This is a genomic window from Virgisporangium aliadipatigenens (assembly GCF_016863615.1).
Classification (GTDB): Bacteria; Actinomycetota; Actinomycetes; order Mycobacteriales; family Micromonosporaceae; genus Virgisporangium; species Virgisporangium aliadipatigenens.
This window is the reverse complement of record NZ_BOPF01000037.1, coordinates 1-112,092: the sequence shown is the minus strand read 5'-3', so window position 1 is coordinate 112,092 and position 112,092 is coordinate 1. Positions and strand designations below refer to the sequence as shown.

Annotated in this window: 110 protein-coding genes and 2 pseudogenes; 43 read left to right on the top strand and 69 right to left on the bottom strand. The window is 69.9% G+C overall.

The genetic code is table 11. The features are described from left to right. The 4 genes from Val02_RS37505 to Val02_RS37490 all read right to left on the bottom strand — a co-directional run. On the bottom strand, positions 1-271 hold a 271-nt coding region (locus Val02_RS37505), incomplete at its 3' end, for a recombinase family protein (protein WP_203904061.1). Further along, the gene (locus Val02_RS37500) at positions 268-537 is read right to left on the bottom strand and encodes a hypothetical protein (RefSeq protein ID WP_203904060.1); all 270 of its coding nucleotides are present in this window, start codon (positions 535-537) and stop codon (positions 268-270) included. The genes Val02_RS37505 and Val02_RS37500, both read right to left, overlap by 4 nt. 811 nt (positions 538-1,348) lie before the next feature. After that, complete coding sequence (locus Val02_RS37495; protein WP_203904059.1) at positions 1,349-2,089, bottom strand: leucine-rich repeat domain-containing protein; 741 nt, start codon at positions 2,087-2,089, stop codon at positions 1,349-1,351. Positions 2,090-2,319: 230 nt separating this feature from the next. Continuing rightward, positions 2,320-3,228: an SDR family NAD(P)-dependent oxidoreductase gene (locus tag Val02_RS37490; protein ID WP_203904058.1), complete on the bottom strand. Its 909-nt coding sequence runs from the start codon at positions 3,226-3,228 to the stop codon at positions 2,320-2,322. 65 nt (positions 3,229-3,293) lie between these two features. Between Val02_RS37490 and Val02_RS37485 the strand changes: the two genes are divergently transcribed. Next, a complete protein-coding gene (locus Val02_RS37485; protein ID WP_203904057.1) occupies positions 3,294-3,881 on the top strand; it encodes a TetR family transcriptional regulator in 588 nt (195 codons plus the stop codon). A 1,089-nt stretch (positions 3,882-4,970) separates the two neighbouring features. On the opposite strand, the gene Val02_RS37475 is transcribed toward Val02_RS37485, so the two are convergent. Beyond that, positions 4,971-5,870, bottom strand: coding sequence for an NAD(P)H-binding protein (locus Val02_RS37475; RefSeq protein WP_203904055.1), 900 nt, complete (start codon positions 5,868-5,870; stop codon positions 4,971-4,973). A gap of 19 nt (positions 5,871-5,889) precedes the next feature. Between Val02_RS37475 and Val02_RS37470 the strand changes: the two genes are divergently transcribed. Beyond that, positions 5,890-6,381 (top strand): winged helix-turn-helix transcriptional regulator, encoded by a 492-nt coding sequence (locus Val02_RS37470; protein ID WP_203904054.1) that lies wholly within the window; start codon positions 5,890-5,892, stop codon positions 6,379-6,381. Between the two features lie 93 nt (positions 6,382-6,474). Further along, on the top strand, positions 6,475-6,825 hold the full coding sequence (locus tag Val02_RS37465) for a hypothetical protein (RefSeq protein WP_203904053.1): 351 nt from the start codon (positions 6,475-6,477) through the stop codon (positions 6,823-6,825). Here the strand turns inward: Val02_RS37465 and Val02_RS37460 are convergent. The 3 genes and pseudogenes from Val02_RS37460 to Val02_RS48765 form a co-directional block, all read right to left on the bottom strand. Then, positions 6,791-7,714, bottom strand: a complete 924-nt coding sequence (locus Val02_RS37460; protein ID WP_203904052.1) for an IS3 family transposase — start codon at positions 7,712-7,714, stop codon at positions 6,791-6,793. The two genes, Val02_RS37465 and Val02_RS37460, sit on opposite strands and share 35 nt — an antisense overlap. Beyond that, a complete protein-coding gene (locus tag Val02_RS37455; RefSeq protein WP_203904051.1) occupies positions 7,711-8,022 on the bottom strand; it encodes a transposase in 312 nt (103 codons plus the stop codon). The genes Val02_RS37460 and Val02_RS37455 overlap by 4 nt, the downstream gene beginning before the upstream one ends. A 104-nt stretch (positions 8,023-8,126) precedes the next feature. Next, a pseudogene (locus tag Val02_RS48765) lies at positions 8,127-8,486 on the bottom strand (recombinase family protein); the annotation flags it as partial. Between the two features lie 190 nt (positions 8,487-8,676). Here Val02_RS48765 and Val02_RS48570 point away from each other — a divergent pair. From Val02_RS48570 to Val02_RS37430, 4 genes are all read left to right on the top strand, one after another. Continuing rightward, positions 8,677-9,498: a SigE family RNA polymerase sigma factor gene (locus tag Val02_RS48570; protein WP_308440046.1), complete on the top strand. Its 822-nt coding sequence runs from the start codon at positions 8,677-8,679 to the stop codon at positions 9,496-9,498. Positions 9,499-9,506: 8 nt separating this feature from the next. Continuing rightward, positions 9,507-10,331 (top strand): hypothetical protein, encoded by an 825-nt coding sequence (locus Val02_RS37440; protein WP_203904050.1) that lies wholly within the window; start codon positions 9,507-9,509, stop codon positions 10,329-10,331. After that, a complete protein-coding gene (locus Val02_RS37435; RefSeq protein WP_203904049.1) occupies positions 10,328-11,392 on the top strand; it encodes an amidoligase family protein in 1,065 nt (354 codons plus the stop codon). The genes Val02_RS37440 and Val02_RS37435 overlap by 4 nt, the downstream gene beginning before the upstream one ends. Before the next feature lie 237 nt (positions 11,393-11,629). Next, positions 11,630-11,929, top strand: a complete 300-nt coding sequence (locus Val02_RS37430) for a MerR family transcriptional regulator (RefSeq protein ID WP_239153635.1) — start codon at positions 11,630-11,632, stop codon at positions 11,927-11,929. Positions 11,930-12,104: 175 nt separating this feature from the next. Here the strand turns inward: Val02_RS37430 and Val02_RS37425 are convergent. The 12 genes and pseudogenes from Val02_RS37425 to Val02_RS37370 form a co-directional block, all read right to left on the bottom strand. After that, positions 12,105-12,326 (bottom strand): annotated as a pseudogene (locus Val02_RS37425) (transposase); the annotation flags it as partial. A 59-nt stretch (positions 12,327-12,385) separates the two neighbouring features. Further along, entirely contained in the window at positions 12,386-12,883 is a 498-nt protein-coding gene (locus tag Val02_RS37420; protein ID WP_203904047.1) for a hypothetical protein, read from the bottom strand. A gap of 149 nt (positions 12,884-13,032) precedes the next feature. Beyond that, positions 13,033-14,253, bottom strand: a complete 1,221-nt coding sequence (locus Val02_RS37415) for an FAD-dependent monooxygenase (RefSeq protein ID WP_239153634.1) — start codon at positions 14,251-14,253, stop codon at positions 13,033-13,035. Next, positions 14,250-15,644 carry an MFS transporter gene (locus Val02_RS37410; RefSeq protein WP_203904046.1) on the bottom strand — a complete coding sequence of 465 codons (1,395 nt, stop codon included), beginning with the start codon at positions 15,642-15,644 and terminating at the stop codon, positions 14,250-14,252. Before Val02_RS37410 ends, Val02_RS37415 begins: the two co-directional genes overlap by 4 nt. 36 nt (positions 15,645-15,680) lie before the next feature. After that, entirely contained in the window at positions 15,681-16,379 is a 699-nt protein-coding gene (locus Val02_RS37405) for a YoaK family protein (protein WP_203904045.1), read from the bottom strand. 5 nt (positions 16,380-16,384) lie between these two features. Then, entirely contained in the window at positions 16,385-18,181 is a 1,797-nt protein-coding gene (locus tag Val02_RS37400) for a gamma-glutamyltransferase family protein (RefSeq protein ID WP_203904044.1), read from the bottom strand. Between the two features lie 19 nt (positions 18,182-18,200). Next, positions 18,201-19,346 (bottom strand): DUF3500 domain-containing protein, encoded by a 1,146-nt coding sequence (locus tag Val02_RS37395; protein WP_203904043.1) that lies wholly within the window; start codon positions 19,344-19,346, stop codon positions 18,201-18,203. A 197-nt stretch (positions 19,347-19,543) separates the two neighbouring features. Beyond that, the gene (locus Val02_RS37390) at positions 19,544-20,161 is read right to left on the bottom strand and encodes a TetR/AcrR family transcriptional regulator (RefSeq protein WP_203904042.1); all 618 of its coding nucleotides are present in this window, start codon (positions 20,159-20,161) and stop codon (positions 19,544-19,546) included. A 23-nt stretch (positions 20,162-20,184) separates the two neighbouring features. Next, the gene (locus tag Val02_RS37385) at positions 20,185-21,336 is read right to left on the bottom strand and encodes a pyridoxal phosphate-dependent aminotransferase (RefSeq protein ID WP_203904041.1); all 1,152 of its coding nucleotides are present in this window, start codon (positions 21,334-21,336) and stop codon (positions 20,185-20,187) included. After that, a complete protein-coding gene (locus Val02_RS37380) occupies positions 21,333-21,992 on the bottom strand; it encodes an RraA family protein (protein WP_203904040.1) in 660 nt (219 codons plus the stop codon). Before Val02_RS37380 ends, Val02_RS37385 begins: the two co-directional genes overlap by 4 nt. Positions 21,993-22,082: 90 nt before the next feature. Next, on the bottom strand, positions 22,083-24,335 hold the full coding sequence (locus tag Val02_RS37375; RefSeq protein ID WP_203904039.1) for an ABC transporter permease: 2,253 nt from the start codon (positions 24,333-24,335) through the stop codon (positions 22,083-22,085). Then, the gene (locus Val02_RS37370; RefSeq protein WP_203904038.1) at positions 24,335-25,132 is read right to left on the bottom strand and encodes an ABC transporter ATP-binding protein; all 798 of its coding nucleotides are present in this window, start codon (positions 25,130-25,132) and stop codon (positions 24,335-24,337) included. The genes Val02_RS37375 and Val02_RS37370 overlap by 1 nt, the downstream gene beginning before the upstream one ends. Before the next feature lie 274 nt (positions 25,133-25,406). Between Val02_RS37370 and Val02_RS37365 the strand changes: the two genes are divergently transcribed. The 5 genes from Val02_RS37365 to Val02_RS37350 all read left to right on the top strand — a co-directional run bounded on the left by Val02_RS37365 (position 25,407) and on the right by Val02_RS37350 (position 30,685). Next, entirely contained in the window at positions 25,407-26,570 is a 1,164-nt protein-coding gene (locus tag Val02_RS37365; RefSeq protein ID WP_239153633.1) for a sensor histidine kinase, read from the top strand. Next, positions 26,567-27,256 (top strand): response regulator transcription factor, encoded by a 690-nt coding sequence (locus Val02_RS37360; protein ID WP_203904037.1) that lies wholly within the window; start codon positions 26,567-26,569, stop codon positions 27,254-27,256. The genes Val02_RS37365 and Val02_RS37360 overlap by 4 nt, the downstream gene beginning before the upstream one ends. Before the next feature lie 676 nt (positions 27,257-27,932). Further along, positions 27,933-28,754, top strand: a complete 822-nt coding sequence (locus tag Val02_RS37355; protein WP_203904036.1) for a class I SAM-dependent methyltransferase — start codon at positions 27,933-27,935, stop codon at positions 28,752-28,754. Positions 28,755-28,858: 104 nt separating this feature from the next. After that, positions 28,859-28,981, top strand: a complete 123-nt coding sequence (locus Val02_RS48385) for a hypothetical protein (RefSeq protein WP_275415647.1) — start codon at positions 28,859-28,861, stop codon at positions 28,979-28,981. Positions 28,982-29,317: 336 nt separating this feature from the next. Continuing rightward, the gene (locus tag Val02_RS37350) at positions 29,318-30,685 is read left to right on the top strand and encodes a hypothetical protein (protein ID WP_203904035.1); all 1,368 of its coding nucleotides are present in this window, start codon (positions 29,318-29,320) and stop codon (positions 30,683-30,685) included. Here the strand turns inward: Val02_RS37350 and Val02_RS37345 are convergent. From Val02_RS37345 to Val02_RS37340, 3 genes are all read right to left on the bottom strand, one after another. Beyond that, positions 30,601-31,077, bottom strand: coding sequence for a nuclear transport factor 2 family protein (locus tag Val02_RS37345; RefSeq protein WP_203904034.1), 477 nt, complete (start codon positions 31,075-31,077; stop codon positions 30,601-30,603). The two genes, Val02_RS37350 and Val02_RS37345, sit on opposite strands and share 85 nt — an antisense overlap. Positions 31,078-31,087: 10 nt before the next feature. Then, on the bottom strand, positions 31,088-31,552 hold the full coding sequence (locus Val02_RS48905; RefSeq protein WP_444546007.1) for an immunity protein Imm33 domain-containing protein: 465 nt from the start codon (positions 31,550-31,552) through the stop codon (positions 31,088-31,090). 85 nt (positions 31,553-31,637) lie between these two features. Further along, entirely contained in the window at positions 31,638-33,857 is a 2,220-nt protein-coding gene (locus tag Val02_RS37340) for an MMPL family transporter (RefSeq protein ID WP_203904033.1), read from the bottom strand. A gap of 175 nt (positions 33,858-34,032) precedes the next feature. Between Val02_RS37340 and Val02_RS37335 the strand changes: the two genes are divergently transcribed. Beyond that, positions 34,033-35,208, top strand: coding sequence for a sensor histidine kinase (locus Val02_RS37335; protein ID WP_203904032.1), 1,176 nt, complete (start codon positions 34,033-34,035; stop codon positions 35,206-35,208). 34 nt (positions 35,209-35,242) lie between these two features. Next, entirely contained in the window at positions 35,243-35,845 is a 603-nt protein-coding gene (locus Val02_RS37330) for a response regulator (RefSeq protein ID WP_239153637.1), read from the top strand. 325 nt (positions 35,846-36,170) lie between these two features. Here the strand turns inward: Val02_RS37330 and Val02_RS37325 are convergent, their stop codons facing one another. The 4 genes from Val02_RS37325 to Val02_RS37310 all read right to left on the bottom strand — a co-directional run bounded on the left by Val02_RS37325 (position 36,171) and on the right by Val02_RS37310 (position 39,705). Then, positions 36,171-36,815, bottom strand: a complete 645-nt coding sequence (locus Val02_RS37325; protein WP_203904030.1) for a hypothetical protein — start codon at positions 36,813-36,815, stop codon at positions 36,171-36,173. 8 nt (positions 36,816-36,823) lie between these two features. Continuing rightward, the gene (locus Val02_RS37320; RefSeq protein WP_203904029.1) at positions 36,824-37,246 is read right to left on the bottom strand and encodes a YbaB/EbfC family nucleoid-associated protein; all 423 of its coding nucleotides are present in this window, start codon (positions 37,244-37,246) and stop codon (positions 36,824-36,826) included. 20 nt (positions 37,247-37,266) lie between these two features. After that, positions 37,267-38,334 carry a hypothetical protein gene (locus tag Val02_RS37315; RefSeq protein ID WP_203904028.1) on the bottom strand — a complete coding sequence of 356 codons (1,068 nt, stop codon included), beginning with the start codon at positions 38,332-38,334 and terminating at the stop codon, positions 37,267-37,269. Between the two features lie 333 nt (positions 38,335-38,667). Beyond that, on the bottom strand, positions 38,668-39,705 hold the full coding sequence (locus Val02_RS37310; RefSeq protein ID WP_203904027.1) for a LacI family DNA-binding transcriptional regulator: 1,038 nt from the start codon (positions 39,703-39,705) through the stop codon (positions 38,668-38,670). Positions 39,706-40,019: 314 nt separating this feature from the next. Between Val02_RS37310 and Val02_RS48380 the strand changes: the two genes are divergently transcribed. The 3 genes from Val02_RS48380 to Val02_RS37295 all read left to right on the top strand — a co-directional run bounded on the left by Val02_RS48380 (position 40,020) and on the right by Val02_RS37295 (position 44,171). Beyond that, entirely contained in the window at positions 40,020-40,145 is a 126-nt protein-coding gene (locus tag Val02_RS48380) for a hypothetical protein (protein ID WP_275415646.1), read from the top strand. Next, a complete protein-coding gene (locus Val02_RS37300) occupies positions 40,142-42,814 on the top strand; it encodes an alpha-L-rhamnosidase (RefSeq protein WP_203904026.1) in 2,673 nt (890 codons plus the stop codon). Before Val02_RS48380 ends, Val02_RS37300 begins: the two co-directional genes overlap by 4 nt. Positions 42,815-43,178: 364 nt before the next feature. Further along, positions 43,179-44,171 (top strand): DUF4240 domain-containing protein, encoded by a 993-nt coding sequence (locus tag Val02_RS37295; RefSeq protein ID WP_203904025.1) that lies wholly within the window; start codon positions 43,179-43,181, stop codon positions 44,169-44,171. A 202-nt stretch (positions 44,172-44,373) separates the two neighbouring features. Here Val02_RS37295 and Val02_RS37290 read toward each other — a convergent pair whose 3' ends face one another. Together Val02_RS37290 and Val02_RS37285 are read right to left on the bottom strand one after the other, a co-directional pair. Further along, on the bottom strand, positions 44,374-45,051 hold the full coding sequence (locus tag Val02_RS37290) for a response regulator (protein WP_203904024.1): 678 nt from the start codon (positions 45,049-45,051) through the stop codon (positions 44,374-44,376). Continuing rightward, positions 45,048-46,235: a sensor histidine kinase gene (locus Val02_RS37285; protein WP_203904023.1), complete on the bottom strand. Its 1,188-nt coding sequence runs from the start codon at positions 46,233-46,235 to the stop codon at positions 45,048-45,050. The genes Val02_RS37290 and Val02_RS37285 overlap by 4 nt, the downstream gene beginning before the upstream one ends. Positions 46,236-46,499: 264 nt before the next feature. On the opposite strand from Val02_RS37285, the gene Val02_RS37280 reads away from it, so the two are divergent. From Val02_RS37280 to Val02_RS37265, 4 genes are all read left to right on the top strand, one after another. Then, positions 46,500-47,405, top strand: coding sequence for a polyphosphate polymerase domain-containing protein (locus Val02_RS37280; RefSeq protein WP_203904022.1), 906 nt, complete (start codon positions 46,500-46,502; stop codon positions 47,403-47,405). 3 nt (positions 47,406-47,408) lie between these two features. Beyond that, positions 47,409-48,086, top strand: coding sequence for a DUF4956 domain-containing protein (locus tag Val02_RS37275; protein WP_203904021.1), 678 nt, complete (start codon positions 47,409-47,411; stop codon positions 48,084-48,086). After that, positions 48,086-49,738 carry a CotH kinase family protein gene (locus Val02_RS37270; protein WP_203904020.1) on the top strand — a complete coding sequence of 551 codons (1,653 nt, stop codon included), beginning with the start codon at positions 48,086-48,088 and terminating at the stop codon, positions 49,736-49,738. Before Val02_RS37275 ends, Val02_RS37270 begins: the two co-directional genes overlap by 1 nt. A 266-nt stretch (positions 49,739-50,004) precedes the next feature. Further along, positions 50,005-50,364, top strand: a complete 360-nt coding sequence (locus Val02_RS37265) for a DUF1707 SHOCT-like domain-containing protein (RefSeq protein ID WP_203904019.1) — start codon at positions 50,005-50,007, stop codon at positions 50,362-50,364. A gap of 283 nt (positions 50,365-50,647) precedes the next feature. Here Val02_RS37265 and Val02_RS37260 read toward each other — a convergent pair whose 3' ends face one another. Genes Val02_RS37260 through Val02_RS37240 form a run of 5 tightly spaced genes read right to left on the bottom strand, consistent with a single transcriptional unit; the run spans position 50,648 to position 55,588 of the window. Next, positions 50,648-51,244, bottom strand: a complete 597-nt coding sequence (locus Val02_RS37260) for a TetR/AcrR family transcriptional regulator (protein ID WP_203904018.1) — start codon at positions 51,242-51,244, stop codon at positions 50,648-50,650. Next, positions 51,241-53,538, bottom strand: coding sequence for a xanthine dehydrogenase family protein molybdopterin-binding subunit (locus Val02_RS37255; RefSeq protein ID WP_203904017.1), 2,298 nt, complete (start codon positions 53,536-53,538; stop codon positions 51,241-51,243). Before Val02_RS37255 ends, Val02_RS37260 begins: the two co-directional genes overlap by 4 nt. Continuing rightward, a complete protein-coding gene (locus tag Val02_RS37250; RefSeq protein WP_203904016.1) occupies positions 53,535-54,506 on the bottom strand; it encodes an FAD binding domain-containing protein in 972 nt (323 codons plus the stop codon). Before Val02_RS37250 ends, Val02_RS37255 begins: the two co-directional genes overlap by 4 nt. Further along, entirely contained in the window at positions 54,503-55,030 is a 528-nt protein-coding gene (locus tag Val02_RS37245) for a 2Fe-2S iron-sulfur cluster-binding protein (RefSeq protein WP_203904015.1), read from the bottom strand. The genes Val02_RS37250 and Val02_RS37245 overlap by 4 nt, the downstream gene beginning before the upstream one ends. Positions 55,031-55,033: 3 nt before the next feature. Then, entirely contained in the window at positions 55,034-55,588 is a 555-nt protein-coding gene (locus Val02_RS37240) for a TetR-like C-terminal domain-containing protein (protein ID WP_203904014.1), read from the bottom strand. A 57-nt stretch (positions 55,589-55,645) separates the two neighbouring features. Here Val02_RS37240 and Val02_RS37235 point away from each other — a divergent pair, with 57 nt between their 5' ends. Next, positions 55,646-56,743 (top strand): XdhC family protein, encoded by a 1,098-nt coding sequence (locus Val02_RS37235; RefSeq protein ID WP_203904013.1) that lies wholly within the window; start codon positions 55,646-55,648, stop codon positions 56,741-56,743. A gap of 156 nt (positions 56,744-56,899) precedes the next feature. On the opposite strand, the gene Val02_RS48375 is transcribed toward Val02_RS37235, so the two are convergent. The 4 genes from Val02_RS48375 to Val02_RS37215 form a co-directional block, all read right to left on the bottom strand. Continuing rightward, positions 56,900-57,565, bottom strand: coding sequence for a low temperature requirement protein A (locus Val02_RS48375; RefSeq protein ID WP_203904012.1), 666 nt, complete (start codon positions 57,563-57,565; stop codon positions 56,900-56,902). Next, a complete protein-coding gene (locus Val02_RS48370) occupies positions 57,460-58,068 on the bottom strand; it encodes a low temperature requirement protein A (protein WP_203904011.1) in 609 nt (202 codons plus the stop codon). Before Val02_RS48370 ends, Val02_RS48375 begins: the two co-directional genes overlap by 106 nt. A 300-nt stretch (positions 58,069-58,368) precedes the next feature. Then, complete coding sequence (locus Val02_RS37220; protein ID WP_203904010.1) at positions 58,369-60,051, bottom strand: FAD-dependent oxidoreductase; 1,683 nt, start codon at positions 60,049-60,051, stop codon at positions 58,369-58,371. Further along, on the bottom strand, positions 60,048-60,305 hold the full coding sequence (locus tag Val02_RS37215) for a thioredoxin family protein (protein WP_203904009.1): 258 nt from the start codon (positions 60,303-60,305) through the stop codon (positions 60,048-60,050). Before Val02_RS37215 ends, Val02_RS37220 begins: the two co-directional genes overlap by 4 nt. Before the next feature lie 243 nt (positions 60,306-60,548). Here Val02_RS37215 and Val02_RS37210 point away from each other — a divergent pair, with 243 nt between their 5' ends. From Val02_RS37210 to Val02_RS37195, 4 genes are all read left to right on the top strand, one after another. Next, positions 60,549-60,707, top strand: a complete 159-nt coding sequence (locus Val02_RS37210) for a hypothetical protein (RefSeq protein WP_203904008.1) — start codon at positions 60,549-60,551, stop codon at positions 60,705-60,707. A gap of 85 nt (positions 60,708-60,792) precedes the next feature. Beyond that, positions 60,793-61,329 (top strand): copper chaperone PCu(A)C domain-containing protein, encoded by a 537-nt coding sequence (locus tag Val02_RS37205; RefSeq protein WP_203904007.1) that lies wholly within the window; start codon positions 60,793-60,795, stop codon positions 61,327-61,329. Positions 61,330-61,533: 204 nt separating this feature from the next. Continuing rightward, complete coding sequence (locus Val02_RS37200) at positions 61,534-62,106, top strand: DsbA family protein (protein ID WP_203904006.1); 573 nt, start codon at positions 61,534-61,536, stop codon at positions 62,104-62,106. Between the two features lie 69 nt (positions 62,107-62,175). Next, positions 62,176-62,721: a YflT domain-containing protein gene (locus Val02_RS37195; RefSeq protein ID WP_203904005.1), complete on the top strand. Its 546-nt coding sequence runs from the start codon at positions 62,176-62,178 to the stop codon at positions 62,719-62,721. Between the two features lie 387 nt (positions 62,722-63,108). On the opposite strand, the gene Val02_RS37190 is transcribed toward Val02_RS37195, so the two are convergent. The 4 genes from Val02_RS37190 to Val02_RS37175 all read right to left on the bottom strand — a co-directional run bounded on the left by Val02_RS37190 (position 63,109) and on the right by Val02_RS37175 (position 66,829). Then, a complete protein-coding gene (locus Val02_RS37190; RefSeq protein WP_203904004.1) occupies positions 63,109-63,513 on the bottom strand; it encodes a four-helix bundle copper-binding protein in 405 nt (134 codons plus the stop codon). Positions 63,514-63,858: 345 nt separating this feature from the next. Continuing rightward, a complete protein-coding gene (locus Val02_RS37185) occupies positions 63,859-65,379 on the bottom strand; it encodes a flotillin family protein (protein ID WP_203904003.1) in 1,521 nt (506 codons plus the stop codon). A 60-nt stretch (positions 65,380-65,439) separates the two neighbouring features. Beyond that, entirely contained in the window at positions 65,440-65,961 is a 522-nt protein-coding gene (locus Val02_RS37180; protein WP_203904002.1) for an NfeD C-terminal domain-containing protein, read from the bottom strand. A 700-nt stretch (positions 65,962-66,661) separates the two neighbouring features. Continuing rightward, positions 66,662-66,829, bottom strand: coding sequence for a hypothetical protein (locus Val02_RS37175; RefSeq protein WP_203904001.1), 168 nt, complete (start codon positions 66,827-66,829; stop codon positions 66,662-66,664). 375 nt (positions 66,830-67,204) lie between these two features. Between Val02_RS37175 and Val02_RS37170 the strand changes: the two genes are divergently transcribed. The 3 genes from Val02_RS37170 (at position 67,205) to Val02_RS37160 (ending at position 72,232) form a co-directional block, all read left to right on the top strand. Then, on the top strand, positions 67,205-67,735 hold the full coding sequence (locus tag Val02_RS37170) for a hypothetical protein (protein WP_203904000.1): 531 nt from the start codon (positions 67,205-67,207) through the stop codon (positions 67,733-67,735). A gap of 270 nt (positions 67,736-68,005) precedes the next feature. Next, entirely contained in the window at positions 68,006-69,103 is a 1,098-nt protein-coding gene (locus Val02_RS37165) for a glycoside hydrolase family 113 protein (protein WP_203903999.1), read from the top strand. Between the two features lie 153 nt (positions 69,104-69,256). Continuing rightward, on the top strand, positions 69,257-72,232 hold the full coding sequence (locus tag Val02_RS37160; RefSeq protein WP_203903998.1) for a DUF5005 domain-containing protein: 2,976 nt from the start codon (positions 69,257-69,259) through the stop codon (positions 72,230-72,232). A 487-nt stretch (positions 72,233-72,719) separates the two neighbouring features. Here Val02_RS37160 and Val02_RS37155 read toward each other — a convergent pair whose 3' ends face one another. From Val02_RS37155 to Val02_RS37130, 6 genes are all read right to left on the bottom strand, one after another. Then, positions 72,720-73,148 (bottom strand): hypothetical protein, encoded by a 429-nt coding sequence (locus Val02_RS37155; protein ID WP_203903997.1) that lies wholly within the window; start codon positions 73,146-73,148, stop codon positions 72,720-72,722. Positions 73,149-73,295: 147 nt separating this feature from the next. Further along, positions 73,296-73,493, bottom strand: coding sequence for a hypothetical protein (locus tag Val02_RS37150; protein ID WP_203903996.1), 198 nt, complete (start codon positions 73,491-73,493; stop codon positions 73,296-73,298). A 345-nt stretch (positions 73,494-73,838) separates the two neighbouring features. Next, positions 73,839-74,870, bottom strand: coding sequence for a LuxR C-terminal-related transcriptional regulator (locus Val02_RS47810; RefSeq protein WP_239153632.1), 1,032 nt, complete (start codon positions 74,868-74,870; stop codon positions 73,839-73,841). 182 nt (positions 74,871-75,052) lie between these two features. Continuing rightward, entirely contained in the window at positions 75,053-75,490 is a 438-nt protein-coding gene (locus Val02_RS37140) for a DUF2267 domain-containing protein (protein WP_203903995.1), read from the bottom strand. Positions 75,491-75,563: 73 nt separating this feature from the next. Continuing rightward, positions 75,564-76,205 carry an NADPH-dependent F420 reductase gene (locus Val02_RS37135; RefSeq protein WP_203903994.1) on the bottom strand — a complete coding sequence of 214 codons (642 nt, stop codon included), beginning with the start codon at positions 76,203-76,205 and terminating at the stop codon, positions 75,564-75,566. Between the two features lie 189 nt (positions 76,206-76,394). Further along, entirely contained in the window at positions 76,395-76,796 is a 402-nt protein-coding gene (locus Val02_RS37130) for an Hsp20/alpha crystallin family protein (RefSeq protein ID WP_203903993.1), read from the bottom strand. A 310-nt stretch (positions 76,797-77,106) separates the two neighbouring features. Here Val02_RS37130 and Val02_RS37125 point away from each other — a divergent pair, with 310 nt between their 5' ends. Next, positions 77,107-79,725, top strand: coding sequence for a winged helix-turn-helix domain-containing protein (locus Val02_RS37125; RefSeq protein WP_203903992.1), 2,619 nt, complete (start codon positions 77,107-77,109; stop codon positions 79,723-79,725). A 232-nt stretch (positions 79,726-79,957) separates the two neighbouring features. After that, the gene (locus Val02_RS37120) at positions 79,958-80,845 is read left to right on the top strand and encodes a PrsW family intramembrane metalloprotease (protein WP_203903991.1); all 888 of its coding nucleotides are present in this window, start codon (positions 79,958-79,960) and stop codon (positions 80,843-80,845) included. 3 nt (positions 80,846-80,848) lie between these two features. On the opposite strand, the gene Val02_RS37115 is transcribed toward Val02_RS37120, so the two are convergent. Next, the gene (locus tag Val02_RS37115; RefSeq protein ID WP_203903990.1) at positions 80,849-81,937 is read right to left on the bottom strand and encodes a hypothetical protein; all 1,089 of its coding nucleotides are present in this window, start codon (positions 81,935-81,937) and stop codon (positions 80,849-80,851) included. A gap of 110 nt (positions 81,938-82,047) precedes the next feature. On the opposite strand from Val02_RS37115, the gene Val02_RS37110 reads away from it, so the two are divergent. The 8 genes from Val02_RS37110 (at position 82,048) to Val02_RS37075 (ending at position 87,530) form a co-directional block, all read left to right on the top strand. Continuing rightward, positions 82,048-82,719: a BON domain-containing protein gene (locus Val02_RS37110; protein ID WP_203903989.1), complete on the top strand. Its 672-nt coding sequence runs from the start codon at positions 82,048-82,050 to the stop codon at positions 82,717-82,719. Positions 82,720-82,822: 103 nt separating this feature from the next. After that, positions 82,823-83,146, top strand: coding sequence for an STAS domain-containing protein (locus Val02_RS37105; protein ID WP_203903988.1), 324 nt, complete (start codon positions 82,823-82,825; stop codon positions 83,144-83,146). A 99-nt stretch (positions 83,147-83,245) separates the two neighbouring features. Then, on the top strand, positions 83,246-84,610 hold the full coding sequence (locus Val02_RS37100; protein WP_203903987.1) for a hemerythrin domain-containing protein: 1,365 nt from the start codon (positions 83,246-83,248) through the stop codon (positions 84,608-84,610). A gap of 27 nt (positions 84,611-84,637) precedes the next feature. Then, on the top strand, positions 84,638-85,087 hold the full coding sequence (locus Val02_RS37095; RefSeq protein ID WP_203903986.1) for a DUF1931 family protein: 450 nt from the start codon (positions 84,638-84,640) through the stop codon (positions 85,085-85,087). 17 nt (positions 85,088-85,104) lie between these two features. After that, positions 85,105-85,368 carry a UBP-type zinc finger domain-containing protein gene (locus Val02_RS37090; RefSeq protein ID WP_203903985.1) on the top strand — a complete coding sequence of 88 codons (264 nt, stop codon included), beginning with the start codon at positions 85,105-85,107 and terminating at the stop codon, positions 85,366-85,368. Between the two features lie 20 nt (positions 85,369-85,388). Beyond that, positions 85,389-85,796: a four-helix bundle copper-binding protein gene (locus Val02_RS37085; protein WP_203903984.1), complete on the top strand. Its 408-nt coding sequence runs from the start codon at positions 85,389-85,391 to the stop codon at positions 85,794-85,796. A gap of 2 nt (positions 85,797-85,798) precedes the next feature. Beyond that, positions 85,799-86,731, top strand: a complete 933-nt coding sequence (locus Val02_RS37080) for a YflT domain-containing protein (protein WP_203903983.1) — start codon at positions 85,799-85,801, stop codon at positions 86,729-86,731. A gap of 208 nt (positions 86,732-86,939) precedes the next feature. Further along, complete coding sequence (locus tag Val02_RS37075) at positions 86,940-87,530, top strand: NADPH-dependent FMN reductase (protein ID WP_203903982.1); 591 nt, start codon at positions 86,940-86,942, stop codon at positions 87,528-87,530. 195 nt (positions 87,531-87,725) lie between these two features. Here Val02_RS37075 and Val02_RS37070 read toward each other — a convergent pair whose 3' ends face one another. Continuing rightward, a complete protein-coding gene (locus tag Val02_RS37070) occupies positions 87,726-88,028 on the bottom strand; it encodes a hypothetical protein (protein WP_203904070.1) in 303 nt (100 codons plus the stop codon). A gap of 100 nt (positions 88,029-88,128) precedes the next feature. Here Val02_RS37070 and Val02_RS37065 point away from each other — a divergent pair, with 100 nt between their 5' ends. After that, positions 88,129-90,372, top strand: coding sequence for a helix-turn-helix domain-containing protein (locus tag Val02_RS37065; RefSeq protein WP_203903981.1), 2,244 nt, complete (start codon positions 88,129-88,131; stop codon positions 90,370-90,372). Between the two features lie 20 nt (positions 90,373-90,392). On the opposite strand, the gene Val02_RS48900 is transcribed toward Val02_RS37065, so the two are convergent. The 14 genes from Val02_RS48900 to Val02_RS36995 form a co-directional block, all read right to left on the bottom strand. Next, positions 90,393-93,617 (bottom strand): S8 family peptidase, encoded by a 3,225-nt coding sequence (locus Val02_RS48900; protein ID WP_203903980.1) that lies wholly within the window; start codon positions 93,615-93,617, stop codon positions 90,393-90,395. Between the two features lie 237 nt (positions 93,618-93,854). Further along, positions 93,855-94,178 (bottom strand): hypothetical protein, encoded by a 324-nt coding sequence (locus Val02_RS37055; protein ID WP_203903979.1) that lies wholly within the window; start codon positions 94,176-94,178, stop codon positions 93,855-93,857. A gap of 274 nt (positions 94,179-94,452) precedes the next feature. Further along, positions 94,453-96,009 (bottom strand): protein kinase domain-containing protein, encoded by a 1,557-nt coding sequence (locus tag Val02_RS37050; RefSeq protein WP_239153631.1) that lies wholly within the window; start codon positions 96,007-96,009, stop codon positions 94,453-94,455. A 219-nt stretch (positions 96,010-96,228) separates the two neighbouring features. Continuing rightward, positions 96,229-97,371, bottom strand: a complete 1,143-nt coding sequence (locus Val02_RS37045) for an NADAR family protein (RefSeq protein ID WP_203903977.1) — start codon at positions 97,369-97,371, stop codon at positions 96,229-96,231. Positions 97,372-97,442: 71 nt separating this feature from the next. Beyond that, the gene (locus Val02_RS37040; protein ID WP_203903976.1) at positions 97,443-98,144 is read right to left on the bottom strand and encodes a DUF6193 family natural product biosynthesis protein; all 702 of its coding nucleotides are present in this window, start codon (positions 98,142-98,144) and stop codon (positions 97,443-97,445) included. A gap of 76 nt (positions 98,145-98,220) precedes the next feature. After that, positions 98,221-98,973, bottom strand: coding sequence for a DUF6928 family protein (locus Val02_RS37035; protein ID WP_203903975.1), 753 nt, complete (start codon positions 98,971-98,973; stop codon positions 98,221-98,223). Positions 98,974-99,043: 70 nt separating this feature from the next. Next, positions 99,044-99,781 (bottom strand): 3-oxoacyl-ACP reductase FabG, encoded by a 738-nt coding sequence (fabG, locus tag Val02_RS37030; RefSeq protein ID WP_203903974.1) that lies wholly within the window; start codon positions 99,779-99,781, stop codon positions 99,044-99,046. Positions 99,782-99,800: 19 nt separating this feature from the next. Next, the gene (locus Val02_RS37025; protein WP_203903973.1) at positions 99,801-100,427 is read right to left on the bottom strand and encodes a TetR/AcrR family transcriptional regulator; all 627 of its coding nucleotides are present in this window, start codon (positions 100,425-100,427) and stop codon (positions 99,801-99,803) included. Positions 100,428-100,518: 91 nt separating this feature from the next. Beyond that, positions 100,519-101,541 carry a branched-chain amino acid ABC transporter permease gene (locus tag Val02_RS37020; protein ID WP_308440047.1) on the bottom strand — a complete coding sequence of 341 codons (1,023 nt, stop codon included), beginning with the start codon at positions 101,539-101,541 and terminating at the stop codon, positions 100,519-100,521. A gap of 8 nt (positions 101,542-101,549) precedes the next feature. Next, a complete protein-coding gene (locus tag Val02_RS37015; protein WP_203903972.1) occupies positions 101,550-102,422 on the bottom strand; it encodes a branched-chain amino acid ABC transporter permease in 873 nt (290 codons plus the stop codon). 71 nt (positions 102,423-102,493) lie between these two features. Continuing rightward, positions 102,494-103,738, bottom strand: a complete 1,245-nt coding sequence (locus tag Val02_RS37010) for an ABC transporter substrate-binding protein (protein ID WP_239153630.1) — start codon at positions 103,736-103,738, stop codon at positions 102,494-102,496. A gap of 46 nt (positions 103,739-103,784) precedes the next feature. After that, positions 103,785-104,477 carry an ABC transporter ATP-binding protein gene (locus Val02_RS37005; protein ID WP_203903971.1) on the bottom strand — a complete coding sequence of 231 codons (693 nt, stop codon included), beginning with the start codon at positions 104,475-104,477 and terminating at the stop codon, positions 103,785-103,787. Beyond that, positions 104,470-105,234: an ABC transporter ATP-binding protein gene (locus Val02_RS37000; RefSeq protein ID WP_239153629.1), complete on the bottom strand. Its 765-nt coding sequence runs from the start codon at positions 105,232-105,234 to the stop codon at positions 104,470-104,472. The genes Val02_RS37005 and Val02_RS37000 overlap by 8 nt, the downstream gene beginning before the upstream one ends. Before the next feature lie 38 nt (positions 105,235-105,272). Then, a complete protein-coding gene (locus Val02_RS36995; RefSeq protein ID WP_203903970.1) occupies positions 105,273-106,901 on the bottom strand; it encodes a tannase/feruloyl esterase family alpha/beta hydrolase in 1,629 nt (542 codons plus the stop codon). Positions 106,902-107,224: 323 nt separating this feature from the next. Here Val02_RS36995 and Val02_RS36990 point away from each other — a divergent pair, with 323 nt between their 5' ends. Together Val02_RS36990 and Val02_RS36985 are read left to right on the top strand one after the other, a co-directional pair. Beyond that, positions 107,225-107,671, top strand: a complete 447-nt coding sequence (locus Val02_RS36990; protein ID WP_203903969.1) for an ATP-binding protein — start codon at positions 107,225-107,227, stop codon at positions 107,669-107,671. Then, positions 107,668-108,081 carry a response regulator gene (locus tag Val02_RS36985; RefSeq protein ID WP_373318004.1) on the top strand — a complete coding sequence of 138 codons (414 nt, stop codon included), beginning with the start codon at positions 107,668-107,670 and terminating at the stop codon, positions 108,079-108,081. Before Val02_RS36990 ends, Val02_RS36985 begins: the two co-directional genes overlap by 4 nt. Positions 108,082-108,142: 61 nt before the next feature. Here the strand turns inward: Val02_RS36985 and Val02_RS36980 are convergent, their stop codons facing one another. The 5 genes from Val02_RS36980 to Val02_RS36960 all read right to left on the bottom strand — a co-directional run bounded on the left by Val02_RS36980 (position 108,143) and on the right by Val02_RS36960 (position 111,741). Next, positions 108,143-108,316 carry a hypothetical protein gene (locus tag Val02_RS36980; RefSeq protein WP_203903968.1) on the bottom strand — a complete coding sequence of 58 codons (174 nt, stop codon included), beginning with the start codon at positions 108,314-108,316 and terminating at the stop codon, positions 108,143-108,145. Between the two features lie 196 nt (positions 108,317-108,512). Then, positions 108,513-109,505, bottom strand: a complete 993-nt coding sequence (locus Val02_RS36975; protein WP_203903967.1) for a DUF6282 family protein — start codon at positions 109,503-109,505, stop codon at positions 108,513-108,515. A gap of 87 nt (positions 109,506-109,592) precedes the next feature. Further along, positions 109,593-110,489 carry a cytochrome c biogenesis CcdA family protein gene (locus Val02_RS36970; protein ID WP_203903966.1) on the bottom strand — a complete coding sequence of 299 codons (897 nt, stop codon included), beginning with the start codon at positions 110,487-110,489 and terminating at the stop codon, positions 109,593-109,595. Continuing rightward, positions 110,489-111,067, bottom strand: coding sequence for a redoxin family protein (locus Val02_RS36965; protein WP_203903965.1), 579 nt, complete (start codon positions 111,065-111,067; stop codon positions 110,489-110,491). Before Val02_RS36965 ends, Val02_RS36970 begins: the two co-directional genes overlap by 1 nt. 209 nt (positions 111,068-111,276) lie before the next feature. Next, positions 111,277-111,741, bottom strand: coding sequence for an SRPBCC family protein (locus Val02_RS36960; RefSeq protein WP_203903964.1), 465 nt, complete (start codon positions 111,739-111,741; stop codon positions 111,277-111,279). A 162-nt stretch (positions 111,742-111,903) separates the two neighbouring features. Here Val02_RS36960 and Val02_RS36955 point away from each other — a divergent pair. Then, positions 111,904-112,092 (top strand): YciI family protein (locus Val02_RS36955; RefSeq protein ID WP_506023583.1); only part of this gene is annotated, 189 nt, incomplete at its 3' end.

Genomic DNA, 112,092 nt, shown 5'->3' with positions numbered 1-112,092 from the left:
GATGCGGCTCCCCCACCACGACGTCGGCGAACCCGCGGCCGGGGTCACGCAAGGCGGCGAGCAGCAGACTTGCTTGTGGGCGGCGTTGCCACGGCAGGGAGCGGCTCTGCCCGACGTCGAAGAACTCGGCCACGATCCGGCCGTCGTGCGGCTGGATCAGGGCGGTGGCACGGTTGAGTTGCCACCGCCGCGACGATTCCGGGTCCTGGTTGTCCTCGGTGGACACACGCCCGTAGAACGCGAACCTGGGGCCGGTTGGCTGGTTGGTCATTCGGTGTGGTGATGATCGACTGTCGTCGACGCCTCGATCAGCACGGCCAGCAACGCCCGCGCCGCACGCGGCCCGAACTCAGGCGGTCCACTCGGCACGATCACGCGCGGCATCGACGTGGCGGCCGTGTCGGATCGCGACGACGTTGTCGATGAACGCTCCACTCGCGGCTCAAGGTCAAGCCCATCAGCAGGCGGCGACACCTCCACCGTGCCAACGTGGGCCGGCATCTCGCGGTCGTCATCTCGGGTCGGCAGGTCAGCCATAGGCCGCCACCACACCAGCGACGTCGGTCGGACAACGCCCGCCGGCCTGGAACCGGGAGTCGAGGACGGGCGAACTCGGATCGGTCGCCGGACACGTGCCGGCGACACGGGTGAAACGACGAGGCAGAACAAGGAATTGGGTAGTCAAGGTCTTCTCTTCTTCCGTTTCAGGAGTAACACAAGAAGGCCGGACCACCCTCACGGGTAGTCCGGCCTTGCGGTCTTCATCTGTGATGAGCGCCCGCCGGAACTAGCGGATGCTGCGGCTACGGATCGGCGTTCACGTCGAATGGCAGCAGTAGAAGTGCCTCATCGGCCGGAGCGCGCTTCCCCGCACGGAGAGGTCAAAGCCCTGCTCCCAATCTGCTCCCAAATGATCACAGCAGCCCGCACAGCGCTATGAGCACACACCCATTGACCTGCGGAAACCCAAGCCAAAGTCGATCACCGAAGGTCGGAGACCTCTTCCGTGTCAAATTTGTCCGGCGTGTGCGCTGACCTGCGGCTTTGGAGATCGCGCAGGTCAGACGGCGCAGTACAGAGCAGTACGACGCGGTTGAGCGCCGTTCAGCGCGGTATGGAGCGCCGCGCTGCTCCCCGTTTGCTCCCACCCCGTCGGGCCGATCCAGCCCGCCCAGCATCCCGTTGCCACCGGTAGGCGCACGCGTCCGTCCTTGATCAGCTGCGCACTCATGCCGATGTCAGCGCATTTGATCAAGCTCGGAGCGCAGTCACGGGCCATGCTCACCCGCAAGCCACTCCCATCAGCACCCCGCCATGGGTGCGGTGACCCACGGGGAGGTGGAGCCGGTCAGCCCTGGCCCAGCTCCACCTCCTCGCCGTCGATCGAGAGGTCGGTCAGGTGCGGCAGGCGCAGGATCGCCGCCAGCAGCCCGGTGCCGGGGTCGCACGGCAACGCAAGCCGCTCAAGGGCGGTCAGCTCGGTGAGCCACTCCGGGATCTCGGTGATGTCGGTCATCCAAAGGCCCAGCGACCGCAGTTTCGTCATGCCGCGGACCCACTCGGGCACCTCGTGCAAACCGTTGCGGGACAGCTCGAGCGCGGTGAGGTTGGTGAGCCGGCCCAGGGAGGGCGGCAGGCTGTCCGGCGAGTTGGTGAAGAACCCCCGGTACAGGTTCAGCTCCCGCATCTGCGTCAGCCCGCCGATGCTCTCCGGAAGCCGGTCGGACCGGGTGTCGACGAGGTACAGGCGCGTGAGGTTCGTCAGCCCGCCCAAGAAATCCAGTGGCTCGCCCTCCAGGTTGTTCTCGCTCAGGTCGAGCACCCGCAGCCCGGTGAGGCGGTGGATCACCAGGGGCACCTCGTAGAACGCGTTCGCCCCGACGTTCAGCTCGGTGAGGGCGTCCAGCTTCCTTAGCCACTTCGGCAGGTCGCGGAGGTTGTTGAACTCAAGGTTGAGCGACTCCACGAAGGTGAAGTCGCGCACCTCCTTCGGCACCTTGTACAGCCCGCACCGGTCCAGTTCGAGCTTCGGCGACCGGGTCTGGCGGGCGCGCTCGATCCGCTCGGCAGCCGGGATGCGTTCCTCCACTTGGCCGACCGTACATCGGCTGCCAACCCCGCACCGGGCTGTCTGGCCACGCCGCCCCGCGGCTGACAGCCGAGCAGGCCAACCCGTTCCGTGCGGCCCGAGACAATTGACCTAGGCATCCAGATCTGCCGCGATCGGTTCGTCATTCGACGTCATGAAGATCGGTCGCCCCCTTCCGATGGGCAGGTTCCCTCACCAGACCACGTGGTGGAGTCCGTCGATGTGCTGGCTTACCCCGCCGGCCGGGTGGAGCGGGTGGGCGCGGTGGCCAGTTTCTCGCAGATCGCACTGACGGCATCGCGGTTGCGTCGGTCGAGGACCGCGGCGGGCCAGGCCACGACACGGCACGCGCTGTTGATGTAAGTGCCGTGCAGATCGGCCACGCCCGGGTCGGACGCCAGGTAGACGCTGGATCGGGAGGCGCGTACCGCGGCCCTCTGCCCGTAGAGAAGGGGCAGGAGTGGCCGCAGAAGCGGGACGATCGGCCGAGCGACGGGCGGGTAGGCGCCGACGGGCAGGCCCTTGTTGAGCGATGTGTACGCATGGCCGGGATACGCCACGTTGAGGGTGACCCCGCTACCGCGGAGGCGTTCGGCGGTCGCGTAGCTCATTGCCATGAGCGCCAGCTTGGTCTGGTTGTAGTGCGACAGCGCCACGTACGACCGTTCGCCTTGCAGGTTGTCCAGGTCGATCGAGCCGCGGGGCACCCCGCCGGTGATGTTGACGACGCGAGTCGGGGCGGCGCGAATCAGCGCTGGCAGCAAGCCGTCCGTCAGAAGGTAGGGCGCCAGAACGTTGGCGGCGAAAGTCGTTTCGATGCCCTCTGGGGTCAGCACGCGGCCGGCCCGGGTGACCCCCATATTGTTGATCAAGACATGGATCTCGCCGTACCGGGCGGTGATGCGTTTGGCCAACCCCCGTGCGTTCCGCTTCAGGGTGAGATCGGCGAGCATCGCCTCGACCCGGTCGTTGCCGGTGTCGCGCCGAAGCTCCGCAACCGCCGTGCGGGCGCGGTCGCCGTCTCGGCCGACCACCACGACCTGTGCTCCCAGCCGGGCCAGGCCCCGAGCGGTTTCCTTGCCGATGCCGGCGGTGCCGCCGGTGACAACGACCGTCTTGCCGTGCATGGGTCTCGTCATGGACCTCACTATATGACACCGGGTGACAGTTTCGACATCGCATGTTGTTAAGTAGACTTCGGTGCGTGACAGGCTTGCGGGAACGGACGCGGCGAGCAGTGCGGGCCGAACTCGCCGCCGTCGCGATGCGGCTCTTCGCCGAGCAGGGATTCGATGCGACGACCGTGGAACAGATCGCGGCCGCCGCCGGGCTGACCAAACGCAGCTTCTTCCGGTACTTCCCGGCCAAGGAGGACGCCGTCTTCGGAGACGTCGATATCCTCGGCGAGCAGGTCATCGTCGAGATCCGCGAGGAGCCCGGCGACGACCCGTGGCACTGCCTGCACCAGGTGCTGAGGCGATGGCAGCAGCAAATCCACGACTCCGAGCAGGCCCAGACCAGACTCCGCCTCATCGAGGTCACCCCATCGCTGCGGGCGCGCCTGCACGAAAAGCGAGCCGAGTGGCGCCAGAGCGTCAGTGACGCGCTGCGCGCTCGATCCGACCCACCACTTGATGCATTCACCGCCGATCTACTTACTAACGCCGCCGCAGCGGCGCTGGACACCGTCACGCAGGAGTGGGCCCGCACCGGTGGCACCGCGAAGCGTGATGTCCTGCTCGACCGGGCGTTCGCGCTGCTGCGTCCGGATATCGCAGGTGTCGCCAACTGACGTCGCGCCCGGTCGAGCGGGTTGATGCCGGCGTCGAGGTGAACGCGGGCGCCGTCCGGTACCCGCAAGTCCGCCAGCGCCGGCCCAAGAATCGAACTCGTCACGCGCGGCTCGCCCCACCGGCGACATAGATCCACTCGTATCCGGACCGCGGGAGACGCCGTCCGTTCGTGGCAGGAACAGAGAGAGACCAGACCCGGTCCGCGAGCTCGCCGATCTTCGCGTCTGGCTCACGACAGCGCTTCGGCTGGTCCACCGCCAATCGGCGCCCGCCAGTCCCCACGGTTCTGAGCCTGCCGTCCGACCGCGAGCTGATCGATGTGGTTTGGACGGTTGCGGCGAATGGCCGACCGGGCCGGCTCCGAGCAGTCACATGGCGGGTGACATCCGCTCATACCGCTGTCCGGATTCGACTTAGCGACGCACGGTCGTCACCAACAGGCTGCTACCCAATGTCATGCAGTCGAGGTGCTCATCGCTCGACAGACAGCTCCGAACCGGGTGCTGTGCTACCGACGAATCAAGCGTCGCGCACTGCCTCTCCCTCAATCTCCGACCAAGGCTTTCGTACGAGATCTTGATAAGACAAGGCATCCTGCCGAGTGCCTGGCCGAAGGTCAACATCAATATCCCGCCAGCCGAGGCGCCGGGCCGCCTCCACACGGTGATGTCCGTTGACGGTGATCCGTTCGCCGCTATCGGGGCCCTCGTAGACGAGAACACCCCTGATCTCGCCTGGATGCTCCATGTAGTACCGGACTCGCCCCTCGTCCAGCCCTGGTCGCTGGGTGTTCGAGCACCGTCTGATGGAGAGACTCCATAAGAATCCTCACCACCACCCACACCTCCTCAACCGACCGTCGTCCCCAAGTCAAACAGCATGCGTGACGGGAGTGGCTGCCGGCCTTTGCACGCTACGGCGTCCGCTCATGCCGCTGTCGGTGCGCACCGGCCGATTGCCACCTGTCGTGGCCTGATTACCGGCGCCTTCGGCGTCCAGTAATCCCTGATCCGCGGAGAATGGTGCACTGATCGGGGTTGAACTCCTGTGCCGCTTCCGGATTGTCGGGCTTGCGGGTGAGGCAAAAATTACGTGGTGACCATGCTGTCGCGGATGACGGCGATGGGATCCCGAGGTGGGGTGCGGAGCAGGGAGGCGAGGTCGCCACCGGTCCCGCGGTGGGAGTCGGCGAGGAACCCGGCCGCGACGGTCGCGTACGTCGATGTCACGTACGCCACGGCGAACGGTGGGAGGCCCGCGTCGGTCAGATCGGCGCGGAGGGCGGCCAGCGTTGTCGGTCGATACTTCACGTCCGGACCCGCGGCGGCGGCGAGGTCACCGCCGCTGATCGGTCGGGTACCCACCAGTTCGTAGGTTCGTCCGGAGTGCTCGCGCGGGTCCGCGTCGGCGTCGACGGCCACTTGCACGGCGACGTCGGCAAGGTCGGCGCGGGCGACAGCGGCGAGTGCGCCGTCGCCGAACGGGGCTGCCAGGATGCCGGTCTCAGCGGCGCGGGCAACGTCTGGGGCCACCAGTTCGGCGTACAGACCGTTGCGCAGCACGGTCCAGCTGAGCGGTCCGGCCGCGAGGTATCGCTCCGTCCATCGGTGCGGCAGCGCGTAGGCCAGGTGGTCGCCGGCTGAGGACAGGCTGGTGTAGACGACGTGACGCACGCCGGCCCGCGCCGCGGCGTCCAGACCGGCTCGGTGTCGGGCGATGACGGTGTCCGGTTCCGCGAACCCGGCCGAGACGAGGATCGCCGTCGTGACGCCGTCGAACGCCGCGGCCATTGTGCGGGGATCATCGAGGTCGAGCGTTCGCTGCGACACCGACCCGGGCAAGGGATCCGGCAGGCGTGACGGGTCACGGGTAGCGGCGATGAACGGGACGGAGCGGGTCGCGAGCCCCGCGGCAATGAGACGGCCGAGACCGCCGGAGGCACCTGTCAACAGGATCACGAGTGCGACGATCCAACGGACAGCGGTCATCGCAAAAGGAGGCACTTTGATGTCAGATGGGCACACGGCGGTAACCAGGACGCGCAGTGAGCTGGGCGAAGCACTATGCGCGAGCAGTTTCGCCCATGACTGTGGCCTACGCGACATCATCGACCGGGTCGGCGATCGGTGGTCGATGCTGGTCCTCGCCGAACTGGTGGATGGCGTACGACGTTTCCGCGAACTACACCGGCTGATTCCTGGTATCTCGCAGCGAATGCTCACGCTGACCCTGCGACGGTTGCAGCGCGACGGCCTGGTCAGCCGCACCGCCTACGCGACCATCCCGCCACAGGTCGAGTACGCCCTCACCGAACTCGGGCACACCCTGACCGGCCCGATGCGAGTCCTCGCCGACTGGGCCACCGAGCATGGGGCCGCATTCGCCGAAGCGCGCCGCCGCTGGGACGCCGCCGACGGCAAAACGGAAAGCATTGAGGCACATCCACATCGATGGCCCGCGCCGAAGTCCCCGTCCGCAACAGGATCAGGTTCACGGTAATGCCGCTGAGCGCGCGGACCGAAGTGCCGAAGGTGTCTTCCGGCCCGGTCTCTGCGTTCCATCGTCGCGACGCAGCCCTCATGGACTCTGCTCATGCAGGACGAGGACCGCATGCTGCCGGCTCCGCTGGCCGCGGCACACGCCGCAGGCTTCTCAACGGACCACGACGGTTACGACTTCGAGCCGTACGACGAGTTCATGTGGTCCGTCGAGACGTCTGAGTGGTGGCGGTCCTGGACCGGCAGCCCTTCGGCCGGTCCAGCGCCGTTGCGGGTTTTCGGGCAGGACGGGACCGGTGGGCTGGTCGCCATCTGGATACGCGGACCCGAGGAGCCGATCGAGACCCAGCCCATCGTGTTCCACGGCTCGGAGGGCGAACTGAGTTCCCCCCGCTTTCGGGGAGTGGTGGTTACCTGGCGCCCGTTGGTTCAGGCTGAACGGTAGCTGTCTCAGGGTTTGTCTGGTTGGTGTGCCAGGCGGCTTCGTATTCGTCGGGGCTGAGGTAGCCGAGTTCCTTCTGGATGCGGCGGGTGTTGTACCAGCCGTCGATGTAGGCGAAGACGGCGTTTTCGGCCTCGTCACGGGTGCGCCAGGCGTGTCGGTAGACCAGTTCAATCTTGAGGGTGGAGAAGAAGTTCTCCATCAGCGCGTTGTCGTAGCTGTAGCCGACCGAGCCCATCGAGGGCAGGATCCCGTTGTCGGCCAGCCGCTGTCCGAAGCGGAACGACGTGTAGTTCGACCCGCGGTCGGAGTGGTGGATAAGCTGCCCGTCGCGGACGTCACGGGACCAGATCCCGTACTCCAGGGCGCCGAGGACGAGGTCGGTGTCGCACCGGTCGGAGGTCTTCCAGCCGACGATGCGCCGGGAGAACACGTCCCGAACGGCGGCGAGCCAGAACGCGCCCTCACCGCATCGGATGCGGGTGACGTCAGCGACCCACAACCGGTTCGGTGCCGTCGCGGAGAACCGGCGGTTGACCAGGTCCGGCGCCGGGGTGTGGTGCGGGTCCTGCCGGGTCGCGCCGCCGCGCCAGCCGCGGCGTAGGAACGCGCCCTGCCAGCCCTGGCCGGCCATCAACCGCTCGACGCGTTTGCGGCCGACAGCGATCCCGTCACGGCGTAGCTGCTGGTGGACCCTGTCCGCGCCGTAGGTGCGCCCGGACGCTTCCCAGATGTCGTAGATGTTGGACAACAACGCCCGGTCGACGTCGGCCCGCTCGCACGGGCGCTGTTCGCGGTCGAGCCAGCGGTAGAAGGTGGACTCGCCGATGCCGAGAACCCGTAGCAGGAGCGCGACCGCGAAGCGGTCACGGTGTTCGTCGACGAACCTCATGACCGTCGCCGGGTCGGATCGAGCTCCGCCGCGAAATACACGCTCGCAGCCTTCAAGATGTCGTTCGCCCGCCGCAACTCGGCGTTCTCCCGCATCAGCCGGCGGCTCTCTTCGACCATGTCCTTCGCCGGCCGGTCCTCACGCTCGCCGCGGTCGGCCTGGTCCTGCCGGATCCAGTTACGCAACGCCTCGTGGTGCACGCCGAGTTGCTCGGCCAACTTCCGGATCGTCGGCTTCGGATCCGAGTCCCGATACAACCGCACCGCACAGGCACGCAGCTCGTCCGGGTACTTCTTCGGTGCTGCCACAGAACGGTCCGCCCCATGGCCATCAGACCATGATCAGAAGACTCCCGGAAACCGGGGGAACTCAGTCGGATGCCTTTGCCGGCGGCGCGTTGACCGCGTAGGTGTTGGGCCTGGTTGAAGGTGTCGTCGTTAATGATCGGCTCGTGGACTATCTCCTTGGACACGATCCGGTCGGCGGTGTGGTTCCACCGCATGACGGGTGTGTGGCCGAGGGCTACGTCGTTGCTTGTTCCAGACTTGGCGGCCGGTGTAGCGGGGGTTGGTGAGGATACCCGCACTGCGCTCTTGGTCCAGGCCACACCGGTGCGGTGCCGGTTGCGGGCCCGGTCGGCGGCTGACGGGCAGGGCACGTGGTCGTTGGTCAGGTTCTCGGCGATGGCATGGATGCCGTAGCCGGTAAGGAACTCGGCGATGATACGTCGGACGACCGGTGCGGTTACCGGGTCGGGGACGAGGCCGCGCAGGTGGCGGCCGGTAGCGGCCTTGGCCGGGTTCGGATGCGGACCAAGATCGACCAGGGTGTAGCCGTAGGGCGGGCGGCCGCCGAGATAGCGCCCTCCGGCAGGGTCTGTGCGGCCATCGCGGTCTTGACCCGGAGCTTGATCCGGTTGCGTTCGCCTTGCTCATCCCACCGAAGACCGACATGACCAGTTCGTGGGCCTCGTTGTCCGCATCCATCGGGCCGCCGATCGCCGGCACCCACAGCCGGACACCGAAGTGGACGAACAGCGGCACGGTCAGACCGAACTGGTTGCCGTAGAAGGCGCGTGCGGCTCCCCCACGACCACGTCGGCGAAGCCGCGCCGCGGGTCCCGCAACGCCGCCAGAAGAAGACCGGCCTGGGGGCGGCGCTGCCACGACAGGGAACGGCTCTGTCCGACGTCGAAGAACTCGGCCACGACGCGGGCGGAGCAGAAAAATATCGTACGGGCGGTGCACGCGGGGACTGCCGGTGCCGTCTTCAGTGGTGTGACCTTCGAGGAGTTCGCGGTGGCCCGCTTACCCAGCCTCCTGCGTTACGCGATTGTCCTGACGGGTGACCACGATCTTGCTCAAGACGTTGTGCAGGAGGTGCTGGCCCGCGCCCATGTCCGGTGGCGGCGGATCTCCGGGTCGGAGTCGCCTGAGGCGTATGTACGGCGCATGGTGCTCAATGAGTACCTTTCCTGGCGCCGTACGTGGACGGTGCGCCGCGTGTTCGCCGTTGGGGAGCGCCTGGCTGACCTGGCCGACACCCGAGGCAAGGTCGGAGATCCTGCCGAGGGTGTGGCGGACGCGGATGACCTGTGGCGCCGGCTCGCCACGCTGGGCCCCAAACAGCGAGCCGTGCTCGTCCTGCGCTACTACGAGCAGATGCAGGACGAGGCGATAGCTGATCTCCTCGGCTGCCGGCAGGCAACGGTCCGCAGCCAGGCTGCGAAAGCACTGCGGAAGCTGCGGCTGCTGTCGGAGCAGCAAGTTCGGATCTATACCTAGGAGACGTCGTGACCGATCACGGTGAGCAGCTACGCGAAGCATTCGAGACTCATGAGACCCTCGCTCCCGACCCGGCCGCGGTTTACGCGCGAGTGCTGGAGCTCTCCCGCATCTATAAGCGGCGTCGCCGCGGCGCGCAGGTCGCGGGTGGTGCGGTGTTGAGTGCCGGCCTGATCGCCGGGGCGGTGCAACTGCCCTCGGTACTGGGCGGACACCCCCGCGGCATTGGGATCAATGCCGGGGCACCGGGCTCCCCGATCCCCTCGGTCGCCCCGTCTTTCACCCAGGCCGACCTAGACAGGTACTGGGCGGCGTACTTCGCGGCCGGCTACGGGTACGACGACGCGGTGCAGCTCGCCGCGCTATGGCACACCGGGCAGAACATCGGCCAGGTCAAGGCCGAGGCCGGTCGGCGCCTGCTGGCCGGTGAAACCTTGCCGATCCCGCCGCACCCGAACCCGAGCGACCCCACGACGTCCGAACCGGCCGTTCCCGCCGACGCGGCCGCGCTAGCGGCGTTCTTCGGCGCCGGATATGTCTGGGATGACGCGGTGCAGCTCGCCGCGCTATGGAACCTTCCGAGTCCGTCGGAAGCGAAGGTCGTCGCGGGCAAGAAGCTGGAAGCGGGCGAGAAGCTGCCGATCGAGCCGAAGCCGGAGAACGTCGCGGCGCAGAAGGAATCGACTGCCGTCGCGAAGTTCTTCTCTGCGGGCTACACCTACGAGGACGCGGTCGAACTGGCCGCGCTGTGGAACCTTCCCGACCCGTACGAGGCGAAGGTTGCCGGCGGTCAGAAGCTGCTCGCGGGCGAGACCCTGCCCATCAAGCCGTGACCCCGCCGCTGCGCCGGCGTATCGGCTTCGAGGTCGAGTTGATGGCGCCGCCCGGCCTGAGCCGGCGCAGCCTCGCCGTGGAGTTGGCCGGCCGCTGCGGCGGCAGCGTCCGGCCGGTGTGGCACGAAGACAGTGAACCCTCCCTGGTGCCCGGGGTGGGGCGATTTCTGCACCTGACGCTGGGTTTCGAGGTGCGCCGGGCTGACGGCTCACCGCTGTGCACCCTGGTCGACGACGTCACCCTCGTCGCGGGACTTGACCCGGGGGCGGCCGCTGCCCCGGGCTGGTTCCGGGTGCTCAGCGACGACCCGCGGCTGCTGCGCCTGCTCGCCGCGCACAGCGACCCGGCACAATCGATCTCCGCGGCGCTGGAGGAGACCGCACGGTTGTGGGGCACCCGGGTCGAGCAGATCGGCGATGTCTTCCGGCTTGACGACCCTGGCGGTGCGACCATCGCGCTGGCCGCGCCGCAGGGCGGAGAGCGGGAACGCCCCTGTGAGGTCATCACCCCACCGCTGACCGAAGATCACCGCGAGGCGCTCGACGAGTTGCTCGCTCCGGCGCGCGAACTAGGCTTCACCGTGCCCGTCGAGGCTGCCGTTCACATGCACGTCGACGGCGGCCCGTTCCGGTCTCCACCCGCCCTGAACAACCTCATTCGGCTCTTCGCGCACTGGCGCGAACCCCTCCGTGCGATCTTTCGCACCAACCCCGCCTGCCGACGGCTCGCCCCCCTGCCGGCACCACTGGTAGCCGCGGCTGATGCCGGCGCCGACGCCGCTACCCTGCGCAAGACCGCCAACGACTGCAACCTGAGCAAGTTCTTCGATGTCAATCTCTGCCAGATACTGACCGACAGGCCGGTGCGGGACACGGTAGAGATCCGCATCCTGTCCGGCTCGATCGACGCCGATGAGATCGTCCACCATGCTGCGGTTGCCGAGTTGCTCCTCGAACAATGCCTCGACGAGCAACCGTTCCCGTACCCACCCAGCGATCCGGTCGCTGCGGTCGACGGCTTGCTCACGATTGCCGCCGCCGCCCTCGCGGCACGAACATAAACATCGCGGAACCTCTGAAGCCACTGACCGCAGGCAGCGCCCGTCGGCCCTGTCTTGAGCACGGCAGCGGCGATAATCACCGGATGACGGTCGATTTCACCACTGCCGTCCTGGCCGACGAGGGCATCGAGGTGGTCAAGACCCCGCCCCGGACACCACAGGCGAACCGCTACATCGAACGGTTCGTCGGACCTGTCCGTCGCGAGTGCCACCGCCGTCATTCCGCTCGACGACCTCGTGATCCCGTCCGCCCGCAGCGACGGCGGCTTCCGCCTTTACACCGAACCCGATCTGGCCCGCCTCGAGGTCATCAAGCGCATGAAGCCCTTCGGTTTCACCCTGGAGGAAATGCCCGACCTGTTGCAGATCCTCGACGCCGCAACCGTCGAGGAGGACGAACGCGGCGTGCAGCACGACCGGCTGGCGGTGTTCCACCAAGCCGCCCTCGCCCGTGTGGACGCCCTGCCCGACCAACTGCACATGGCCGAAGGGTTCGCCCAGCTGATCCAGGACCAGATCGACCGGCGACGCCGCTGAAGCTGTGCCGTCGCCCGGCGGTCGCGTGCGGGCCGGCGCTTCCCATGCCCCGGCCCGCACGGGCGCCGATATCCCGTCGACGGAGTGAGTACTCACTCCGCACGGTTCGGTTATGACATCACCGAGCGGCCGTCGTCGAGCTCGGCGAGGGTGATCACGTGCCGGCGTAGCCGGGCCAGGTCCCGTCGGCAGCCCATCGCCGGAATCGCTGGTAGGCCGTCTTCCAGGGCCCGTACCGCTCGGGCAGGTCCCGCCACAGCGACCCGGTCCGCCTTACCCGACAGATCGCGTCGATCACCTGCCGGTGATCACGCCACCGACTACCACGACCAGGCTGTGCCGGCAGCAACGGCGCCAGCACAGCCCACTCCTCGGCACTCAAGTCACCTCGCGCCACGCCCTGACCAACGAACCAAAGCCATGATCCGCGAGACAGAACCCAGCGACCAAAGATCGCTAGACGCCTCGCGTCCAGAACTCGAGCGCCGAGCCGTTGAAATCGGGATCGCCTGCGAGGAAGAACTCGTCCCACTTCGGCCCGTTGGACAGCTCCCAGTGCTCGACTGCGATGCCGTCCTCGAACCGCCACGCGCCCATCCCCACGCGCGTCCACAAGACGTCGCCGCGCGCCGTTCGGAACGTGCCGTGAACGATGCCGTAGTAGTCGTCGGCGAGGATCTGATCGAAGCCCAGGGGCTGCACGTTCACGTCCGAGAGCATCGCCCGGCGCTTGTGGTACTTCGTCAGGAAGTCCATGCCGGCGGTAACAGTGAGCCGCACGCCGCCGGTGTGAATGATCATGTTCGGCGACATGCGACCCATGATCGCCTGCGCGTGCTCCTTCTGGCGGTGCTCCCGCTCGTCCTCGTCGAGGTTCGGATCGGACGCAATCGCGGCGCCGCCACGGTAGACATCCGACAGCCACTGGGCGTTCGGATGTGTTTCGGTCAGCATGCTGTTTTCCTATCTGTGAGAGCGTTCGGCGGACGGCGGCACGCCGTTCAGGTGAGGCCGTAGCCCAAGTCGTGAGACGTCCGCGAACTCGGTGGCGATGCCATGGCGCCCGCCCGCTATGAGCTCGAGCCGAGCATCCGGGATCCTGGTTACGTCCTCGCGGTGATTTCGGGCAGGGTGAGGGCCGAGTGGGCCGGTCGTCCGTTCGCGGGAGGCATGGCGCTGAGATTGCGCAGCCTGTTGTTGCGTTGTTCCAATTCCTCGGCGGTGGTCGGGAAGAGTGTGGCACCGCCCTTGCCGGCGAGCCCCTGGTTCAGCGTCACGAACTCACGGGTGTTGTTTTCGTAGGCGGCGAAGCCGGCGGCGTGGTCCCGGTCGGCCACGGAACCGGCGAGCATGTACCCGCCGACGAGCGCGAGGCTGGTGCCCTGTCCGGTAAGGAAAGAGGGCGCGTACGCGGCGTCGCCCACCAGCGCGACCCGGCCGCTGGACCACCGTGGCAGGTGGATCTGGCTGACCCCGTCGAAGAACACGTCGCCCGCGTCGCGCATGGCGGCGAGCATGCCCGGAATCTCCCATCCCGCGTCGGCGAAGACCGTGGCGACCAGGTTCCGTTGGGCTTGCGGATTCGAGAACGCGTCGAACGGCGGTTCCGGCCGGGCGAAGTTCAGGAAGGCGTGCACTTCGTCGCTGTCCCCCACGGCGTAGAGGGCCGCGGCCCTGCCCGGGTCGTTCCACATCACGGTCTCGTGGGAGAGCCCGAGGGTATTGCGCATGGTGAACACGGCGAAGCAGTAGCCGAGGTACCGATGGAACCGCGCCTCCGGACCGAACAGCAGTTCCCGGGTGTGTGAGTGCACACCGTCGGCACCGAACACCATGTCGAACGTGCGCCTGCCGCCCCCGCGGAAGGTGACGTCGACCCCGTCGCGGGTCTGATCGAGGAGGTCGATGGAGTCGTTGAACAGGAACTCCACGTCGTCACGGACCGCCGTGTAGAGAGCGTCGGTCAGGTCCCCGCGCCGCACTTCAAGGTCCTCGCCCTCGACCCCACCGGTGACAACGTGCGGCTTGAGCGAGACCACCTCGCTGCCGTCCCCGTCGAGGAAGGTCAGCCGGCGCAGGTCGATGTGCGCTTCGCGCAGCCGCGGGAGGATCCCCATCCTCCGGACGACCTCAAGCGCGGTGCCCCGCACGTCGATGGGATAGCCACCGCTGCGAATTGTGCCCGCCTTCTCCACCACGGTGACCTCGTATCCGTAGCGGTTCAGCCAGAACGCGAGGGTGGGGCCCGCGACGCTGGCCCCTGATATCAGGACCTTGCGCCTCGGCGTGGTACGGATAGCCGTCATCGGATCGGTGCGGATCATTCCTTGACTCCTTTGCCGAGGCTACGGACGACAGACAGGGCCAGTGCCGCGACCACGCCGGCGATGACGAAGGCGGTGACATAGGCCGACTCGGCCGGGACCTCCGATCCGGCAGGGGTCCCGGCGGTGAGGATTGCACCGCTGAGCTGCGCGCCCGTGGCGAAGCCGAGCACGCGAATCACCAGGACCAGGCTCGTGGCGGTGCCGGTGTTGCCCTGATCGACCGAGGTGGCTGTCTTGATGACCAGCGCCGTGATGCAGGCGCCGTTGGCCAGGCTGATCAGCGCTTTGCCGACGATGAGGTGCCAGATTTCGGTGTGGATGAACGCCATGGCGATCAGCCCGGCCGTCATGAGCCCGATTCCGGCGGTGACAACGGCACCCGCGCCGAACCGCCGCGCCCCGAGCCCGCCGAGCGGTCCGCTGACTGCCGCCATCGCGGCGGCGGGCAACAGGTAGCGCCCGATGTCGGTGGAACTGGCCCCGAACCCGTATCCGTCGCCGGACACCGCGAATAGCTGCGGAACCAGGTAAATCGCCACCGCGGCGCCGACGCAGACGGCGAACGTGACCACATAGGACCGCCAGATCGCAGGCGTCGCGAGCAGGCGCAGATCGAACATCGGCGCGGCCGCACGACGTTCAACGGCCAGCCATCCGGTCACGAAGGCGACCAGAAGCACGACGATGACGACGAGCACGAGTGGCTGCGAACCGGCCTCGGGCGCCATCGCTAGCCCGGCCATGAACGTCAGCACAATGCAGCTCAGGAGAGCCAGGCCGGGCCAGTCAATCCTGGCGTCCGACCGGGTCGGCTGATCGTCCGGCATCAGCCTGCGGACGAACAGGGTCGCCACGACGATCGCCACAGTCGGTATCGCGAACATCCAGTGCCGCGACAGTCCTTCCGCGATGGGCCCGGCTATCAGCGTCCCCAGCATGCCGCCGCCCACGAAGAACCCGCTGACCACCCCGATGGCCACCTGCGACTCGCCGGCCGGGAGGAGCTTGCGCAGCAGGATGAACGACAGTGGCATCGCGCCCACCATCGCGCCCTGCAGCACCTGCCCGAGCAGCAGCACCGGCAGGTTCGGCGCGAGGGATGAGACGAGGCCACCGGCCGAGACCACCGCCATCAGCCAGATCATCACCCGCTTTCCGCCGTGGCGGTCACCGAGAACGCCCGCGATGGGCGCGGTGAGAGCACCGGTGATGAGCATCGCGATGCTGAGCAGTGCGCCTTGCGCTGGGCTGATTGACAGTTCGCGCTGCAGCAGCGGGAGCGTCGGTGACACCACCGATTCCAGGGTTCCGGTGGCGGCTGCCAGGATGCCGACGGCCCAGACAGCGGCCTTCCCGATACGGGACGGGGGAGCCAGAGCTGTGGTCATGGACGTCCCTACCTTTCTTCGTGATGGATGTCTTCCTCACCGGTCTCCGCCGGTGCTGGCCGTGTGGCCGAGGCCGGTCACCGCCAGTACGACGAGTGCCGCCACCACCACCGCGACGCCTTCGTGCACTTGGCACAGCGCCGCGCCGGTAACCGCTCCGGCGGCGATGAGCAGAACAGCCGCACCACGTCGCAGGGCCCGCTGGCCGCGGGCCGCCGCCAGCCGGGAGTCCGCGGCGAGGCCGGTCAGCGTGGAGGTCACGACGACGGTGCTGACGTCCTTGACGTCGAGGTGGCGGGCCGTCGCGGCCTGCGTTCCCATGGCCAGGGCGAGGGAGAACGCCATCAGCACGCGGGCGGCGGGGGTGCCCACCCCGGTCGTGGCCATGCCGAGCGCCGTGGCGGCCAGCAGCAGTCCGACGGCGCCCAGCAGGCCCGCGCACCGGCGGCTCCAGTGCGGTACGGCGGTGCGCAGCGCCCGGCCGGCCAAGGCCGCACCCGCGAGGAAGGAGAACAGCGCGACGACCGGACCGAGCACGGAAAGTTCGGTCTGGCCGGTGGCCGCCATGCCGAGGATGACGACGTTGCCGGTCATGTTGCCCGCGAACACCTGGTCCAGGCGCAGGTATCCGACCGCGTCGACGATGCCCGTCGCGAAGGTGAGGGCAAGCATCAGGCCCGGCAGCGTGACCCGCTGTCGTGCGGCCCGGCCATCGGTGCGGGTATCGGATGTCATGCCGCTCATCGCCCCGTCGCGTATCCCTGGGCACCGCGCGGGTTCGCCGCCGCCCGCAGGACGCCGGTGTTCGGATCGCGGGTCACGACGGACAGCCGGCCCTGGCTCCACGGTCCGGAGACGGTCACGTCGTGGCCGCGTTCGCGTAGTTCGTCGATGACCGCCCGGCCCGCTCGTTCCTCGATCACCAGACCCGCCGGCCGCCAGGTCCGCGGCCAGAAAGAGCTCGGTACCGAGGTGGTGTGGAACGCGGGTGCGTCGATCGCCTCCTGTGGATCCAGCCCGAGAGCGAGCGTGCGCACCAGGTAAAGAAGCTGCCACTGGTCTTGCTGGTCGCCCCCGGGTGTGCCGAGCGCGGCGACGGGCCTGCCGTTGCGCAACAGCATGGTCGGCGACAGCGTCGTGCGGGGCCGCCGGCCCGGCGCCAGGCGTGCCGGGGCGGCCGGGTCCAGCCATGTCATCTGGAGCCGGGTGCCGAGCGCGAAGCCCAGTTCGGGCACGGTGGGCGAAGACTGGAGCCACCCTCCCGACGGTGTGGCGGAGATGATGTTTCCCCAGCGGTCGACGACGTCGATGTGGCAGGTGTCGCCGCGGGTCTCTCCGGTCTGTTGCAGGGTCGGTTCTCCCACGCCGTCGGCCCGGACGCCGCGCTGACCGGTGACGAGCGGTGGTGTGTACGGTGTGACGCCGATGTCGCCGGGCCTGAACGCGGTTGACGCGACCGGACCGATCAGGCCGGCGCGTTCCTTGCTGTACCGGGGGGACAGCAGACGGCGTATCACGGTTTCCGCGTCTGCCGGGTCCAGATGCCCGTAGAACGCCTCCCGGTCGGCCATCGCCAGCTTCAAAGCCTCGGTGATGGTGTGGATTCCGCCGGCCGTCGACGGATCGATCTGTTCGTCGTCGAATTGGTCGAGCATGGTGAGGGCCTGCAGCAGCACGGGGCCCTGAGACCACAGGCCCGCTTTCGCCACCGTGATCCCTCGGAACTCCGCGGTGACCGTGGGCTCGGTGGACGGAACAAAGTCGGTGAAGTCAGCGGCGGTGATCACTCCGGCGTGGTCCCGGCCCGAGGAGTGCCGATGCGGCGTCGCCACGAACTCCGCCACGGCGGCCGCCACGAACCCCGTCCGCCAGATGCGCCGCGCGGAGTCGATCCGGGCGGTTCTCGTCCCGCCGACACCCGCGGCGCTCAGCCGGCGCAGAGTCCGGGCGTAGACGGGGTTCACGAGAGTTCCGTACGGCTGCGGGACCTGTCCTCCGGGCATCCACAGCGCGTACGACGTCGGCCAGTGCGTCCGGAAGAGCTCCTCGACCGTGGCCAGGACCCGCGCCAACTGGGGAACGACCGGAACCCCGCGTTCCGCGTAGTCGATCGCGTAGGCGAGGACGTCGGTGAGCTCCCAGGTCCCGAACTCGGCGAGCAACCACAGCCAGGAGTCGACGGCGCCCGGGACGGCGGCGGCCAGGGCACCCGCACCCGGAACGCGGTCCAGTCCTTCGGCCCGGAAGTGCTCGATCGTGGCGCCCCGCGGCGCATGGCCCTGTCCCGCCAGCACGAGCGGAGCCGCTCCCGCCGCGGTCGCGAACAGGGCGACGAGATCGCCGCCCGGCCCGTTGAGGTGCGGTTCGGCCACGTGCAGCACGAACGCGCCGGCCGTCGCCGCGTCGAACGCGTTGCCACCGCGTTCCAGCACGGACTGGGCCGTCGCCGCGGCCAGCCAGTGCGTCGACGCGCACATGCCGAAGGATCCCCGCAGCGTGGGGCGCGTCGGGTGCGGTGGCGGCTGTTGACCTGCCATGTCTGTCACATCCCGTCCCTCATCGCGCGTGGTGAGCGGCGTGGTGGGCGGCGAGGACGTCACCGCCGAAGTCGGTCGCCGGGTCCCGCCACACGGCGTGGGCGTGGTTGACACCGCGGTGGATGTTGGTCCACTCGACGAGCAGCCGCGGGCCGTGCAGGCGGTAGTAGTGCGGCTCGCCCGCCGTGGTGGAGCCGGCCCAGGCGAGGTGCACGGCGTCAAGCGTTGCCGGGTCGTGGTAGCGCGACAGTGGGGACACCCCGTCCGGAACGCGGTCGAGGTAGGTGCCGAGCAGGGCCCGCAGCAGCTCCCGTTGCGCGGCGTCGAGTTCGGCGCCCGGCACTCCCCTGGGTGTCGGGGTGAGGGCCAGCGCCTGCCGGTCCGCGCCGTCGAGGCCGGTGGCCGGTTCCTCGGCACGGTCCGGGGCGTGCGGCCCGGGGCGCCAGAGCTCGCGGCGCCGCACCACCCGGTCGTCGATCCGGGTGCTGTTGCCCGCCACGATGTCGTTCGGGGCGCGTGCCAGCAGCACGGCGCGGGCGCTGAGCTCGGGGCGCAGGGAGCGGACCAACTCGCGGGCCAGGTCCTCGGCCGTCCCCAGCGGGCGCAGCGTCGCGCCGCCGAGGAGCGGCGACACGGCCGGGTCGGCCCCCAGGAAGCACGGCGTGGTGGCGGCGACGCGCCCGTCAACCACGAGGTTGTTGAGCGAGACGTGGTGGCCGCCGAACCGCCATCCCCACGGTTGGACTCCGTCGGGCTCGCCGAAGACTCGCAGGTAGTACATGCCGGGGTCGCGGGTGCGTTCCCGTCCCCAGTTCACCGAGAAGCCCTCGATGCGGTCGAGCACGTTCTCCAGGCCGAGCACGGTGGCGACGGTGGTGTACCCCGCTTCGGACAGGCCGGTCGCGACCAGCCGCATCGCCAGCCGTTGCTGGGCGGGGTGTTGCTGGTGAAACGTCAGCCCGCCGTGATCGGTCGGCGTATAGAACCAGCGGGTGCGTTCGGCCTCGGCGTCCTCGCCGGCGCCCGGCGGTGGTCCGACCGCCACCGTGCGCTGGTCCGCGTCCAGGGAGTCCAGCCACGCCTGGGCCGCTTCGGCCATCCGGCTCGCGACCTCGCGGGCGGCGTCGTGCGTCGCGCCGGGTTCGCGCTCAACCTGCTGCCTCATCACTATTACCCCCTGGCGAGAAACCGAGATGTATCTCTGAATTGAGAGGAAGTTCTCATATAAGAAGCGCAAAGAAAGGTCACGCGTGCCACCGCTGGAGTAGCCGGATCAGCAGCAAGTGCGCCGCGCACGGGACAGCCGCGCACCGCCGGCGCCCGGCGCCGAGTTCGTCGGGTCGGCGTCTGCGCCCGGAACGATCAGCCGGCCCGGGCCCAACCACGCAGCGCGCCGCCGTATGCCTCGGTCAGCCGCGTGATGACCTCCGGGCGGGACAGGTCCGTCTCCTGTAGCAGATCCTGGATTTCCCGCGGGTCGAACATCATGTTGGCGCGGAACACGGCGTACTCGATCAACTTTTCCGGGAGGCCGATGTCGTCGAGCAGCCCTTCCACCGGCCTGCTCCAGGCATCCCGCAGCGCGACCATGATCTCGTTCCCATCATGGAGCCGCTCCAGATAACCTCGCCTGGATCGGAGCTGCACCAATGCCGGCCCGTGTTCGGCAAGCAGGTCCACCCATTTGTTCACGACGGAATCGAACAGCGGTCGCCCTTGCGCGGTCGATGCCGCACTGAAATCGCGGAGCTCCTCGACGACGCTGAGCACATAAGCCGCGAGCACCTCGTCGAGCGAGGAGTAGTAGCGGTAGGCGGTAGCCGGGCCGACCTCCGCGCGGGACGCGACGGCCTGCATGGTGAGCTGATCGGGCGCCTCGCGGGCAGGCTCGCCGACGGCCTTGAGGAGGCGCCGATGGTTGCGGCGGGCGTCACTGCGTGGCTGGCGCCCGCCGCGCCGGGACGCCTGCTGATCGGTCATGGCCCCTCCGCCCTCGCCGAACCTCATTGGTTTCTCTCATCGCCGAGATGACGGACGATGCGGGCCAGGCCGGTCCGCAGGTCCTCCTCAGAGGCCGCGAACGAGATCCGGATGTGCCCCTCGCCCGAGGGCCCGTACTCGGCGCCGGCCCGCACCATCACCGCCCGCTCGGCGAGCTCGCGAACGATCGCTTCGGAGGGCAGGTCGGCGTCGTAGCGAAGGAACCCGTAGAACGCTCCCTCCGGCGGAACCAGGTGCAGCCCGGGAATCCCGGACAGGTGGGCGACCACGAGTTCGCGACGCTGCCGGTACCTGTCGACCATGGCATCGACGACGCTGTCCGGCAGATCAAGAGCAGCAAGGGCCGCGTGCTGGACCGCCGTATTCAACGAGCCGTTGTGGGTCCGGTGCCCGTGCGCCACCGCGTCCACCACCGCACGCGGCCCGGCCAGGTACCCAACGCGCCAGCCGGTCATCGCGTAGGTCTTGGAGAACGTCTGCACGTACACCGTCCGATCGCGCAGCGATTCGATCTCCAACGTCGAGGTGAACACATGCCCCGGATAGACCAGCCGGTGGTACGCCTCATCGCTGACGACCAGGGTGTCGGAGCCGTCGAGCAGCTTCCCGAGGGCCTCGAGCTCCTCCCTGCGGTGCACGATGCCGGTCGGGTTCGACGGATTCGAGAACATCACCATCGCCGCCCCGGGAAGCGCGGCGGCCAATGCGTCGACGTCCCAATGCAGGTCCGGGGCGAGCGGGACGAAGTCCACCGTTCCCCCGGCGAAAACGACCAGGTCGGCGTAGAGCGAGTAGGCGGGCTCCGGAATGACGACACGGTCACCGGGGCCGATCATCGCGAGCACGGCGGACGCCAGCGCGGCGGTCGCGCCGTGCGTCACCACGACGTCCTCCGCGGTCCACATCCGGCCCGGATGCGCCGGCAGCCTGGACGCCAACGCGGCGCGCAGCTCCCGCAGGCCCTTCTGGTCGGCGTAGTGCGTGTCTCCCCTGCGCAAGGCCGCCGCGGCGGCCTCGATCACCGGTGACGGTGTCGGGAAGTCCGGCTCGCCCATGGCAAGGGAGACAGCCCCCGGCGGTGCCGGGCCAAGGGCCGGGCGCCGCGAGCAGCGGCGCAGCTCCTCCATCCGGAGGGCGGGCACGATGGTGGTCACAGGGCCACCGCCGCACGGCCGGCGCGCGCGGCGAGGATGCGCTGCCGAAGCGCCTGCTCCTTTTCGCCGATCCCGTCGACCGCCTCCACGACCTCCATCACGCGGTGCCGTGGAACGACGACGACGCCGTCGGAATCACCGACGAGCACGTCACCTGCTGTCACCACCACGCCGCCGACCGCCACCGGCGCACCGATGGTGCCGGGCCCGTCCTTGAAAGGTCCGGCGGGGGTGACCGCGCGCGCGTAGACGGCCAGGCCCATCTCGGACAGCGCCTGGACGTCGCGGACGGCACCGTCGACCACCGCGCCGACGACCCCGGCGTTCACCATGATCTCACCGATGAGGTCCCCGATCAGCGCACGGGTCATGTCCCCGTGCCCGTTGACCACCAGGACATCGCCCGGTCGGGCTTCGTCGAGCGCCCGGTGGATGGCCAGGTTGTCACCCGACCGCACGTCAACCGTCAGCGCGTTTCCCAGTAGCGCGCCGCGCTCGGTGCACAGCCGGATGCCGCCGTCCATGACGGTCATCCGCTGCAACGCGTCGCCGACGTTGGCCGCGGGCACCCGCTCCAGACGGCGAGTCTTCGCCGCCGCCACGCGATCCCAGCTCGGAGCGATGAACAGCCTGTCCGTCGCCGCAACAATGAACATTGTGGGATTCCATTCTCAAATAAGAGAGTCATCTCAGATAGAAGAGCTCGCAGCGTGAGGCTTCAAAACGGCCGCGGTATGCCGCCCTGGCTATTCGAGGGCGAGTGCCGCCTCGGCCGGCCGGCCACGCGTCGCCCGCCACGCGGGCAGGAGCATGGCTCCGAGCGTCAGCAGGACGGCGAGTGCGGCCGTCGACACGTAGATCCACGGGGATCCGGCGGGTATTACCGAGTCGAGGCGCTTGAGGCTGACCGGCACCAGGATCCCGATCACGGCAACGGTGCCGAGCGCGATGCCGCTGGCGGCCAGGATCGCGCCCTCCAGGCCGACCATCCGCATCACCTGGCTTCGAGTCGAGCCGGCGAGCCGCTGCAGCCCGAACTCCCGTCGCCTCGCCGCCGTGCTCGACGCCAGAGTGTTGATTACCGTGATCGCCGCGTACCCCGCGATCATGAGCACCATGATGTAGATCGCGAAGTTGGCGGTCTGCTTCTGGTCGTCAAACTCCGTCAACAGCACGTCGCGGCCGGTGACGGCCAGTCCCTTCTCGGCGGAGGTCACCTCGGTCAGGTCCGCCACCAGCTGCTCGGGCGTGATGTTCCCGTCAGATTTGACCAGGATGCGCGTCGCGTGTCCCTCGGTGGTGTGGGCAGCCAGGGTGTCGGCGGGCAGCAAGAGGGTGTTGTAGTCGTCCGGGGCGGAGAACAGCGCGGCCACCCGCAGGTCGAGAGGGGTGTTGTCGCCCATCCGCAGCTTGATCGTGGCGCCGACGTCGACGCCTAGCTTGTCGGCGTGCTGGTCCTCGATCGCGATCGTGTCGTCGTGCAGGTCGGAGATGCTGCCCGCGGTGACCTTGACGGGCGTGGTGGCGTCGGCGCCGGCGGCGGTGACGCCCTGCAGGGTCCAGCCCTCGTTCATCGGCGAGCTGTCCCTCGGACTCTCGATGAAGCCGACACTGTCGACGTACTCCGAGGCGCCGGCGACGCCCGGCAGGCCGTTGATCCGTCCCACCAGGTCTGGGTCGAAGCGGTCCTGGGTGGTCACCACGGCGTCGGCGACCAGATTGTCGGCGAAGCTCTGCCGATCAGCCTTGTCGTTCGTCGCCTGGAGGTACAGGATTCCGGTCGACACCGCGGTGAGCAGGATGACCGGCCCCATCACGGCCGCCAGCCGGCCGCTGCGCCCACGTGCGTTGAGCACGGCGAGCTGGCCGGTCACACCACCCAACGCGCGCACGGGCCACTGCACGGCAAAGGTCGTGACCTTCGTCAGCACGGGTGCCAGCAACGCGAACCCGATGGCGAGCAGGATCACGGCAGGTGCGGCGGTGGCCGGCGAGAGCGGTCCACTCATCACGGCGATGGTCACGATGGTCAGGGCCAGCCCACCGCCGAGGACGATCACCGCCAGCAGCAAGCGCCCGGCGCCGATCAGCCTGCCTTCGACGGAGACCTCCGCGAGCGCCTGGGTCGGCTTGACGCGCGACGCCCTTCTGCCGGCGCCCAGGGCACCGGCCAGGGCCGCGAGGATCGCCACCGCCATGGCGGCGATGGTGGGGATCCAGCCCTGATGGAAGGCCACGCCGTCCGCGGCGATCCCGCGCTCAGCGAGCTGGTCGAACACGAACTCGCCCAGGAACCGGCCCGGGAAGGAGGCTAGTGCGGTGGCGAGCAGGGACAGCAGCAGCGTCTCGCGAAGGATCAGCCGGCGCATTTGGCGAGGCGTCGCGCCCACGGCTCGCAGCAGCGCCAGGTCCTGCTGGCGCTGGGCGATCGAGAGGGCGAGCATGGAGGCCACCCCGAAGATCGACACCAGGATCGCGAAGGCGGTGAGGATTCCGGCCAGGCCCATCACCGCAACGCCGCTCGCCTTGGCCTCGCGCAGTTCGGCCTGCCCCCGTTCGTCACCGACCAGGGTGACGGTCGTGGCATCCAACTCGGCGTCGATCCGCTTCCGGAGCTCGCCGATGTCCACTCCCGGCTTGGCGATCACACCGATCGCGTCGACCGTACCCGCCGGCGGGACACCCTCGAAGACGAAGCTCTCGGTCTTTCGCACACCAGGCAGCGCCGCGATCGTGTCCGCCAGCCCCGCGTCGATACGGACCCGCTCGGGCAGGATCGGAGGTTCGTCGGGGTCGCCACCGGAGTCGTGGTATTCCTGGTCGCCGGCGACGACGACGTCGGCCGAGGCCAGCTGTCGCGGCGGCACAGCGGTGCGGATGCTGGTCTCGATCAGGCCGCCACAAGCCATCATGATGGCCGCCGCTATGAACATGGCGAGAAAAGCCGCCACGAACATGCCCGCGCGAAACCGCAGGGTGCGCAATGCGAACGCGAGCATCAGCGCTGCCCTCCTCGGCTCGTCGCCAACCGCGGGAGGGGATCTTCGTCGGCGAAGGCGCCCAGGTGGGTCATTCGGTCGGCCACGGATTGCGGCGTCGGCGAGTCCAGCTCACCGGCCAGGCGCCCGTCGGCGAGGAACAGGACGCGATCGGCGAACGACGCCGCGACCGGATCGTGGGTCACCATCACGATCGTCTGGCCAGCCGCCTGTGACGCGTGCCGCAGCAGCGCGAGAATGTCGCGCGCGGTCCTCGTGTCCAGCGCGCCGGTCGGCTCGTCGGCGAAGATGACGGCCGGTTCGCTGACCAACGCCCGCGCGATGGCGACCCGCTGCTGCTGCCCACCGGACAGCTCCGCAGGACGGTGGTTGCTCCGCTGGGCCAGGCCAACCTGGTCCAGAACGGTCGATACCCGGCCCGGGGCCGGTTTGCGGCCGGCGAGCCGCAGCGGCAACGTCACGTTCTGCCGCACGGTGAGCACCGGCAGCAGGTTGAACGCCTGGAAGACGAAGCCGATCCGGTCTCGCCGCAGCTTCGTCAGCTCGGTCTCGTTCATCTCGCTGAGCTCGTGCTCCTCGATCAGAACCGAACCCGACGTCGGCTGGTCGAGCCCGGCCGCGCATTGCAGCAGGGTGCTCTTGCCGGACCCCGATGGCCCCATGATCGCTGTGAACGTTCCTCGACCGAACCGCGTCGTCACGCCGTCGAGCGCCACCACCTGGTTGTCGCGCCGTCCGTAGACCTTGCGGACGGCCGTCAGCCGCACCGCGTCGGTGATGTCTCCGGTGTCCTTCAACGATTCTCCCCCCGGCTGCTCTGCCGTCCGGCCCGGTGCCGGACGATTCACTCACCAACCCTGTCGTCCACCGCGGTGTCGCACATCGTTTGCCCAAACCGTCTTCGCCTGGTGCACGCGGACCAGCCCGGCACCTCTTCTGGTGCAGATGCACTACACGCATAGCCCGTGTGCGGGGGTGGCCGTCCCGTAGCCTGACCGTGTGTCGCGTAAGTGGACATCGCGGGCGGGGCGACCCGGCATGTGGTGGTGGCGGGAGGCAGCGGTCGTCGCGGTGGCGTTCGTGCTCTGCCTGCTCGGAGGTCTGCTGCACGACGACGACACGTTGGCACCGCCGCCGGCGCCGACCTATCTCATCGCCGCGGTGTCGTCGGCGATGCTCCCGGCGCGGCACCGCGCGCCCGTGGCCACCACGATGGCCACGACCGTGTGCGGCATGCTCGTGGCGCCCTTGGGCCTGTTGCCCAGCCCACTCGTCATTGCCCCCGCACTCATCAGCGCCTACTCGCTCGCCGTACGCAGCGAACTGCGGGTAGTGGTCGCGGTTCTGCTCCCATCCGCCGCACTGCTGGTCGCCTTCACCCCGTTCTTCGAGACCGACTTCTCGTGGGAGGACACAAGCAGGCTGGTGACCGTGGCCGCGTCCCCGCTCGTAGCCGCCGTGTTCGGCCGCTCGGCGCAGCACCGGCGGGCCTACCTGACGGTCGTGCAGGAGCGGGCGCGTCGGGCCGAGGAAACCCGGGACAGCGAGGCCCGCCGGAAGGTAGCCGAGGAACGGGTCCGCATCGCCCGCGAACTGCACGACCTTGTAGCCCACCAGATCACCCTGGCCAACGCGCAGGCCGCTGTCGCCGCCCACCTCTTCGACACCCGCCCGGAGCAGACCCGCGCCAGCCTGGAGGAACTGGTCAAGACCACCCGCCAGGCCCTCGACGACCTGCGGGCCACCGTCGGCTTGCTGCGCCAGCCCGACGACACATCCGCACCCACCGATCCAGCGCCCGGGCTATCGCAGGTACCCGCCCTGCTGAGCGCCTTCCGCCGCGCGGGCCTGGAGGTGTGGATGCACGAGGACGGCACGGCCAGGCTGCCACCACCGGCAGTCGACCTGACTGCCTATCGCATCATCCAAGAGGCCCTGACGAACGTGACCAAGCACGCTCCCACCAGTAGCGCCCACGTGCGCATCGCCTGGAACCGCGACCACGTGACCGTCACCGTCACCGACAACGGCAGCGGCTCTCCGACGCCGGAGCGCCCACCCGGCCACGGTCTGATCGGCATGCGTGAACGAGCAACCGCGGTCGGCGGAACCCTCACGGCTGGCGCGCGCCTCCAGGGAGGCTTTCTCGTCTGTGCCCTCCTGCCTCTTCCAGCTGCCGAGAACACAGCACGGAGGACTGACGGAACACCCGCAGAGGCCAGGGATACGCTGTGACGCTCCGAGTGCTCCTCGCCGACGACCAGGCGCTGCTACGGGGTGCGTTCCGCACGCTCCTCGAAAGCGCCGACGACATCGCCGTGGTCGGCGAGGCAAGCGACGGCATTGAGGCGGTGGCTCTGACCCGCGAGCTGCGCCCGGACGTAGTGATCATGGACATCCAGATGCCCGGCATGGACGGCCTCACCGCCACCTTGGAGATCTGCGCCGATCCGGATCTGCGCGCCACCCGCGTACTGGTCCTCACCACCTACGAGACCGACGAGTACGTCGCACAAGCCCTACGCGCAGGGGCCAGCGGCTTCATCGGCAAGGGGATCGAGGCCCAAGAGCTGCTGAATGCCGTGCGTACGATCGCCGACGGCGACACCCTCCTGTCCCCCGCCGCGACCCGCTCCCTGGTGGCCCGTTTCCTCGCCACGCCGGTTGACACTCCACCACGCCGTCCCGAACGACTCGCTGCGCTCACCCCGCGCGAACGCGAGATGGTCGCTCTGGTCGCGACCGGTCTGTCCAACATGGAGATCGCGGACCGGATGTACCTCAGCCCCTTCACCGTCCGCGCCCACGTGCACCGCGCCATGACCAAGCTGGAGGCACGCGACCGCGCCCAACTTGTTGTCTTCGCCTACCAGACCGGTCTGGCTCGCGTTGACCCTAACGGCGGCACCGACCAGGTGTGACGGCCGGACGAGGAGCCAGTGAAGCGCCACGCAACACCCTCCTTGCGCCAACGGCCGCCCTCCGACTCGATCGGCGTAGGACGCGACGTACACCCGAAAGAGAATCGAGTTCGGTCCGCCGACTGCTGTCATGATCGCAGCCTCTTCGGCTTCGAAGTCCAGTTCGACCTCGCCCCAGGGCGAGGACGCCCTGAATGCAAGCTCCGACCGGAATTCGTCCAACGCCGGCCGATCTACCGGTGAACCGAGTCGGCATACCACTCCGAACCGCAACAACCCGTCCTCGGCCGGCTCGGTCCGACCCGGGTCATGAGGTTCGTCAACGAACACCGTGACCGCTTCGCGGTCGCGCTACTGCTACGTGTCCTCAGATCACCGAGTCAACCTACTACCAGTGGGTGAAACAGGTCGAGCAGCCCTGTGACCGGGATTTGGTCGACCTCGTGATGCTGAGCGCGATTAGCGGTCCGCTGCGGGAACGGGCCTTCCCATCGGTGAGCTCTGTGTGACGTCGTCCAGCCAGCTCAGGCCAGCGACGGTGCTCAGTTGTCGAAGTGATCGCCGCAGTGGCGGCCTCTTCGACGCGGTGGATCGCGATGAGGCCGTAGCGGTCGTGCTAGCGCTCAAGAGCGAAATTCGGTGGTCGCACTCACCTTTCCGGCTACAGTCTGCCGACATGATCGATCCCGAGATCCTTGCGTATTACGAGCACGGGCTGGAACAAAAGCGATTGAGTGCCGATCAGCGGCGGATCGAGTTCCTGCGGATCTGGGACCTGCTGGAACGTTACCTGCCCACAGCGCCTGCACGAGTAGTGGATGTAGGCGGCGGAGCCGGCGTCTACGCGCTCCCGCTCGCCGCGGCCGGATACGAGGTGCACCTGATCGATCCGGTGCCGCTGCACGTGGAACAGGCTGAGGCCGCTTCCCACGCTGCGTCCGCTCCGTTGGCCAGTACGGCTGTCGGAGACGCGCGGGCGTTGGACGCCGAAGAGGCCTCTGCGGATGCCGTCCTGCTCCTCGGGCCGCTTTACCACCTGACGGACAGGGACGACCGGATCAAGGCACTGCGAGAGGCCCGGCGGGTTCTTCGGCCGGGCGGTGTGGTCCTGGCGAAGGCGCTGTCCCGGTTCTACCCACTCTTCGAGGACATCGCCCTTGGCACACCGGTCGAGCAGGACGAATTCGAAAAGAACATCACGTTCCTCGCCGACGGGCAGTACCGCAACCCCGGTGGCGACCCGACTCAGTTCACCACCTCCTACTTCCACCGGCCTGAAGATCTCGCTGAGGAAGTGCAGGAGGCCGGCCTGGAGATGCGCGCGCTCGTCGGCGCCAGCGGCAGTGTCAAACTGCTGCCCCAACTCCCCGAGCGGCTCAAAGAACCCGGGCAGCGCAAGCGGGTTCTCGATCTGCTGCGACTACTCGAGAACGAACCATCGATTCTCGGAATGAGCCAGAACTTCGTCGCAATCGGTCAGGCACCCAGCGCACCCTGAACCCGATCTCGCTTTGTCAGTCACGCAGCGATCTGGCTTACCAGAGCGCGAGGAAGAGGCTCCCGCCTCGGACCGCAGCCGAGGCCCTGCACCGGCGTTGGCCTGTGGTTTGTTCACCAGACCGCCGCGGCGACATCCGTGTCGAGCACGACCTGCTGCGCCGCACCCGGATCTCGAGCGGCTTCGGCAAGCGCAACCACCGCACCACGAACGACGACGACCCCTAACCGCGCGGCGCTGATGACGTCTGAGGTTCCGTCTCGAACCTGACGACTGTCAGCAGTCGCGGGCCCCCCGCAATCGGTCCACCCAGATATCGTCGGCGCCGCGCACTGCGGTCCTCCGAACGAGGCGTGGGCGCGGTGTGCGACTCGTCTGGCCTCAGTCGTTGCGATCGAGAAGACCGTCTGTCATGCAAGCGTGCGGTCTACCTTCTCGATCGCCTTCTTCGCCACCGTCTCGGTGATCGCGCTGTCGGATGATCCGACGCCGGCGTTCATGCTGCGGGACCTGGCGGACGACCCGACGTGGTGGTTGTCGCCGAGGCCGCCCGGTCGCCCACGATGCCCGCCGAGGTGGTCATGCGGCTCGCCCGGCATCCGCACCTGGCGGTCCGGCGTGGCGTTGCCGGCAATGAGGCGGCCCCCGCGTCGCTGTTGGCGGCGCTGGGCACTGACGGGACGTTGCCGCCAGCGCGGTTGTGCTACGGCTGCGACGCGAGCGCGGACCCGCCGCCCGGTATGTGCTGCCGCGGCCGGCACGAGGGCGCGTTGGTCGACCTGCGGTATGCGCTCGTGGCGAACCCGACGACGCCACCGCAGACCGTCGCCGGGTGGGTCGAGGAACCGGCGATGTGGGTGCGGTGGGCGGTGGCCGAACGGCAGGACCTGCCACCGGAGGTCTACCGGCGATTGGCCGGCGACCCGGTACCGGGCGTACGGGGCGAGGCGGCGGCCAACCCGACGGTCACGGAGAGCCTGATCCGGGTGATGGCCAGCGACGACACCAACGACGTGCGGCGACGGCTGGCGCACAACCCGCGCGTCCCGCTCGACGTGCTGGCCGAGATCGCGCCTATCACGAGGATCGGCCCGGCGCTGCTGCCACGCATCGCCGCCGCCGGCCCGGCCGAGGTGGCACAGATGGCCCGCTCACCCGTCGCCGCGGTCAGGATGCTCCTGGCCGCACGGCCCGACCTGCCCCCAGAGGTGGTGAACCTCCTCGCCGAGGATCCGGACGCGAAGGTACTCAAGTCGCTGGCCCCGAACCCGGCGCTCACCGAAGCACAGCTACGCACGATGGTGGCCCGCCACGGCAGCCGCGTCGTCGTCCGGGTGGCGCACAACCCCACCTGCAGCCCAGGTCTGTTGCACGAACTGGCCACGCACGTCCCGCCGGTACAGAAGGCCTACCGGATCATCGCGGCGCATCCGCACGCCGACGCGGCAACCCTGACGCTGTGCCTTGCCGACCACCAGGGCCGACCCGTCGCCGCACGCCATCCGACCCTGCCAGCCGCGACGATCATCAAACTGCTCGACGATCCCGACGAGCGGGTGGCCGAAGCGGCCGCGGCGAACCCCTCCCTGCCACGCCCCGCGATGGAGACCCTCCTCGCGTCATGGCGGGTGAACCCCGAGACGCTACGGAGCCCAGTGATTCGCCGGAGCGGCACGCCGGTGAACTGCCTCCAGTTCGTCACCGACCACCGCACCGCCGCCCAGCCGCACATCCGTATGGATCAAGATCACGGTCACGGATTTGCCGCGCTTCGCGCGCTACGCGGATCTGCCGCTGAGCGCTCGCTTGCCCTCAAGGAATGGAACGGCATGGTGCGTGGCAAGGCTCAGTCGGGTATGTCGGTGACCTCATTAGGTCCGTCGGCCGGGGCAAGTGGGGCGAGATCGAACGGCCGCACGACCCGCCGGTAGGCGATGCGCCAGGAGCCGCCGACGATGCGGTAGTGGTCCTCGTAGCTGCCGCCGCCGGCGATCCACCGGCGGTCAGGCAGCTGGACGAGGATCACCACGTCGCATCGGCCTTTTGCCGTGGCGCCGTTGAAGTCGATGACGTGGTTGGCGGTGGCGTGCTGCATGATCGGGAAGGTCCGCCACTGGTCCTGGACTGCGTTGCGGATGGACTCGATGCCGACGAAGCGGCGGTCCGGGCTGGTCTCCCAGACCGCGTCGGTAGTCCACACTGATGTCCACCGTTGCAGGTCACGGTGGTCGGCACCGATGCAGTAGTCGTGTACCAGCCTTTGCAGTGCCAGTTGCGCTTCGACCCGCTCCAGCCGGAGCGCCAAGCTCTCGAACGTGACCACGATGGGGACGTTACGACGCCCCGCCCAGCGGCCCGTCGTCGGGGCCGAGTGCGGCACCGCGAACGGCCCAAACGATCAAGGCATCCGGATCTGCCGCCGATGGTGCGCTCGGTCGCCCGGCGAGGCGGTGTCGAAGGTCGGGTCTGGTTCGGCGGAACCGCGGTGGTGCGGCTGGTGAGGTCGGAACATCACCCTCTTCACGGGCAAGGGGGAACTTGACCCGCCGTTTCGGGTCGAGCGCCACGACGCGGAACCGGTCGTCGTCCGCGAGGTGCCGAACATGGTGCACCTCGAACGCGTCGTCGGCCTTTGGGAACATCTCCGACCACCACAGGTACCACCCGCACAGCCCTTCCGTTCGAGGATGCCGCAGCCCGGGAGCGACCCGCCCCTGACCTTTCTGATCCGTCGCCCTGCGCGGCACGGCAACCACCGCAGCCGCCGACCGGCCGCAGCAACACACCGCCGTGGCCATCACGACCGGCACTCCGCTCTCGGCCGGAGCCGACCCGGCACCAGCGGATCCGTGAGCCGACGGCGAGCAGGCCGATGCGGGGTGCCTAATGCACGGTCTCCAGTTCCCTGGCCGGTGGTCTCTCGTCCAGCGGCTCGTGGCCGCCGGGCAGCAGGCGGTCAAGCCACTTCGGCAGCCACCAGTTGGCGTTGCCGAGCAGGGTCATGGTCGCCGGTACCAGCACCATGCGCACGATCGTGGCGTCGACGAAGATGGCGGTGGCCAGGCCGAGACCGAACATCTTCGTCGACGGGTCGTCCGCGACGGCGAAGGACAGGAAGACCGCCACCATGATGAGCGCGGCGGAGGTGATGACCCGGGCGGTGCCGGAGATGCCCCGCACGATCGCGGTGCGGTTCTCCCCGGTGCGCAGGTACTCCTCCCGCACCCGGGACAGCAGGAACACCTCGTAGTCCATGGACAGGCCGAACAGGATCGCGAACATGAACATCGGGATGAACGACACGATCGGCACCGTGGACTCCAGGCCGATCAGCGCGCCGCCCCAGCCCCACTGGAAGACCGCGACCATGATGCCGTAGGACGCGCCGATGCTCAGCAGGTTCAACAGAACGGCTTTCAGCGGTACCAGCACCGAGCGGAACACCAGCAGCAGCAGCACGAAGGACAGCGCCAGCACGGCGCCGACGAACGCCGGCATGCGGTCACTGGTCCGCTTCCCGACGTCCGACAGGCTCGCCGCGGCGCCGCCGACGTGGGCCTTCGCCGGGCCGGCACCGACCGCGCCGGGCAGGACCTCGGCGCGTAGCCGGGCGACGGTGTCCGTGGTGGCCTTCTCCTGCGGCCCGCTGGTCGGGAACAGCACCAGGGTCGCGATCCCGGTCGCCTGGTCGATCTGCGTCCCGGCGACCGACGCGACGCCCCGGTCGGCGGTGACCGCGGTGACGACCCGGTCCAGCGCGCCCGGATCCCCGGCGGTGGTCATGGCGATGATGACGGGACCGTTGGCGCCCGGCCCGAAGCCTTTGGCGACGAGGTCGTACGCCCTGCGCTCCGTCCGGTTCCGCGGCATCGAGCCGTCGTCCGGCAGACCCACCCGCAGGCCGAACACGGGCAGCGTCGCGGCGAGCAGAAGCGCGGCGGCACCGACCGCGTAGAGCCCCGGGTGCCGGTTGACATGCCCGATCCAGCGCACCCACCCGGTGCCCGCGGTGGTAGCGGCCCGCCACCGGACGACGCGGCGCATCAGCCGGCCCGGGCGGCCCAGGCGGGCACCGGCGAGGCCGAGGAAGGCCGGCAGCAGCGTCACCGACGCGAGCACCATGATCAGCACGACCAGGGCGACCGCGAGCCCGCCGATCGTCATGAACGGCACATCCGCGACCGCCATGCCGAGGATCGACACGACGACGGTGCCGCCGGCGAACACCACGGGCCGCCCGGCCGTGGCCACCGCACGCGCCGCCGCCTCGGACGGCTGGACACCCGCGGCGAGGTACTCCCGGTGCCGGGCCAGCACGAACAGGGCGTAGTCGATCCCGACCCCGAGCCCGACCATGCTGCCGAGCACCGGCCCGAACGTCGGTACCTCGATGAACCTGGCCAGGACCGTCATCGTGGCGATGCCGACGGTCAGCCCGAAGATGGCCATGCCGATCGGGAGCGCGGCGGCGATGAGCGAGCCGAACGCCAGGAACAGGATCGTGGCCGCGGCGAGGAGGCCGACCAGCTCGCCGATGCCGGCGCCCGCATCGGAGAAGGCGAAGAACAGGTCCCCGCCCATCTCGATGCGCAGCGGCAGCTCACCGCGCAGCCGTTCCACGGCGGCGACCAGCGCGTCGAGGTCCTTGGCCGACAGCTCGTCCTGCGGCGGGTACTGCACCCGGATCAGCGCGATCCGCCCGTCGGTGGAGACCAGACCGGCGCGGACGGCGGCGTCGCCACCGGCGTCCAGCGCCTGGACCGGCTCGCCGGTGCCGAGCACGTGCGGGAGCTGCCGCACCTCGGCCTGCAGTCGGGCCAGCGCCGTCCGCGCGGCACCCTGGTCGAAGAAGCTCACGCCGCCGTCGAGCGGGGTGACGACCACCTGGGCCGTCATGCCGTCCTGGCCGGTGCCGGTCTGCTCGATCAGCTTCGCGGCCAGTTGCGAGTCCAGCCCGGGGGCGGTCATCGAGTCGGCGGGCCGCCCACCGAACGCGCTCGCGGCGACGACAGCGAGCGCGGCGACGAATAGCCAGGCCGCGATCATCCGCCACGGATGGCGGGCCGCGCCGCCGCCCAGACGGGACAGGGCTTTCGAAAGCATCGGGGTCCTCCAATGACCTCATCGGCCGCTGTACCCCGGCCGCTGATGCAAGGCTCGTCGTCGCAGCACCGGCGGGCATCGGCCCGCGAGCCGCAGATCCGTCCCTCCACGGGCCGAGCGGTCGGCCGTTCTTTCGGCCGATGCGCGTGCCGGTGCGATCCCTAGGCTGGACAGTGTGCTGACCGATGACCTGCGGAATCTGTGGACCGAGCCGCGGCCCGCCGATGTGCCCGTGCGGGTGTGGAGGGACTGGGCGCTGCTCGCCGCGGGACTGGGTAGCGCGGTCACCGAGGCCACGCTGCGCGACGACCTCGTGTGGCGGCCGGTGGCCCTTGTGCTCGCCGTCTGGTCGTGCGCGTTGCTCATGTGGCGCCGGACCCGGCCGCTGACGGCGGTCGCGCTCGGGTTCGGTGCGATCATCCTGCTCGGGCTGGCGTCACTGGTGGCGGACCCGCGCGAGCCGGTCGGGCTGGGCAGCAGCGTGATCGTGCTGCTGCTGGTGTATGCGCTGCTCCGGTGGGGATCGGGACGAGAGATCGTCCTGGGTATCGGGATCCTCCTCGTTGCGTTCGTCGTCCAGGCGGTCGAGGACGACATCATCCCGCCCGCCGAGCAGATCGCGGGGTTCGGGTTCCTGTTCATGCCGGCGGTGATCGGGGCGTCGGTGCGGTTCCGGGCGACCGCCCGCGAGCGGCTCCTGGACGGGGTGCGCTCCAAAGAGCGAGAGCGACTGGCCCGGGAACTGCACGACACGGTCGCCCACCACGTCTCCGCGATGGTGATCCGCGCCCAGGCCGGTCGGGTGCTCGCCGGCGTGGAACCGGCCGCCGCCGTCGAGGCGCTGGAGGGCGTGGAGGAGGAGGGCGCGCGCACGCTGGAGGAGATGCGGGCCATGGTCGCCGCGCTGCGGGACCGCGGCACCGGCGCCGACCTGGCCCCCATCGCCGGGGTCATGGACCTGGAGCGGCTGCTGAGCGGCACCGGCGGCCGGCTCCCGATCGACCTGCGGCTCGACGGTGACCTGGACGCGCTGTCACCGGCCGTGGACGCGGCGGTCTACCGCATCGTGCAGGAGTCGGTGACCAACGCCCGGCGGCACTCCGTCGACGCCAGCGGGATCATCGTCCGGGTCACCGGCGAGCCGGAGCGGATCACGGTGACGGTGCGCAACGACGGGGTACGCGCCGGCAAGAGCCGCGATGGGTACGGTCTGGCGGGGCTGCGCGAGCGGGCCGCGATGCTCGGCGGCGAACTGCGGGCCGGGCCGGGCGCCGAGCACGGCTGGCAGGTCACGGCCGAGCTGCCCCGGAGGAGGACGCACAGTGCAGCCCATTCGCGTCGTCATCGCTGACGATCAGGCCATCATCCGCACAGGGCTGCGCATCATGCTGGACCTCCAGCCCGACATCGAGGTGGTCGGCGAGGCGTCCGACGGGAGCGAGGCCGTGCGGCTCGCCCGTGACCTGCGGCCCGACGTGTGCCTGTTCGACATTCGGATGCCGGGCCTCGACGGGCTGGAGGCTACCCGGCAGCTCGCCGGACCCGGCGTCGCCGACCCCGTCGTGGTCGTCGTGATCACGACGTTCGACCTCGACGAGTATGTCTACGGTGCGCTGCGCGCGGGCGCCCGCGGGTTCCTGCTCAAGGACGCTGGGCCGGAGCTGCTGGTCCAGGCCGTCCGGTCGGCGGCGGACGGTCAGGCGCTCATCGCCCCGAGCGTAACGGTGCGTCTGCTGCGGGCGTTCGCTGACGTGCCGGTCGGGCGGCCCATGACACAGCCGGTCGTCCCGGTCACCGCCCGCGAGGAGGACGTACTCATCGCCGTCGCCCGGGGGCTGACCAACGTGGAGATCGCCGACGCCCTGCACATCAGTCTGAGCACGGTGAAGACCCACCTCGCGAGCCTGATGGGCAAGCTCGGCGTCCGGAACCGGGTTGAGATCGCGATGTGGGCGTACGAGACCCACCGCATCGTCCCCGGCGCCTAGCTAGTGCGCCGCCGGCTGCCAGGACCGGGACAAGTTCCTGGCTGGCGGCGAAGAGATGAGCGGCGGATGGGAGCGTTGCGGCCATCTACCGATGAGCACCCGTTACACCAGCCGGTGATCTGCAGCGGGCTGGTGCGGTGGTCAATGCGCGCGAGCTGGTACCTGTTGATTCGCGCACCCTCCGGCGGAACGGGATCGGGTTGCGCAGAGGCGTCGAGTTCGGGGTGATCCAAGTGCCCCGGTTGGCGGTGAGCAGCGTCCGGGAGATCGGCTCGGGCGCCAAAAAGGCTACCGAACCGCATACCAGCGTTCGACGTGTCGGTCGTCAGCTGAGCGGACGCTCATGGACGCCGTACTCCGCAAGCATCCGGCGCAGCGCCGGCAACTCTCCGGAGACCGCTCGCGGCGTGCGTACCGCCAGTGGCGACGATGTGGCCTCTCGTAGCCTGGCCGCATAGGTGGGCGCACCGCGCGGGTTGGGATGAGTCACCAACTCGTCCGGACTGTCGATGTCGAGCACCAGGACAGGCTCGCCGAACGGGCCGCGGCCGGGCCGCCAGCCGGTGATCACCGACCAGGGCGCCGCGGCATCGTACGGTGGGCTGTCAGGAAGTCCCCGGCGCCGCTCGCGGGCCCGGACCCCGCGGTAACGCACGTGTACGCCCTCTGGGCTCAATTCGGCCAGCGGTATGCCGGATCCGCCGTCGAGGCCCTTGAGGTGGGCCGCGTTGAGGCCGAACGCGACGATCAGCCCCAACGGAAGAAACACAACGAGGAAGATCAGCACGCCGTACAGGACGCTGAGCACCGGCCTGGATCCCTCGTAGCCGGCCACCGTCCACCAACCGGCAGCGGCCAGGGCGGCAGCGGCGGCGAACCACCAGACATAGCCGAGGACGGCTCCGGCCGGTCCTCGGGGGCCGCGCAGCACCAGTACTCGGCCGGACCCCTGGTACCCGTCGAGGGTCACTTCGGCGGCTATCGGTTCATCCGGCCGAACCGGTCGGCCTCGTATCCGACGTCGGACGCCCGCTGGTTGAGCTGGTCCATGATCCCGCGGAGTTCGGCCGGCAACTCCACCTTCTTCAGCATGCCCGTCACGTCGACTGCGCCTTGCGTGGGCATGAGCTCCCGGAGGACCTCGGCGAGATGGTCGTGAGCGGCTTGGACGGCCTCGAGCACCGAGTCGCGCACTGATTCGCTGCCCAGCCGCAGCGCGCGCGGGTTGATGGTCATGTCGCGGAGGACCCCGCGGGAGTCGACGACGGCGGTGACCATGCCGTCGGCACTCGCACCCTCGCCGGTCGCTGTCGCGATGGCTTCGCGCTGCCGCTCGAACGCCGCGATCTGCTCCTGGACCTGCCCGGTGAGCTTGCTCAGTTCTTTCTCGAAGTCGGTCACTGTGCTCCCCCCGTTCCCGGTCAGGCCGTCGACCAGGAAATCTGGATCTGCTTCAGGTCGGGCGTGTGGTCACCCTGCTCGTCGAAGCGCTGGAAGGCGCCGAACTCCTTGATCACGCCGAGAATCAGCGTACCCGCAGCGGCCAGGACGGAGACGACGGTGCCGGTGGCCTTGAGCCAGGCCGCCGAGGCCAGCGCGCCCAGCAGCTGAATGATCGGCTGCACGACGGCCGCCTGCGGTCCGAACTGCATCGAAAAGAGAGCGCTGATCTGGGCGAAGAAGGGTCCGGTGAAAGAGATGAACGCCAACCAGAATGCGCCGAGCAGTGCCGTCACCGCCAGGACCAGCGTCGACGCCGCGGCCACCGCCTTCTGCATCTGGGCGAGCTCACGGTTCATCTCCGTGATGACCTTCCGGTATTCGACGACGCTCGCGTCCTCCCAGCCGCCCGTCGCCGACGTGGCGATGCTGTCGAACTGCTTGTTGACCTCGGTTTCCAGCGTCGTGGCGATATCGGCGAGCCGCCTTCCCACGGTGACCATCGAGGGCCCGTTGGCGACGATGAGCGCGGCGACGATGGGCGTGGGCAGGTAGGTCGGCGACATATAGGCGGTGTAGCCGGCGGTCCCGAGCGCCGCGATCTGGGCGCCGAGCCCGATGATGGTGTCCACGTCGTTCCACTGCAGGCCGTCGCCGCCCAGCGGACTGGTGAAGGTCCTGGCCAATCCGGTGTCGCCAAAACCCCCGCCGTAGCTCTGGCCGTCGCGCGTACCTTCGTACAGGCCGGGGACGGTCATCATGTTGACGTTGACTTCGTCGGCGGTCAGGTAGTTGCGGACCGTGATATCGAGGCCGTTAGCCACCGCCTCGATCGATTCCACCGCGACCTGCAGGTTCTGCACGTGATAGTCCAATGTGGCGTTGTACTGCGCCTCGATGACGCTCAGCGCGACGCCCATGCCGGGTGGGTCGATGCGGTACCCGTTGGCAAGCTTGTCGGCTGCCTTGCTCGTCGCCGGCACCACGATCTCGCGTAACCCTTTGGCGGCATTGGTCACATTCGCCGAGTTGAGGACAATTTTTCCCATCGATCCACCCCCGCTTCCGGTCGCCGCCTCGCGCGTCAACACATATGTACCTTAACGGTGCCAGGACCGGCTCCGGCCCGGGAAACCCGGCGTGACCGTCCCGCCGCCCGCGGCGACGAACTGCGCGAACTCCTCGACAAGCACATCGACGCCAACGACCTCGTTCGATTCGTTGACGGCTCGCCCCGGCGGCCGGCAGCCGGGGCGACACGTTCCACACGCCGCTCGTCCCAGGTGCGCCCGCGCACGCCGGCCGGACCGTCGGAGCCACAAAGGCGCGACCTTCGGTTCGAGGGTGAGCGGGGTATGCGGGCATGGGCACTCCGGTGTGACTCAGCGCGGCGGCGGGGCGGACGAGCGGCGTACCACCAGGGTCGGGGACAGGGAGATCAGGCGGGACGGTTTGGCGCGGTCGTCGATGCGTTCCAGGAGGAGGCGGGCGGCGTCGCTACCCATCTGGCGGCCGCCCTGTTCGACGCTGGTGAGACCGATGCCGCCCAGGGCGGCGAAGTCGGTGTTGTCGTAGCCGACGACGGAGATGTCGCCGGGGACCGACAGGCCGGCGTCGGCGATCGCCTCGAGCGCGCCCATCGCGGCGATGTCGGCGCCGGCGAAGATGGCGGTGGGACGACGCGAGCGAGCGAGCAACTGCCGCGCGCCGAGATAGCCGCCCTCCTTGCTGTAGGTGGTGGCGACGACGTCGATCTCGTCGCCGAGGCCGCGGGCGCGCATCGCCTGCCGGTAGCCCTCGGCCCGGATGGTGTTGGGCATGGTGGTGACGAGGTGCCGTTGTGATTCGGCGTGCGCGATGTGGGCGATGCGGCGGTGTCCCAGGTCGGCGAGGTGGTCCACGACGAGGGCGGCGCCGGCGACGTCGTCGGTGACGACCGTGTCCAGCAGGGTCGACCGGAGGTGCCGGGCAACGACGACGACGGGCACGGCGCGGGCGGTCTGCTCCAGTTCGGTCGGGGTGGCGGCGGGCACGATGAGGATGAGGCCGTCCATGCTGCGGTCGATCATCGCCTCGGTGACCCGATGCTCGATCTCGCGGACGTTGCGGGCCGGGCCGAGCAGGATCTGATAGTCGGTGGCGTCCAGGACCTCGTTGGCGCCGTCGATGATCTCGGGGAAGAAGGGGTTGCGGATGTCGGGCAGCATCAGCCCGATCGTGTAGGTGCGCCCCCGCAGGCCGCGTGCCGCGGCGTGCGGCCGGTAGCCGAGGTCGCTCATCGACTTGCGCACCTTCGCCTGCATGGCGGGGCTGACGCCGTAGGCGTTGCGCAGCACCTTGGACACCGTGGTGGTGGAGACGTTGGCGTGCTCCGCCACGTCGACGATGGTGATGCGCCGGGGCGGTGCTGACTGTTCCATCGTTCTCCCTCGCGGCCGATGTGGAGAACGTTTATCACGATCATGGTGCGGCCCCAAGAGCGAGAACTCTTGACGCCGTGGTCACTCGCCCCTAGTGTCGGCGCAACATCGGGAAACGTTACCCATGGCGTTCGACATGCTGTCGGACGGGCGACCACGCGCGACGACGAGCGGTGAACCCCGCGACCGATCCGGCGCGCCGTTATAGATGAAACGTTTCACAGCGATGGGTTCAGCCGATGGGAACTCCCCGACGAACGGCCCCATCCTGGTGGTTCGTCCTGCCGGCAATGTCCCATCGTCACCGCCGACCTGTGGCGCAACCTGCTCGGCCCGAACCGCGCCGTGAACAGCTGATCAGCATCGTGCCGATCCTCGTCATCTACTTCGCGCTGCAACGCAGCATCATCAACGGTTTCGCCGGAGGGCTCAAAGGATGACACCGCACCCCTACGGCCTGACCGTCGAGCAGCGCCACGAACCGCTCGGCCTCGACGCCGCACGGCCCCGCCTGTCCTGGAAACTGGCCGCCGAACGGCGCGGTGCGGCCCAGAGCGCCTACCGCATCGTCGCCGCACCGCGCATCGTGGACCTGGACGACCCGGACCGGCTGCTGTGGGACACCGGACGCCGCGAGTCCACCGAGGGACTGCTGGTGCCGTGGGACGGTCCGGTGCTGGCATCGTCCACCCGATACCACTGGCGGGTCACCGTCTGGGACGAGGCCGGCGCCGAGGGCGGCAGCGCGCGCAGCTGGTTCGAGACGGGGCTGCTGCACCGCGACGACTGGCAAGCCGTATGGATCGGACGCGACCACGCGACGGCGCCGCCGTTCGACCCGCCGCAGCGGATGCCCGACAGCGTCGCCACCGGAACGACACCGCCGCCGCTGTACTTGAGAAAGACGTTCCATATCAAGGAAAAACCGGTACGGGCCCGGCTGTACGCGACGGCGCGCGGGGTGTACGAGCCCCGCCTCAACGGGACGAGGGTCGGCGACCACGAACTCGCGCCCGGCTGGACCGACTACCACGTCCGGCTGCAGTACCAGACATACGACGTCACCGACACGCTGCGCACGGGCGACAACGTCCTGGGCGCCGTGGTCGCCGACGGCTGGTGGTCCGGCTACGTCGGCTTCGACCCGCGCCGCCCGGCCCTGCACTACGGCGACACGACCGCCTACCTCGCGCAGCTGGTGCTCGACTTCGCCGACGGATCCCGCCGCGTCATAGCCACCGACGACACGTGGACCGAGGGCGAAGGCCCGATCGTCGTCTCGGACCTGCTGATGGGCGAGCACGTCGACGCCCGCCGGCGCGAGGACGCGCTCGCGCCGGTCGCCGTCCTGGACACCGATCCCGGGCCGCTCGTGGCCGAGCCCGACCATCCCGTGCGGGTCACCCGTGAGCTCGCGGCCGTCACCGTGCACCGCCCCGGGCCGGACCGGCACATCGTCGACTTCGGGCAGAATCTCGTCGGTCGGGTCCGCCTCACCGTCCGCGGTGCCGCCGCCGGGCAGCGGATCACCTTACGCCACGCCGAGATTCTCGACGGCGACGCGCTCTACGTCGCCAACCTGCGCCGCGCCGAGGCGACCGACCGCTACGTCGCCGCCGGCGACGACACCGAGGTGTTCGAGCCCCGCTTCACCTTCCACGGCTTCCGCTACGTCGAGGTCCAGGATTATCCGGGGGAACTGGCACCGCCCGACATAGCCGCAGTCGTGCTGCACAGCGACATCCCCTGGACGGGCCGCTTCGAATGTTCGGATCCGGCGGTCAACCGCCTGCAGGCGAACATCGAATGGGGCCAGCGCGGCAACTTCGTCGCCGTTCCCACGGACTGCCCCCAGCGCGACGAACGCCTCGGCTGGCTCGCCGACGCCCAGATCTTCGCCCCGACGGCCGGCCGCAACGCCGACGTCTCCGCGTTCTTCGCCCGCTGGATGCGTGACGTCGTGTCGGGACGCACCGCCGAGGGCGCCTTCCGCGACGTCGCGCCCGTGGTCGCCCTGTACCGCGAGGGCGCGCCCGCATGGGGCGACGGCGGCGTCATCATCCCCTGGTACCTGTGGCGCGCCTACGGCGACCGCGCCGCGCTGGCGGAGTCCTACGAGGCGATGCGCGGCTGGGTCGCGCACATCCGCCGGCACAACCCCGACCTGCGCTGGCGCCACCGCACCGGCAACTCCTACGGCGACTGGCTGCAGATCGACGCGACGACCCCACGGGATCTGCTCGCCACCGCCTACTTCGCGCGCAGCGCGCAGATCGTCGCCGAGGCGGCCGCCGTTCTGGGCCGCCACGGCGACGCCGCCGAACACCGCGCGCTGCACACCGGCATCCGTGACGCGTTCGTCGAGTCCTATGTGGACGGCGACGGCACCGTCACCGGTGGCACCCAGACCGGCTACCTGCTCGCGCTCGCCTTCGGGCTGCTGCCGCCGCGGCTGGTGCCCGCCGCCGTGGCGCATCTCGCCGCCGACCTCGACAAGCGCGGCAACCGGCTCACGACCGGCTTCGTCGGTGTGGCGCTGCTGTGCCCGGTGCTGTCCGAACACGGCCGCGCCGACCTCGCCTACGCGCTGCTGCACCAGGACGAGTACCCGTCATGGGGCTACTCGATCCGCCACGGCGCCACGACGATCTGGGAACGCTGGGACGGCTGGACCGCACACAACGGCTTTCAGTCGCCGGCGACGAACTCGTTCAACCACTACAGCCTCGGCAGTGTCGGTGACTGGCTCTACGGCCGGGTCGCCGGCATCGACCAGTCCCCGGACTCCGTCGCGTACCGGGAACTGCTGCTGCGGCCGCTGCCCGGGGGGCGGCTCACCTGGGCCCGCGCCGAACAGGAGACCGTCCGCGGAACAGTCCACTGTGGATGGTCGCTGGAGCACGGTCTGCTCACCGTCGACGTGACGGTGCCGCCCGGCTGCACCGCCGTCCTGGAAGTACCCACCCCGGACCCGGACTCCCTGCGCGAGGGTGACCTCCCCGCGGCCGGGGCGCCCGGTGTCCTCCGGGTCGAACGCACCGCTGCCCGGGCGACCCTGCGGCTGACGTCCGGCCGCTACACCTTCACCGCCACCGCACCCACCCCCTGACGTCGCGGGAGACATCCCATGAGATGACCCCGACCGCTGGCTCCTGCCCTCACCATCCGCTCCGGGATCGGGGGTGTTGGCGGAGGAGGAATTCCAGCCGGTGAAGTCCTGGCCGACCGGCGGCCGGTCCGCGCCCGTGCGGGCGATGTCGCAGACATCCCGCCAGGTGTCGGCGACTACCTGTGGCTGCTCGCCGGCGGCGTCGGCCCGCTGGAGACGGTCGAGGGCAACGCGCGGAGCGCGGTCGCCAAACCTGAGTTGATTCGGCCCTGACCCTGCCGGAGTTCACGCCGTGACCTCGATCCGGCCGTGCGTGCGCGGTGGCGGGCACCCCTCCGGACCGGCGGGGTGCGACCATGCCGGTGTGGACACGGACCGGTGCTGGGAGATCATCGAGGCGGCACGCGCCGACATCGACATCGACTGGAACGAGTGTGACAGCGAGTCGGAGTACTCCCTCGACGCCCTGTTGACCGATGCGCTGGTGGCGCGGCTGGCGCGGCTGAGCCCGCCGGAGATCGCCGCGTTCGAGGTCCGGTTCGCCGCGTTGCAGGGCCGGGTGGCGGACCACGACGGCATCCACAAGGCCGTGTACCTGATGACACTCGGCGTCGGCGACGACGGTTTCACCGACTTCTGTGCGGGGATCGTCGGCCTCGGCCGCCACTGGTTCGACCTCGTGACGGCCGACCCGGACAACCTGGCCGACCATCCGGCCGTGCGGCTGATGGCGGCCGGCCGGCTCGACGAGTTCACCTTCCAGGCAGAGGGCGTGCAGTTCGCCGCGCACACGGCCTACGAGGAGGTCACCGGCGACGAGGACGGGCTCTACGACGAGGTGGAACGGGTCGGGGAGACGATGGAGGACGACCTCGGTCCCGCGCCGGCGCCGCTGCCACGGCCGGTGCGGCTGCCCCGCCTGGAGGCGCTGTTCCCCGGGAACCACGCGATCCTGCTGGATCGCTTCGGCGACGGCGACGTGGACTACAGCAACACCATGAAGTACGAGGCGCGCGCGGTGGTGATCGCGTTCAACGATCGCATCAACCACGGCGATCTGGAGGGCCTCGCCGCGCTGATGACCGACGACCACGCCTTCGTCGACGGCGCGGGCGCGGTGGTGGTCGGCAAGGCGGAGTGCACGGAGGTGTGGCGCGGCTTCTTCGCGGCGTTTCCCGACTACCGCAACCACTTCGAGGCCGTCTCCGCGGTCCGCGGCGTCGTCACCGTCGACGGTTGGTCCGAGTGCCGCGAACCCGCGCTGGCCGGACCCGCGCGCTGGAGCGCCGTGGTCCGCGCCGACAAGGTCGCACGCTGGCAGGTCGAGGCCCCGGCGGGGACGGACGTCACGAGCTGAGGTGTCCGCCTCGAACGACACCCCGCCCACCACGCCGCGATGCTCCAGTGGGCCATGATCACCCGATGCCTCACCCGACCGGACCCCGCCACACAGCGGCCTGAGCCCCTTATTTCACAGGCACTGAGGACCCGGCCGGCGGCTCCGGTGGGGCGCTGGCCATGATCTGACGATTGGCGACCGGCCGGCGTGGCCGAGGCTGTTACGGGGGCCCGTCGCCGGGGCGAACGAGCCCGTGTTGGTAGGCGAGGACGACGAGTTGGGCGCGGTCGCGGACGGCCAACTTGGTCATTGTGCGGTTGACGTGTGTCTTGGCGGTGAGCGGGGAGACGTAGAGGCGTTCGGCGATGTCGTCGTTGGACAGGCCGTGCGCGACGAGGGTGAGGATTTCGCGTTCGCGGTCGGTGAGGGTGTCGAACGGTGCGCTGTCGGCCGGTTCGCTCGGTTCCGGTTGGCTGAGGAATCTGCCGATGAGGGCGCGGGTGGCTTTGGGCGAGAGCAGTGCCTCTCCGGCGGCGACGGTGCGCACGGCGCGGACGAGTTCGGCGGGCTCTACGTTCTTGCCGAGGAATCCGGCGGCGCCGGCGCGCAGGGCCTTCACGACGTTGTCGTCGTTGTCGAACGTGGTGAGGATGAGGATCCGTACGCCGGCCAGGTTGTCGTCGGCGACGATGCGGCGGGTCGCCTCGAGGCCGTCCATGGTCGGCATGCGGATGTCCATGAGAACCACGTCGGCGCGAGCGGTTCGGGCGAGGTCGACGGCTTCGCGGCCGTTCACGGCCTCGGCGACGACCTCGATGTCGGGTTCGGTGTCGAGGATGAGTCGGAAGCCGCCGCGGATGAGGGCCTGGTCGTCTGCGAGCAGGACGCGGACGGTCACGGGCTGCGGACTTCCGCGGGGGCGGGCAGCGCGGCACGGAGCACGAACCGGCCCTGGGCGGCTTCGGTGGTGAGGGTTCCGCCGGCGGTCGCCGCGCGTTCCCGCATGCCGACGATGCCGTATCCGATCCCCGCTCCGGGGCCGGTGCTCGCGACCGGGTTGGAGATCTCGATGTGGATGTTCTCGGCGAGGTATGCGATGCGGAGGCGGGCCGTGCCGGTGCCGTGCTTGTGGGCGTTGGTGAGTGCTTCCTGCACGATGCGGTAGGCGGCGAGGTCGACGACGGCCGGCAGGTTCCGGGCGTCGCCGTGCTGGCGGTGTTCGATCGTGAGGCCGGCGGCGTGGAGGGCGTCGAGGAGTTCGGGGAGGCGGGCCAGGCCGCGTACCGGTTCGGTGGACAGGTCGAGGTCGTCGGCTTGGCGCAGGACGGCAACGACGGAGGAGAGTTCCCGTAGCACGGTGTCGGAGGCGCGGCGGATGTGTTCCAGCGCGCTGCGGGCCGCCTGTGGTTGTCGGTCCAGGACGTGGCCGGCGGCGCCCGCCTGCACGTTGATGACGGCGATGTGGTGGCTGACGACGTCGTGGAGTTCGCGGGCGATGCGCATGCGCTCCTCGACGACGCGGCGGTGGACCTCTTCCTCGCGGCTGCGTTCGGCGCGGCGGGCGCGTTCTTCGACCTCGACGACGTAGGCGCGACGGCTGCGGGTGGCGTCGCCGATCGAGGCGGCCATACCCAGGGAGGCCAGCACGCCGATGATGTTCGGACCCCACCAGCTGCTCGCCGTGAGCAGAAGCCCGGCGGTGCACAGCGAGACGGCGAGTGTGCCGGCCGCCAGCCAGGTGGTGCGCCGGTCGGTGCGTGCGGCGACGGTGTAGGTCAGGACCACGAGTGCCATCACGAGGACCGGTTGCTGGACGCGGGTCACGACGATGTAGCCGAGGGCCGCGACGCCGGTGACCACCAGGATCGGCAACGGCCACAACCGCCGCCCGGCCACGGCGAGGAAGGCGAGCACGACGGCGAAGACGCCGGTCGTCGCGACGGACGGGCGGGGATGGTGCGGCGCGGCGGCGGTCGCCGCGAGCACGATCGGGCTGACGAGGGCGCAGCCGAGCAGGGCGTCGAGCAGCTGGGGATACCGCCGCGCGGCCGTCCGTGCCTGGCGCACCACGGTCAACTCCACTCCCGAAACGTAGGCGGTCAGCCACGGCGCGCGCGTCGTCCGGCCGTGGTAGGCCGCGAGGCCCGGTACTGCATCCGTGGTATTGCGGCCGAACGGCGTTACCACGGCTGGAGGACGCTGCGCCGCGTGCACGAAAGCCAAGGTTGTGTTGGTTTGCCGTACACCTGGCATTCATATGCGGTTTGAAGCTCGTTCAAAGCCGGCTTTGAGGTCCAGGTGCTTTCGTCCTTGTTCGTCCGTGACTCTACGAGATGGGCTGAAGCTATGCGATTGCCGTTCCGACGACGCGCGGTTGCGCCGGATCGCACAGTCACCGCGGAGCCGCCGGATTCCGGCCGGACGCCGGCCGACGCGGGCGGGCCGCGCAGCGACGACCACGCCGGCCACGCACTGCGCGCGCCGAGCAAGCTGCACGCGTTCAATCGATACGAGATCAAGTACGTGCTGCCCAGCGCGGCGGTCCCGGAACTGCGGGCGGAACTCGCCGGCCGGCTCGACCTCGACAGCCACGGCGTCAGCGGCGGCTACGGGGTGTGGAGCGTCTACTACGACACCCGCGACCTGCGCTTCTACTGGGAGAAGATCGAAGGGTTGCGCTTCCGGCGCAAGCTGCGGGTGCGCCACTACGGCGACCGGTTCACCGTCGACGACGACTCGACCGTCTTCGTCGAGATCAAGCAGCGGGTCAACCGGGTCACCCAGAAGCGCCGGGTGGCGCTGCCGTACCGCCTGGCGCGGGAACTGTGCGACGGGCGGGTCATGGTCGAGCACGAGCCGGAGCAGCGGGCGTTCCTGGAAGAGGTCCTGGAACTGATCTGCGGCCTGGACCTGCGCCCGGTGGCGATGACCGGTTACCAGCGGGAGGCCTTTGTCGGGCGGGACGCGGACGCCGGGCTGCGGGTCACCATCGACCACCGGATCCGCGGCCGGGACCGCGACTTCGCGCTCGGCGCGGACGCGGAGAACCGGCTCATCGTGCCGGCCCGGCTGTCGGTGGTCGAGTTCAAGGCCAACGAGCGGGTGCCGTACTGGCTCACCGATCTCGCCGCCGAGCTGAACATGTCGGTGGTGCGCGTTTCCAAGTACTGCCAGAGCGTCGAGGCGTTCGGCCGGGCGCCGCGCTCTGTCTTCCATGTTGTCGACGATATTCCTTCCCTGAGTGAGGTCTGACCCATGCCGTTCGACGTCCAGGATCTTTCCGGCACCTTCAGTGTCGGCGACATCGCCATCGCGCTGACGCTGTCGTTCCTGCTCAGTGCCGGGATCGGTTGGGTCTACCGGTTCACCCACCGCAACATCTCCTACAGCCAGTCCTATGTGCAGACGCTGGTCATCCTCGGCATGCTCATCTCGCTGATCATGCTGGTGGTGGGTTCGAACATCGCGCGGGCGTTCGCGCTCGTCGGGGCGCTGTCGGTGGTGCGTTTCCGCAATGCCATCAAGGAGACCCGCGACGTCGGCTTCATCTTTCTGGTGATGGGCGTCGGGATGGCCGCCGGCACGCGCTTCTACACGCTGGCGATCGTCGCCGCCGTCGCGATCAGCCTCGTCATCCTGGTGATGTACCGGTTCAACTGGTTCGCCTCGAACATCCAGCGTCAGGTGGTCAAGGTACAGGTGCCGCCGGACGGCAACTACACCGAGCACGTGCAGGACGCGCTCATCGCGCACACCAGCGAGTTCGAACTGGTCAGCATGGAGTCGATCCGCGGCGGTGCGCTGACCGAGCTGATGTACACCGTCAAGCTCAAGAAGGGCCACGAACCGGGTCAGCTCATCTCGGCTCTGAGCGAGCGCACCGGCGGCCAGCGGGTGACCGTGCTGACCGGCTACGACCAGACGGACCTGTGATGGCCGAGCCTCGCAGTCGACTTGTTCACCGGATACCGGTGCGGGTGCGGCACTACTGGAAGCTGCTGGCCACCTGCGCGCTGTTCCTGGGCGTCTGCGCCGTGGTGTTCAGCACCGTCCGGGTGGCGCCGCTGGTCACCAGCACCAGCGACAGCGCCGAGGATCCAGTCACACAGGACATCGCGGGCACCGTCGACCTGTTCGACGCGTCGGTGGCGCACAGGGTCAGCCTGACCTTCCGCGACAGCGACTATCAGCGGCTGCTCGACGAGTTCTGGGACGAGGGCGAGAAGGACTTCCTCGAGGCCGACATCACCATCGACGGCACTCGCATCGCCAGCGTCGGCATCCGACTCAAGGGCAACTCCACCCTCGCCGGGCTCACCCGCGACGGCAAGTCCCGCCCGAACGGCTTCGGCGCCGGCCGTCCCGACGCCGGCGGTGCCCAGCAGCGCCAGCCCAACGCTCCCGGCGGCGGCTTCCCCGGCGGCGCACAGGGCGGTGCCCCTCCCGGCGGTGCCCAGGGCGGGGGCCCGGGCGGCGCGCAGGGCGGCGGCTTCGGCCGGGCCTCGCTCAAGGCCGAGGAACCGGAGACCCTGCCGTGGCTGATCCGCTTCGACGAGTTCGTCGACGGGCGCCGCTACCAGGGCCACCGGGAGATCGCCGTGCGGGTCGCCGGCATGGGCGGCGGCAGCACGGTGCTCAACGAGGCCGTGTCGCTGCACACCCTCGCCGCGGCCGGGCAGACCGCACAGCGTTACGCGTACACCGGTTTCACCGTCAACGACCGGCCGACCACGGCACGACTGCTCGTGGAACATCCCGACGAGGGCTTCGCCGACACCCTGGGCGGGCACGGTGTGCTCTACAAGAGCCTGGCCTCCGGCAGCTTCACCGACAAGGGCGACGACCCCACCGCGTACGCCGCCGACTTCAAACAGATCACGATGAAGGGCAGCCAGGATCTGCAACCCGTCATCAACCTGATCAGGTGGGTGAGCACCAGCAGCGACGCGGAGTTCGACGCGCACCTGGCCGAACACATCGACGTGGAGTCGTTCGCCCGGTACACCGCGATCCAGAACCTGCTGCTCAACTTCGACGACATGGCCGGACCCGGGCGCAACTACTACCTCTGGTACGACCTGACGACGAAGAAGTTCTCCGTGGTCGGCTGGGACTACAACCTCACCTTCTCGGGCAACGCCACCCAGGGCCCGAACGAGCAGGGCCGCATGGGCGGCGGCCGCTTCCCGCAGAACGGCGGCGCACCGCAGGACTTCCAGCCGCCGCAGGACTTCCCGCTACCGGAAGGCATGCAGCCGCCCGAGGGAATGCAGCCGCCGGGTGGCAACGCTCCCGGTGGGCAGGGCGGCCGTGGCATCGGCGGGCTGGGCGGCCACAAACTCAAGGAACGCTTCCTGGCCAGCACCGCGTTCAAGAGCGTCTACGAGAACGCCTACCGCGACCTCTACCGCAAGATCTACGCGAACGGCGCCGCGGCGAACGCTCTCGACAGCATCAGCACGGTACTGTCCACTGTGGACGGATACGACGCGCAGAAGGGCGCCACCGACGTCGAACAGCTCCGCACGCTGATCCGGCAACGCACCGAACACCTCGCCACCGACAGCGTCATCACCGGCGGCTGAACCACGACCACTCACGCACGGGCGGCGGTCTCCTCGCACGGCACGTAGGAACCGCCGGCCGCCCGCCCCGGCAGTACGGCCACGACCAGGGCCAAGACCCGGTTGCGTTGCGTACCTCGCGGCTGGTCACCGGACCGGTCACGATCGCCGTCCGTCCCGGTAAGGCGTGCCGGTGGCGGAACGGGCGGCGGTCGTGCGGGCCGAGGCTGCCGCCGCGCTCGCGGCTTTAAGCAGTCTTTCAGGTCGATCCGGCATCATCCGGTGTCATGACAGAATCTTCGGCCCTTCGTCCGGCTGACGGCATCCGGTGCTGCGACGCCGACCGGGAGCGGACGTCCGGGCGGCTGCGCGACGCGGCCGCCGCCGGGTACTTGACGATGGACGAACTGGACGAGCGCGTCACCGCCGCGTACGCCGCCCGGTACGGCCACGAGCTCGACGCGCTGGTGCTCGACCTGCCGCGGTCGGAAACGTCGGCCGCGGCCGTCCTGGCCACGTCATTGGCCCGGCTGCGGACGACGCTGGCGGTGCTGCTCGGGCGGGACGGATCCGGGTGGATGCGCCACCGCCGGACGATCCTCGCGATCGTCGTGTTGGCCGCGGTAGCCCTCGCCGTCATCGACTGAGCGTCTCGGGCAGGTGACGTACACCGCGTCGGGCACCTCGTCCTTGACCAGCGTCGAGCAGCCGCGGCGGGAGTCGGCACGGCCCTGGGGCCGGGTCGAGCACACGCCCTGTCCGGCCCGACATTGAGATGCAACTCACCGAGGACGGACACCACGTGTTCCGCGATCGCACAGGCTTTCCTCGGGCGGTGACGCGCGCCTTCCTGCCGGCCCTGAGCGGTTCCGTCCGGTGGGCCGATGCGGCGTCGGCGTCTCCGTCGCGATCCGTCCTCTGATCAGGTCCCTACGGGCCGGCGGGGCCGCCGCCGTGGCGCAGGGCCGGCAGCAGGATGTCGTCCACGAGGTGCGCGACGAAGAGGTCGTCGACCGGCAGGCCGCACACGAGGCGATACACCAGCAGGGACGAGGCGACCTCGCCGAGGATCGGCGGCTGCTCGGCGCTGCGCAGTTCGCCGCGCTCGCGCGCGCGTTCGAGGACCCGGCGGTCCAACTGCGGGGCGATGCGCTTGGACCGTTCCTGGACGCTGGCGCGCAGCGCCGCGTCCTCCAGCACGGCCTGGGACATGCCGAGGATCAGGCGTCCCTCGAAGCCGTCGATGACGGCGGCGAGCGCCCGGGCGTACGCGATGAGGTCGCCGCGCAGCGAGCCGGTGTCCGGCACGTCGAACGGCTGCGCCCGTGGCCCGGTGCCCATCGCCGCCGCCACGAGGGCCCGTTTGTCCGCCCAGCGGCGGTAGACGGTCGTCTTCGAGGCCCGTGCGCGGGCCACCACCGCGTCGATGGTCACGGCGGCGTAGCCCACCTCCGCCACCATGGTGAGCGCGACGTCCATGATCTCCTCGCCCCGCCCGGGCACCGGGCGGCGGCCGCGTGGACTCATGACGCGCCACTCCCGGTGAAAATCTTGTCCAGCGTGATCGGCAGGTCGCGCACCCGCACGCCGGTCGCGTTGTACACCGCGTTGGCGACCGCGGCGGCGACGCCGACGATGCCGATCTCTCCTACCCCGTGGACACCCATCGGCGTCAGCGGATCCGGCAGGTCGAGGAAGATGACGTCGATGTCGCACACGTCGGCGTGCACCGGCACGTGGTATTCCGCCGCGGAGGCGTTGACCGTGCGTCCCGTCCGGCGGTCGACCAGCCCTTCCTCCATCAGGGCGCTGCCGACGCCCATGATGACCGCCCCACGGATCTGGCTCGCGGCCGTCTTCGGGTTGATGATGCGCCCGGCGTCGATGCAGGCGACCCACCGCGACACGCGCGTCTCCCCGGTCACCGCGTCGACGCGGACCTCGCAGAAGTGCGCGCCGTAGCCGTGCATCGAGTACTTCATGAACTCCAGCGGCAGCATCGGGGAGGAGCCGACGGCCTCGACGTACTCGGCCTCGCCCACCAACTCCTCGAACGTGGCCGCCCGGGACGGGTCGCCGGCGTGACGCAGGCCGCCGTCGCGGTACACGACGTCGTTCGGCTTGAGCCCGTACAGAGCGCTGCGCCGGGGCACCCGCTTGAGCAACACCTTCTTGAGTTCCTCCGCCGCCGCGGCGACGGTGATCACGAGGCTGGCCGTCTGCGCCGAGCCGGCGGCGATCGGGCTCTCCGGCAGGGTCGTGTCGCCGAACTCGAAGCCGACCCGGTCGATCGGGAGCCCGAGCCGCTCGGCGGCCTGCTGCACCTGCACCGTCTCGGTACCCATACCCATGTCGTTGGCCGCGGCAGACACGATCGCGCGCCCGTCGGCAGTGATACGGATTCGCACCTTGCCGCCGGGCATCCTGATGTACGGGTAGAACGCCGACGCGGTGCCGTGCCCGACCAGCCACCTCCCGTCGCGCTGTCCGCCGGGCACCCGGTTGCGCTCCTGCCAGCCGAAGCGTTCGGCTCCCCGCCGGTAGGCCTCGATCAGGTGACGCTTGGAGAACCTGGTCCCATCGGTGGGGTCGACGGCCGGCTCGTTGCGGCGGCGCAACTCGATCGGGTCGAGCCCGACACGGCTCGCCAACTCATCGATGGCCGACTCGAGCGCGAACGACCCGATCGAGTCGCCGGGAGCGCGCATGGAGGCGTTCGGGACGACGTCCAGCACGACCTTCTTCTGCCCGATCCGGTACGTGTCCGCCGCATAGAGGTGCCGCGCCGGCACCGAGACCTGCTCGGGAGAGTTCTCGTGGACGATGCCGGTCACGCTGTCGTGCACCAGCGCCCGCAGCCGTCCTGCGGCGTCGGCGCCGAGTGCGACCCGCTGCCGGCTCGGGGCCCGGCCGCCGGTCATCCGGAACGCGTCCTTGCGCCGCAGCGCGAGCCGGACGGGCCGGCCCGTCACCCGTGCCGCGGCCACACACAGCAGTTGGTGGTCCCACACCGTCTTGTTGCCGAAGCCGCCGCCCACGGCCCGGCATGTCACCGTCACATCCTCCTCCGGCAACCCCATGGCGTGCGCGAGGCTGTGCCGGGTGCGCACAAGTGCCTGGGTCGAGTCCCACACGTGCAACTTGCCTTCGGGGGTCCACCGCGCGACGGTCGCGTGCAGTTCGATCGCCATGTGGTGGTGCTGCGGGGTCGAGTAGACCTCGTCGACGACGAACGCGGCCCCGGCGAGCGCGCCGTCGACGTCGCCCCGGGTGATTTCCGGTGGCTCGCCGAGCACGTCGGCGGGGAAGACCGCTTCGGACTGCAGGTCGCCGAAGGAGGTCCGCGCGGCATCGGCGTCGTACTCGACGTGCACGAGGTGCGCGGCCGCGTCCGCACACTCCTGCGACTCGGCCACCACAACCGCGACCGCTTGGCCGTTCCAGCGCACGACGTCGTCCTGCAACGGCGCCACGTCGATGAACGCGCAGCCCTTGGCCGTCAGCGTCATGAGCACCGGCGTGTCCATCCGGGGCGCGTTGTCGTGCGTCACGACACCGATCACGCCGGGCGCGGCGGCGGCCCGTGTCACGTCGATGCGACGGATTCGACCACGCGCGATCCGGCTCGGCACCAGGCTCGCGAACGCCATCCCGGGCAGGTCGACGTCCGCGGTGAACGCCGCGCCGCCGGTTACCTTGGCCGGGCCGTCGACGCGCGACACCGGCTGACCGACGACGCGCCTCGCCGTCGTCAACGGATCGACGTCGCGGTCGGGCAGAGTCCGGTTGAGCGCCTCGGTCGCCCGTTGCATCATGCTCATCCGCTCAATCCCTTCAGGACGTCGGCGACCACCCGCGGCGCCAGGCTCACCTTGAACGCGTTGTCCGGCAACGGTCGCGCGCTCCGAAACTCGGCTTCGGCGGCGCGTTTGAAGGTGTCCGGCTCCGCCGGCGCGCCGAGCAGTTCCCGTTCGGCGACCCGCGCCCGCCATGGCCGCGACGCGACGCCGCCCAGCGCTATCCGCACGTCCGCCACGGTGGCGTCGACCACGCGCAGTACAGCGGCGACGGAGACCAGGGCGAAGGCGTAGCTCGTCCGGTCGCGCACCTTGCGGTAGGTCGATACGGCCCCGTCGACGGCACGGGGCAGCCGCACGGCCGTGATGAGTTCGGCCGGTCCGAGCACGGTCTCCAGGTGCGGGGTCTCCCCCGGGTCGCGGTACAGATCCGCCACCGCGACGACGCGCGCACCGGCCGGGCCGAGAATGTGCACCTGCGCATCGAGCGCGACCAGCGCCACGCACATGTCGGAGGGATGCGTCGCGATGCAGTGTGCGCTCGTGGCGAGGACCGCGTGCGTGCGGTGGAAGCCCTGCCGCGCGTCGCAGCCGGAGCCGGGCTCGCGCTTGTTGCAGCGCGCGGCCACGTCGTAGAAGTACGGGCACCGGGTGCGCTGCAACAGGTTCCCGCCAACCGTGGCGGCGTTGCGGATCTGCCCCGACGCGCCGCTGACGATGGCGCGGGCCAGTACCGGATAGTCACGCCTGATCCGCGGATGGGCGGCGACAGCGGTGTTGCGGGTGGCCGCGCCGATCTCCACGCTCCCGTCGGGATGCTCGGTGATCCCCTGCGCCAGGCCGGAGACGTCGACCAGCGCGGTCGGCCGTTCGATCTCCTCGCGCATGAGGTCGACGAGATTGGTGCCGCCACCCAGATACCGCGCCCCGGCGGCGGCCAGGCGCACCGCCTCCGCGGCGTCCGCCGCCTTGGTGTAGGTGAACTCCCTCACGACCCGTACACCTCCGAGACAGCGGCGACGATGCCGTTGTGCGCGCCGCAGCGGCACAGGTTTCCGCTCATCCGTTCGCGGATCTCCTCGACCGACAGTTCGACCGTCTCGGCCCGTAGATCCTGCGTCACCACGCTGGGCACACCCGCGGCAGCCTCCCCCGCGAGTGCCACGCCGGAGCAGATCTGGCCGGCCGTGCAGTAGCCGCACTGGAAGCCGTCATGGGCGATGAACGCCTCCTGAAGCCGGTGCAGCGCGGCTGCGTCGCCGAGCCCTTCGATGGTGGTGACCTCGCGCCCGTCGGCCTGCACGGCCAGCATGAGACAGGACAGCGTGCGTTGGTCGTCGACCAGGACGGTGCAGGCGCCACAACCGCCCTGGTTGCACCCCCACTTGGTGCCGGTGAGCCGGAACCGGTCGCGCAGCAGGTCGAGCAGGGACGTGCGGGTGTCGATGTCCGCCGATCGGCTCTGCCCGTTGACGCGAACCGTGACCTCGGCCGTACTGATTCCCTCGTGTGCCATCGTTCAGCCTCCGTATCCGTATGCCGGCAGGACCACGGAATCCACCAGTTCCTCGATGAACTGCGCGTCCACGTCCTGGTGCGACATGCGACGGGCCACGATGACCCTGGGGACGATGTCCTCGTAGGCGCTGTTCGTGGAGTCCGGCGCGATCTCCTGTCGGGCGCGCGCACGCTCGAGCGAGGCGCTCGGCAGCGACAGTCCGTGGCTACCGCCGTAGGTGGCCAGCCGCTCGCAGACGAGTGGATCGAGCCGATCCACCTCGATCATCGCGCCGAGCAGTTCCGCCGAATGGCCGGCGATCGAACGGACGAAGGTCGTCGCCTGCTGGATGATGTCGGTCTTGAAGGCGCCGGTGTCGGGGTCGGCCGGCCCGGCCTTCATCAGCCTGCCGACCGACTCCACGACCACGGCCCGCCGGTCGCCCCATCGTTGCACGAGCGGCGGCAGTGGCGTCCTGGCACGCTCTGCGAGCGCGTCGAGGGTCAGCGTCGAATACCCGTACTCGCTCAGGTAGTCGACACAAGCCTCGTGCACGCGGTGCGCCGTGGATCTCATGGACCTACGATACGAGAACGTACTGTAATAGCAAGTCCAGCGGACCGATGAGGTGCCATGCGTGACGTACTCGAGGAACTGCTGCCGCGGTGGAGCCGTGGCGAACCGGTCGGGCTCGCCACGGTGACCGCCACGTGGTCCAGCGCGCCCCGCCAACCCGGCGCCACCATGATCGTCGCCGCGGACGGCACCGTCGCCGGCAGCGTCTCCGGCGGCTGCGTCGAGGCGGCCGTCTACGAACTCTGCCGGGAGGTCGCCGAGACAACGCGGGCGCGCACCGTCCACTTCGGCGTCGCCGATGATGACGCGTTCGAGGTCGGCCTGCCCTGCGGCGGCACCATCGAGCTCTACGTCGAGCGGGTCGACCGAGAGACGTTCCCCGAACTGGACCGGCTCGCGGACGCGCTGCGAACAGGCATCCCGGCGGCACTGCTCACCCACGTGCACGACGACGGCGGGCACATCGTCCTGACCGGTGAACAACGGCACGGCACGCTCGGCACGCCGGGCCTCGACGACGCCGCCACCGCCGACGCCCGCGGGCTGCTGGCCGGCGGCCGCACCGCTCTGCTGCGCTACGGTTCCGACGGCGAACGTCGCGGCACCGACACCGCGGTGCTCGTCACGTCGTTCGCCCCGCCCGCCCGGATGCTCGTCTTCGGCGCCAACGACCACGCCGCGGCCGTGACCCGCATCGGGGAGTTCCTCGGCTACCGGGTGACCCTCTGCGACGCGCGACCCGTCTTCGCCACGCCGCGCCGCTTCCCGCACGCGCACGAGGTCGTGGTGGACTGGCCGCAGCGCTACCTCGCCGCGGAGGTCGCGGCCGGACGAATCGATGCCCGGACCGTCGTCTGCGTCCTGACGCACGACCCGAAGTTCGACGTTCCACTGCTGGAACTAGCTCTGAACCTGCCGGTGGCGTACGTGGGTGCCATGGGCTCCCGGCGCACCCACGACGACCGGCTCGCCCGGCTACGCGCGACCGGACTCTCCCCCGCGGCGATCGACCGGCTGGCCTCGCCGATCGGCCTCGACCTCGGCGCACGCACCCCCGAGGAGACCGCGGTCAGCATCGCAGCCGAGATCACCGCCATGCGGTGGGGCGGCAGCGGCGCCCGGCTGGCCGACACCACGGGCCGCATCCACGCGTAGCCACCACGTTCGCGGTGGCTGCAGCGGCCGTCCGTCCGCGTCGTAGCGGCGCACGAACCGATGTCGGCCTCGTTCAAGCTGGACCCGGGCCGTTCCGTCGGCGTAGACAGTGCGGCATTCATAGGCAGGCCGTCGGGCGAGAAAGTCCGGCAGCGGTCAGTCTGGCTGGGGACGTGCTCCGCCGATCTCCGGCTGCCGCCATATTTCCCACGCCACGAAAGCGACGCTGACCGCCGTGACGGCGACCAGGATGGTCAGCGCGTGCACGACCGGCGCCATCGGGATGAGCGCGACCAGGACGACCGAGGTCACCAGGCGGTCGGTGGCGATCTCGTGGTGATCACGCCATCGATACAGCACCTCGCCGGCGTAGAACAGCGCGGTGCCGCCGCAGAGGGACAATCCGGCCAGCGGTTGCAGCGGTTCGTCGGGATGGGCGATCGCCTCACCCACCCCCAGGCTGTACCAGACGATGCCGGCGATCAGCGGCAGGTGCAGATAGCTGTATGCGTCCCGGGCGAGCCGGGCCCGCTCGGGTGCCGAAGCCCGGCGCAGCCGTGCCGCCGCACCGTGCTTCAGCCCGAAGTAGGCCCACCACATCGCAGCCGAGACAAGAACACCGAGCACCACGGCGACCAGAACGTCGGCCCTGCGCAGGCCGCCGATGGCCGCCCTGCCCATCTGATAGATGGATTCGCCGAGCGCGATGATCACGATCAAGCCGTGGCGTTCGACGAAGTGGCCGGGCCGCACGTGCAAGCCGCCCATGCCGAACAGGGCCGGGCCGCCGAAGTCCACGAGCACCGCACCGAGCCACAGCACTCCCGCAGGGGCGGCTCCTGGGTCGCGGCCAGCACGACGAGTCCCGGGCCGCTGAGCAGGGTCGGCAGCAGTCGCAGGAAGGTGCGTCGCCGCCGCGTGTCCCCGCCCGCCGAGTAGATCAGCAACACGACATGCAGCAGGCGCACCGTGAGGAGCGCCAGCGCGAACGTCATTGCCTCGTCGCCGAACGCCCCGACCAGGGAGCTGGACGCAACCAGCATCGCGGACATGGCGAGGAAGATCAGCGTTCTTGCCGGGTTGCCCGACTCCGCCGAGGTGTTGGTCAGCCAGGCGTAGCAGACCCACGCCCACCAGATCGCCACCAGTGCCAGGAGACCATGACTGAACCCGGTCCACGAGGGGTGTTCCTCGATCAGATGCGTCACCTGCGACATCGAGTAGACGAAGACCAAGTCGAAGAACAGTTCCAGGGCGCCGACCGCACGGTCGTCCGCGGCACGCTGCGGCGGCTCCATGGCGGGTCCGGCCGCTGCGGATCGCATGTCCTGACCGCCGGCCTTACGCAATCAGGTGGTGGCAGGTCGACGGTGGTACCCGGCCGCTGCCGGATCGTGGCGCCGCTGACGGCGCAGACGCAGGCCGAGCATCAGCAGCGTGATACGGCCAGGGTGAACGCGCCGTCCAAACAACGCGTTGGCGCCGACGACGATGACCAACGCGAAAGCGGTGATCCCGGGGCCGGGCGAGGGCGAGCGCACCGCACACGATCGCGACGACGCCGCGGAGCGCCACTGCCCACAGGTGACGGCCGAGTTTCTCCAACATGACGATGTCCTCCGGACTCACGTGCCGAACCGCGGCCGATCGGCCGCATATCCGTACCTGGCAAGGTGCTCGTGGATCAGGCGAACCGCCATGGAACCCTCACCGACCGCGGACGCGACCCGTTTGATTGAGCCGCTGCGGACGTCACCCACCGCGAAGACGCCGGAGCGACTGGTCTCGAGCATTGCCGGCTGCGGCGCGTCGGTGCGCACCTGCGCTCCGGTCAGGACGTAACCGCGCTCGTCCAGGGCGATACTGGACGCCAGCCAGCCGGTGCACGGCTGCGCCCCGATGAAGGTGAACAACACCGTCGTCGGGATCTCCTGCCGCTCGCCGGTACCGGTGTCGCGCACGCTGAGCGCGTGCAGCCGGCCGTCGTCGCCGATCAGCTCGGTGACCTGCGTGTGGCACAGCACTTCGACGTTGGGCAGTCGCTCGATCCGGTCGACCAGGTACCGGGACATGTCGCGGTTCAGATCGTCGTGCAGGATGATCAGCCGGACCTGCGCGGCGTGCCGGGCGAGAAAGACCGTGGCCTGGCCGGCCGAGTTGCCGCCACCGACGACCGACACCGGCTGCCGCCCGCAGAAGACCGCCTCCATGAAGGTGGCGGCGTAGTACACGCTGGTGCCCTCGAACTCCGCCAGCCGTGGCACGTCAAGTCTCCGGTACCGTGCGCCGGTGGCGATCACCACCGCCCGGGTCCGCAACTGTGCCCCGTCGTCGAGGTGCACGATCTGGTCGCTGTCGTGCCATCGGAGCCGTACCGCCTCGACCGGTACGTTGAGATCGGCGCCGAACTTCTTCGCCTGCACCGCTGCGCGGTCGGCCAGTTCAGCGCCCGAGATGCCGGCCGGGAAACCCAGGTAGTTCTCGATCCGGGAGGAGGTAGCGGCCTGGCCGCCGGTGGCCGTCGCGTCGACGACGACCGTCGCCAGTCCTTCGGAAGCGCCGTACACGGCGGCGGCGAGGCCCGCCGGCCCGGCGCCGACTACGACGACGTCGCACATCGCCTCGTCCCGGCCGGAGCGCCGCAGACCGGCGACCCGGGCCAGTTCCGCGTTCGAGGGGTTGCGCAGCACCGTGTCCTGCCAGATCACCACCGGCGTGTCCGCCGCGCTGACGGACAGCCGGCGCAGCAACTCCTCCGCGCCGGAATCCTCCTCCAGGTCGATCCAGGTGTGCGGCACGCGGTTGCGGGCGGCGAGTTCGCGCAGGCGGCGGGTGTCCGGGCTGAACCGCGAACCGACGATCCGGAAGCCGATGATGTCGCCGATCAGCAGTTCCCGGCGGGCAAGAAAGCTGCGCAGGATCAGATCCCCGAGGTCGGGCTCCTCGCGGACCAGTTCGTGCAGGGCGTACAGGGGCACCGCGAGAACCACACCCGGTTCCTGCGCGACCATCGAGACGAAGGACGGCTGGCCGGTGAGCAGTCCGAGTTCGTCGAGAAACCGGCGCGGGCCGTGTAGCCGGATCATGCGGGCTCTCGGGGTGGCGTAGCCCTCGATCACCGCGACCTTGCCGGACAGCACGACGAGGAAATCGCGGTCCCGCCGGCCCTCGGCGACGAGCACGTCACCGCCCTGGACCGGCCGCTTCTCGCCGCGCCGGCTCAGCAGTTCGATCTGCTCGTCGGACAGGCGGGGATAGGCCCCGGCCAGATCCGGTGTCTCGCAGAGCCGCTCCTCGCTCGGGTTCACGCTGCGCCCCGCAGGACCTCGTACACCCGGGTGCGCCGGGCCGAAACGGGTGCGGCGCCGGCCCGGCGGGCCACCACCTTGCCGTCGAGCATCAGGATCAGCGTGGGTACGGCCCGGATCGTGAACCGTTCGGACACCTTCGACGCCCGCTCGGCCACCTCGGTGCCGAAAACCACGCCGAACGGCACCGCGTTCAGCTCGCCGCACACCTCGTCGAAGAAGCGCTTCGCCGAATAGACGGTGCCCTTGGGCATGACGTTCCTCCAACATCGCAGGCGGGGTTGAGGTGTCGGCGGGCGGCGGCGCCCGGGATACCTGCGGGATCGCGGGCCCCGTTCCCCTGCCTCCAGAGCACCAGCAGCGGCCGACGGTGTCGATTGGCAGAAATGCCAATCGAGCGGCCCGGAACCGGCGGCTAACCCGGCGTGGGTGAACCGGGCTCATCCGTCCGGGGGCGAGTCTCAGGGGATCGCGTCGACAGCCCGGAAGGAACCACCATGGCCATTGCAGCGCGCACCGTCACCCGCGAGGACCTTCAGCAGCAGGTGGCCACCGCCCACGCGCGGTCCTGGGCGAAACGCCGGGAGGCCGAGCGGGTCGCCTGGCCGGCCCTGGACTCGACCGAGGTCGAGAACGACACCACCGCGCGGTCCTGACCCCGACGGCCGAACGATGCGAGGACACAGCAATCCGGCCCGGACGGCGGCGAGGCATTGCGCTATCGCCGTCCTGCTCGCCGTCGTGACGGCCACATCCGGCGCCTGCGGCGAGGATCAGACACCCAAGTCCGCCAACACCAACGAGACCGGCGTCGACACCGTCGTCGGTCACCTGCGGATCCTCGCGGTACACGTGCCGGCACCCGACGGTCACCGGTACCCCCGCGGTTCCGACATGCGCGTCATTCTCACCATCGTCAACGTCGGTACCACGACGGACACCCTGACGCGCGTCTCCGTCCCGGACGCCGACCGCACCGCGATCCGCTGGGACCACAACTGCGACGGAACGCTCGACACGCTCGACGGGCTGCCGGTCGCACCGGCCGGCGGGGCGGGGCCGGCGGAACCGGCCGCCGCCGACCCGTTCGACCCGTACGACGTGATGGTCTTCTCGATCCACCGCGACGTGCTGGCCGGCACGACCATCGACCTGGCCCTCACCTTCCAGCACGCCGGGCAGATCGTCACGGCCGCGTATGTGCAACCGAAGTCCGCGAACATCGTCGAGCCGGTCCGCCGCTGCTCCGCCCGCAGTCCACGCGCCGCGGATCGGTAGTCCGCCCGCCTCCGCCGTGCCGCACGCGCGGGTCCTGATGCACCAGTGCTCGGCGGACTCCGGCAGTGAAGCAGAAGAGGGAGGTCACCGCGATTGCGGAACTGGCATTCATCGACACCACCCCGGGTGGGTGACCTGCTCTCACCCTGGCGAGCCGGACGGTTGAGGGGCCGAGAGCATCTTCTCCACGAAGCAGGTGATCACTTGAGTTCTCCGCTGACGACAAGCGATGGCCCACTCGCCGTACCTGTCCACGATCGGGATCATGTACTCGGTCCCGAGGACGCGCCGGTGACCCTCGTCGAGTACGGCGACTACCAATGCCCGTACTGTGCACGCGCCCACACCACCGTCCAGGAACTACTGCACCAACGCACGAACCTGATCCGGTTCGCCTACCGCCACTTCCCGCTGACCAACGTTCACCCCTACGCCGAAGCGGCCGCCGAGACAGCCGAGGCAGCCGGAGTCAGAGGACGGTTTTGGCCGGTCCACGACTGGCTGTTCGCCAACCAGGACCGGCTCAACCCGGTAACCCTGATCGCCGCGCTGGCCGACCTGGGCCTCGACGTCCAAGCGATCGCCGGAGAAATCCGGAACCACCACTTCCTGGACAAGGTCCAGTCAGACTTCGTCAGCGGCATCCGCAGCGGCGTCAACGGCACCCCCACGTTCTTCATCAACGCAATGCGCTACGACGGCGGCCATTCCCTGTCCGAGCTGGTGACAGCGGTCGACGCGGCAGCGCGCGCACCGAACACATCGAACGCCCGTTGAGGGACGCCTGTCCACCACGCCGGCGGGAGCACGACCGTCACCGGACAACCGATACAAGGGAGTGATCTGATGGTGCAGCCGCAGCACGACAAACGATCCGACGCCACCTCACCGACGTCGGTCGGCGCAACAGACGGGCAGCTTGTGGTTGCCTCCTACCCCACCTACGCCGACGCGGAACGGGCGGTGGACTACCTGTCGGACCAAGGATTTCCCGTGCAGCGCACCGCCATCGTCGGTCGCGGACTGTCCAGTTTCGAAAGGATCACCGGCCGGCTGACGATCTGGCGCGCCGCCGCTCAGTCGGCCGCCCACGGCGCCGTCCTGGGCGCCTTGTTCGGCTGGTTGTTCGGCCTGTTCGATTGGGTCAACCCGCTCATCGCCAGCCTGCTGCTCGCCCTGTACGGGGCAATCTTCGGCGCTGTCGCAGGTGGTCTGCTCGGCCTGGTCGGCCACGCCCTCACCGGCGGGCGCCGTGACTTCAGCTCCGTTGCCGGTATGCGCGCCGAGAGCTATGACATCATCGTCGACGCTGAGGTCGCTGCGCAGGCCGTCCAACTGCTCGACGCCCTCACCGCCCCGGGCGGTGAGCGCGCCGCAGGTGGCCGTCGATAGAAGGGCTTCATGCGGAACCTGCGCCGCTTTCGGGCAGCAGCAAACCCTACGCAGAAAACACCCATCTTTGAAGCGGTGGGCGCACAGGTCGCTCGAAAACGCTCGTCCAGGCCGGGGGCCGGCGTGCCCACGCCACGATCGCGACGCTGATCGTGGCGTGGGTGTGCCCGTCGCCGATCGGCAGAGTCACCGATGCGCGGGGCCCCACGGCAATGAGGTCCCGACAGCCGGCGGGCAACTGCACTGTCCAAGTCGAAGAACTTTCGCGCGTCGCGTCCGTACGGCGCGGAGCACCGCCCGGCCCCGGCGGGCTGCTCCGCTCGGCTCCCCGGTCGCGGAACGAACGCGGGGCCGGCGACCCGCCCCCCGCGGCGCGGCCCGGATCGATCAGCCCATCGCCGCGAGCAGGTCGCGGCACACCGACTCGCAGGTCCGGCACGCCTCGGCACAGACGCGGCAGTGCTCGTGCATGTCGGCGTGTGCCGCGCACTCGTCACCGCACGACCTGCACACGGTCACGCACGCCTCGAGCATCGCCCGGCTGACATCGGCGTCGTATCCGGTGTGCCGCGACAGCACCCGCGCGGTGGTGGCACAGATGTCGGCGCAGTCGAGGTTCGTCCGGATGCATTTCGTCAGGTCGGCCACCATCTCCTCGCTCAGGCACGCGTCCGCGCAGGCGGTACACGCCCCGCTGCACGCCACCAGGGCGTCGATCGCCGCCGCCAGCGCGGTCCGGTCCAGGTTGATCGTCTTCGGGTAGGTCTGCAACATCGGCATCGCCGTCGTCATGCGTCCTCCTCGGTCTCGGCACGTACGGGCCGTCCGCTACCCCCTCCGTTCCCGCCCAACCCTCGTGGGTAGAACCACCGCCCGGCGGCAGTAGACGCGACCGGTCCGGCTCCCAGTGGGGCGAGGGGTTCGGGGGTGTGTCGATCCGCGAGGCCGTCTTCACGGGCGCGTCCGCGGCCCAGCCGCGTTCGACCCGGTAGGCGTGGTCTCGGTCGAACGTCGTCACGCGCAGCCCGGTCACCCACTTGCACCCGCCGACTGACCGGGGTGAAATGCGACTTCGCTGCCCGATACGGCATCACGGCGTCGGTGCGGACCGGTTGTCGGCCGGCCCGCACCGGATGCTCAGCGGTCGTCCGCCGTGATGGCGTCGGCCGGCTTCGTCGACCGGTCCACGGCGGGCATGGAGCCGAGGCGCCCGAGCAGGGCCGGCAGGTCCACACCCGTGAGGTCGCTGCCCAGTTGCAGCCCCTGCGCCACGGTGGAACTGACCGTCCGGGTCAGCGAACTCGCGCCGTCGGTGGAGATGACGGTCATCTTGTCCACCGCCGCCAGCGGCTGTGCCGCCTCCCGCACGACCTCCGGCAGCACGCCCACCAGCATGTCCAGGACGGCGGCCTCGTTGTATTCGCCGAACGACTGCGCCCGCACCCGCATCGCTTCGGCCTCGGCCCGCCCACGGGCGAGGACCGCAGACGCCTCCGCGGTGCCTTCCGCCTCGACGGCCTGCGCGATTGCGAGACGGCGGCTCTTCTCCGCCTCGCCGCGCTTGGCGCCCTCGATCGCCTCGGCCTCGGCCAACGCGGCACGTCGGGCACGCTCGCCCTCGCCGATGAGGCGCGCCTGCTCGGCCGCTGCCTGCGCCGCCGCGATGGTCGCCTGACGCTCCGCGTCGGCCTTGAACACCGCCGCGTTGCGGGCGGCCTCGGCCTCCTGCTCGATGCGGTACCGGGCCGCGTCCGCCGGCCGGCGCACCTCGGCGTCGAGCTGCTTCTCCTTCAACCCGGCGTTACGGGCGGCGACCTTCTCCTGTTCCGCCAGCACGGCCTGGTCCCGTTCCGCCTGCGCGAGCGGACCGGCCGCCGCGGACTGCGCCCGGGCCGCGTCGATCTCGGCCTGAATCTCCGCCTTCTTCAACGCCAGTTGCCGTTCCGACACCGCGACCGCCTCCTCCGCCAGCAACCGTTCCTGTTCGGCGGCCTGCCGGGCGCGCGCCTCGGCGATCGCGGCCTCCTTCAACACCCGCGACGCCTCAGGCCGACCGAGATCGGCCAGGTAGCTGCCCTCTGCCTGGATGTCCTGCAACTGGAACGTGTCCAGCACCAGCCCTTGGTTGGTCAGCGACGCCTCGGCCTCCTCCGCCACGGCGGTCGCGAACGCGGCCCGGTCCCGAATGATCGCCTCCACGGTCAGCCGGCCCACGATCGAACGCAGTGACCCGGCCAGCACCTCGGAGGTGAACACCTCGATGCCGTCCTGCTGGTGAAGAAATCGCTGCGCCGCGGCCCGGATCGCGCCCTCCGTCCCGCCGACCTTGACGATCGCGACTCCTTCGAGGTCACACCTGATGCCCTGAGCGCTGACCGCACCGCGGATACCCACCGGGATGCGGCGGCTCGACAGGTCGAGGCGGTGCAGCCGCTGCACCATCGGGATGACGAACACCGACGCGCCGAGCACCACCTTCTGCCCCGACAGGTCGGTCGACACGACACCGGAGGCGCTCGTCACCGCACGCCCCTTACGACCGGTGATGATGAACGCCTCGTTCGGACTGGCGACCTTCAACCGGCTCATCACGAGCAACACCAACAGCAGCAACAATGTCACCGCACCGGCGACCGCCAGCACCACAACCCCCACCATGACAGAAGTCCTTTCGACACAGGGATCCGGATCGACCGACCCGGGAGAAACGCGGTGAGCTCAGCGCGACAAGCGCGCGTCGACGACGACCACCGACGACTCGGACAGCGTCTCGACGACGAACACCGGCGCGCCCAACGGCAGCGCGCCGTCGGCCCGGGCGTGCAGCTTCAACGGCTGCCCGCCGACGTCGACCCGGATCTCACCCGGTCCGCCCACCGGGATCGGCGTCACCACGACACCGATCGCGCCGAGCAACGCCGAAGCGGTCACCGTCGCGTCGGTCGGCATCCGCATCAGCGCCGCGGTCAGCCGGGCGGCAAGCCACGCCGCCGGCACGGCGCCCGCCATTCCCGCACCGGCGGCCGCCGCGATCCCCGTCGGACCGTCCCGGCCGGCCAGGGTGTGGCCGAGTGCGCCGGCGAAGCCGAACGCGCCGACGAAGGTCGCTATCACCGGGACCGAGAACACGCCGTCCGCGTCGACGTCCGCGGGCAGGACATCGCTGACGAACAGCCCCACGGCCAGGATGAGCGTGCCCACGGCACCACAGCACAGGAGAACGACGGTGACAGTGTCCATGAGGTGCCTCCGGGGCGCGCGCCGACAGGGTGCCGACCCGACTTCCCGGCGCGCCAACCGACTCTGGAACGACTGGGTCCATTGTCGTGAACGGCCGGCTCCACCGGCATTGCCGAACGTCGCAACCACCGCGGTTCCGTCGTTGCCGGATCACGGCAATGACGGCACGACGGGTGCCGTTCCCGTCGACGAGCGTCGCGGGGAATCGGGTTGTCGTCGCGGTGTGGTGCCTGACAGCGGGGCCGTACGGCTCGGAATCGACTTCGGTACGTCGAACACCGTGGCGGTGCTGGCAGGCGCTGACGGTGTGGCGCGTCCGGTGCTCTTCGACGGTTCGGAACTGCTGCCGTCGGGTGTCCTGCTCGATACCGACGGCACGTTCCTCACGGGTCGCGACGCGATGCACGCCGCCCGGGTGGCGCCGCACCGATTCGAGCCGCACCCCAAACAGCACATCGACGAACCGGCGGTGCTTCTCGGCGAGGGCGAGGTGCCGATCGTGGAGTTGCTCGCCGCGCTGTTGGGACGGGTGGCGCCGAAGTCGGCCGGGACGCCGTGGCCGACGCCGGCCGTCCCGCCGGTCGAGGCAGCTGACGAGCCGAGTGGTGCGCCGGTCGTGGCGGACGACGAAGACGACTACGGGGACGACGAGGAGCGGGTCGGTGTACACCTTCCAACCGGACGGTGTGCTCGTGGCGGATCACCGAGCCAGCACGCCGATCACCGCCACCGCTCCCGGCGGGATCACCTTCACCGGCACCACCACGGGCGTCACCACGGGCCGGTACACCGCGACTCCCACCTCGCTGCAGATCGAGGTCGTCACCAGCACCGAGGTCAGCGTCCGGCAGCGACAGGGCACCGTCACCGACAGCGCCACCGTACGACCCGGCGATCAATCCCGGTGGGGTTATTCGTGCGCACGAGGCGACCTGCAACTCTGCCGCCAGAACGTTTCGGAGACCATCGTGCTGCTTCGCGCCGGCGCCGCGCCGGGCGGAGTCGCACGGTCGCTGCCGCCTTTGTCGCAGCGCCCGTGCGAGCGGAACGGATGAGTGATCAGCGGCCGACCTCCAGCGGGCTCGCCCGGGTGGTAGCCGGTCAGGGCTTTGATGCGGTCGAGGCGGTACGGACGCCCGCGCCGTCGCCCGCCGGCAGGCGCATCCGTCCACCCTGGATCCGCCAGCAGATTGGGCACCGGACGGGCACCCGTTCGATCACCGGATCCGGCGACGATGCGCCCATGAACCCCGCGCTCGATGTCGCCCCACGTCGTGAACTGATCCGCTTCCGCGTGACCGCACTCGTGCCGGCGGCGCTGTTCGGAGTGGTGCTGGTGTCGTTCCCGATCGCACCCGGCGCGATCTGGGCCGAGTACGTCGGCATCCTCTTCCACCTGTCGATCCCGCTGTTGGCCGCACGACTGGACGGGCCGGGATGGGCGCGACCGGCCGCGTACGCGTGGGTCGCTCTCGACGTGCTGGCCGGCACGCTGTACATCAACGAGATACCGCACGACCAGGCGTGGCCCGTACGGCTGGCCGCGCACATCTTCGCCGGCATCTGGATGGCCACCAGCTCGCTGTACGTGCGCGCGGTCGCGGTCCGGGTCGTCGGCGTCGCCGCCGGGGTGTGGCTGACCGGGTACACGCTCCTGGAGAACGTTCTTCCGCAGGGCGCGTTGGGGCCGGCCAGCATCCTGGCGACGTCGTGGTTCGTGCTGCTCGCTGTACTGCACAAGCCGGTCCCGGCTGCCAGTGGGCGTTCGCACTAGGTTCCGCCGTGTTCGAGTACGGCTGATCGGACGTCTTCGGGCACGAGGCGCGCGGCTGGACGTCACGCCGCCGATGCACCCTGACGAGCGAGCCGACCTCACCGACGTACAGGGGAAACACCCGGTGGCGGCCAGCGGAGTAGGCAGCCCGTGAGTGGGACGCAGCCGTGCCGGTCCACCCGTGGCTGGGGGTGCTGTTCGCGCCTGGGACGGACGTGTCGCTCTTCGGTTCCTGGTTACGTCGGGGGCACCCGACAGGGAGGCATGAGGATGGGAATCTCACGGGCACGCTTTCTGGCGGCAGCGGGGGCGGCGGCGGTCGCGCCGATCGTCGCGGCCGCCCCGGCCCACGCCGGGGGTCGACAGAGGCCGATCCGTCGCGGTGTCTGCTACGCGGTCGGTGACGGCGATGTGCCGGGCACCGGCTGGATGGCCGCCCGGATGCGGTCCGACCTGCGGTCGATCTCACGTGACCTGCACGCCAACGCCGTCTCGGTGTACGGCACCGGACCTGAGCGGCTCGCTGCCACGGCCGCCGAGGCGGCCGGCCACGGCCTTTCCGTATGGCTGCAGCCCCGCCAGGGCGACGTACCGCCGGCGGACATCATCGACCACTTGGCCGAGACCGGGCGTCATGCCGAGCGTCTGCGTCGCGGCGGTGCGCGGGTCGTGCTGAGCGTGGGCTGCGAATTCGTCCTGTTCGTGCCCGGGATCGTCCCCGGCGCGGACGTTCTGGAACGCGTTCGCAACCTGCAGTCCGGCAACTTCGACCCGGTGGTGATGCAACGCCGACTGGCGGCGTTCACCGCGAGGGCCGCGCGCATGGGTCGGTCGGTCTTCCGCGGCCCGCTGACCTACGGCGCATCGTACGACGAGACGGTTGACTGGTCGCTGTTCGACATCATCAGCGCCAACTACTACGGCGACCGGCCGCGCCGGGACCTCGCGCCGCACCTACGGCTCGGCAAGCCGCTCGCCGTCACCGAGTTCGGCTGCTGCACCTACGAGGGCGCGGCCGCCAACGGCGGCATGGGCTGGGACGTCGTCGACTACACGAGGGAGCCGCCGCAGATCGCCGGGAACCTGGTCCGCAGCGAGCAGGACCAGGCCCGCTACCTCACCGACCGGCTGAGCGACTTCGCGTCGATGGACCTGCCCGCCGCGTTCGTCTACGACTTCGTCTCGCCGGGCGCACCACACCGCCGCAACCCCCGCTACGACCTGGACCTCGCGAGCTACAGCATCGTCCGAACGATCTGGGCGGACGACACCGACCCGGCAAACGGCTGGCGGTGGGAGCCAAAAGTCGCCTTCGACGCCCTCGCGAGACAGTTCGCGCGTCTGCCCGTCGCCTCGGCGGCGGAGTAGCAGCACGCCGGTGAGCCCGACCGGCTGGATCCCGCAGATCGCCACGGAAGTCATTATCGACGCATTGTGATCAACCGATGGCTATATCCGCTGATCAAGGGCGACGACTCCTACACTCCCGAGGCAACGCAGGTCACACGGGGAGGAAGAGACATGAGAATTCCGCGACAGCGCGGCCCGGCCGCGTTCATCCTGGTCGGGGTACTGATGAGCGGCGCGTCCACGCAGGGCGGGCCGACCGGCGACCAGGCGCGGCTGCTGAGCGCGCCGGCCGGCGCCGAGGTGGTGAAGGACCGCTACATCGTGGTGCTGAAGAGCGGCGTCCGGACCGATCTGGCCGGCCGGACCCGCGCCAGAGGCGTCGACGTCCGGCATGAGTACACCGCGGTGCTTCGCGGCTTCTCCGCCACGATGGACACCGCCGAGCTGGCCGACGTACGTCGGGACGCCGCCGTCGCGTACGTCGAGCCGGTCCTCGTCGAGCGGGGCGACGGCGACCAGAGCAGCCCACCGTGGGGGCTGGACCGCATCGACCAGCGAACCGGAATGAACAGCCACTTCGTCTTCAAGGCCACCGGGCACGGTGTGCGCGTCTACGTCACCGACACCGGCATCCGCCGCACTCACCAGGAGTTCGCCGGCCGGCTCGTCGCCGGCTACGACTTCGTGGACGACGACAGTGACCCGTCCGACTGCCACGGGCACGGCACCCACGTCGCCGGCACCGCCGCCGGGCGCACCAGCGGCGTGGCGAAGGAGGCCACGGTCGTCGCCGTCCGCGTGCTCAACTGCGACAACCGCGGCGCGACCGACGACGGCATCGCGGCGATCGACTGGGTGCGGCTCAACCACCCCGGCGGTCCCGCCGTGCTCAACCGCAGCGTCGGCGTCGACGGCGGCGTGAGCGTCGCGCTGGAGGCGGCTGTCGGCAACCTGATGTCACAGCGCAATATCCTCGTCGTCGCCGCAGCCGGCAACGACAACCAGGACGCCTGCCAGCTTTCGCCCGGCCGGATGGGCCAGGTGCTCACGGTCGGCGCGACCGACGGAACCGACCGCCGCGCGGACTTCTCCAACTGGGGTGGATGCGTCGACCTGTTCGCCCCCGGCTACGGCATCTCCTCGGCCTGGCACACCGGCGACACGCACACGAACACCAGGAACGGTACGTCGATGGCCGCCCCGCACGTGGCCGGGATGGCCGCGCTCTACCTGCAGACACACCCGACCGCGACGCCGGCCCAGGTACACGCCGCTCTCGTCGACACCAGCACGAAGAACGTCGTCACCGATCCGAGGGGCACACCGAACCGGCTGCTGTACCACGAGCCGCACCTGCCGTCACCGTACGCGCCGCTCAACGCCATGTTCGCCGCCTACGGCGACAACGCCGGCTGCGCCGACTGGAGCGGCGCCGACGCGACCCAGTCGATCCGGCTACCGAGCGGCAAACGCGCCTGGTTCTTCGCCGACAGCTTCCTCAACCGGCCGTCCGAACGCGCCGGCTTCCACCGCAGCGCCCTGCGCAACTCGATCGTGATGCAGGACGGGGGCAATCTGCGCACGATCACCGGCGGCAACACCTGCCGGGAAAGCGACCCGTCGCTGCCGTTCTGGGACCGCTACGCGAAGACGCCGTTCGCCGAGGGCACGAACGCGTTCTACTGGCCGGGCGACGCCATGGTGGTCGGCGCGAACGTGGTCAAGTTCTTCTACCGCAACGAACCTCAGCCGCCGTGGTGGACCGACACGCACAGCGCGGTCGCCAGCATCCCGATCAGCACGCTGGAGAACAACAGTGTGATCAACAGCCAGCCCACGCTGATCCCCCCGCGGTACACGTACGGCACACACCCGATCAACTGGGGCCTGGCGCTGCTGCAGGTCGGCTCGGTGGTCTACATCTACGGCGCGGGCATCGTCGACAACCAGAACAACCGCAAAGCGTACCTGGCCTCGGCCGCGCCCGGCGACCTGACCGACCCGGCGCGCTGGCAGTTCTACGCCGGCGGAAGCTGGTCGGCGATGGGCGACCAGAACGCCGCGGTGCCGGTCTCGTCCGGCTTCCACGTCGAGAACGGTTTCAGCGTCGCGCACATCAACGGACGCTACTGGTTGGTGCAGCACGAACCGAACCTCAACGGCGGCCGGATCATGGCACACCCGGCCGACAGCCCGTGGGGATTCACCAACGAGCGGGTCGCGCTCTACAACCCGCCGGAGGGCGGGCGCGGCCCGACCAACCGCTACCTGTTCTACTACGAGGCCCGGCTGCATCACGACCTGGCCGCACCCGGCCGGGTGATCCTCACCTACAACGTGAACAGCTCCGCGGTCAGCGTCGGCTGCCGCAGCCTCAACGACCACGACGGCTCGGTGTACCGGCCGAGGTTCGTGGAGGTGCCGCTGGGCCGCTTCGACGCCCTGGAGGCGAGCACGTCGCCGCCGTACTCGGCGCCGAACGCCGCACCGCTTGCCGCCGACCTCACCTGGTACGACCAGTGGGCCGAACCGCAGGAAGCCAACGGCGGCTGTCCACCCCTGACCCAGCCGACCACGCTCACCGCGGCCGCGAACCCGGACGGTTCGGTCGCGTTGAACTGGTCCGACTACGGCCGGGACATGTGGTACTGGGTCGAGTCCCGGGACGTGACGGCAGGCGGCGCTTGGACCCGTCCCGCACTCTGGCAGTCCGGTACCTCCATGGTCGACCTGCCCCTGCTCGACCCGGCCAAGCAGGGCCACACCATCGAGTGGCGGGTCATCCCGTTCGCCAACGGCAGCAGCAGCCGCGAGGCACCGGCCTCCAACGTCGTCCAACGGGTCGTCCGCTGTGAGCCACCGGCGCAGGTCACCGGCGTGGTCGCCACTCGGGTCGACAGCGGCCGGATCGAGCTGACCTGGAACGAGGTGACCTATCCGGCACCGAGCGTCTATTACGCCGTCGACTACTGGAACATCTCCCAGGGGCAGACGGAGGCGCAGGCCACCAGGTGGGGCTTCGTCAACCCGGGCACGACCAGGGTGACGCTGAACCTGCCGCCCGGCGACATGGTCGGCTTCCGGGTCACCGCGCAGAACATCGGCGGTTACGGCCCGGCATCCGTGCCGGCGGTAGCAACGGCGTGACGACAGCCGGAGCGCCGCGCCGGTCAACGGGCCGGCCGGCGCGGCGCTCCGTGCCGCAAGCACATCGCGGCCGTCAAGGTCGAGCCGGGCGTCCGCCCCGCGATCCGAACGCCTCGGCGACGCGCAAACGCAAAATCCCCGATGCTCCTCGTAGAGGCCTGTACCACCAATTCCGCGACGAGGCCGAACTGCTCACCGCCGTGGTCGAGGCGGCCCACTACGTGTCCACCGCCGAGGACCCGCACGCCGCCACCGAGGAATGCCCGCGCACCATCGGCGGAATGCTCGACGGCCTGCGCACAGCACCCGCGGCCACCCGCCGATGCCACACACGACGGCCGGCGTCCAGGACGACATGCACCAGGAATTGTTCCGGGACCGGCGGGCACTCGTGGTCATCGGTTTCGGCGTCGACACCGCCCGGTGGCTCCTTTGAAGCTCCCCATCTCCGCGCGCCGGCAGGTCCGCGTGCGGTCGCGCACTCGGGTCAGCGTACGCCTTCGCCGTAGCCGTCTCGACCGTGCTCCCCATCGATCAGATAGATCTGCACGGTGTTGATGCCGCCGGTGACACCCTTCGCGTCGAGCGTGAAATCCTCCGGCTCGAACCATGTGTTCGCCGACGCGCAGCGCTTCCTCGACGTCCTGGTGTCCAGGTGGGGAGACCCGCCGGTGGGGTTGTACTGCCATCCTTCGAACGAGCCGTAGGAGCATTCACCGGCCCGCACCCACTGCTCGATGTTGGTGATGGTCACCGACTGGTTGAGCCGGCGGAAGTCCCCGGTCATCCGACCCGACAGAACGCCCGTCGAGTGATAGACCGACACATCGAAGCTGGCCGTGGAGGCCAACGCGGGTGCGGTAGAGCCGAGCGATCCCACCGCACCCATCGCGGCCACGGCCAGGACCGTCAGCATTCGTCGGATTCTCATGAATCATCTTCCCCAGGGACACCGTCAACGAGAGCCGACAACAACCCCGGTTCCCTTGCGGGACAAGGTTTACAGTTGCACAGCCGTCGACAGCTGAACCGTCCAACCCACAGCCGTCTCGGCCGGCAGCGGTCACGGGTGGATCGCTTCGCCCGGGTAACGGTCCGTGCCCTGGTCGAGGTGCTGCTGCACCGCCACCTCCCGCACGCCGATGTCGTCACGGGTCTCGGGGCCGAGCTGCGCGTCGGCGCGTCCACTGTGGACGTGGTCGCGGTCGCGGCGCTGGCGGCCTGCGCCTGGGTCCGTAACGGCGAACATCGCAGACGACAAGCGGCCCACCAAGATCATCGCGCGGAGTCCATTTCTACCAGCGCGATGTCACGCCGGGAATCATTCGACGACGTCGAAGTGATCGGCTCAGCATCGGTACCCGATCCGGTTGAGTACAAGCACTCAGGCAGACCAGCCCGGAGGCGCGCGTCGACGTCGGCGATCAGCGGCTGCCGAAACGGGGGCACGCATCGCGGCAGTCACCGCAGCCTTCGGCAGCCACGCTCGGCACTCGGCCGCCGCGCTCACCGCCCGGAAAACGGCACCGCGAACGCGACGCCCGCGTTCCCAGGCCGCGCTTCATTGCCCAACGACAAGGATTTCCGCGATCGGCGGGCGGCAACCCTACGGGCCGGAGCCGCGAAGCGGTCGGGGTACGTACAGGCCGAGGCGGAACGCGCGGGCCGCAGCGAGTGTGCGGGTTCCGGCGCCGAGTTTGGTCAGGATGTGTTCGACGTGGGCGTTGACGGTGCGTCTGGTCACGAACAAGACGTCGGCGATACGCAAGTTGGGCCAGCCCTCGACGATCAGGCCCAGGACCTCCAGTTCCCGTGGGGTCAGCCCGTACAGCTCGCCATGCGGGGAGACCAGGACCGCGCCGGTCGGCAAGTGCGGCGGGTCGCGCGGGCCGACCAGCACCGTGATCCGGACGTGGACGTGCAGCGGGCCATCGGCCGTGTAGGGGACCAGAAAGGCGCCATAGGCGCCTCCACGGGCCACCTGTTCGGCCGCGAAGTCGAGCACATCCGAGCCTCGGTCCAGCAAAGGATGTGCCGGCAGGCCGGGCATCGGCTGCGTGCCGCCGCCGCGGGTGAGCACGACCCCCGCTTCGGCGTTACCCACGATCTGAGCCACCTTCATGATCGACCGCATCGGGTCGATCGCCTTGGCTATCAGGGGGGCGAGCGTGCCGATCAGGTCACGGGAGGCCTCGGTCGGATGTGCGGCGGTGTCGGTGTTCATGCCCAGCAGGCCCAGATGACGGCCGTCGGAAGTGAACAGGCCGACGCCAAGACCTTCCCGGAATCCGGCTGGCTGCAAGTACTCGGCCCAGCCGCGTATCAGATTACGGTCGACCGGCAGGTCACCCAGCCGCATGGCCGAGCGTGACCGGGTGAAGCCGAGCATTTCGATCTCGTCGGTGTGCGCGCGACTGGAGATGTACCCCAGTGTGTCGTCGTCGTAGCCGCAGCTGACCACCGCCTCGTGGACCCGCTGCTCCGGATCGAGCAGATTGATCGCGGCGGCCTGGAACGGAACGAGCCGGCGCAGCGAATCCAGCAGCGCCCCGGCTCGCTGCTGCAGGTCGCCCGGCCCGGACGCCACTTCCCCGAGTTCAACGGCGACCTCGAGGCCGCCGCGTGGAAATTCGGCCATCCCCCACCACCTCATGCCCCACAGCGGTGTGGTCGACCGAGGAAGCGACCCAGCCGCCAGAGCGTGACCCATCAAGCAGACAGCCGATCTTCGCCACTCGCAAGTCGGGAGCCATGAACGGCACGCCGGGAACCCAAGACGGACCGGCCGCCGCAGCTGGCGGTGCCGCGGTCAGACACTGGTCAAGGAATGACGTTCGGCTTGGCGAGCGCCCCGAACTCCTTCGGCAACTGAGACATGACGTCTTCGAACTCGCCGAAGGTCACCGCGTCCTGAAGCGTCTGAATCACCGCGTGGACGCCGTCGCGGGCGTCGTCCGGCGCCACGCCGGCCCGCTCGCTGACCCTCCGGATGAACTCGTCGAGCCCGAACGGTTCCGGCGGCTCGGGAGCGGACTCCAGATACTGCTGGAGTTCCTTCGGCAGCTGCGCGGCAAGATCGCGCGCCTCCCCTCCGGAGATCCGCTCGCCGAGTGTCTGCAGAGTCGCCCGGGTCACGGCCTCGGCCTCGTCCTTGGGGATGCCCTGTGCGCGTTCGCCTACGGGGTGGCGATGAACTCCGGATACTTCACTGCGGCTCGTCCTCTCGTTGAGGCTTGTCGGGTAGGAATTGCTGTCCAAGCGGATCCGCCGTCGGCGTCGGGCCCGCCCGCGACGAAGTCCTCGACAAGTTCGCGATCCAGCCGGGCAGACGTCATCGTGGCCGGGTTTCCGATTGGCCCAGCAGCTTCCAGCCCGTCCGCCACGGCCAGCCCTGCTGAATGTTCAGCGAGATGTGCAGGTAGGCCATCAGCTCAAGCGCCCGCGCGGTCAACAGGTCACCGACGTCGATCGGCCGCAGGCCGGTGTCCGCGATGAGGCCGGCCACGACCGCCTTGGCAGCAACGTCGTCTCCGGCGTAGTAGCCGTCCAGCGGTATCCCGTCGACGACGGGGTCGTTCAGGCGACCGGCGAGCACGGTGTTGAACGCCTTGACCACGCGGGCTCCGGGCGCGAGCAGGGTGGCGGCCTCCGCCAGCGACGCCGTGGAGCGCAGGATCGCCTCCCGATTGTCGTCGACCGGGTTGGTGGGATCGACGACGATCATGCCATCGAGCAGGTCCGCGGTCTCATCCAGGATCTTCGCCACAGCTTTGGCGGGCACGGCCAGAACGACCAGCTCGGCACCCTCCACCGCCTCCCGGCTGGAGCCCGCGGCGGCCACCTTGAGCTCGTCGGCCGCCTTCTGCGCGTGTTCGGGGTGCCTCGCGCCGACGACCACGACGTGGCCGGCCACGGTGAACGCCTGGGCCAACGCGCGGCCGACGCCACCCACTCCGATGATCGCGATCCTCATTGCACAACCTCTCTCCGCAGCGGATCAGATGCACGGGCCCGACCGGCCGGAGTGCAGCGTCGAGCAGGTCCGTGCCCTGCTCCAGCCGGCGGTCCGACCCAGCCTCAACGGTTTCGGCGTCGAGCGAGCCGGACCTGCCCGGCCGGACCGTGAGGCTCTCAAGCCCGACCCGGCCCCTGCGAAACAGCCTCAATCCTTGATCTGGACCTGACGCGGCTGGCTCGCCGTCGCCTTACCCAGACGAACCGTCAGCACGCCGTCCCGCAGTGTGGCGTCCACGCGGTCCGGGTTGATGTCCCCCGGAAGCGTCATCCCGAATTCGAACTGGCCGACCCGCCGGGTCTGCCGGCGCAGGAGGCCGGTGCGCTCCTTCTCCTTGATCTCGCCCCTGATCCGTACCTCGCTGTCGCGCAGTTCGATGTTCACGTCCTCCCGTTTGAGGCCCGGGACGTCCAGTTCGAGGATGTAGGCGTCGTCCGTCTCCTCGATGTCCGCCGCCGGAATCCAGCCGGGTGCCTGCTCGCCGTTGGCGCCGAACGGGTCCCGCAGGAAGCTTCGAATCAGGTCCTGAAGCTGGTCGACGTCGGTCATCGGCTCGTCTCGCCGGCCGTGCACCCTGGCGGGTTGCCGGACCGGCGCGTGGGCACTGTCGTCATGGTCGTCACCCCTTTGCGTCGCCAGCATCTGTCCACGGGGCCGGGTGAGGGCGCGTCACCCGGCGAGGAGGATGGCGACGAAATCGGGAAGTCGACCACTGTCTGGCGGTGCTGCGAACGGATTGACTGAAGCGGTCAGTACGGACGGACGGCAGACGGACGGCAGAATGGCCAATTCATCAGCGCTGCTGAGCGAGATCCGGTACGCGCTCGTGCCGATTCCGGATGGACGACGGGGTGCCGCCATGCCGGTTCTGGCGTCCAAACTGGTCGGGCCGGCGCCTCGGGCGCCGCTCGTCGCCCGCCCGAGGCTCGCGACGATGCTGGACGTGGCCACCACGCGCCCGCTCACGGTGGTGACGGCTCCCGCGGGGTGGGGAAAGACGACGTTGCTCAGTGAATGGGCCCGCGACACCCGACGCGGCCCCACCGCATGGATGACGATCGAGCCCGGCGACGACAGCGACAGCCTGTGGACGCATCTGCATGCGTCGTTGTCGGCCGCCGGCGCGATCGGTGGGTACGGCCGGCGTCCGGTGCCGGTACCGCTGTCGGTGTCGCGCCGGGTCTACCTGTGCGAGCTGGCCACCGTGCTGGCCGACAGTCCCGTGCCGGTCCGCATCGTGCTTGACGATCTGCACCATCTTGCCGATCCCGACGCGTCGCGAGATCTCGACTTCCTGCTGCGGCACGCGGAGGCCCTGCGGCTGGTGGTCGCGGCCCGAACGGAGCCTTCGCTCGCGCTGCACCGCTGGCGGTTGGGCGGCGAGCTGACCGAGATCGGCGCCGACGACCTGGCGTTCACCGTTGCCGAGACCGCGGATGCGTTGGCACAGCACGGTGTCGACCTTCCGGCTCCCGACGTCGACGCCCTGCGGGTGCATACCGAAGGCTGGCCAGCAGGAATCCGGTTGATGACGCGGGTCATGTGCGGGCAGGCCGACCCGGTGCAGCTGGTGGATCGGCTCACCGGCGATCAGCCGGCCATCGCGGAGTATCTCGACCGCGAGGTACTGGCTTGTCAGTCTCCCTACGAACGCGACTTCCTGCTCGCCACGTCGGTGTCGCCGCGCCTGCACGGTTCCCTGGCGGACGCGCTGACCGGTGGCACCGACGGCGAACGCATACTCGGTGAGTTCGTCCGGCGCGGTGCGTTCACGGTCGAGATTCCCGGCGAGCCGGGCTGGTACCGGTACCACCCGCTCTTCGCCGCGCTGCTGCGCAGCCGCCTGCGTCGAGCCTCCCCGGACCGGTTCTCGGAACTGCATGGCCGGGCGGCTGACTGGTTCGCCTCGCACGGCCGCAGCGGGGCAGCCCTCGATCAGGCGCTGGCCGGCCGGGACTGGCACCGCGCCACCGCCGTGCTGTTCGGCCACTGGCACCGCATCGCGACGTGTCCCGACGGGCCGGGCACGGGCGGCGCGGCACCGCCGCCGGAGGACGTGCTGCATGCCGCGCCGGAGCTGGCGCTGGCCTACGCCGCACACCTGCTGAGTGTCCAGGACGGCATCGGTGCCGAGACCTTCCTACGACTGGCCGGGGCCGGTCTGAACCGGCACCGGGCCGACCGGGGAAGCCCGGCCAGGACGGTGTACACGGTGCTCCGCCTCGCGTTGGCCAGGCAGGAGGCAAACCCCGCGGCCGTCGAGGCGATCGCCCGGCGACTGCTGGTCGATGTCAACTCCGGCCACGCCGATCACAACGTCCGGGTGCGGGCGATCGCCCGGACCGCGCTGGGGGCGGCGCAACTCGCCGCCGGCGACCGCGGAGCCGCTGAGCGGAATCTTGTCGCCGGCGCGCACGTCGCTGATCGGGCCTTCCTGCCCTGCGCCCGGCACGCGTGCTCCGCCCGGCTGGCGGTGCTGTGGGCGGGCCGAGGCGAGCTAGGTCATGCCGAGCGTGTCGCGCAGGAGGTGCTGCGGGCGCCGACGTGCACGGGACGATGCGGTGCGGATCGCCGGGCGGCCGCCTACCTTGCGTTGGCCACGGTGAGCTTCGAACGGGACCGCCTTGTCGACGCCGACCGCTACCTCGACCTCGCCGCGAATCAACCGCAGCACGACCCGTTCGTCGCGGCGGGAGTCGCCACGACCCGCATCGCCGTCCACCATGCGCGGGCCGACCTGGCGGCGGCGTACGACACCCTCCGCGCCGCCCGGCGCGATCGAGAGGCGATCGCCACCGCATACCTGCGCGAACGGTTGACGGTCGCGGAGGCCGAGTTGCGCATCGGATGTGGAGACACGGCGATGGCTCGCGCGTTGTTGCAACCGATGCTGGACGCTGTCCGTGAGCCGCCGCCGGATCTCGCCGTCATTCTGGCCAGGTCATACCTGTACGACGGCGACCACCGTGCTGCGGCCAGGGCGCTGCCGCAATGGGCCGACACCGGCGCCGGCCCGCTGGCGCTGCGGCTGGACGCCGGACTCCTGGCGGCCCTGGCCGCGCATCGTGGTGCCGACCCCCGCCGTGCCGGCGACATCCTGGAACGCACGCTGGAACTGGCCGAGCCCGAGGGTTTCCGCCGGCCGTTCACCCGCGGCGGGCAGCGCGTGCGCCGTCTGCTCGCCAACCATCTCGACGCCGGCACCGCACGGTGGTCGTGGGTGCGGGATCTGGTGGAGACCGGCGCCGAGCGCGCCGCGGCCGCCGCCCGCGCGCCGTCGCTGGTGGAGTCGCTGACCGACCGCGAGTTGACGGTTCTGCGGTACTTGCAGGGCACCATGGCCAACAGCGAGATCGCCGGTGACCTATCGGTATCGGTGAACACCGTGAAGACGCACGTCCGCAACATTTACCGGAAGTTGGCGGTGACCGGCCGACGCGCGGCCGTTCGCCGTGCCCGTGAGCTGACTCTGCTGTAGCTATCGGTAACCGTACCAATCGACAGGTGCGCACGCAGGCTGATGGGATGGATCTACCAGACGAATCCTCCCCCGCCAGGTTGACCGGCAGCGTGTTGAGCGGAAGCGCGGCGCGCCGTCGGGTTCGGAGTCGCTGGTCTCCTTCGGCCTGGGCCGGCTGCGGCAGGAGCACTCGCACACCGGCCTGGCCGGCCGGCCACCGCCTGAATCACCACGCTCACGGGAGGTTCCCATGCTCGATGTCGATGCGACTCCGCGTGCCTACCCGCGGGCGGGCCGGGCGTGGTCGCGCATCTTTCTGATCGGTCTGGTGCTGTGGCTGGCGACGGTAGTCGTCACGTTCGCCACCGGGAACCCGAACCTGGTGCCCACGCTGGTGCTGCTCGGCAGCTTCCTGGTGCCGGTGACCTTTGTGGCATGGGCGTTCGAACGGCGCGACACCGGCGAGATCACGGCAAGCCTTGTGTTCAACACGTTCATCATCGGTGTGGTGCTGGGCGTGCTGGGTGCGTCGGTGCTCGAGAGCTACCTGCTGAACCCTTCTGTGCCGCTGTTCGTCGGCGTCGGTCTGATCGAGGAGGCGGTCAAGCTCGTCGCGCTGGCGGTGTTGACGCGCCGTCTGACGGTGCGCTCCGTACGCGACGGCATGATCCTCGGCGCCTCGGTCGGGTTCGGTTTCGCCGCCTTCGAGTCCGCCGGGTACGCCTTCACGGCGCTGTTCACGGTCGAAGGGCTGTCGCTGACGCAGGTCGTTCAGACGGAACTGCTGCGCGGCCTGCTCGCCCCGGTGGGACACGGACTGTGGACGGCCATCCTCGGTGGGGTGCTGTTCGCCACGTCCCGACAGCGGTTCACCGCCACCGCACGCCTGGTCGCCGCATTTCTCGGGGTCTCGGCGCTGCACGCGTTGTGGGACATGATGCACAGCATCGCCCTCACCCTGACCCTGCTGATCACCGAGGGCGAGCGGTACCAGTCCACGCCGAACGGCTGGCTGGTGCAGCCCACGCCGGATCAGGTACGTCTGCTCCCCGTGCTGGAGTGGAGCGGCCTCGCGGTCATCTCGCTGGTGGGAGTGGCGTGGCTGACGGTCATGTGGCGGCGGGCGCGACGCCGATGACGGTCAGCGCGGCAGGTGCTCGTCGGGCTGGTAACCGTATGCGGCTTCACGCACCGCCTCGTCGGTCTCCAGCCCGGCACCGAGCGCGCCGCCGACCGTCGCGATCGAAGTGGCCGTCCATGCGAGTTCGGCCACCGTACCGACGCCCGGCCGGAAACCGAGCGCATCGGCGAGCGTCGCCTCGGGCACCAGTAGGAACGCGCCGACCAGAGTCAGCACCAGCAGCGCCAGATACAGCGCCAGCACGCCGATGACCACCGTCGCGACGGTCACGACGTTGAAGAGCACGACCTGTTCCCGCGCGCCCGACCGGGCCGGCGACCTCTCCCACAAGCCGGCCCCGAGGACGATGGTGAGCGTCACGGCGACCACCGAACCCGCCGTCAGCACGCCGAGACGCAGCGGGCCGGCGTCGTGGGACAGCCGCCAGATGTCACCGGTGACGAGGGCGAACACACCGGCCGTCACTGCGGCGACCAGCGCGCGGGACAGCCGGATCGCCAGCCGCCACGGCCGGTTGGCGCGCAGCATGCCCAGCAACAGCCGCAGATTACCGGTGACGACCCCGGTAACGAACCCGAACGCCGCGCCGTGCTCGTCGACGCGGTCGCCGAGCTCCCGCAGCCGGCGATCGACGGATGCCGACTGCGAGTCACCGCCGACCAACGCCGCCACCAACCGCACGGTGGTCGCCCTCGCCCGATGCACCACATCGACCGCGCCCAGCGCCGGCAAGGACAGCACGGCCACCCCGTGCGTCATGCTGGCGTGTGCCACAACCGGCCGCCGCGCGGTCTGCAGCGGCAGGTCGGTGATGCTGACCACCAGGTGCCCGTGCTCCTCGAGCATCCGGCGGCGCGCCGCCGCGACGAGCTGGCTCAGGTCTGCCGGCCACTCGACCAGGCGGTCCGAGACGCACCGCACCACCCACTGCACCCCGCGCAGCCGTGCAGCGATCAGATCGGTCAGCTCCGGTTCGAGTCTGCGCATCAGGTCGGTCGCCGCCCCGGGCGCGGCAACGATGCACAGAACGACAGGTGAGGATGCCGCCTCGTCGCGCTCTCCGGACTCCGGCGGTCGGGCGCCGTTCATCCGCACAGTGTCCCAGGACGCGGCGCCTCCACAATCACCCCGCAAGGGCTAGCCCTGCTCACCCGAGCGGAACGGATATTCACAGAGGGCACACTACCGGGAGGACACCGATGACTTCGGCAACCACAACACTGACCGATGAACAGATCCAACGCGAGGTCCTCGCGGAGCTGAAGTGGGACTCGCGGCTACAGCCGAACGAGATCGGCGTGGCGGTGAAGGACGGCGTCGTGACACTGACCGGCACGGTCGACTCCTTCATCAAGAAGTGGGCGGCCGAGAACGCGACGCAACGGGTGCGCGGGGTTCAGGCAGTCGCGAACGACATCGAGGTGCGGCTCACTGGCGACGACCGGCGCACCGACCCCGACATCGCGGCCGCGGCGGCCCGAGCACTCGAATCGGACAGCCTCGTGCCCAACGGCGCAGTCAAGGTCACGGTGTCGAAAGGCTGGGTCACGCTGCGCGGAACCGTGGAATGGGAGTACCAGCGCCGCGCCGCGGAACGGACGGTCCGCACGCTGCCCGGCGTGGTAGGGATCAGTAACCTCGTCACCGTACGGCCGCGGTCAACGCCGAGCGACCTGAAACGGAAGATCGAGGACGCCCTGACCCGCAGCGCCGCAACCTCCGCCCGGTCGATCGACGTCACGATCGAAGGCGATCGAGTCATCCTCGACGGCACCGTCCGGTCTTGGGCCGAGAAACAAGAAGCGGAGCGGGTCGCCTGGTCGGCACCGGGAATCACCGAGGTCCAGAACCGCATCGTAGTGCGACCGTGAACCCCGAGGGACTGACTGCGCCGTGTGGCCCGCCGACGTTCCAGGTTCCGGGCTCCGCATCATCCGCACGGTATACCGCACCGCTGAGGGAGGTCACGTCGACGTGATCGCCGTCGGCGAGGTGGACATCGCGGAGGAGGCCCGGTTCCGCGACGCGGTGCTGGACCCGCTGCGCCAGCGGTCCGTGCACCGGGTCGTCGTCGACCTGGGCCGGCTTCGGTTCATGGGCGTCTGCGGGGCGAACGTCCTCATCGAGGCGCACCGGGAGTCGCTGCGGCGGGCCAAGCGATTCCACGTCGTCAACGTCTGCGGTATCCCGCGCAGGGCGCTCAAGGTCCTCGGCGTGTACGACGCCCTCACATCAACGCCTGAGTCGCCCCCGGCATCGACAAGCCGACCCGTGAACGTGATCGGGAGGACCGAATGACGAGTCGCCGTGTTTAACCCGTTTGATCATCCAGGACTTCCCGTCGACCGACATGGCCGGCACTGGCATGAGCTCGACGCCGAACCGTTTGACGTGTGGATGACCGACTCCTACACGCGCTGCCGGGTGAGCACGATGGAGGGCATCGAGACGGCGTCCGCGCTGTTCGACCGGCGGCTCGTCCAGCGCTGCCGCGACGTCGAATCCCGTCAGTCGGTCGGGCGCCTGGGCGAGTCCGCGTCCGCGCGCCGGGACAACATCGCCGCCCGGAAGCCACAGCTCGAACATCCGCTGGAGAGCGCCATCGGGTCCGCCCGGGCCGCCCTTGACCTGGTCATCTGGGTGGCGCGCAACGAGCCCGATCGCGACCGCCGGACGGCGTACCAGCGGCAGGCCTGGTCGCATCTCGCGCAGCTGCAACGGCTCGTCGAGTTGAGCGACCGGGCCGGACACCCGTGGGCGGATCGTGTCGGCAGCGAGATCGAGGAGCTGACGGCCATGCCGGTTCCCACCGCGCAGCGACCCGGCGACCCGGGGCCGTTCGGTTCACCGCCTCCGTCGACGACACAACCGGTGTCGCTGCTGCACCGCTGGGCGGTCGGAGCGAGCCGGCCCAGGCGCGGATCGGAGTGGAGAACCGGTCACGGCGACTGGGGACAGCTGGTGGTGCACGAATCCGCCGCCTGTTATCTGTACTACTCGTTCATGGGCCAGGAGACCGACCGCCGGCTCCGGCAGCTGTGGGAACTGCATCTGCAGATGGAACTCGCGAACCTGCGGGCCGCCGGCGATCTGCTGCGGCGGCACACAGGTCGTGACCCGCAGGAGGTCGTGGGGCCGGGCCTGCCCGAACCGGTGGCCCTCGCAGGCAACGCGTTGCTTCTGTGGGATCCAGCCGGCGCAGCCGGCACCCACCTGGCCGGCGCCCCTGGCACGAAGCCGGACAGCGAGTGGGACGTGGTGGACCGGATGACCGAGCAACACCACCGGATCGAGCACCAGTTCCGGCACACGCTTCGAGTAACCGGTGACGCGCGGCACTCGGCGTTCGGTCGGCTGGCGCGGCTGATCGCCGTTCACGAGACCGTCGAAGAGGAAGTCGTCCACCCGCTCACCCGGCGCTGCGACCCGGACGGGCACCTGGCAGACCACCTGCTCGACGCCGAGCACCGGATCAGTGACGCGCTGGCGGACGCGGTCCGCGCCGATGCGGCCGGCGAGGCAGCAGAGGAACTCCGCGCGCTGCGGGACATGATCCGTGCGCATGCCCGGCAGGAGGAACACGACGAGTTCCCACGACTGCGCCGGGACGTTCCCGCGGACGAACTGTGCGGCCTGACCGATGCGGTCCAGGAGGCGGAGGAGGCGGCCGACATCCGCGATGAAGAGCCGCAGTCGCGGGCAGGATGGCTGCCTCGGACGGCGGACCGGGTGCGCGACGCACTCCGGCGAATCCGCACGTGACATGGCCTACCGGGAAGGACACTCCGCATGCCGATTTTCGGTGTCGACAAATTCGAACGCTTCTTCCGTGCCGCTGCGCACCTGGAGGTCGACAAGAGCGATCTCAAGCGGTACAGCGACTTCATCGTACGGAAAGTACATGACCTGCTGCTGATGGGACAGGTCACGGCGGAGGCAAACCTGCGGGACGTCGTTGCGCCGCACGATCTGCCCATCACAAAAGGACTGCAGGAGTGCATCCACGCGTTCCGCAAGATGGATCAGGAGATCGAACTGTCGCCGATCCTGAGCCGGTTGGCGGTGTATCCACCGCTCGATCGCGCGTTGAGTGAGGCGACCGAGAAGCGGCTGCCCCACGTCATCGGTGGACTCAGCCTGGCGCTCGCCCGAATCATCGCGCTCGTCGAGCCCGGTGTGAGAAACCCACAAACCGAGCATTGGGAAAAAGCATTCAAGACCGTCGACGAGTTGACCTGAGTCGAAGGGACAAAGCAGTGACGGGTGTTCACGATCCGCATGTCAGACTGATCCGGCCAACGATACCGCAGACACCCGACGGCTGCGCGGAATGCCTGGCGATCGGCTCGCCGTGGGTGCACCTACGACTGTGCCTGACCTGCGGCCATGTCGGATGCTGCGACTCCTCACCGTTACGCCACGCCCGAATGCACGCCCATACCGCCGGGCATCCGATCGTCCAGTCGTTCGAACCGGGCGAGAACTGGCGCTGGTGCTACATCGACGAGGCACTCGTCTAGGACCGCGAGGAGTGGGACCGATGACCGACATAGCGGCGATGCTGAACGCCTATCCGGGCACGTTGCCGAGTATCGACGACGACGCACTCGTCATCTGCGTTCAGTACTGTCTCAACTGCGCTCAGGCGTGCACGTCCTGTGCCGACGCGTGCGCTGCCGACCCTGGGGCGGCGCACCTGGTCCGATGCTCGGGAGCCGTGCTCAACTGCGCCGATCTCGCCACGGCCGCCGTGCGCGTGCTGTCCCGGCCCACGCCCTATGACGCAGAGGTGACAGCCGCGACGTTGCGTGCGCTCATCGAGGCGTGCCGCGCCGCGTACGACGAATGCCGAAAACACGCCCTGGAGAACGAGGCCTGCCGGATCTGCGGGGATGCCTGCCGCCGCTGCGCACAAGCGTGCCGGCGCCTACTTCGTCCGTTGGAGTGAGCATGACCGAAACCATCAAGCCCACCATCGAACGCACCGCGACACCAACTGACGATTTCCGGCCGATCGGCACGGGGGCGCCAGCCGTCGACACCGAACCGGTCGGCGCCGACGACCGGGCCGTGATCGGCGTCTTCGACGACATCGACGCCGCACAGGCCGCCGTCGAGCGGCTCTTCGGGGCCGGCTTCCCGATCGACCGGATCTCCATCGTGAGCAGGGACCTGCAGAGCGAGACGCGGATCAACGGGTACGTGACGACGGGCGACATCGCCGGCCCGGCGGCGGCAACCGGCGCCTGGGTCGGCGGCGTGTTCGGCCTGATGGCCGGCAGCGCGCTGCTGTTCATTCCCGGCGCCGGTCCGCTCGTCGTGCTCGGCCCGCTCGCCGCCGCCGCGATCGGGGCGGCCCATGGTGCCCTGCTGGGCGGCGGTGTCGGCGCGGTACTGGGGCACTTCGTCGCCAAGGAGCACATTCCCAAGTACGAACGTCTCGTCCGTGCGGGCAAGCATCTCGTGGTCGTGCACGGCGGCGAAAACGACATCGCGCGGGCGCGGGACATCCTCACCGAGGCGGAAAGCAGGGATGTACAGCGCCACGACACCTTCCGCAGCGGCAGGCTCGGACCGATCCGGTTCGTCCAGGAAGGCATGCGCGTGGTCGACGCGTCGGGCCGGCGGGTAGGGAAGGTGGAACTGGTCAAACTCGGCGACCCGGACGCCGTGACCGCCCAGGGCCAGGAGACGGTGCGCGGCGAGCCGCGGATCCCCGACGAACCGCGCGAACGGCTCCTGCGACTGGGCTTCGTCAAGGTCGACCGCACAGGCCTCCTCCGCCCGGACGCTTACGTGGCGTCGGACCAGATCGACCGGGTGGAGGGCAACACCGTCCACCTCTCCGTCACCGACCAGGACCTCCTGAGCGACGAAAGCTAGTCGCACCCGCGCGAGTGACCTACCGGGCGGCTTCCCTTCGAGCGGCACCCGGTTCTCCGGAAGCCGACAGATGCGACGGAGTCCTGGGTCGCCCAGGCGATCCGAGGCGCTGGCCGGACCGCTCGATCGAACCCGTACCCGAACGCCAGAACACCGAGGCCTCAGCCGCATCCGCGCGGCGACCCGGACCCATCCGGAAGGAAGCACCATGACCACGTACAAGGTCGGATACTTCGTGGGCAGCCTCTCGTCCACCTCCGTCAACAGGGAACTTGCCATGGCCCTGATCCGGTCGGCGCCGCAAGACCTCGAGTTCACGGAACTCGCGATCGGGAACCTGCCTCTGTACAGCCCGGATCACGACGCGGACTACCCGCCCGAGGCACGTGCCCTCAAGGACGCGATCCACCGGTCCCAGGCGATTCTTTTCGTGACGCCGGAGTACAACCGATCGATTCCGGGGGCGTTGAAGAACGCGATCGACTGGGCTTCCCGCCCGTGGGGGCAGAACTCCTTCGACCACATCCCGGCGGCGGTGATCGGGGCGTCCATCGGTCAGATCGGCACGGCACTGGCTCAGCAGAGCCTGCGTGCGGTGTTGAGCTTCTGCAACGCGCGGCAGATGACCGCGCCGGAGGCGTACATCCAATACACCCCAGAACTGTTCCCGGGCAACGGTGCGGTCGCCGACGAGTCCACCCGGGTGTTCCTCACCGACTTCATGGCCCAGTTCCGGGACCACATCGTCCGGGTGCTCACGGTGCTGCCCCGTGAAGCGAGCACCGCCCGGACCGTGTAAACGCCAGGCAGCAGGTGCCGGAAGGACGGTTCCGGCCGGTCCACGACTGGCTGTTCGCCGACCAGGACCGGCTCAACCCGGTAACCCTGACCGCCGCACTGACCAACTTCCTGAACGGGGTCCAGTCAGACTTCGTCAGCAGCATCCGCAGCGGCGTCAACGGCCACGTCGAAGACTGCGCCTCCGCGGGGGCGGTCACGAGAGTGCGCCCTTCGTCCGCGCTCTCAGCCCGTGCAGGGCCGAAGTGCCGATCGGCGGGACGAGATGGGGTTCGCTGAGAGGGCCGTCCGGGGCAGGCTCCAGCCCGAGCAGGACACGCAGCAGCAACAGCGGCGTCCCGGTTGCCCATGCCTGGGGCGAGCAGGCGGTGGGGTAGACGATCGGCATGGGCGTCGCCTCGCGCGGGTACCGGCGCCCGGGTTCTCCTCCCGGTGCGGCCCACGGCGGCGCGAACACGAAGTCACCCGGCTCGGTCTCGATCGGGGTCCCCGTCCCCATCGGTGGACTCGACCCGGCGGCGATGACCTTGCTGACGACGCCGGCTGCGGGCACGATGAGGCAGGCGTGGCGGGCGTGCGGCGCCGCCCGGAGGTGCCCCGTGACCGAAGCGAACCCGCTCGGCATCCTGCTGCGACGCCATCGCGGCGACGCCGGCCTCACCATCGACGAGTTGGCCGCCGCCGCAAGGGTGAGCGTGCGCGCCATCAGCGATCTGGAACGCGGTAGAAGCCGTGTCCCGCAGCAACGCACCGTCGACGCGCTGATCCGGGCGATGGGCCTGCCGGGCCCCGCCGCGGACGCCGTGCGCGCGGCGGCCCGGGCCGGTCGTCGCCCTCCCCCGCCGGTGCCGGGGCTCGCCCCGCCGCGCGTCGTCGCCGACTTCACCGGCCGGGAGAGTGAACTGCGCCGGTTCGCCGAACTCGTCGGCGACCGTGATGACGGCGCGGTCGTGGTGGTGTCCGGCCCGCCGGGGGTGGGTAAGACCTCGCTCGTCGTGCAGGCCGCCGCACGGCTCGCGGAGCATTTCCCGGACGGGGTGTTCTTCCTGGACCTGCGCGGCCTGGACGACGTCGCGCCCGGCGCGCCGGAGCTGGTGTCGCGCCTGCTGATCGCCCTCGGCGTCGACGAGGCGCGGGTGCCCGCCGACCCCGCCGACCGCAGCGCCCTGTACCGCGCGGTGGTGGCCGGACGTCGGGTCCTGCTGCTGTTGGACAATGCCGCCGACGAGGCCCAGGTGCGGCCGTTGCTGCCCGGGTCGGGGCGGTCGACGACCGTGGTCACCAGCCGCCGCGGTCTCGCCGGCTTGGAGGCGGTCGAACGGCTCGCGCTGCCCGTACTGTCCCGGGGCGAAGCGGTGCAGCTGTTGCGGCGCATCATCGGTGCACGCGCGGACACACAGCCGGAGAGCGGCCTGCACGGACTGGCCGAGGTGTGCGGCCACCTGCCGCTGGCGCTGCGGATCGCCGGCAACCGGCTGCTGAGCCGCCCGGACTGGAGCATCGGCTACCTGCTCCGCCGCCTCGGCGACGCAGACCGGCGCCTGGACCTGCTCAGTGCCGGGGATCTCCAGGTGGCGGCGCCGTTCACGCAGTCGTACCGGCGCCTGTCCGCGGCGGCCGCGCGGATGTTCCGGCGCCTGGCGCTGGTCCCCGGTGCCGACGCCGGTGTCGAACTGGCCGCCAGCGTCGCCGGTGTGCCGCTCCGCGCGGCGGAGGCCGCGTTGGAGGAGCTGGTGGAGTCGGGGTTGCTCCAGTCGGCCGCCGACGGTCGCTACCGGTTCCACGACCTGCTGCGCCTGTTCGCGCGGAGCCGTCTGCAGGAGGAGCATCCGGGGGAACGGCATGCGGCCGAGAACCGGATGGTCACCTGGCTGCTCGACACCACCATCGCCGCCGGCCGCCGCTTCGACCCCGACCGCGCGGCACCGGACGAGCCACCGTCCACAATGGATGATGCCGCGCACTGGCTGGAGCACGAGAGCCTGAACTGGCTCGGCGCGCTGCGCAGCGCGTTCCGGGCGGAGCGGCACGCCGAGGTGATGGCCGTCGCCGACGCCGTGCACTGGTACTCCGAGCGGTGGCGGCACTGGGAGCACTGGCTGGAGGTGTTCCGGACCTCGGCCGCGTCGGCGCGCATCATCGGCGGCGCCCGCGAACAGGCGGTGCACCTCAACTACCTCGCCTGGGCCTACACCACCTGCGCGCTGCGCCACGACCTGGCCGCGGAACCGGCGTCGCAGGCGTTGCACCTGGCCCGGGAGGCGGGTGACCTCAGCGAACAGGGCTGGTCGTTCGTGTGCATCGGTGCGGCGGCCCGGCGGCGCGGCGCGGCCGAACAGGCCGGGCAGGCGGCTGCGGAGGCGTTGCCGCTGTTCGAGGCGGCCGCCGACCGGGACGGCTACTCGCAGGCCCTGGCACTGCTGGCCGCGAGCCTCGCCGAGGCCGGCCGGCACCGCGAGGCCATCGCCCAGTACCGGCGGCTGGAGGCGCTGCTGAGCGAACCGGACCGGGCGCCGTCGCCGTTGCTGCGCGACGTGACCGCCGGGCACCTGCACCTGAACCTCGGGATGAGCCTGTTCGCGCTGCGCCGCCTCGCCCCGGCGACGGAACGGCTGCGGCACGCGCTGCCGCTGTTGCAGCGCAGCGCCATGCGCCAGAGCGAGGCCCGCTGCCGGTACGGGCTGGGCAGCGTCCTGGCCCGGCAGGGTCAGGTCGAGGAGGCCCGCACGGAACTGCGTCGCGCGGTGCGCATCGCCCGCCAGGCCGGGCAGGCGCCGCTGGCCGACCTGGCGATGGCCCGGCTCAGCGAGCTCGGGCTGGCGACGGGACGCCGGCCGCGCTGACGCGGCCGGCGTCCCCCGGCTCACCCGACCCGGTAGGCCCGCAGGACCTTCGTGGTGGTGGTGTTGCCGTAACTGTCCACCATGGACACCCGCAGGGCGACGAAACCCTTGTGGTGGTGCGGTGCGCGTACCTGCGCGGTGTACTTGCCGTGCCGTTCGACGGTCGGCGCCGGCACCCAGGTGCGGCCCTCGTCGTAGGAGGCCGACACCGTCGCGCTGCGGACGCGGCCCACCGGCCCCTGCGAGACGAACGTCAGCGGCACCGACACGACCTCACCGGCACGGGCGCTGTTGTCCGGCCCCAGCTGCGGCTCCAGGCCGATCGAGGTCAACGGCACCTCGCCCTCCTGCACGGCCGAGGAGCGGAACGTCCACTCCGTCTCCGTTCGCCGCGACAGGACGAACGGTTCGCCCAGGTCCACGGCGAACCGCAGCCGGTACCCGGCCGGATCCGCGCCGACCTCCCACGAGCCGAACGTCGCCGGATACTCACCCAGCTCGGTGTCGCCACGGCGCAGGCTCAACTGGAGCCCGTCGACCGCGTACGGCCACCCGATGTGCCCCGCCCCGTCGGCGAACGCGCTGAAGCCGGCGTAGAACGAGTTGCCCTGGCGCACCAGGACCGGCGAGCCGACGTAGGCGGGCGCGACCGTCGTGCTGAACACCGCACCGTTCCAGCGTTCGCTGTGGCGGCGGCCGCTGCGGTACCCCGCGTCCTGCTGCTGCGCCAGATCCAGCAGCGGTGCGCCGTCGACGACGTCACGCTCGACGACCCGCGAGCGCCACGGCACGTTGCCGCTGTAGTACTCCACGCGGTGCGCCGGCGCCGTCACCGGCGGCAGCTCGCTGCTCAACGGGTACGCGCCCGCCAGCGACGGTTCGGGGATCATGTTGGAACGCCACGCCGTCACACCCGTGGCGTTGCGCCCGTAGTCGACGTCCACTGTGGACAGCTCGGCGGCCTTGACGTCCTTGCGGAACCCGTTGACGAACGCCCCCTCGGTGCGCCACCCGAACTGGTAGACGTCCGGCGACGCACCCCGCTTCGGCGGGCCCTGGAACACCGCGTGCACCTGGCTGATCACCCCCGGCAGGCGCCCGGGTCCGGCGTCGGCGGTGTAGAGCGTCGCCGGGTCGCCGGAGACGGCGTCGTAGGTGGGGTAGCCGTCGGCGGCCCGGTGCACCATCAGGCTGGCGTCGTAGGCCTTGGCTTTGCGGTCCGGCACGGAGATGTGCACCGGCTTCGCCTTGCGGGCGTCCAGCACGATCTCCCGGTCCGCGTTCATCGTCACCTTGTTGAACGTCACCAGCGAGATCGACCCGTCGGCGCCGCGCATGTACGCCGCGACGTGCCAGGTGCTGCCCAGCGGCGCCCGCAGGGACTGGCTCGGCGTGTACACCGTGACGGCCTCGGGGCTCGACGGGTCGGGCTTGCTCATCGACAGCATCACCTCGGCCGGCGGCGCACCGTCGCGGCCGATCGCGTTCACCTTGAGGGTCGCCGAGGGCGCCTCGAGGTCGACGCTGACCGGCGTGCGCAGCGTGACGTCACCGCCGGTGGCGACCAACCGTCCACTGTAGAAGCCGTAGGCGTCGGAGGCCTTCTCGTCGGCGCGCACCTCGACACTCGCCGTGCCGCGCGCCGGAACCGTCACCGTCTCCGCGCCCAGGCTCAGCAACCCCGCCGGTGCGTTGGACTCCAACGACAGCGCGAGGGTGAGCGCGACGTCGCCGTCGTTGCGGTAGGTCACGCTGCGGCCGCTCGGCGCCTCGGTGTGCGGCCACTCCAGCACCCCGATGCTCAGCGACGGGGGCGACACGGTCACCGGCTGGCCCAGCGAACGCGCCACGTTCACCATCCCGGCGCCCTGGGCGAAGACGTCGTAGCCCGGATTCGGCAGGGCGCCGGCCATCAGCGATTCCTTGTACCGCGCGCCGTTCCAGCCCGGACGGGCCTGCGCCAGCAGTGCGGCCGTGCCGGCGACGTGCGGTGCCGCCATCGACGTTCCCGTGAATCCGATGTACGGGCCCTCCGGCAGCCCGGCCGCGCTGGGCGAGCGGGCCGCGGTGATGTCGGTGCCGGGCGCGGCGATGTCCGGCTTGACGGCGTAGTCGCCGATGCGCGGCCCGTGCAGCGAACTCCAGTACAACTCACCGGACTTGTCGAAGTTGGCGACCGACAGCGCGGCGTCGGCCGTGCCGGGTGAGCCCACCCGGAACGTGGAGCCGCCCCAGTTGCCGGCCGAGCAGACGAAGAGCGTCCCGTACTGCGCCGACAGGTCGTTGACCGCCTGTTCCAGCGGGTCGATACCGATCTGGTCCGGACCGCCGAGGCTCATGTTGACGACCTTCGCGCCGGAGGCCGCGGCCCACTGCATCGCCTCGAGGATTGCCGAGTCCGAACAGGCACCGCCGCCCGGCACGCTCCAGCACACCTTGGCGTCGATGAGCGCCGCCCCCGGTGCGACCCCCCGGTACTTCCCGTCGGAGGCGGCACCGGTCCCGGCGACCGTGGAGGCCACGTGGGTGCCGTGCCCGGCCACGTCCAGGCCGGTCTCCTTGTCGGGGACGAAGTTGCGCCGCGCCACGACCTTTCCGGCCAGGTCCGGGTGGCTGTCGTCGACACCCGTGTCGATCACCGCGACCGTCACGCCGCTGCCGTCGAACCCGGCCGCCCACGCCCCCGGCGCCCCGGTCATCGGCACGCTGACGTCCAGCGTCGGCTTGCGGATCCCGTCGAGCCAGATCTTGCCGCCGGTGAGCGACGTCCGCGTGCTCTGCCAGGTCCGGGAGAGCTCCGCGACCGGCACCGTGGTCGCGAACCCGTCGACCGCGTCCAGTTCGCGTTGCGACGACAGGCCGTACACGGCGCTCGCGTCCGAGACCACCAACGGCAGATGATCGATTTTGTCGAACTCGTATTCGAGCAGCGCCGTCACGTTGAACAGCCGCTCGTCCAGCCGGTCGGCCTTCAGCAGCGCCAACGCGTCCGACGGCACCACGTAGTCCGCCTTGTCCCGCCGGAAGCGCAGGAACTGCACGCCCGGGCGCGGCGTGACGGCCAGTTGGCCGCCGGCGACGGCGACCCGGTCACCGGTGAACAGCGTGACCGTCCGGCTGGGATCCGGCCGTGCCGCCGCCGTCCCGGGCGGCTCCGCGCCGGCGGCGGTCGTGGCCGCCACGATGAGCAACGTCGCCAAGGTGGCGACTGATGTGCCGTACGCCAGAAGCCGGCGTTGTCGCATGGTGCTGCCTCCACTTCGTTGCCCGATGTACGAGCACGGTCGGCGGAGTCTGTTCAGTCAGCCGTTTCGCGCCAATACCACGGCTGTTAACGGCGTCGGCACCGCCGGTTCGGCACATCCGTATTGACGCAGGTCAACTCGGGTTTCGAGGAAACCGCGTGTGACGTAGGTCGCGCCCGTGAGCACGTCTTTCGCCGCACGTTCTGCCGGTTGTTCTGCCGGCCGGACGGCTCGCAGTCAGCCCAGGATCGCTCGGATGACCGCGGTGCCCCCGTTCAGTTTCAGCAGGTGTACGACGTACCCGCCCGACTCGGGCTTGGCTTGGGGTCTGTCGCATCCGACCCGCCCGCCGCCGTCGGCGCGTATCTCCACACTGCATCCGGGCCCTGCCATGAAACCGCCACCGCCACCGAGGCCGTTGGGTTTGGTCAGCCGCGCCTTGACACCGCCGTTCTCCAGGAAGGCCGACACCGTCCACCCGCGAAGGGGGAACGTGACCGAGCCGGAGAAGGACACCTCGCAGTCGCCGTCGGCACACTCCGGGTACTTGGTGCCGCCCACGCTCGGCGCCTTCGTCGTCTGAGGCGCATTGGGCACCTGTGCCGTCGCCGCCTTCCGCGACTCATCCACGGAAGCAGCGGGAGAGCCGGTCGCGGTGGGGGCGGCGCCGGTGCTCGACGGCGCGACATCGGGGGACGACTCCGCCTTGGAGGCGCAGCCGGCCATCGTCAAGACCAGCAGTAGCGCCCCGATCGCGGTGCGAATCGTGGCGGAAAGTGGGCAGTGCGGCACGCGCGGAGTATAGAGACCCGACGAAGGCTTCCGGACCGTCCGCTCAGCGCACGGTGATCTCCAGCAGCGAGTAGCCGTAATTGGTGTTCCGCTTGGTGCCGTACATCCGCACATACCGCGCGGGCACCTTGGCGACCTCGACGACGACGTCGGAGCCCTGGCCGCTGCCGGTACTGAACACCGACTTCCACGTGGTGCCGTCGGTGGACAGCTCCACCTTGTACTCGGTGGCGTGGGCGTTCTCCCAGTGCAGCGTGACCTCGCTGATCTGCCACGTGCCGCCCAGGTCCACGCGCAGCCACTGGGGATCGCTGAAGCCGCTGCTCCAGCGGGTCGTGAGGTTGCCGTCGACCGCGTTCGACGCGCGCCACGCCTGGCCCTCCACGGTGGAGGCGGTCGCCTGGGTGTTCAGCGCGAGGTTGCGGCCGGCGGTGTTCGCCGAGGCCTGCGGCGCCGACGGGGACGCGGCCCGCGAGGTGGACGTCGACGGCGGGACCGACTTCGACGGGCCGGTGGAGGGCCCTTCGGTGCCGGGGGGCGGGGCGGCGGCCGCGGGTGCCGGGCCGTCCGACGACGCGAGCTGCGTCCGCGCCGGCGGAGCGGAATCGCCGCCGCTCAGCACGGTGTAGCCGAGGAGCCCGGCGAGCACGGCGACGGCGGCGGCCATGGCGGCGTACGCCCGGATGCGGGCCCGGCGGGCGCGCGTCGGTGGGTCCGCGACGGGGGCCGTGCTTGTGGATGCGGGCAGTGTCAGGGCGGACGACGTGGGGCCGTTCAGCGGGTCCGCCGCCAGGAGCAGGTCGACCAGTTCGCGGGCGGTGGGCCGCTCGACGGGGTCCTTGGCGAGGCTCCGGGCGACGATGAGGCGCAGCGAGTCGGGCAGGCCGGTCAGGGTGGGCGGCTTGGTCAGGATGCGCATCATGGTGGCCGGCGCCGACTCACCCTCGAACGGCGTGCGACCGGTGCCGGCGAAGGTGACCACCGCGCCCCACGCGAAGATGTCGGCGGCCGCGTCGAGGTGCGGGCCGCCGCCGTCGTCGAAGCGTTCCGGTGCCATGTAGGAGACGGTCCCCACCATCTGGTCGGTCCGCGTGTGCTGGCTGGTCGCCTCCAACGGCCGGGCGATCCCGAAGTCGATCACCTTGACCCCGCCCGGCGCGAAGAGCACATTGGCCGGCTTGAGGTCGCGGTGGATCACCCCGGCGCCGTGGATGCCGGTCAGCGCGCCGGCGATGCCGAGCGCCGCGGCGTGCAGCGCGTGCGGGGACAGCGGCCCGTGGTCGCGCACCACGTCGGAGAGGTTGGGCCCGTCGACGTACTCCACCACCAGGTACGGCGGGTCGTGGTCGAGGTCGGCGTCGATCACCGCCGCGGTGCAGTACGGCGGCACCTGACGGACCCGGCTGACCTCGCTGCGAAACCGGCCGAGGAACTCCGGGTGGTCGGTGAGGTCGGTCCGGATCACCTTGATCGCCACCGGCATGTTCTGCGGCGTGTGCCCCAGGAACACGGTGCCCATGCCGCCCGAGCCGAGCCGTTCCGACAGCGTGTACTCGCCGATGGACGCCGGGTCGCCCGGGCGCAGGGGATGACGCCCCACGATTCCTACCCCCATGCTTCGTCGACTGCGACGAGCGACCTTAGCGAACCGCTTCGAACAAGCCACCCGAGAACGCCCCGCGGGCGGCGGAATCGACGAAATTCCCTAGCCGGGCCGTCCGCCGAGACAGCCGCGGGCAGCGGTTGGCAGACGGGCTCCGGTGGCGAACCTGGCGGCAAGACGCTCATCGCGCGCGAGGATGCCTGAAGGCGCTCGGGTTCACGGCAAAGCGGAGGGGCCGGTGGCCTGAGCGCCGGGCGCGGGTATGCCGGCCTCCTGCGCCGCCAACTCGGAGCGGACGACTTCCAAGAGCCTGCCGATCCAGTTGTTGGCACGCTGCCCGGCCGCGGTCCAGTAGGCGGAGCCGAGGTCCAGGTAGATGATGCGGGCGTCGCCGGTGGCGAGCAGCGTGCGCGCCATCTGCGGGTGCTGGGCGAACTTCGCGCGCAGCAGTGCCGCCATGACGGCCAGGCGGGAGGTGGCCCAGCCGGCGCGGCGTGGCGCCTGCTCGGCGAGGGCCGCGGCGTCATCGCCGGACGGTGCTGCGGCGATGCGGTCATGCCAGACAGGATCGCTGCTCGACAGCGCCCAGTAGGCGTGCGTGACGGACGGATAGCTGCATTCGCTGACCGTGATGCGCGCTCGCCAGCCGTTCTGGAGTACCTCCGTGCCGGGGCGCTCCTGCCGTCCGCGGTAGATGGTCAGCGTCGGCGCCTCGGGCACGTCGGGGCCGTCTGCCGGGATCCGTTCCGCCCGCCGCACGCGATCGCGGTCGCGCTCGCGGAAGTATGCGACGGCCTCCGCGTGCATGGCCGCGGTCACCACCTCCCCGTCCGGGTCGGTGTCCCCCACTGCGGTGGCCAGAACCTTCAAGGGCCGGTCCCTGTTGTCCATGTCGCCGAGGGCGTAGACGCGCAGATGCTCGGGGATAGCCTCGTAGCGGTCGCGGACGACAAGCCGGTTGTCCTGCGTCGGATCGGCCAGGTAGGTCCGCACCGCGAGCAGGCACCGGCCGGTCGCATCTGGCCGGTCGTTGAGCAGGTCGATCTCGTCGGCGACCTCGCCGAGGAGCATGTCCGCGTCGATCCAGGTACGGGGTTCGGCGAAGCGCCAGACGGCCACGTGGTGGGCCGACGCCCGTAAGCCTTCCTCAAGGGTGGTGGCGACCCGACCGCGGCGCAGTTCGGTGCGCAGTCCGTCCAGGTCGGTGAGTCCTCCGAGGCCGCAGTCGATGGCACCGTCCGCGTAGACGATGAGGTCGGCCAGATGGTAGGCGTCGCCGTTGCGAACGAACACGTGCCGCCAGGTGCCCTCCACCCGCTGGCCGTCGACGTCGCGGTAGGTGCGTTTGCGCCATGTCACCACGGCACCGTAGCCGCGCCGGCCGGCACCGGCCATTCGATAACCGCCGTCGATCTGCTGCTCCTGTTGGATCAGCCCGGCAGTTCAGCCATCACCAGTCCCAGGGCGCCGGGGGCGTCGGTTTCGTCGTGGGTTCGACCGTCGGGCGTGCGGACCAGGTACCGATCAGGAGCCTCTACCGGTGTGACCGTGGGATGTTCCCGGCTGAAGGGCCACTGTGGCGTGCTGCTGAAGCACAGGGTCCAGTGGCTGGTGTACGGCCGCAGTGCGCGCAGCCGCGGCTCGTGGAACGCCAGAGCGACGAACGCCGACAGACGCGCCGCCACCCGATCCGCGCAGTGGTTCTCGTACAGCCACAACCACTTGGACTCCCGGTGATCGCCGCGCTCCCGCGCCTCCGCCAGGGCCACCGACCCCAGAAACGACCATGCTGCCGCGACCTGCCCGGGCCGCGCCCGGGACAACCACAGCCGCGCCGCCTCGGCGGCCGTCGCAAGGTCCGGAGCGTACCCCTGCAGAAGGGTGGTCCGGCCGGCGCGAAGCGCCAGGTAGAACTGCCGCTTCCAGGGACTCAGGAGCAGATCGGCGTGCAGCTCGCCGTTCTCGACCGTCGCGGTGCGGTGCGGGTTCGAGCCTTCCCGCTGATGCGCCCGAAGCGGGGCTGCCTGACGGTCGAACTCGGCCTGCCACGCGCGCCGCGCGTCCCCTGCGGCGGCAACCTCCGGATACCAGACAACTGCTCGGCTCCAGTCGTCTCCCGCATCGGTCACCATTCCATCGTGCATGCCCCGGGCCGCCCGCTTGCAAGACGCTGTCCACTCACCCCGCGGACGGATCACGACGTGGCGATCAGGCCTCGGCGTTGCGGATCTGCTCGAATGTGCCGTCGGCCCTCATGCGGTAGCGCCGCGGCGGTCCCATCCGTTGCATCAGTTGCCTCATCGTGGCCTCGCGTTCCGCCTGTTCCCGCCCCGTCGGGTCAGCGACACGGAATCCTCGCAACGGGACCTCGTACGGGTCGACATCGCTCGGGTCCGGACGACCTTCCAGGATGAAACCGAACAACGCGCGCAAGGCCTCCTGTCCCAGCTCCAACGGGTGGAACGGCAGCGGGTACGGATCTCCTGACAACGTCGATCGGACCGGTCGTTCGCCTGCCCAGTACGGCCGCTCGAAGTCGTACGGTTCACCGATGTTCTCCGCGATGCCGCCGTGCGGAGAGACGCTGAGCGAGCGGATCAGAGAGCCGTTCTCCCACACCGCGAAGCAGAGCCAGTCAGCGACCGAGTTCATCCCGTGCATGATGATCCGCCGGTCGCCTCCCGCCCGAAGCAGACCTGCCGGTAGCCGCGACGGGGGGTCACAGACGAGCCGGCGATCGCAGAACAACTCGGCCCCGGCGAGCACGGTCGCGTAGCTGGTGTCATCCGGCGGGTAGATGTTGCGGCCGAGCGCGCCGTCGGCAATCGGTGCTACGTCGTAGCCGGGGTGTATTCCGCGCACGAGCGCGAGGACCTCAGCGGGGTCGGCCTCCACGACTTCCCGCAGCGCGGTCCGCAATTCACCCGAGGTGAAAGCCAGTAGTGCGGTCTTCGCGCCCATCGAACCCTTCGCCTCCGCCGGATGATCACGCAGACTACGGCCGACCGGGCTCGCTCCGGTACAGCACCGGTCATATCGAGATTCCGCCGTCGACGGGAAGGACGACTCCGGTGATGTACCCGGCCTCTTCGGAGGCGAGGAAGGCCGCGGCCGCCGCTATTTCGCTGGGCGCCGCGAACCGGCCGAGCGGGATCGCGGCTTCGAGCTCCTGACGCTTCTCCTCGGGGATCGAGCCGATCATCCGCGTCTCGGCGTTGGGCGAGATGGCGTTGACGGTCACCCCGAACGCCGCGAGTTCCTTGGCCGCGGTCTTCGTGAAGCCGATGATCCCGGCCTTGGCGGCGCCGTAGTTCGCCTGCCCGACGTTGCCGCGCAGGCCCGTGTACGACGTCACGTTGATGACCCGGCCGTACCCCTGCTGCCGGAACGCCGGAACCGCGGCGCGGGTCAGCCGGAAGGTGCCACCCATGTGCACGTCCAGCACCTCGGACCAGTCCTCGTCCGACAGCTTCCAGAGTCGACGGTCGCGGAGGATGCCGGCGTTGTTGACGACGATGTCCAGCCGGCCGGTCGCCGTGATCGCCTGGTCCACCAGTGCCTCGACGGCCGCGGTGCTGGTGACGTCGCAGGCGACGCCGACCGCGCCGAGTTCGTCCGCGGCGTGCACGACCTCGGCGGCGTCGGCGTCGACCAGGAACACGTTCGCCCCGGACCGGTGGAAGAGGCGGGCGAACTCCAGTCCCAGCCCTCGTGCCGCTCCGGTGACGATCGCGGTTCTCCCCGCGAAGTCGAACGTCAGGTTCGGCAACTCCTGCCCCTTCTCATGGCTAGAGCACCTCCTCCGCGGCGTCCTTCAACGAGGTGAGGACGCGGCGGGCGTGCGGCGTGTCGGGGAGCACCGCCAGAAGCAGCGGAGTGCTCGTGAAGGTCGACTGGTGGACCATGAGGCGACGAACCCATTCCATGCCCGCCGCCAGTTCGGCGAGGGGATCGCTCGCCCCGCCGCGTACCCAGTTTCCGAGCGCCGATCGGTGGATCGCGTCGATGAGGGCCGCGAGTGCCATCGACTGGAACGGCGGGGCTTCGGGTGGCAGCCGCTCACGCAGGAACGAACGGGTCAATGCGACGTACCGCTCGTGTTCGATGATTTCCCGTTTCCGCAACTCGGGCACGACGCGCGTCAGTTTGTATCGCCGGAGGGCGAGCTCGGGACGGCTGAGGAAATCGCGCAGTGACGCCTCCGTGGCCGCGATGACGGCGTCCACCGGATCCGTGTCGGGAGCGGCTTCGAGAAGGCAGCGTTCCACCAGACCGAGGCGTTCGGTGTGGTCCGGGAATACGAGCTCGTCTTTGCTCTCGAAGTGCCGGAAAACGGTGCGGCGGGACACGCTGGACGCCTCCGCGACGGCTTCCACCGTGACGTTCGCATATCCCTCCTTCAGGAACAGGGCCATCGCCGTTTCCGAGATCCGGTACTTGGTCTCGTTTATTTTCCACGAAGTCACCGACCGGCGCCCTCTCTCCTTACGTGGCGTTGCGCGAACGTCATTCCCGGGTATCGGCCGCACCGCGGCGGGTGGCACGGCGTAACCGCCGGGCCAGGTATCGGTGCCGAACGGTACCCCAGACTCCACGACGGAACAGCAGTACCACGAGAACGAAGACCGAGCCGGTGACCAGGTCGATGCCCTGAAAACCGGACGAGGCGAGATAGTCGGCGAGCATCACGGTCAGGAACGCGCCCAGAATTCCGCCCCACAGCGTGCCGATGCCGCCCAGCACCGTCATCAGCACGACTTCGCCGGAGGTGCTCCAGTGCAGTTCGGTCAGCGCGACGAAACCGTGGTTGATGGCGAACACCCCACCGGCCAGGCCGGTCAGTCCGGCGGAGAGCACGAAGGCGATGACTTTGTACTTCTCCACTTCGTATCCGAGTGCCCGGGCCCGCTGGCTGTTGTCACGGATCGCCATCAGGACCCGCCCGAACGGCGAGTGCACGATGCGCCAGGCCCCCCACATACCGAGCAGGATGATCGGCAGGGCCGCGTAGTAGAAGTAGAACGACTCGGTCTCCACGAGGTCGATGCCGAAGAATGTCCGGGGCACGCCCTGGAGGCCGTTTTCGCCGCCGGTCAGCCCGCTCCACTGATATGCGATGAAGTAGACCATCTGCGCGAAGGCGAGGGTCACCATCGCGAAATAGATCCCGGACCGGCGCACCGACAGGTAGCCGATGGGCAGGGCGAGGATCATCGCGAACACCGCGCCGGCGAGGACGGCCACCGGGAACGGCGCGCCGTAGTGCGTCGCGATCAGCCCCGTCACGTAGGCCGAACTGCCCCAGAACGCCGCGTGCCCGAACGACAGCAGGCCGGTGAAGCCGAGCAGGATGTCCAGGGCGATCGCGAACAGCGCCAGCGCCACGATGTCCATCGCCACCGGCGGATAGACGAACCAGGGCAGCGCCAGCGCCGCCACCAGGCCGACGGCCAGCAGGACCCAGCGCACCCGCGGATCGCTTCCCGTGGAGGGAACGTCCGCCTCGGTGGCCGGGGCCTCGGTAACCACGGACTGCGTCACGCCGTCGCCTCCTTACGTCCGAACAGCCCGGCGGGCCGGACGAGAATGATCAGAACCATCAGGACGAAGATGAGGATCTGCGCGAACGTCGGCGCGTATGCCTGCCCGAACGCCTCCACCAGACCCACCATGAACCCCGCGATCACCGCGCCGACGATCGAACCCAGCCCACCGATGACCACGACCGCGAAGAGAATGATCGCGAAGTTGTTGCCCATCTCGGCCGTGATCGCCCGGAACGGTGCGGCGAGCACACCCGCCAGGCCGGCGAGCGCGACGCCGAAGCCGAAGACCGGGGTCACCCAGCGGCCCACGTTGATACCCAGGGCGCGGGCCAGCTCGGGCTTCTCCGTCGACGCACGGACGATCATGCCGATCCTGGTGCGCGTCATCAGCAGCCAGACGAGCGCGCAGATCCCCACCGAGAACAGCAGCACGAACAGCTGGTAGCGGGGCAGCACGACGCCGGCCAGGTCGACGCGTCCCCGCAGCGGGCCCGGCAGCCGGTACGGCAGCCCGGACACGCCGTACTGCTGCTTGACCAGCTCCACGAGGACCAGCGTCAGGCCGAACGTGAGCAGGAAGTTGTAGAGCGGGTCGAGCCGGATCAGCCACTGCACGAGCAACCGTTCGACCAGGACGCCGAAGCCGAACATCAGCACCGGCACCACCAGCAGCGACCACCACAGCGAGAGGTCGAGCAGGTCGAGCAGGACGGCCGCGGCGACCGCGCCGAGCATGTAGAACGCGCCGTGGGCGAAGTTCACCACGCCCAGGACACCGAAGATGATCGCCAGCCCGAGGGCGGCCAGCGCGTAGAAGCTACCGGCCGCCAGTCCCTGTACGGCGTACTGCAGCACTGCGTTCATGTGCTCCCTTTCGGCGATGCTGACCCCCGGGCGCCCGAAAGGACGCCCGGGTTACGAAGCCGGCGCACGGCTCACATGGAGCAGCCGGATGCCTCGGCGGGCGGGAACGCCTTCGCCGCGGGAATCGTGGCCACGATCTCCTCGTAGTCCCACTCCTCCTTCACCTCCGACGCCTTCTTGACCCGCACGAGGTATGCGTCGTGGACGACGGAGTGGTCCTTGGCGCGGATTTCGCCGTTGCGCAGGAACACGTCGTTGAGCTTCTTGCCTTCGAGCTTGGCGATGACCTCTTCGGCCTTGTCGGTGCCGGCCGCCTGGACCGCCTCCAGGTACTGGGTCGCCGCGGAATAGTTGCCGGCGTGTTCGAAGGACGGCCGGGTCCCGGTCTCGGCCTTGAACCGGTCCGCCCAGGTGCGCGCCTCGGTGTCCATGTTCCAGTACCAGGCGTCGGTGAACATCGTGCCGGCGAACTGTTCCACGCCCAACGAGTGGATGTCGTTGATGAGCATCAGCCCGACGGCGAGCTCGATTCCCTTCGCCTTCAACCCCGACTCGTTGAACTGCTTCACCAGGTTGATCAGGTCACCGCCCGCGTGCATCGTGCCGATGACGTCGGGATTGGTGCTGCCGGCCTTGGTGAGGAAGGTCGCGAAGTTCTCGTTCGGGAACGGCGTCGGGATGGTGCCCTGGACCGTGCCACCCGCCTTCTTGATCGCCTCGGTGAAGGACTTGGTCATGTTCTGGCCGAACTCGTAGTCGGGGTAGATGATGTTCCAGTTCTTGCCGCCGTTCTCGGTGACGGTCGTGCCGGTGCCGTTGGCGAGCATGTAGGTGTTGTAGGCCCACTGGAACGTGTACTTGTTGCACTGGGCGCCGGTCAGCGCGGTGGTCGCGGCGCTGACGTCGAGAAACAGTTTCTTGTGGTTCTTCGCCTGGTTGGCGACGGCCAGGGCGGCGGACGAGGTGGGCACGTCGAGGATGACGTCCGCTCCCCCGCGCTCGTACAGCTCCGACGCCTTGGTGTTGGCGATGTCCGGCTTGTTCTGGTGGTCGGTCGACGTCACCTCGATCTTGTCGACGACCGCCTTGTCGCCGTACTTCTTCTTGTAGTCCGCGACGGCCATCTTCACCGCCTTGACGGAGTTGGGCCCCGACGCGTCCTTGTAGATCCCGGACTGGTCGTTGAGCACCGCCAGCACCAGCTTGTCCCCCGAGAAATCACCTCCCGACGCCCCCGGGCCGCCCTCACCACAGGCACCGAGCAGCAGTACGTTCGTCAGAACCAGGCCGCCGGCCCACATTCGCTTGCCATACATGGCGTTCCCCAGTCGTATCGAAGCTTCGCGTTGTCTCATCGGCCGGTCAGATGCCGAGGTGCTTGAGGAGTTCGCCCTCGCGGCTGCCGAACTCGGAGTTGTCGATGGCGTTGACGATGCGGCCCTGGCTGATCAGGTAATGCCGGTCGGCCACGGTGGCCGCGAACTTGACGTTCTGCTCGATGAGCAGCACACCGGCGCCGGTGGCCTTGATCTCGCGGATGATGGCGCCGATCCGGGCCACGATCACCGGGGCCAGGCCCTCGGAGGGTTCGTCCATGAGCAACAGCCGGGCACCGGTCCGCAGCGCCCTGGCGATGGCCAGCATCTGTTGCTCCCCGCCCGACAGCGTGGTGCCGCTCGCCCTGCGGCGTTCGGCGAGGACGGGGAACGCCTCGTAGACCCGCTCCAGCGTCCAGGCCCGGTCGGAGACCTTGGGCGGCAGCAGCAGGTTCTCCTCCACCGAAAGGCTGCTGTAGATGCCGCGGTCGTCCTGGACCCAGCCCATGCCGGCGCGGGCCCTCTGGTGCGCCGGCGTGTGCGTGACGTCGCGGCCGAGGAAGCGCACGGCGCCGTCGACCTGCCGGTGCAGGCCCATCACGCACCGCACGAGGGTGGTCTTGCCGGCACCGTTGCGTCCGGCCAGCGCGACCACCTCGCCCACGCCCACGCGTATGTCCACCCCGTGCAGGGCCTGCGCCTGGCCGTACCACGCCTTCAGACCGGTGACCTCAAGCATGCTCGGCCTCGCCCAGGTAAGCGGTGATCACCCGTTCGTCGTTGCGGACCTCGTCGTAGGTGCCCTCCGCCAGGATCCTGCCCTGCTGCAGAACGGTCACCCGGTCCGCCAGGCTGCCGACGACGTGCATGTTGTGGTCGACGAGCACCACCGTGCGGCCGACCGCGATGCGGCGGACCAGTTCGATGGTGCGGTCGACGTCCTCGATCCCCATCCCGGCGGTGGGCTCGTCGAGGAGCATCACCGGTGGATCCACCGCCAGGACCAGTGACAGCTCGAGCGCGCGCTTCTGCCCGTAGGCGAGCAGGCCGACCGGCTTGTCCGCGAGCGGCAGCAGCCCCACCTGCGCGAGCAGGTCGTCGACCCGGGCCCGGTTGCGCCCCAGCAGCTTCTCCGACCGCCAGAACCGGAACCCGTCCCTGGTGTGTCCCTGGAGTGCGAGTTCCACATGTTCGCGGCTCGTCAGCGTCTCGAAGAGGCTGGTGATCTGGAACGACCTGGCCACGCCGCAGCGTGCGACCTGCTCGGGCGGGCGCCCGGTGACGTCCTGGTCGAACACCGTGATCGTCCCGGACGTGGGCGCCACGAAGCCGGTCAGGAGATTGAACAGGGTGGTCTTTCCCGCACCGTTCGGACCCACCAGAGCGTGCACGCTGCCTTCCCGCACCGCCAGGTCCACGGAGTCGACCGCGCGGAAGCCCCGGAACTCCTTGGTCAGCGCCCGCGTGCGCACCGCCACCCGCTCGCCCGCCGTCACCTGGCCTCCTTCCGACGTGTTCGTGAACTCGGCGGCGTTCAGAGCGCGCACACGAAGCTCTGCGCGTTGTCGGGATCGCCCGAGCGGTACTTCGGCCAGCGCGGGTACTCGCAGAGCGGGCGCGTTCTGCCGTTCCTGCTGTCCACCGCTACCGGGTCGACCGGCGGCCGGCCGTCCTCGACCCACCGTTCCAGGGCGGAGAGCGAGTCCCAGTTGGCGGCGAAGGCGGGTGCGCCGAAGTTGGCGTGGTTCGCCCCCGGCGCGAGGTAGTACCGCATGAACTCGTTCGTCTTGCGGGCGCCCACCGTGTCGAGCACTCGCCGGTAGTAGTCGTTCGTCGAACGGTGCGAGACCAGCTCGTCGGCGGCGCCGTGCAGGAGCAGGAGTCGTCCGCCGGATCGCGCGAAGGGACGAAGGTCCGCGTCGTTGCGATCCTGGATGGTGGAGAGGTAGCTGATCCGGGAGAGCCACTTCCCCGGCCGCCGGGGATCGAGGTCGAGGGAGTTGTAGCCGGGATCCCTGGTCAGGAAGTACTTCACCCACTGATCCCAGTACTGGGGCCCGAACCCGCTGGTCACCGGCATGGGGTTGGCCGGCGCGGTGGTACCGAAGCCGAGATACGGCGTCCTCATGTCGGCGCCCGACAGGAGTGGGAAGCCGGGATAGGACCGTTCACCACTGGCGATGCGGTACGGCCAGCTGAACGGCGTCGACGCGGCGATCACCGATGCGATCTGCGGGTCGGACAGGCACGTCGGCCCGGTGTCCTCGCCGTTGGGGCAGCGGAGCACCCGGGGGTCGAAGTCGCATCCACGTTCGTTCGAGATGATCTTGTCCTCGACACCGTCCCGGCCGTCGCAGGCCGCCATGACGCTGTTGTAGAGCAGGCCCTGCTTGTCGGGCCCGGGGTACGCGCCGGGACGCGACATCACCTGCACGAGGTGTCCGAGAAACAGGATCTCGGCCATGTTGTTCCAGGCGGGGAAGACGGAGATGACGCCGTCGAAGGCGTCCGGCCACCGTTGCGCGACGACCAGAGCCTCGCGACCGCCCGTCGAGCCGCCCGCGAAGTACGTGCGGTGGGGACCGACGCCATAGCCACGACGGATGAGGTACCGGGCGGCGTCGTGGGTCTTCTTGAGGGCATCGCCGGCCGCGAAATTCCGGAGTGCCTCGTCGTTCGCGCCGAACGACCCGTCCAGGGGTCCGGTGGGACCCGCCTGGTGGCCGGAGTCGCTGGCGTAGACCGCATATCCACGCGCCAGCGGCACCGGTTGATCGGGGCGTCCGAACGCCACGTTCTGGGCGATGTTGGGAATCGTCCCGTTGAATCCGCCGCCGCCGAACATCATCGTGCTGCGGTTCCAGGCCACCGGCAGGCCGACGTTCAGCCTGATGTCCGGGGCGGACGGATCGACCGGACGAAGCGCGGCGCGGACGTCGCAGTACTCGACGGTCCGGCCACTCACCACCTGTGTCACCAGGGCTGCCGACTCGACCCGGCCGCCCCGCGTCGGCAGGCTGATCACCGACCTCGGGATCTCTTCTCCCGCCAACTCCGCGCATCTCGGGACCGCGCCCACCGCGGCGACGGCGGGCACCGGCCCGAGGACCATCGTCGCGGTCACCAGAGCGGTGACGAGCGTCGGACGGGCGGGGATTCGCATCAATCTTCCACGAACTCGGAGCACGCGACCCATTGCGATCTCCTGACTAAGCACGCTGTGCCGCCGATTCGTAAAATGACGGCACCGAGTGCCACTCACTGTGGCAGGCGTCACAAGAGGCCGCAAGGGGTCACACGAAGGAAATCTTGTGGTCATGACCGGCCGGCGGGGCATCGACGACGGGAAGTCCGGCCGGCGGCCCCCGATCGGTGGCCGCCAATCCCCGTTCTCCGACCCCGCCGCTCGATACCCTGGACGCGGATCATGAGGGTGAATGTCGAGGTAGTCCACTGTGGCAGGACGCGAGCCGGACCGGGACGGTGGTGGCGTTCCCACTGATGGCCGGCGGACCTACCTGGGTGGGGCTGCTCCGCCACTCCGACGACGCGGCCGCACCCGTCGAGCCCGCGCCCGGGCTGTCCCAGTTGCCCGCGCTCCTCGACGGGTTCCGTCGGGCCGGCCCTGATGCGTCGGTGCGGCAGGCCGGCACCGACACCGCCCACGTCCGCCTCGCCTGGGACCCGGACGGCTTGACCGTCTCCGTCGCCGACGACGGTCCCGGCGCCCGGACGCCGGCGGCCTCCGCGGCGCCCGAGCGGCCCGCGGGTTACGGCCTGATAGGCATGGGGGAACGTGCCAGCGCGGTCGGCGGCACCGTCGTCACGGGCACCCGTCCGGAAGGCGGCTTCCTCGTCCGCGCCCGCCTGCCGATCCAGCCGATGCGGGACACCACGGGCCCGGCCACTGACGAGGCCGGGACGGCGCGGTGACGATCCGCGTGCTGCTCGCCGACGACCAGGCGCTGCTCCGTCAGGCCTTCCGCCTGCTGCTCGAGAGCGCCGACGACATCACCGTGGTCGGGGAGGCCGTCGACGGCGGGGAGGCGGTGCGGCTCACGCGGCGGTTGCGCCCCGACGTCGTGCTGATGGACATCCGCATGCCGCAGGTCGACGGGCTCGCGGCGACCGCGGAAATCTGCGCGGATCCGCAACTGCACGCCACGCACGTGCTGATCCTGACCACCTACGAGACCGACGAGCACGTCGCGCGGGCACTGCGCGCCGGCGCCGGCGGCTTCATCGGCAACGGCATCGGGGCCGAGGAACTGCTGGACGCCTCGGAGGCGGCCCCGCACCCGGACGCCGGCCGGCTCGCCGGGCGCACGTGCAGCGCGCCATGACGAAGCTGGAGGCGCGCGATCGCGCGCAGCTGGTCGTCATCGCCTACCGGACGGGTCTGGCTCAGGCCGCCGACGGGAACTCGGGCAGCGCGAGCGCCGAGTAGGCCGGCCGTGGCGGCGCCGGCGGCAGGGTGACCAGCTCGCGGAGCCGGGCGTCGCGCTGCCGCAGGGCGTCCGCCGTGGTCGGGAAGAGCCCGGCGGCACCGCTGTCGACCAGCGCCTGGTTGACCGTCACGAACTCGCGGAGTTCGCGCTCGTAGGCAGCATCGCAAGCGCGGGCTCCACCACGGACTGCAACCTGCCGACGGCCGGGGTGCGGAGACCGCTTCGGCCGGAAATACCACAGGTGTGGAGACGGAAGTTCCTTTCGTGGAGCGTGCCGTTCACGCCTCCAGGCTTCCGTTCGGCGCCAGGCGGGGCATCGTCTCTCGTCACCGTCCGTGTCTGGTGCCGATGGACGGGCCGCTCATATGTTCTGGTGCGGCCGCACCAGGTCCGGGCGTCTGCGGGGCGGCACCGATGCGGCGGGTGTTCGTCACCGCCATCGTGTGCACCTCCGCCTCGGTGAAACCCGCTTCCAGCAGGCGGTCCGCGAGCAGTGCGAGCCCGTCCTCGACCGGCGGGTTGAACGGCTGTCCGAGGTCGGAGGAGAGCAACGAGTGCTCCGGGCCGACGCGCCGGATGTGGTCGAACAGCGTCTCCCAGGCGACCTTTCCGGTGTACGGCGTCGTGAAGCAGCGTTCCATCAGGGCTCCCTGCTCGGCGAGCGCGCGTTGGGTCCGCACCGGCAGCCTCTGCGACGTGAACTCCGGATGGGTGACCACGATGCGCCGCACTCCGCCCTCGGCGGCCGCCGCCACCACGGCGCTGATCTCGGCGCCGGAGAGGTGCCCGGTGGCGAGCACCATGTCGTGCTTCGCGATGAGGGCGAGCACCTGGCGCAGCGCCGGCACGACGGCGCCCTCGGCGTCGAGCACGTCGATCGCCGGCGCCTGGATCCCCTGCCGCGCCAGATCCTCCTGCAGCTGCGCCCACATCGGCGGCTTGGCGCCCGCCGGGTCGCGGGCCTGGCACTCGCGCTGGTTGGCGCAGTCCACCGTGGGCAGCCAGACGACCCGGGCGCCCTGCCGGCCGGCGATCTCGACCGCGACGGGGTTGAGCCCACCGACGGAACCGTTGAGGGTCAGCGCGCCCAGCGCGTCGACGCCGGGGACGGCGGCCCGGACCACCTCGGCGCGCTCGGCGGTGGGCACGTAGTGCGACTTGAGCACGAAGCCGGCGAGGCCGACCTCGGCGAAGCGGCGCGCCAGCGACACGTCGTCGACGCGGCGTGGCATCACGTCGGGCGCGACGTGGATGTGCGTGTCGTACGCTCCGGCGACGAGCTCCCGGGCGCGTGCCGTGGGAGTGGGATGGTCGGTCACCTGTGTGACCGTATCCACGAGTCCCGCGGCACGCGGTCCCGTTCTTGACCGCTGTCGATCGCGAGGCATCGTCCGGCGGGTCGGTGGTCAGTGCGCGCCGGTCGCCTTCTCGGCCGCGGGTGTGCCGTCGGCCGGCCGCACCGGGGCGGGCGTCCGGCCGGCGCGTCGGGTCCTGATCGCGCCGATCGCCCACACGCCGCCCAGAAGCAGGCCGAACAGCACCGCGATCCACGCCGCACCCGGCCGTTCGACCGCATCCACCAGAAGACGCTGCACGCTCTGGGCGGCATCGACCACCGGGTCGTCGATGTCGCCGCGCAACTCGTACCAGCCGTAGTAGGCGACGTAACCACCCGCGAGCAGCAGCACCGCACCGGCGAGGCGGGAGATCGCCGGGCCGAACCCGCGCAGGCGGGCCACGGCACCCGGGCGGGCCGTCGCCACGGCCAGTGCGGCCACCCCGACCAGCAGGCCCATGCCGGCGGCGTACGCGACGAAGAGCCCCACGCCGGTCAGCACCGATCCGGCGCGGAAGCTCGACGCGACGATCGCCAGGAACGGCGCGATGGTGCACGACAGCGACGCCAGCGCGTAGGCCGCGCCGAAGAGCACCATCGACCCGGCCGACCGCCGCAGGGCCGGTCCACGCGTCGGGCGCAGACCGAACGACGGCAGCGCGCGACCGGCGATCAGCCACCCGGCGAGCAGCACCAACAACACCCCGAACGCGACGGTGAACCACGGCAGGTACCGGTAAAGCAGACCCGCGACCGGCGAGATCACCAATCCCATGACGCCGAACACGGCGACGAACCCGGCCGTCATCGCGGCGGTGGCCGCGAGCGCGCGCCGGACGGCCAGCGCCCGGCCGGGACTGTCGTCACCGACGACCAGGAGCGTCAGGTACACCGGCAGCAACGCGAACCCGCACGGGTTGATCGCGGCGACCAGCCCGGCGGCCAGGGCGAGCCCGACATCGGCCATCAGGTCAGCGCACCCGCGCGGCCCGGCAGGTCGTCGCCCTTGAGAACGCCCTTGTGCACCACGGCGCCACGGCTGTCCAACAGCACGAACGTGCTCTGCGACGTCACCCCGAACTTCTTCCACACCACGCCGGCCTCGTCCGACAGGTGCGTCATTCCGTCGAGCTTCCACTCGCCGATGAACCGCTTCATCGCCGACTCGTCGTCGAGGCCACCGACGCCGACGACGTTCACCTTGCCCACCAGCTGTTCGGCGGTGGCCTTGACGCCCTTGGCCTGGCCGGCACACGTGGGACACCACGGCGCCCAGAACCACAGCACCGTCGGGCGTCCGGCGAGAGTCGCCCCGTCGAACTGCGCGCCGTTCACCGTCCGGGCCGTGAAGGCCAGCGTGGAGGCCACCGCGCCGGTCGCCGAGGCGGCTGAACTCGGACCCGGCGAAGCCGCACCCGCCGCGGACGAACCGGGCGCGGACGAACCCGGCGCGCTGTCGGCACCGGACGGGTCCGCTCCGCCGGCGCATCCGGCCAGCAGTACCAACGCGGCGACAAGCGGCGGGAAGAGGCGGCGAACGGACACGGCCCGACCCTACAAGCGAACCCGTCGCGGAGGTTCTTACGAACCGGTGTCACATCGCCGGACGCCGTCGCCACGACGCCGCTGCGGCTCGGCGCACCGATCGACGAACTCCGGGGTGACGATCCCCGCCGGCCCGGCCGCGTCGAAGCCGGGCGGGATCGCCACCGGCACTCGGCTCCGCCGACCCCGCCGTGTCCCCGGCCTTCGACCTACCACCCACCCGCTGACCCGGCGGGCGGCCGTTCGAGAAGCCGTTTGAGGTTGGCCAGGTCCTTGCTGTTGGCGCGCCGCATCGCCGCGGCCATCATCGGCGCGCTCATCCTGGCGAACCCCGCGGGCTCGCCACGGTTGCGCAGGGTCATGCGGGTGCGCTCCGGGTCGACCGGTTCCCACGTGTAGGTGGTTTCCATCGGGAACGGCCCCTGCGCGATGCGCATCACCAGCCGTTCGCCGGGGACGAGTTCCACCACCTCGTACGTGTACGCCAGCCGCCGGCCGAGGAACCGCGCCACGAAGTCCATCCGCGACCCGACGGCCACCGGCGCGGGCGTGCGCCACACCACCGACTCGATGTTCGCGTACCACGTGGGCGCGTGCGACGGATCGGCCGCGTAGGCGGCGACCTCCGCGCAGGGGCGCTCGATGATGATGTCGGTCAGCACGTCGACAGCCACAGAACCACTCCTACACCCAACGCCCGCCCCGGGTGGCGACACCCGCGATCCCGGCCGCGACAAGAAACCACGCGCACGATGTCGAGAACGGCGACAGCGGCTCCGACCTGACGCCGATGCTCCACGGGAGAGCACACAGCGGAAGGAACCCGAGTGAAGTACATGATCATGATGTTCGGCGGGCTGGGAGCCACCCTCGCCGAGCGCAGCCCCGAGTGGATCACCGGCATGCAGACCACGATGATGCGCATGGACCAGGAACTGCGGGCCTCCGACGAGGTCGTGGAGAGCCGGCACCTCACCGACCCCGCGCAGGCCACCACCGTCCGGTTCGTCGACGGCGCACCCGCC

Excerpts from the sequence above, each read along its gene's own strand:
- Val02_RS37500 (WP_203904060.1), bottom strand. The coding sequence starts at position 537 with ATGGCTGACCTGCCGACCCGAGATGACGACCGCGAGATGCCGGCCCAC.
- Val02_RS37490 (WP_203904058.1), bottom strand. The coding sequence starts at position 3,228 with ATGACGAGACCCATGCACGGCAAGACGGTCGTTGTCACCGGCGGCACC.
- Val02_RS37475 (WP_203904055.1), bottom strand. The coding sequence starts at position 5,870 with ATGACCGCTGTCCGTTGGATCGTCGCACTCGTGATCCTGTTGACAGGT.
- Val02_RS37470 (WP_203904054.1), top strand. The coding sequence starts at position 5,890 with ATGTCAGATGGGCACACGGCGGTAACCAGGACGCGCAGTGAGCTGGGC.
- Val02_RS37465 (WP_203904053.1), top strand. The coding sequence starts at position 6,475 with ATGCAGGACGAGGACCGCATGCTGCCGGCTCCGCTGGCCGCGGCACAC.
- Val02_RS37460 (WP_203904052.1), bottom strand. The coding sequence starts at position 7,714 with ATGAGGTTCGTCGACGAACACCGTGACCGCTTCGCGGTCGCGCTCCTG.
- Val02_RS37420 (WP_203904047.1), bottom strand. The coding sequence starts at position 12,883 with ATGCTGACCGAAACACATCCGAACGCCCAGTGGCTGTCGGATGTCTAC.
- Val02_RS37415 (WP_239153634.1), bottom strand. The coding sequence starts at position 14,253 with ATGATCCGCACCGATCCGATGACGGCTATCCGTACCACGCCGAGGCGC.
- Val02_RS37410 (WP_203904046.1), bottom strand. The coding sequence starts at position 15,644 with ATGACCACAGCTCTGGCTCCCCCGTCCCGTATCGGGAAGGCCGCTGTC.
- Val02_RS37405 (WP_203904045.1), bottom strand. The coding sequence starts at position 16,379 with ATGACATCCGATACCCGCACCGATGGCCGGGCCGCACGACAGCGGGTC.
- Val02_RS37400 (WP_203904044.1), bottom strand. The coding sequence starts at position 18,181 with ATGGCAGGTCAACAGCCGCCACCGCACCCGACGCGCCCCACGCTGCGG.
- Val02_RS37395 (WP_203904043.1), bottom strand. The coding sequence starts at position 19,346 with ATGAGGCAGCAGGTTGAGCGCGAACCCGGCGCGACGCACGACGCCGCC.
- Val02_RS37390 (WP_203904042.1), bottom strand. The coding sequence starts at position 20,161 with ATGACCGATCAGCAGGCGTCCCGGCGCGGCGGGCGCCAGCCACGCAGT.
- Val02_RS37380 (WP_203904040.1), bottom strand. The coding sequence starts at position 21,992 with ATGTTCATTGTTGCGGCGACGGACAGGCTGTTCATCGCTCCGAGCTGG.
- Val02_RS37375 (WP_203904039.1), bottom strand. The coding sequence starts at position 24,335 with ATGCTCGCGTTCGCATTGCGCACCCTGCGGTTTCGCGCGGGCATGTTC.
- Val02_RS37355 (WP_203904036.1), top strand. The coding sequence starts at position 27,933 with ATGATCGATCCCGAGATCCTTGCGTATTACGAGCACGGGCTGGAACAA.
- Val02_RS37350 (WP_203904035.1), top strand. The coding sequence starts at position 29,318 with ATGCCCGCCGAGGTGGTCATGCGGCTCGCCCGGCATCCGCACCTGGCG.
- Val02_RS48905 (WP_444546007.1), bottom strand. The coding sequence starts at position 31,552 with ATGGCCACGGCGGTGTGTTGCTGCGGCCGGTCGGCGGCTGCGGTGGTT.
- Val02_RS37340 (WP_203904033.1), bottom strand. The coding sequence starts at position 33,857 with ATGCTTTCGAAAGCCCTGTCCCGTCTGGGCGGCGGCGCGGCCCGCCAT.
- Val02_RS37330 (WP_239153637.1), top strand. The coding sequence starts at position 35,243 with ATGCTGGACCTCCAGCCCGACATCGAGGTGGTCGGCGAGGCGTCCGAC.
- Val02_RS37315 (WP_203904028.1), bottom strand. The coding sequence starts at position 38,334 with ATGGGAAAAATTGTCCTCAACTCGGCGAATGTGACCAATGCCGCCAAA.
- Val02_RS37310 (WP_203904027.1), bottom strand. The coding sequence starts at position 39,705 with ATGGAACAGTCAGCACCGCCCCGGCGCATCACCATCGTCGACGTGGCG.
- Val02_RS37300 (WP_203904026.1), top strand. The coding sequence starts at position 40,142 with ATGACACCGCACCCCTACGGCCTGACCGTCGAGCAGCGCCACGAACCG.
- Val02_RS37280 (WP_203904022.1), top strand. The coding sequence starts at position 46,500 with ATGCGATTGCCGTTCCGACGACGCGCGGTTGCGCCGGATCGCACAGTC.
- Val02_RS37275 (WP_203904021.1), top strand. The coding sequence starts at position 47,409 with ATGCCGTTCGACGTCCAGGATCTTTCCGGCACCTTCAGTGTCGGCGAC.
- Val02_RS37270 (WP_203904020.1), top strand. The coding sequence starts at position 48,086 with ATGGCCGAGCCTCGCAGTCGACTTGTTCACCGGATACCGGTGCGGGTG.
- Val02_RS37265 (WP_203904019.1), top strand. The coding sequence starts at position 50,005 with ATGACAGAATCTTCGGCCCTTCGTCCGGCTGACGGCATCCGGTGCTGC.
- Val02_RS37260 (WP_203904018.1), bottom strand. The coding sequence starts at position 51,244 with ATGAGTCCACGCGGCCGCCGCCCGGTGCCCGGGCGGGGCGAGGAGATC.
- Val02_RS37255 (WP_203904017.1), bottom strand. The coding sequence starts at position 53,538 with ATGAGCATGATGCAACGGGCGACCGAGGCGCTCAACCGGACTCTGCCC.
- Val02_RS37245 (WP_203904015.1), bottom strand. The coding sequence starts at position 55,030 with ATGGCACACGAGGGAATCAGTACGGCCGAGGTCACGGTTCGCGTCAAC.
- Val02_RS37240 (WP_203904014.1), bottom strand. The coding sequence starts at position 55,588 with ATGAGATCCACGGCGCACCGCGTGCACGAGGCTTGTGTCGACTACCTG.
- Val02_RS37235 (WP_203904013.1), top strand. The coding sequence starts at position 55,646 with ATGCGTGACGTACTCGAGGAACTGCTGCCGCGGTGGAGCCGTGGCGAA.
- Val02_RS48370 (WP_203904011.1), bottom strand. The coding sequence starts at position 58,068 with ATGCGATCCGCAGCGGCCGGACCCGCCATGGAGCCGCCGCAGCGTGCC.
- Val02_RS37215 (WP_203904009.1), bottom strand. The coding sequence starts at position 60,305 with ATGCCCAAGGGCACCGTCTATTCGGCGAAGCGCTTCTTCGACGAGGTG.
- Val02_RS37210 (WP_203904008.1), top strand. The coding sequence starts at position 60,549 with ATGGCCATTGCAGCGCGCACCGTCACCCGCGAGGACCTTCAGCAGCAG.
- Val02_RS37195 (WP_203904005.1), top strand. The coding sequence starts at position 62,176 with ATGGTGCAGCCGCAGCACGACAAACGATCCGACGCCACCTCACCGACG.
- Val02_RS37190 (WP_203904004.1), bottom strand. The coding sequence starts at position 63,513 with ATGACGACGGCGATGCCGATGTTGCAGACCTACCCGAAGACGATCAAC.
- Val02_RS37185 (WP_203904003.1), bottom strand. The coding sequence starts at position 65,379 with ATGGTGGGGGTTGTGGTGCTGGCGGTCGCCGGTGCGGTGACATTGTTG.
- Val02_RS37180 (WP_203904002.1), bottom strand. The coding sequence starts at position 65,961 with ATGGACACTGTCACCGTCGTTCTCCTGTGCTGTGGTGCCGTGGGCACG.
- Val02_RS37170 (WP_203904000.1), top strand. The coding sequence starts at position 67,205 with ATGAACCCCGCGCTCGATGTCGCCCCACGTCGTGAACTGATCCGCTTC.
- Val02_RS37165 (WP_203903999.1), top strand. The coding sequence starts at position 68,006 with ATGGGAATCTCACGGGCACGCTTTCTGGCGGCAGCGGGGGCGGCGGCG.
- Val02_RS37160 (WP_203903998.1), top strand. The coding sequence starts at position 69,257 with ATGAGAATTCCGCGACAGCGCGGCCCGGCCGCGTTCATCCTGGTCGGG.
- Val02_RS37155 (WP_203903997.1), bottom strand. The coding sequence starts at position 73,148 with ATGCTGACGGTCCTGGCCGTGGCCGCGATGGGTGCGGTGGGATCGCTC.
- Val02_RS47810 (WP_239153632.1), bottom strand. The coding sequence starts at position 74,870 with ATGGCCGAATTTCCACGCGGCGGCCTCGAGGTCGCCGTTGAACTCGGG.
- Val02_RS37135 (WP_203903994.1), bottom strand. The coding sequence starts at position 76,205 with ATGAGGATCGCGATCATCGGAGTGGGTGGCGTCGGCCGCGCGTTGGCC.
- Val02_RS37130 (WP_203903993.1), bottom strand. The coding sequence starts at position 76,796 with ATGACCGACGTCGACCAGCTTCAGGACCTGATTCGAAGCTTCCTGCGG.
- Val02_RS37125 (WP_203903992.1), top strand. The coding sequence starts at position 77,107 with ATGCCGGTTCTGGCGTCCAAACTGGTCGGGCCGGCGCCTCGGGCGCCG.
- Val02_RS37120 (WP_203903991.1), top strand. The coding sequence starts at position 79,958 with ATGCTCGATGTCGATGCGACTCCGCGTGCCTACCCGCGGGCGGGCCGG.
- Val02_RS37115 (WP_203903990.1), bottom strand. The coding sequence starts at position 81,937 with ATGAACGGCGCCCGACCGCCGGAGTCCGGAGAGCGCGACGAGGCGGCA.
- Val02_RS37110 (WP_203903989.1), top strand. The coding sequence starts at position 82,048 with ATGACTTCGGCAACCACAACACTGACCGATGAACAGATCCAACGCGAG.
- Val02_RS37100 (WP_203903987.1), top strand. The coding sequence starts at position 83,246 with ATGACCGACTCCTACACGCGCTGCCGGGTGAGCACGATGGAGGGCATC.
- Val02_RS37095 (WP_203903986.1), top strand. The coding sequence starts at position 84,638 with ATGCCGATTTTCGGTGTCGACAAATTCGAACGCTTCTTCCGTGCCGCT.
- Val02_RS37085 (WP_203903984.1), top strand. The coding sequence starts at position 85,389 with ATGACCGACATAGCGGCGATGCTGAACGCCTATCCGGGCACGTTGCCG.
- Val02_RS37080 (WP_203903983.1), top strand. The coding sequence starts at position 85,799 with ATGACCGAAACCATCAAGCCCACCATCGAACGCACCGCGACACCAACT.
- Val02_RS37075 (WP_203903982.1), top strand. The coding sequence starts at position 86,940 with ATGACCACGTACAAGGTCGGATACTTCGTGGGCAGCCTCTCGTCCACC.
- Val02_RS37070 (WP_203904070.1), bottom strand. The coding sequence starts at position 88,028 with ATGGGGACGGGGACCCCGATCGAGACCGAGCCGGGTGACTTCGTGTTC.
- Val02_RS48900 (WP_203903980.1), bottom strand. The coding sequence starts at position 93,617 with ATGCGACAACGCCGGCTTCTGGCGTACGGCACATCAGTCGCCACCTTG.
- Val02_RS37040 (WP_203903976.1), bottom strand. The coding sequence starts at position 98,144 with ATGGTGACCGATGCGGGAGACGACTGGAGCCGAGCAGTTGTCTGGTAT.
- Val02_RS37035 (WP_203903975.1), bottom strand. The coding sequence starts at position 98,973 with ATGGGCGCGAAGACCGCACTACTGGCTTTCACCTCGGGTGAATTGCGG.
- Val02_RS37025 (WP_203903973.1), bottom strand. The coding sequence starts at position 100,427 with ATGGCCCTGTTCCTGAAGGAGGGATATGCGAACGTCACGGTGGAAGCC.
- Val02_RS37015 (WP_203903972.1), bottom strand. The coding sequence starts at position 102,422 with ATGAACGCAGTGCTGCAGTACGCCGTACAGGGACTGGCGGCCGGTAGC.
- Val02_RS37010 (WP_239153630.1), bottom strand. The coding sequence starts at position 103,738 with ATGTATGGCAAGCGAATGTGGGCCGGCGGCCTGGTTCTGACGAACGTA.
- Val02_RS37005 (WP_203903971.1), bottom strand. The coding sequence starts at position 104,477 with ATGCTTGAGGTCACCGGTCTGAAGGCGTGGTACGGCCAGGCGCAGGCC.
- Val02_RS36995 (WP_203903970.1), bottom strand. The coding sequence starts at position 106,901 with ATGCGAATCCCCGCCCGTCCGACGCTCGTCACCGCTCTGGTGACCGCG.
- Val02_RS36970 (WP_203903966.1), bottom strand. The coding sequence starts at position 110,489 with ATGGCCGATGTCGGGCTCGCCCTGGCCGCCGGGCTGGTCGCCGCGATC.